111 protein-coding genes, 1 tRNA gene and 1 riboswitch (2 of these 113 cut by a window edge) are annotated in these 111,063 nt (G+C 57.5%); of the genes, 53 read left to right on the forward strand and 59 right to left on the reverse strand.

From position 1 onward, the window contains the following. The 3 genes in view from ACR0MP_RS13535 to ACR0MP_RS13545 are tightly spaced (at most 27 nt apart) and all read right to left on the reverse strand, a layout consistent with a single transcriptional unit that may run on beyond the window. A protein-coding gene (locus ACR0MP_RS13535; protein WP_170404929.1) for a GFA family protein crosses the window boundary here: on the reverse strand, positions 1 to 343 show its 5' portion. Its footprint begins 74 nt before the window's first position; the window shows 343 of its 417 coding nt (coding positions 1-343); it begins with the start codon at positions 341 to 343; its stop codon lies off the left edge, out of view. A 27-nt stretch (positions 344 to 370) separates the two neighbouring features. Next, positions 371 to 1,744, reverse strand: a complete 1,374-nt coding sequence (locus ACR0MP_RS13540; RefSeq protein ID WP_480886126.1) for an L-serine ammonia-lyase — start codon at positions 1,742 to 1,744, stop codon at positions 371 to 373. A 1-nt stretch (position 1,745) separates the two neighbouring features. Beyond that, the gene (locus ACR0MP_RS13545; RefSeq protein ID WP_170404933.1) at positions 1,746 to 2,447 is read right to left on the reverse strand and encodes a glutathione S-transferase family protein; all 702 of its coding nucleotides are present in this window, start codon (positions 2,445 to 2,447) and stop codon (positions 1,746 to 1,748) included. 167 nt (positions 2,448 to 2,614) lie between these two features. On the opposite strand from ACR0MP_RS13545, the gene rpiA reads away from it, so the two are divergent. The 6 genes from rpiA (at position 2,615) to ACR0MP_RS13575 (ending at position 8,815) form a co-directional block, all read left to right on the forward strand. Further along, a complete protein-coding gene (rpiA, locus tag ACR0MP_RS13550) occupies positions 2,615 to 3,400 on the forward strand; it encodes a ribose-5-phosphate isomerase RpiA (RefSeq protein ID WP_480886124.1) in 786 nt (261 codons plus the stop codon). Between the two features lie 129 nt (positions 3,401 to 3,529). Then, positions 3,530 to 4,888, forward strand: coding sequence for a glutathione-disulfide reductase (gene gor / locus ACR0MP_RS13555; protein ID WP_170393558.1), 1,359 nt, complete (start codon positions 3,530 to 3,532; stop codon positions 4,886 to 4,888). Between the two features lie 72 nt (positions 4,889 to 4,960). Then, a complete protein-coding gene (gene hflK, locus ACR0MP_RS13560; protein ID WP_170393723.1) occupies positions 4,961 to 6,103 on the forward strand; it encodes an FtsH protease activity modulator HflK in 1,143 nt (380 codons plus the stop codon). Continuing rightward, positions 6,103 to 6,999 (forward strand): protease modulator HflC, encoded by an 897-nt coding sequence (hflC, locus tag ACR0MP_RS13565; RefSeq protein ID WP_170393556.1) that lies wholly within the window; start codon positions 6,103 to 6,105, stop codon positions 6,997 to 6,999. The genes hflK and hflC overlap by 1 nt, the downstream gene beginning before the upstream one ends. Then, entirely contained in the window at positions 6,999 to 7,193 is a 195-nt protein-coding gene (locus tag ACR0MP_RS13570; protein ID WP_170393554.1) for a DUF2065 domain-containing protein, read from the forward strand. Before hflC ends, ACR0MP_RS13570 begins: the two co-directional genes overlap by 1 nt. A gap of 179 nt (positions 7,194 to 7,372) precedes the next feature. Then, entirely contained in the window at positions 7,373 to 8,815 is a 1,443-nt protein-coding gene (locus ACR0MP_RS13575) for a Do family serine endopeptidase (protein WP_480503421.1), read from the forward strand. 229 nt (positions 8,816 to 9,044) lie between these two features. Here the strand turns inward: ACR0MP_RS13575 and ACR0MP_RS13580 are convergent, their stop codons facing one another. The 5 genes from ACR0MP_RS13580 to ACR0MP_RS13600 form a co-directional block, all read right to left on the reverse strand. After that, positions 9,045 to 9,713, reverse strand: coding sequence for a Crp/Fnr family transcriptional regulator (locus ACR0MP_RS13580; RefSeq protein WP_170393550.1), 669 nt, complete (start codon positions 9,711 to 9,713; stop codon positions 9,045 to 9,047). A 109-nt stretch (positions 9,714 to 9,822) separates the two neighbouring features. Then, entirely contained in the window at positions 9,823 to 10,428 is a 606-nt protein-coding gene (locus ACR0MP_RS13585) for an inner membrane-spanning protein YciB (protein WP_480886122.1), read from the reverse strand. Between the two features lie 16 nt (positions 10,429 to 10,444). Continuing rightward, positions 10,445 to 11,347: a DMT family transporter gene (locus ACR0MP_RS13590; protein WP_170404938.1), complete on the reverse strand. Its 903-nt coding sequence runs from the start codon at positions 11,345 to 11,347 to the stop codon at positions 10,445 to 10,447. A gap of 88 nt (positions 11,348 to 11,435) precedes the next feature. Then, positions 11,436 to 12,575, reverse strand: a complete 1,140-nt coding sequence (gene ftsY, locus ACR0MP_RS13595) for a signal recognition particle-docking protein FtsY (protein WP_170735315.1) — start codon at positions 12,573 to 12,575, stop codon at positions 11,436 to 11,438. Between the two features lie 58 nt (positions 12,576 to 12,633). Beyond that, positions 12,634 to 13,272: a lysoplasmalogenase gene (locus ACR0MP_RS13600; protein WP_170404946.1), complete on the reverse strand. Its 639-nt coding sequence runs from the start codon at positions 13,270 to 13,272 to the stop codon at positions 12,634 to 12,636. 156 nt (positions 13,273 to 13,428) lie between these two features. On the opposite strand from ACR0MP_RS13600, the gene ACR0MP_RS13605 reads away from it, so the two are divergent. Continuing rightward, a complete protein-coding gene (locus ACR0MP_RS13605; protein WP_480886119.1) occupies positions 13,429 to 13,809 on the forward strand; it encodes a hypothetical protein in 381 nt (126 codons plus the stop codon). Here the strand turns inward: ACR0MP_RS13605 and ACR0MP_RS13610 are convergent. Then, positions 13,785 to 14,447, reverse strand: coding sequence for a glutathione S-transferase family protein (locus tag ACR0MP_RS13610; protein WP_170404953.1), 663 nt, complete (start codon positions 14,445 to 14,447; stop codon positions 13,785 to 13,787). The two genes, ACR0MP_RS13605 and ACR0MP_RS13610, sit on opposite strands and share 25 nt — an antisense overlap. A gap of 3 nt (positions 14,448 to 14,450) precedes the next feature. After that, complete coding sequence (xseA, locus tag ACR0MP_RS13615) at positions 14,451 to 15,935, reverse strand: exodeoxyribonuclease VII large subunit (protein ID WP_170404956.1); 1,485 nt, start codon at positions 15,933 to 15,935, stop codon at positions 14,451 to 14,453. Positions 15,936 to 16,009: 74 nt separating this feature from the next. Here xseA and purD point away from each other — a divergent pair, with 74 nt between their 5' ends. Continuing rightward, positions 16,010 to 17,272: a phosphoribosylamine--glycine ligase gene (gene purD / locus ACR0MP_RS13620; protein WP_480886116.1), complete on the forward strand. Its 1,263-nt coding sequence runs from the start codon at positions 16,010 to 16,012 to the stop codon at positions 17,270 to 17,272. Between the two features lie 94 nt (positions 17,273 to 17,366). On the opposite strand, the gene ACR0MP_RS13625 is transcribed toward purD, so the two are convergent. Together ACR0MP_RS13625 and ACR0MP_RS13630 are read right to left on the reverse strand one after the other, a co-directional pair. After that, positions 17,367 to 18,158 (reverse strand): FG-GAP repeat domain-containing protein, encoded by a 792-nt coding sequence (locus ACR0MP_RS13625; RefSeq protein WP_170735303.1) that lies wholly within the window; start codon positions 18,156 to 18,158, stop codon positions 17,367 to 17,369. After that, positions 18,158 to 18,481, reverse strand: coding sequence for a 2Fe-2S iron-sulfur cluster-binding protein (locus ACR0MP_RS13630; protein ID WP_170404961.1), 324 nt, complete (start codon positions 18,479 to 18,481; stop codon positions 18,158 to 18,160). Before ACR0MP_RS13630 ends, ACR0MP_RS13625 begins: the two co-directional genes overlap by 1 nt. A gap of 310 nt (positions 18,482 to 18,791) precedes the next feature. Here ACR0MP_RS13630 and ACR0MP_RS13635 point away from each other — a divergent pair, with 310 nt between their 5' ends. Continuing rightward, positions 18,792 to 18,929 carry an error-prone DNA polymerase family protein gene (locus ACR0MP_RS13635; RefSeq protein ID WP_170404964.1) on the forward strand — a complete coding sequence of 46 codons (138 nt, stop codon included), beginning with the start codon at positions 18,792 to 18,794 and terminating at the stop codon, positions 18,927 to 18,929. A 40-nt stretch (positions 18,930 to 18,969) separates the two neighbouring features. On the opposite strand, the gene ACR0MP_RS13640 is transcribed toward ACR0MP_RS13635, so the two are convergent. Both ACR0MP_RS13640 and ACR0MP_RS13645 read right to left on the reverse strand, forming a co-directional pair. Further along, entirely contained in the window at positions 18,970 to 19,614 is a 645-nt protein-coding gene (locus ACR0MP_RS13640) for an extensin-like domain-containing protein (RefSeq protein WP_480886114.1), read from the reverse strand. 257 nt (positions 19,615 to 19,871) lie between these two features. Beyond that, entirely contained in the window at positions 19,872 to 20,561 is a 690-nt protein-coding gene (locus tag ACR0MP_RS13645) for a glutathione S-transferase N-terminal domain-containing protein (RefSeq protein WP_170404970.1), read from the reverse strand. Between the two features lie 130 nt (positions 20,562 to 20,691). Further along, a riboswitch (SAM riboswitch) is annotated at positions 20,692 to 20,769 on the forward strand. A 62-nt stretch (positions 20,770 to 20,831) separates the two neighbouring features. Between ACR0MP_RS13645 and metZ the strand changes: the two genes are divergently transcribed. The 5 genes from metZ to ACR0MP_RS13670 all read left to right on the forward strand — a co-directional run bounded on the left by metZ (position 20,832) and on the right by ACR0MP_RS13670 (position 27,430). Beyond that, entirely contained in the window at positions 20,832 to 22,022 is a 1,191-nt protein-coding gene (metZ, locus tag ACR0MP_RS13650; RefSeq protein ID WP_170393523.1) for an O-succinylhomoserine sulfhydrylase, read from the forward strand. Between the two features lie 181 nt (positions 22,023 to 22,203). Next, positions 22,204 to 23,307, forward strand: a complete 1,104-nt coding sequence (folE2, locus tag ACR0MP_RS13655; protein WP_170404973.1) for a GTP cyclohydrolase FolE2 — start codon at positions 22,204 to 22,206, stop codon at positions 23,305 to 23,307. Between the two features lie 281 nt (positions 23,308 to 23,588). Beyond that, positions 23,589 to 24,356, forward strand: a complete 768-nt coding sequence (locus ACR0MP_RS13660; protein ID WP_170404976.1) for a transcriptional regulator — start codon at positions 23,589 to 23,591, stop codon at positions 24,354 to 24,356. Positions 24,357 to 24,407: 51 nt separating this feature from the next. Then, on the forward strand, positions 24,408 to 25,856 hold the full coding sequence (locus ACR0MP_RS13665; protein WP_170393516.1) for a TrkH family potassium uptake protein: 1,449 nt from the start codon (positions 24,408 to 24,410) through the stop codon (positions 25,854 to 25,856). Further along, positions 25,856 to 27,430 carry a thiamine pyrophosphate-binding protein gene (locus ACR0MP_RS13670; RefSeq protein WP_170404979.1) on the forward strand — a complete coding sequence of 525 codons (1,575 nt, stop codon included), beginning with the start codon at positions 25,856 to 25,858 and terminating at the stop codon, positions 27,428 to 27,430. Before ACR0MP_RS13665 ends, ACR0MP_RS13670 begins: the two co-directional genes overlap by 1 nt. A 56-nt stretch (positions 27,431 to 27,486) precedes the next feature. Here ACR0MP_RS13670 and ACR0MP_RS13675 read toward each other — a convergent pair whose 3' ends face one another. Further along, entirely contained in the window at positions 27,487 to 29,226 is a 1,740-nt protein-coding gene (locus tag ACR0MP_RS13675; RefSeq protein WP_480886157.1) for a serine protease, read from the reverse strand. 205 nt (positions 29,227 to 29,431) lie between these two features. Between ACR0MP_RS13675 and ACR0MP_RS13680 the strand changes: the two genes are divergently transcribed. Then, on the forward strand, positions 29,432 to 30,361 hold the full coding sequence (locus ACR0MP_RS13680; protein WP_170404985.1) for a glycine--tRNA ligase subunit alpha: 930 nt from the start codon (positions 29,432 to 29,434) through the stop codon (positions 30,359 to 30,361). Between the two features lie 8 nt (positions 30,362 to 30,369). Here the strand turns inward: ACR0MP_RS13680 and ACR0MP_RS13685 are convergent, their stop codons facing one another. After that, entirely contained in the window at positions 30,370 to 31,002 is a 633-nt protein-coding gene (locus tag ACR0MP_RS13685) for a MarC family protein (RefSeq protein ID WP_170404988.1), read from the reverse strand. Between the two features lie 78 nt (positions 31,003 to 31,080). Here ACR0MP_RS13685 and ACR0MP_RS13690 point away from each other — a divergent pair, with 78 nt between their 5' ends. The 9 genes from ACR0MP_RS13690 (at position 31,081) to glmM (ending at position 43,313) form a co-directional block, all read left to right on the forward strand. Beyond that, on the forward strand, positions 31,081 to 31,602 hold the full coding sequence (locus ACR0MP_RS13690; protein ID WP_170393507.1) for a DUF6446 family protein: 522 nt from the start codon (positions 31,081 to 31,083) through the stop codon (positions 31,600 to 31,602). Positions 31,603 to 31,607: 5 nt separating this feature from the next. After that, positions 31,608 to 32,816, forward strand: coding sequence for a sodium/glutamate symporter (gltS, locus tag ACR0MP_RS13695; RefSeq protein ID WP_170406398.1), 1,209 nt, complete (start codon positions 31,608 to 31,610; stop codon positions 32,814 to 32,816). A 9-nt stretch (positions 32,817 to 32,825) separates the two neighbouring features. After that, positions 32,826 to 35,045 carry a glycine--tRNA ligase subunit beta gene (glyS, locus tag ACR0MP_RS13700; RefSeq protein WP_170404991.1) on the forward strand — a complete coding sequence of 740 codons (2,220 nt, stop codon included), beginning with the start codon at positions 32,826 to 32,828 and terminating at the stop codon, positions 35,043 to 35,045. Positions 35,046 to 35,081: 36 nt separating this feature from the next. Then, on the forward strand, positions 35,082 to 37,643 hold the full coding sequence (locus ACR0MP_RS13705; RefSeq protein WP_170563328.1) for a pyruvate, phosphate dikinase: 2,562 nt from the start codon (positions 35,082 to 35,084) through the stop codon (positions 37,641 to 37,643). A gap of 186 nt (positions 37,644 to 37,829) precedes the next feature. Beyond that, positions 37,830 to 38,468 (forward strand): cell wall hydrolase, encoded by a 639-nt coding sequence (locus tag ACR0MP_RS13710; protein ID WP_170393504.1) that lies wholly within the window; start codon positions 37,830 to 37,832, stop codon positions 38,466 to 38,468. A gap of 73 nt (positions 38,469 to 38,541) precedes the next feature. Beyond that, positions 38,542 to 39,915 (forward strand): multicopper oxidase family protein, encoded by a 1,374-nt coding sequence (locus tag ACR0MP_RS13715; protein ID WP_480886110.1) that lies wholly within the window; start codon positions 38,542 to 38,544, stop codon positions 39,913 to 39,915. A gap of 105 nt (positions 39,916 to 40,020) precedes the next feature. Then, entirely contained in the window at positions 40,021 to 40,941 is a 921-nt protein-coding gene (locus tag ACR0MP_RS13720; protein ID WP_480886108.1) for a dihydroneopterin aldolase, read from the forward strand. Next, entirely contained in the window at positions 40,938 to 41,936 is a 999-nt protein-coding gene (folP, locus tag ACR0MP_RS13725; protein WP_480886106.1) for a dihydropteroate synthase, read from the forward strand. Before ACR0MP_RS13720 ends, folP begins: the two co-directional genes overlap by 4 nt. A gap of 33 nt (positions 41,937 to 41,969) precedes the next feature. Then, positions 41,970 to 43,313, forward strand: coding sequence for a phosphoglucosamine mutase (glmM, locus tag ACR0MP_RS13730; protein WP_170393497.1), 1,344 nt, complete (start codon positions 41,970 to 41,972; stop codon positions 43,311 to 43,313). Here glmM and ACR0MP_RS13735 read toward each other — a convergent pair. Next, positions 43,310 to 44,212, reverse strand: coding sequence for a DMT family transporter (locus ACR0MP_RS13735; protein ID WP_170405007.1), 903 nt, complete (start codon positions 44,210 to 44,212; stop codon positions 43,310 to 43,312). The two genes, glmM and ACR0MP_RS13735, sit on opposite strands and share 4 nt — an antisense overlap. 78 nt (positions 44,213 to 44,290) lie before the next feature. Between ACR0MP_RS13735 and ACR0MP_RS13740 the strand changes: the two genes are divergently transcribed. Next, entirely contained in the window at positions 44,291 to 44,599 is a 309-nt protein-coding gene (locus ACR0MP_RS13740; protein ID WP_170405010.1) for a metalloregulator ArsR/SmtB family transcription factor, read from the forward strand. Further along, on the forward strand, positions 44,596 to 45,051 hold the full coding sequence (locus ACR0MP_RS13745) for an SRPBCC domain-containing protein (RefSeq protein WP_480886104.1): 456 nt from the start codon (positions 44,596 to 44,598) through the stop codon (positions 45,049 to 45,051). The genes ACR0MP_RS13740 and ACR0MP_RS13745 overlap by 4 nt, the downstream gene beginning before the upstream one ends. Positions 45,052 to 45,096: 45 nt before the next feature. On the opposite strand, the gene ilvC is transcribed toward ACR0MP_RS13745, so the two are convergent. Next, positions 45,097 to 46,119, reverse strand: a complete 1,023-nt coding sequence (gene ilvC / locus ACR0MP_RS13750; protein ID WP_170393489.1) for a ketol-acid reductoisomerase — start codon at positions 46,117 to 46,119, stop codon at positions 45,097 to 45,099. Between the two features lie 131 nt (positions 46,120 to 46,250). On the opposite strand from ilvC, the gene ACR0MP_RS13755 reads away from it, so the two are divergent. Both ACR0MP_RS13755 and ACR0MP_RS13760 read left to right on the forward strand, forming a co-directional pair. Further along, positions 46,251 to 46,706: an Lrp/AsnC family transcriptional regulator gene (locus ACR0MP_RS13755; RefSeq protein WP_170393487.1), complete on the forward strand. Its 456-nt coding sequence runs from the start codon at positions 46,251 to 46,253 to the stop codon at positions 46,704 to 46,706. Beyond that, positions 46,703 to 47,161, forward strand: a complete 459-nt coding sequence (locus tag ACR0MP_RS13760; RefSeq protein ID WP_170393485.1) for an Lrp/AsnC family transcriptional regulator — start codon at positions 46,703 to 46,705, stop codon at positions 47,159 to 47,161. The genes ACR0MP_RS13755 and ACR0MP_RS13760 overlap by 4 nt, the downstream gene beginning before the upstream one ends. Here ACR0MP_RS13760 and ACR0MP_RS13765 read toward each other — a convergent pair. Next, positions 47,158 to 47,859 carry a GntR family transcriptional regulator gene (locus ACR0MP_RS13765; protein WP_170393483.1) on the reverse strand — a complete coding sequence of 234 codons (702 nt, stop codon included), beginning with the start codon at positions 47,857 to 47,859 and terminating at the stop codon, positions 47,158 to 47,160. The two genes, ACR0MP_RS13760 and ACR0MP_RS13765, sit on opposite strands and share 4 nt — an antisense overlap. A gap of 232 nt (positions 47,860 to 48,091) precedes the next feature. Between ACR0MP_RS13765 and ACR0MP_RS13770 the strand changes: the two genes are divergently transcribed. Continuing rightward, a complete protein-coding gene (locus tag ACR0MP_RS13770; RefSeq protein WP_170405016.1) occupies positions 48,092 to 49,219 on the forward strand; it encodes an aminotransferase class V-fold PLP-dependent enzyme in 1,128 nt (375 codons plus the stop codon). 31 nt (positions 49,220 to 49,250) lie between these two features. Here the strand turns inward: ACR0MP_RS13770 and ACR0MP_RS13775 are convergent, their stop codons facing one another. The 3 genes from ACR0MP_RS13775 to ACR0MP_RS13785 all read right to left on the reverse strand — a co-directional run bounded on the left by ACR0MP_RS13775 (position 49,251) and on the right by ACR0MP_RS13785 (position 51,500). After that, positions 49,251 to 50,447 carry a UbiH/UbiF family hydroxylase gene (locus tag ACR0MP_RS13775; RefSeq protein ID WP_170405019.1) on the reverse strand — a complete coding sequence of 399 codons (1,197 nt, stop codon included), beginning with the start codon at positions 50,445 to 50,447 and terminating at the stop codon, positions 49,251 to 49,253. A gap of 72 nt (positions 50,448 to 50,519) precedes the next feature. Then, positions 50,520 to 50,768 carry a hypothetical protein gene (locus ACR0MP_RS13780; RefSeq protein WP_170405023.1) on the reverse strand — a complete coding sequence of 83 codons (249 nt, stop codon included), beginning with the start codon at positions 50,766 to 50,768 and terminating at the stop codon, positions 50,520 to 50,522. A gap of 87 nt (positions 50,769 to 50,855) precedes the next feature. Next, complete coding sequence (locus tag ACR0MP_RS13785) at positions 50,856 to 51,500, reverse strand: pyrimidine 5'-nucleotidase (RefSeq protein ID WP_480886101.1); 645 nt, start codon at positions 51,498 to 51,500, stop codon at positions 50,856 to 50,858. A gap of 100 nt (positions 51,501 to 51,600) precedes the next feature. On the opposite strand from ACR0MP_RS13785, the gene ACR0MP_RS13790 reads away from it, so the two are divergent. Beyond that, complete coding sequence (locus tag ACR0MP_RS13790; RefSeq protein WP_480886099.1) at positions 51,601 to 52,248, forward strand: GntR family transcriptional regulator; 648 nt, start codon at positions 51,601 to 51,603, stop codon at positions 52,246 to 52,248. Here ACR0MP_RS13790 and ACR0MP_RS13795 read toward each other — a convergent pair. After that, positions 52,205 to 54,133: a glycosyltransferase family 2 protein gene (locus ACR0MP_RS13795; RefSeq protein WP_480886097.1), complete on the reverse strand. Its 1,929-nt coding sequence runs from the start codon at positions 54,131 to 54,133 to the stop codon at positions 52,205 to 52,207. The genes ACR0MP_RS13790 and ACR0MP_RS13795 overlap by 44 nt on opposite strands. A 62-nt stretch (positions 54,134 to 54,195) precedes the next feature. Further along, on the reverse strand, positions 54,196 to 55,362 hold the full coding sequence (gene carA / locus ACR0MP_RS13800; protein WP_480886095.1) for a glutamine-hydrolyzing carbamoyl-phosphate synthase small subunit: 1,167 nt from the start codon (positions 55,360 to 55,362) through the stop codon (positions 54,196 to 54,198). A gap of 182 nt (positions 55,363 to 55,544) precedes the next feature. Here carA and ACR0MP_RS13805 point away from each other — a divergent pair, with 182 nt between their 5' ends. Beyond that, complete coding sequence (locus ACR0MP_RS13805) at positions 55,545 to 56,027, forward strand: GatB/YqeY domain-containing protein (RefSeq protein WP_170393469.1); 483 nt, start codon at positions 55,545 to 55,547, stop codon at positions 56,025 to 56,027. Here ACR0MP_RS13805 and ACR0MP_RS13810 read toward each other — a convergent pair whose 3' ends face one another. From ACR0MP_RS13810 to ctaD, 4 genes are all read right to left on the reverse strand, one after another. Continuing rightward, the gene (locus ACR0MP_RS13810) at positions 56,028 to 56,513 is read right to left on the reverse strand and encodes a DUF2244 domain-containing protein (RefSeq protein ID WP_170405034.1); all 486 of its coding nucleotides are present in this window, start codon (positions 56,511 to 56,513) and stop codon (positions 56,028 to 56,030) included. A 46-nt stretch (positions 56,514 to 56,559) separates the two neighbouring features. Further along, positions 56,560 to 57,159 (reverse strand): 2-hydroxychromene-2-carboxylate isomerase, encoded by a 600-nt coding sequence (locus ACR0MP_RS13815; RefSeq protein WP_170393465.1) that lies wholly within the window; start codon positions 57,157 to 57,159, stop codon positions 56,560 to 56,562. A gap of 83 nt (positions 57,160 to 57,242) precedes the next feature. Beyond that, positions 57,243 to 58,271, reverse strand: coding sequence for a bestrophin family protein (locus ACR0MP_RS13820; RefSeq protein WP_170735279.1), 1,029 nt, complete (start codon positions 58,269 to 58,271; stop codon positions 57,243 to 57,245). A 162-nt stretch (positions 58,272 to 58,433) separates the two neighbouring features. Beyond that, positions 58,434 to 60,092 (reverse strand): cytochrome c oxidase subunit I, encoded by a 1,659-nt coding sequence (gene ctaD, locus ACR0MP_RS13825; RefSeq protein ID WP_170393460.1) that lies wholly within the window; start codon positions 60,090 to 60,092, stop codon positions 58,434 to 58,436. A gap of 278 nt (positions 60,093 to 60,370) precedes the next feature. Here ctaD and ACR0MP_RS13830 point away from each other — a divergent pair, with 278 nt between their 5' ends. After that, positions 60,371 to 60,790 carry an HIT family protein gene (locus tag ACR0MP_RS13830; RefSeq protein ID WP_480569217.1) on the forward strand — a complete coding sequence of 140 codons (420 nt, stop codon included), beginning with the start codon at positions 60,371 to 60,373 and terminating at the stop codon, positions 60,788 to 60,790. 485 nt (positions 60,791 to 61,275) lie between these two features. Beyond that, positions 61,276 to 62,211, forward strand: a complete 936-nt coding sequence (locus ACR0MP_RS13835; RefSeq protein WP_170393456.1) for a cation diffusion facilitator family transporter — start codon at positions 61,276 to 61,278, stop codon at positions 62,209 to 62,211. A 314-nt stretch (positions 62,212 to 62,525) separates the two neighbouring features. Here ACR0MP_RS13835 and lipB read toward each other — a convergent pair whose 3' ends face one another. Together lipB and ACR0MP_RS13845 are read right to left on the reverse strand one after the other, a co-directional pair. After that, positions 62,526 to 63,182, reverse strand: a complete 657-nt coding sequence (gene lipB / locus ACR0MP_RS13840; RefSeq protein WP_170645863.1) for a lipoyl(octanoyl) transferase LipB — start codon at positions 63,180 to 63,182, stop codon at positions 62,526 to 62,528. A gap of 39 nt (positions 63,183 to 63,221) precedes the next feature. After that, entirely contained in the window at positions 63,222 to 63,881 is a 660-nt protein-coding gene (locus tag ACR0MP_RS13845) for a DsbA family oxidoreductase (RefSeq protein ID WP_480601791.1), read from the reverse strand. Positions 63,882 to 64,010: 129 nt separating this feature from the next. Here ACR0MP_RS13845 and ACR0MP_RS13850 point away from each other — a divergent pair. Next, positions 64,011 to 64,097, forward strand: a tRNA-Leu gene (locus ACR0MP_RS13850). 528 nt (positions 64,098 to 64,625) lie between these two features. Here the strand turns inward: ACR0MP_RS13850 and ACR0MP_RS13855 are convergent. The 17 genes from ACR0MP_RS13855 to ACR0MP_RS13935 all read right to left on the reverse strand — a co-directional run bounded on the left by ACR0MP_RS13855 (position 64,626) and on the right by ACR0MP_RS13935 (position 79,289). Next, positions 64,626 to 66,482, reverse strand: a complete 1,857-nt coding sequence (locus tag ACR0MP_RS13855; protein ID WP_480886092.1) for a tyrosine-protein kinase family protein — start codon at positions 66,480 to 66,482, stop codon at positions 64,626 to 64,628. Further along, positions 66,482 to 67,006 carry a type II TA system antitoxin MqsA family protein gene (locus ACR0MP_RS13860; RefSeq protein WP_480886090.1) on the reverse strand — a complete coding sequence of 175 codons (525 nt, stop codon included), beginning with the start codon at positions 67,004 to 67,006 and terminating at the stop codon, positions 66,482 to 66,484. The genes ACR0MP_RS13855 and ACR0MP_RS13860 overlap by 1 nt, the downstream gene beginning before the upstream one ends. 1 nt (position 67,007) lies before the next feature. Beyond that, positions 67,008 to 67,358, reverse strand: a complete 351-nt coding sequence (locus tag ACR0MP_RS13865) for a hypothetical protein (RefSeq protein ID WP_480886088.1) — start codon at positions 67,356 to 67,358, stop codon at positions 67,008 to 67,010. 138 nt (positions 67,359 to 67,496) lie between these two features. After that, on the reverse strand, positions 67,497 to 68,201 hold the full coding sequence (locus ACR0MP_RS13870) for a helix-turn-helix domain-containing protein (RefSeq protein WP_480886086.1): 705 nt from the start codon (positions 68,199 to 68,201) through the stop codon (positions 67,497 to 67,499). 74 nt (positions 68,202 to 68,275) lie between these two features. Next, positions 68,276 to 68,530: a hypothetical protein gene (locus tag ACR0MP_RS13875; RefSeq protein WP_480886084.1), complete on the reverse strand. Its 255-nt coding sequence runs from the start codon at positions 68,528 to 68,530 to the stop codon at positions 68,276 to 68,278. Then, positions 68,527 to 69,942 (reverse strand): RNA-dependent RNA polymerase family protein, encoded by a 1,416-nt coding sequence (locus ACR0MP_RS13880; protein WP_480886082.1) that lies wholly within the window; start codon positions 69,940 to 69,942, stop codon positions 68,527 to 68,529. The genes ACR0MP_RS13875 and ACR0MP_RS13880 overlap by 4 nt, the downstream gene beginning before the upstream one ends. A 53-nt stretch (positions 69,943 to 69,995) precedes the next feature. After that, the gene (locus tag ACR0MP_RS13885) at positions 69,996 to 70,253 is read right to left on the reverse strand and encodes a hypothetical protein (RefSeq protein WP_480886080.1); all 258 of its coding nucleotides are present in this window, start codon (positions 70,251 to 70,253) and stop codon (positions 69,996 to 69,998) included. Between the two features lie 310 nt (positions 70,254 to 70,563). Continuing rightward, positions 70,564 to 70,881 (reverse strand): hypothetical protein, encoded by a 318-nt coding sequence (locus ACR0MP_RS13890; RefSeq protein WP_480886078.1) that lies wholly within the window; start codon positions 70,879 to 70,881, stop codon positions 70,564 to 70,566. Between the two features lie 32 nt (positions 70,882 to 70,913). Next, on the reverse strand, positions 70,914 to 71,102 hold the full coding sequence (locus tag ACR0MP_RS13895; protein WP_480886076.1) for a helix-turn-helix transcriptional regulator: 189 nt from the start codon (positions 71,100 to 71,102) through the stop codon (positions 70,914 to 70,916). Between the two features lie 98 nt (positions 71,103 to 71,200). Further along, positions 71,201 to 71,896 (reverse strand): hypothetical protein, encoded by a 696-nt coding sequence (locus ACR0MP_RS13900; RefSeq protein ID WP_480886074.1) that lies wholly within the window; start codon positions 71,894 to 71,896, stop codon positions 71,201 to 71,203. Further along, complete coding sequence (locus ACR0MP_RS13905; protein WP_480886072.1) at positions 71,893 to 73,071, reverse strand: tyrosine-type recombinase/integrase; 1,179 nt, start codon at positions 73,069 to 73,071, stop codon at positions 71,893 to 71,895. The genes ACR0MP_RS13900 and ACR0MP_RS13905 overlap by 4 nt, the downstream gene beginning before the upstream one ends. Positions 73,072 to 73,264: 193 nt before the next feature. Beyond that, complete coding sequence (locus ACR0MP_RS13910) at positions 73,265 to 74,260, reverse strand: ABC transporter ATP-binding protein (RefSeq protein WP_170405045.1); 996 nt, start codon at positions 74,258 to 74,260, stop codon at positions 73,265 to 73,267. Beyond that, positions 74,257 to 75,291 (reverse strand): Gfo/Idh/MocA family protein, encoded by a 1,035-nt coding sequence (locus ACR0MP_RS13915; protein WP_170393447.1) that lies wholly within the window; start codon positions 75,289 to 75,291, stop codon positions 74,257 to 74,259. Before ACR0MP_RS13915 ends, ACR0MP_RS13910 begins: the two co-directional genes overlap by 4 nt. Then, entirely contained in the window at positions 75,288 to 76,127 is an 840-nt protein-coding gene (locus tag ACR0MP_RS13920) for a carbohydrate ABC transporter permease (RefSeq protein WP_170393445.1), read from the reverse strand. The genes ACR0MP_RS13915 and ACR0MP_RS13920 overlap by 4 nt, the downstream gene beginning before the upstream one ends. 10 nt (positions 76,128 to 76,137) lie before the next feature. Next, the gene (locus ACR0MP_RS13925; RefSeq protein ID WP_170393443.1) at positions 76,138 to 77,052 is read right to left on the reverse strand and encodes a carbohydrate ABC transporter permease; all 915 of its coding nucleotides are present in this window, start codon (positions 77,050 to 77,052) and stop codon (positions 76,138 to 76,140) included. Positions 77,053 to 77,118: 66 nt separating this feature from the next. Continuing rightward, on the reverse strand, positions 77,119 to 78,369 hold the full coding sequence (locus ACR0MP_RS13930; RefSeq protein ID WP_170405048.1) for an ABC transporter substrate-binding protein: 1,251 nt from the start codon (positions 78,367 to 78,369) through the stop codon (positions 77,119 to 77,121). Then, positions 78,366 to 79,289: an N-acetylmuramic acid 6-phosphate etherase gene (locus ACR0MP_RS13935; protein ID WP_170421117.1), complete on the reverse strand. Its 924-nt coding sequence runs from the start codon at positions 79,287 to 79,289 to the stop codon at positions 78,366 to 78,368. Before ACR0MP_RS13935 ends, ACR0MP_RS13930 begins: the two co-directional genes overlap by 4 nt. A 159-nt stretch (positions 79,290 to 79,448) precedes the next feature. On the opposite strand from ACR0MP_RS13935, the gene ACR0MP_RS13940 reads away from it, so the two are divergent. The 5 genes from ACR0MP_RS13940 (at position 79,449) to ACR0MP_RS13960 (ending at position 85,405) form a co-directional block, all read left to right on the forward strand. After that, positions 79,449 to 80,336, forward strand: a complete 888-nt coding sequence (locus tag ACR0MP_RS13940) for a BadF/BadG/BcrA/BcrD ATPase family protein (protein WP_170735267.1) — start codon at positions 79,449 to 79,451, stop codon at positions 80,334 to 80,336. Continuing rightward, a complete protein-coding gene (locus ACR0MP_RS13945) occupies positions 80,323 to 81,078 on the forward strand; it encodes a GntR family transcriptional regulator (RefSeq protein WP_170393434.1) in 756 nt (251 codons plus the stop codon). The genes ACR0MP_RS13940 and ACR0MP_RS13945 overlap by 14 nt, the downstream gene beginning before the upstream one ends. A 12-nt stretch (positions 81,079 to 81,090) precedes the next feature. Continuing rightward, entirely contained in the window at positions 81,091 to 82,119 is a 1,029-nt protein-coding gene (locus tag ACR0MP_RS13950) for an SIS domain-containing protein (protein WP_170735266.1), read from the forward strand. Next, entirely contained in the window at positions 82,116 to 83,249 is a 1,134-nt protein-coding gene (gene nagA, locus ACR0MP_RS13955) for an N-acetylglucosamine-6-phosphate deacetylase (RefSeq protein WP_170405061.1), read from the forward strand. Before ACR0MP_RS13950 ends, nagA begins: the two co-directional genes overlap by 4 nt. A gap of 155 nt (positions 83,250 to 83,404) precedes the next feature. Then, positions 83,405 to 85,405: a hypothetical protein gene (locus ACR0MP_RS13960; protein WP_480886068.1), complete on the forward strand. Its 2,001-nt coding sequence runs from the start codon at positions 83,405 to 83,407 to the stop codon at positions 85,403 to 85,405. A 1-nt stretch (position 85,406) separates the two neighbouring features. Here the strand turns inward: ACR0MP_RS13960 and ACR0MP_RS13965 are convergent, their stop codons facing one another. Beyond that, positions 85,407 to 85,709, reverse strand: coding sequence for a DUF6476 family protein (locus ACR0MP_RS13965; RefSeq protein ID WP_170405068.1), 303 nt, complete (start codon positions 85,707 to 85,709; stop codon positions 85,407 to 85,409). Between ACR0MP_RS13965 and ACR0MP_RS13970 the strand changes: the two genes are divergently transcribed. Both ACR0MP_RS13970 and rpoH read left to right on the forward strand, forming a co-directional pair. Then, on the forward strand, positions 85,708 to 86,742 hold the full coding sequence (locus tag ACR0MP_RS13970; RefSeq protein ID WP_170405071.1) for an RluA family pseudouridine synthase: 1,035 nt from the start codon (positions 85,708 to 85,710) through the stop codon (positions 86,740 to 86,742). The two genes, ACR0MP_RS13965 and ACR0MP_RS13970, sit on opposite strands and share 2 nt — an antisense overlap. 147 nt (positions 86,743 to 86,889) lie before the next feature. Beyond that, entirely contained in the window at positions 86,890 to 87,786 is an 897-nt protein-coding gene (rpoH, locus tag ACR0MP_RS13975; protein WP_170393423.1) for an RNA polymerase sigma factor RpoH, read from the forward strand. A 46-nt stretch (positions 87,787 to 87,832) separates the two neighbouring features. Here rpoH and ACR0MP_RS13980 read toward each other — a convergent pair whose 3' ends face one another. Next, positions 87,833 to 88,900, reverse strand: a complete 1,068-nt coding sequence (locus tag ACR0MP_RS13980) for a fasciclin domain-containing protein (protein WP_170735260.1) — start codon at positions 88,898 to 88,900, stop codon at positions 87,833 to 87,835. Between the two features lie 339 nt (positions 88,901 to 89,239). On the opposite strand from ACR0MP_RS13980, the gene ACR0MP_RS13985 reads away from it, so the two are divergent. Genes ACR0MP_RS13985 through ACR0MP_RS13995 form a run of 3 tightly spaced genes read left to right on the forward strand, consistent with a single transcriptional unit; the run spans position 89,240 to position 91,449 of the window. Beyond that, entirely contained in the window at positions 89,240 to 90,214 is a 975-nt protein-coding gene (locus tag ACR0MP_RS13985; RefSeq protein WP_480886065.1) for a Gfo/Idh/MocA family protein, read from the forward strand. Positions 90,215 to 90,270: 56 nt separating this feature from the next. Continuing rightward, positions 90,271 to 90,540, forward strand: coding sequence for a DksA/TraR family C4-type zinc finger protein (locus ACR0MP_RS13990; protein ID WP_170393417.1), 270 nt, complete (start codon positions 90,271 to 90,273; stop codon positions 90,538 to 90,540). 15 nt (positions 90,541 to 90,555) lie between these two features. After that, complete coding sequence (locus tag ACR0MP_RS13995) at positions 90,556 to 91,449, forward strand: DMT family transporter (protein WP_170393415.1); 894 nt, start codon at positions 90,556 to 90,558, stop codon at positions 91,447 to 91,449. Between the two features lie 27 nt (positions 91,450 to 91,476). Here the strand turns inward: ACR0MP_RS13995 and ACR0MP_RS14000 are convergent, their stop codons facing one another. The 3 genes from ACR0MP_RS14000 to ACR0MP_RS14010 form a co-directional block, all read right to left on the reverse strand. After that, positions 91,477 to 93,297, reverse strand: a complete 1,821-nt coding sequence (locus ACR0MP_RS14000; protein ID WP_480886063.1) for a M3 family oligoendopeptidase — start codon at positions 93,295 to 93,297, stop codon at positions 91,477 to 91,479. Positions 93,298 to 93,376: 79 nt separating this feature from the next. Further along, entirely contained in the window at positions 93,377 to 94,348 is a 972-nt protein-coding gene (locus ACR0MP_RS14005) for an alpha/beta hydrolase (protein ID WP_170405086.1), read from the reverse strand. Further along, positions 94,348 to 94,638 (reverse strand): SCP2 sterol-binding domain-containing protein, encoded by a 291-nt coding sequence (locus ACR0MP_RS14010; protein WP_170393409.1) that lies wholly within the window; start codon positions 94,636 to 94,638, stop codon positions 94,348 to 94,350. Before ACR0MP_RS14010 ends, ACR0MP_RS14005 begins: the two co-directional genes overlap by 1 nt. A 30-nt stretch (positions 94,639 to 94,668) precedes the next feature. On the opposite strand from ACR0MP_RS14010, the gene ACR0MP_RS14015 reads away from it, so the two are divergent. From ACR0MP_RS14015 to ACR0MP_RS14040, 6 genes are all read left to right on the forward strand, one after another. Then, positions 94,669 to 95,277, forward strand: a complete 609-nt coding sequence (locus ACR0MP_RS14015; RefSeq protein WP_170405089.1) for a tetratricopeptide repeat protein — start codon at positions 94,669 to 94,671, stop codon at positions 95,275 to 95,277. Between the two features lie 23 nt (positions 95,278 to 95,300). Continuing rightward, positions 95,301 to 98,117, forward strand: coding sequence for a helicase-related protein (locus tag ACR0MP_RS14020; protein WP_480886061.1), 2,817 nt, complete (start codon positions 95,301 to 95,303; stop codon positions 98,115 to 98,117). Between the two features lie 6 nt (positions 98,118 to 98,123). Continuing rightward, positions 98,124 to 98,489 (forward strand): RNA-binding S4 domain-containing protein, encoded by a 366-nt coding sequence (locus tag ACR0MP_RS14025; protein WP_170393403.1) that lies wholly within the window; start codon positions 98,124 to 98,126, stop codon positions 98,487 to 98,489. A 65-nt stretch (positions 98,490 to 98,554) separates the two neighbouring features. Further along, positions 98,555 to 98,893 (forward strand): ferredoxin FdxA, encoded by a 339-nt coding sequence (gene fdxA, locus ACR0MP_RS14030; protein ID WP_010439399.1) that lies wholly within the window; start codon positions 98,555 to 98,557, stop codon positions 98,891 to 98,893. A 284-nt stretch (positions 98,894 to 99,177) separates the two neighbouring features. Further along, positions 99,178 to 99,687 (forward strand): CarD family transcriptional regulator, encoded by a 510-nt coding sequence (locus tag ACR0MP_RS14035; RefSeq protein WP_010439402.1) that lies wholly within the window; start codon positions 99,178 to 99,180, stop codon positions 99,685 to 99,687. A 124-nt stretch (positions 99,688 to 99,811) separates the two neighbouring features. Continuing rightward, entirely contained in the window at positions 99,812 to 100,573 is a 762-nt protein-coding gene (locus ACR0MP_RS14040) for an ion channel (protein ID WP_480886155.1), read from the forward strand. Here the strand turns inward: ACR0MP_RS14040 and cobS are convergent. Next, positions 100,570 to 101,334 carry an adenosylcobinamide-GDP ribazoletransferase gene (gene cobS / locus ACR0MP_RS14045; protein ID WP_170626038.1) on the reverse strand — a complete coding sequence of 255 codons (765 nt, stop codon included), beginning with the start codon at positions 101,332 to 101,334 and terminating at the stop codon, positions 100,570 to 100,572. The two genes, ACR0MP_RS14040 and cobS, sit on opposite strands and share 4 nt — an antisense overlap. 79 nt (positions 101,335 to 101,413) lie before the next feature. On the opposite strand from cobS, the gene cobT reads away from it, so the two are divergent. Beyond that, on the forward strand, positions 101,414 to 102,424 hold the full coding sequence (gene cobT, locus ACR0MP_RS14050) for a nicotinate-nucleotide--dimethylbenzimidazole phosphoribosyltransferase (RefSeq protein ID WP_480886058.1): 1,011 nt from the start codon (positions 101,414 to 101,416) through the stop codon (positions 102,422 to 102,424). Here cobT and ACR0MP_RS14055 read toward each other — a convergent pair. Next, positions 102,421 to 104,304: a monovalent cation:proton antiporter-2 (CPA2) family protein gene (locus tag ACR0MP_RS14055; RefSeq protein WP_170393396.1), complete on the reverse strand. Its 1,884-nt coding sequence runs from the start codon at positions 104,302 to 104,304 to the stop codon at positions 102,421 to 102,423. The genes cobT and ACR0MP_RS14055 overlap by 4 nt on opposite strands. Positions 104,305 to 104,324: 20 nt before the next feature. Then, positions 104,325 to 104,780 carry an Lrp/AsnC family transcriptional regulator gene (locus ACR0MP_RS14060; RefSeq protein WP_170405101.1) on the reverse strand — a complete coding sequence of 152 codons (456 nt, stop codon included), beginning with the start codon at positions 104,778 to 104,780 and terminating at the stop codon, positions 104,325 to 104,327. Between the two features lie 147 nt (positions 104,781 to 104,927). Between ACR0MP_RS14060 and hppD the strand changes: the two genes are divergently transcribed. Continuing rightward, positions 104,928 to 106,025 (forward strand): 4-hydroxyphenylpyruvate dioxygenase, encoded by a 1,098-nt coding sequence (gene hppD / locus ACR0MP_RS14065; protein WP_170563182.1) that lies wholly within the window; start codon positions 104,928 to 104,930, stop codon positions 106,023 to 106,025. A 56-nt stretch (positions 106,026 to 106,081) separates the two neighbouring features. On the opposite strand, the gene ACR0MP_RS14070 is transcribed toward hppD, so the two are convergent. Further along, complete coding sequence (locus ACR0MP_RS14070) at positions 106,082 to 107,968, reverse strand: hypothetical protein (protein WP_480886056.1); 1,887 nt, start codon at positions 107,966 to 107,968, stop codon at positions 106,082 to 106,084. Between the two features lie 164 nt (positions 107,969 to 108,132). Here ACR0MP_RS14070 and ACR0MP_RS14075 point away from each other — a divergent pair, with 164 nt between their 5' ends. Then, positions 108,133 to 108,828: an SIMPL domain-containing protein gene (locus ACR0MP_RS14075; RefSeq protein WP_480886054.1), complete on the forward strand. Its 696-nt coding sequence runs from the start codon at positions 108,133 to 108,135 to the stop codon at positions 108,826 to 108,828. Position 108,829: 1 nt separating this feature from the next. On the opposite strand, the gene ACR0MP_RS14080 is transcribed toward ACR0MP_RS14075, so the two are convergent. From ACR0MP_RS14080 to ACR0MP_RS14090, 3 genes are all read right to left on the reverse strand, one after another. Next, positions 108,830 to 109,540, reverse strand: a complete 711-nt coding sequence (locus ACR0MP_RS14080; RefSeq protein WP_480886052.1) for a GNAT family N-acetyltransferase — start codon at positions 109,538 to 109,540, stop codon at positions 108,830 to 108,832. A gap of 4 nt (positions 109,541 to 109,544) precedes the next feature. Then, positions 109,545 to 110,837 (reverse strand): O-acetylhomoserine aminocarboxypropyltransferase/cysteine synthase family protein, encoded by a 1,293-nt coding sequence (locus ACR0MP_RS14085; RefSeq protein ID WP_170405113.1) that lies wholly within the window; start codon positions 110,835 to 110,837, stop codon positions 109,545 to 109,547. Positions 110,838 to 110,909: 72 nt separating this feature from the next. Then, positions 110,910 to 111,063, reverse strand: the 3' end of a protein-coding gene (locus ACR0MP_RS14090) for a hypothetical protein (RefSeq protein WP_170405116.1). 842 nt of this gene lie beyond the right edge of the window; 154 of the gene's 996 nt are visible here — the last part of the coding sequence; its start codon lies beyond the right edge, outside the window — the gene reads right to left on this strand; the stop codon is at positions 110,910 to 110,912.

Genomic DNA, 111,063 nt, shown 5'->3' on the forward strand with positions numbered 1-111,063 from the left:
GCCAGCTAAGCTTTTCCTCGTGCGCGACATGCAAGGTTGGGCTGAGTGCTTCGGGTTTTTCCAGCGTCGCCACATAGAGGTGCATAACATCCGACATCACAGTCGAGCGGAAGGAGATTGGCGTGCCGCAATGGGGGCAGAAACTGCGCTCGACTCCGGGGGAGGAGTTGAACCGTTTTGGCTGTTCCCCGGTCCAGCGCCAATTGCCGTCGCGCACCCCGAAATAGGTGGTCATCGGGGCCGCGCATTGGCGACGGCAGCTGTCGCAATGGCAGGTGACACAGGACAGAACCGGAGGGTCAACCTCGTATCCAATCTTGCCGCACAGGCAATGTCCGCGCATGTCACCCCACTTGTTCTTGCTGTCAGATCAGCAGTTCGGCACGTTGACGGCCAACCCGCCCAAAGATGTTTCCTTGTATTTCTCGTGCATATCCTCGCCGGTCTGGCGCATAGTTTCAATGGCCGCGTCCAAAGGCATAAAGTGCTTGCCGTCGCCACGCAGGGCCAGCGAGGCCGCCGAGACGGCCTTGATCGCGCCCAATCCGTTACGCTCGATACACGGCACCTGCACAAGGCCCGCGACTGGGTCGCAGGTCATGCCAAGGTGATGTTCCAACGCGATCTCGGCGGCGTTTTCAACCTGCTCAGGCGTACCGCCCATCACGGCGCACATGCCTGCCGCAGCCATGGCTGACGCGCTGCCAACCTCGGCCTGACAGCCCGCTTCAGCGCCCGAGATCGAAGCGTTGAACTTGACCAGACCACCGATGGCGGCGGCGGTCAGCAGGAAATCCTCGATATGGCTTTCGGACGCGCCGGGCACGTGATCGAGGTAATAGCGCAGAACTGATGGCAGCACGCCTGCCGCGCCATTTGTAGGGGCGGTGACAACCTGCCCACCGGCTGCGTTTTCCTCGTTCACGGCCATGGCGTAAACGCTCATCCAGTCGTTGATCGTATGCGGGGCATTCAGGTTCATGCCGCGTTCTGCCAGAAGGGCATCGTGAATGCCTTTGGCGCGGCGGCGCACGCTGAGACCACCGGGCAGGATGCCATCCGTTTTTAGCCCACGCTCGATGCAGTCATTCATGACCTGCCAAAGACGCGCGGTGCCTTTGGCAAAGCTATCCGCGCAACCGCGCGCGATCTCATTTTCGCGCTTCATTTGAGCGATGCTTTTACCGTTGTCTTTGGCCATTTGCAGCATTTCGGCGGCGGATTTGAACGGGAAGGGCACAGGCGCACCATCGTCAGTTGCCTTGCCTTCGGCCAATTCCTCTTCCGTAAGAACAAATCCTCCACCGATGGAGTAGTAGACCTGACGCAGGATGACATCGCCTTGTGCGTCAGTGGCCATCAGGATCATACCATTGGCATGACCGGGCAGATTGTTGTCGTAGTCGAAGATCAGATCGGCTTTGGGATCAAAGCTCAGCGTCGGCAGGCCTTCGGGTGTCACCGTATGGGATTCTGCGATAGCTGCCAGTGTGGCTTCGGCCTTGTCGTTGTCATAGGTGTCGGGCACAAACCCGGCGAGGCCCAGAATGGTAGCGCGGTCGGTGGCGTGGCCGACGCCGGTAAAGGCCAGCGAGCCGTGCAACGAGCCGCGCAGGCCCGAAAACTCGAACGGTGAGGCGCGCATCAGGTCAAGGAACCGTGCAGCGGCCACCATCGGACCCATGGTGTGGGAAGAAGATGGGCCGATGCCCACTTTGAACATATCGAAGACAGAGAGAAACATATCAGGTAGCTGAGCCTTCTGGAGGGTTGGCGTAGGTCGGCGAGGTGAAGGGAGTGACCCCCAGCCCCTCGGCGGCAATAGCTGCGCGGGTCGACGGGTTTGATTCTAGCTGCATCAGGATTTTTTGCAGATAAGGCGTGTCGGCGAGTTGATACCAGCTGCGGTCCGCCTTAGCGGGATAGAGCGCCATCCAGCGCATCATGCAGGACACATATATCGTCAGGACTGAAGGGTGATCAGCACTGAACCAGTCGGGCGCTTTTTGGGCTTGAGCATCCAGCAGATTCAGGTGCTGCCGCAGCCGCGGGCGGATGCCGGAGCGTAGTGTATCGGACTGATCAGCAGCGATGTATTTCTCGGCATAGAACAGCATTCGCAGATCGGCATGCAGGGTATTAGAGGCGAAGAATAGCCACTTCAGGAATGCCGCCCGATCAGGGCTGACCTGTGTCGGGGCCAATTGCCCATGCGTATCAGCCAGCCACAGCAGGATTGCGGCGGTCTCGAAGATCGGACCCTGGGGCGTCTCCAGCACCGGGATCAGCCCGTTCGGATTCAACGCCCGATACGCCGCACTATTCTGTGCATCGCGGGCGCGATCGACCAGTATGGTCTCATAGGGCAGGCCCATCTCTTCCAGCGCCAGTCGGATCACCAGCGAGGCGTTGTCGGGGGCGTAGTGCAGGCGGTATGGCGATTCCATGGCGACTATCTAGGGGGTCTGGCGATCACAATAGAGGCTGATTGCGACGTTTCCTATCGGAAACGCGTATTTCAGCGACATGTTAGCACAGGTATGAAGTGTTTTGCCTCTCGCAGTTGCGCGGGGCATTCCGTATAAGTCTGGCAGTATTCTTGGGGGAAGCTGCCATGACCAGAGACTTGTCGCCCATCGACAAAGCGAAATACGTTGCTGCCTGTCGCGCCGCCGATCTTGTTCAGGACGGGATGCGTGTGGGATTGGGGACAGGCTCGACCGCCGCGTGGTTTGTGCGCCGCCTGGGTGAACGGGTGCGCGATGGAGGGTTGAAAATCAAGGGCGTTCCGACGTCGACCGCGACGGCGCAATTGGCGCGGGAAGAAGGGATCGAGGTCGTCTCGCTGGATCAGGCCGGCTGGTTGGACCTGACAATCGACGGCGCGGATGAGTTTGATGGCGAGTTCAACCTGATCAAGGGCGGTGGTGCTGCGCTGTTGCAGGAAAAGATTGTGGCCACAGCCAGCGATCAGATGGTGGTGATCGCGGATGCAGGCAAAGAGGTTGAGACGCTGGGCGCATTCCCTCTGCCGGTCGAGGTGATCCCGTTCGGCTGGCAGACCACCCGCACCCTGATTGAAGAGGCGCTGGACACGATGGATGTGCTGGGCACCTCGGTCACTTTGCGCATGAACGGTGAGGCACCCAAGGTTACGGATGAGGGCAATCACATTCTGGACCTGCATCTCAAGCGGATCGGCAATGCCCGCCAACTGGCACTGGTGATGAATCAGATCCCGGGTGTGGTCGAAAATGGGCTGTTCATTGATATTTGCGACAAGGTTGTCATTGGTTATGGCGATGGCCGGGTCGAATTGCGTGATATCAATGAGGGTACAGTCCTGACCGATATGCTGGGCGACGGCGGGGACAACCTGTTTTCTGATCTGGCGGACTAAAGATCAGGCAGGTGGCGCGATAAACTGCAGAAGAAAAATCACTATTTCCCGCGTCAGGGGTTGGCAGTTCAGGATTTGCGCCCAGATATCCAGTGAATTTTGGACACGCGGAATAAAAGGAACTCGTACATGAGCTTTGACTATGATCTGTTCGTCATCGGAGGCGGCTCGGGCGGAGTTCGCGCGGCACGGGTGGCGGCGGGTGAAAACGGCGCCAAGGTGGCTCTGGCGGAAGAGGATCGTTACGGCGGAACCTGCGTGATCCGTGGCTGTGTACCCAAGAAGCTGATGGTTTTCGCTAGCGAGTTCGCGGATACGGTCGGGGACGCGCAGGCTTATGGCTGGGACATGCAGCCGGGTGCGTTCAACTGGAACACTTTCAAAGTTAAGCTGCACGCAGAGCTCGATCGGTTGGAAGGTATCTACCGCAATATCCTGAAGAACAATGGTGTCGAGAGTTTCGACCAGCGCGCCCATGTCGTTGATCCGCATACGGTGGAACTGGCTGATGGTACCCGCAAGACAGCCAAGCATATTCTTGTCGCAACGGGCGGTCGTCCGGTTGTACCCGAGTTCCCCGGATCTGATCTTGCGATCACCTCGAATGAGATTTTCCACCTGGAGGAACTGCCCGAATCCATGCTGATCGTTGGCGGTGGATATATCGCCTGTGAATTTGCCGGGATCATGAATGGGATGGGGGTCAAAACGACTCAGTTCTATCGCGGGGCGCAGATTCTGCGGGGCTTTGATGATGAGGCGCGCGGGCTGATCAGTGAAGAGATGTGCCAGAACGGGATCGACCTGCATCTGGGTACCAACGTGCTTGAGATGAAAAAGCAAGGCGACAAAATCTGGGTGAAGGCCACAAATGGCTCCGAGCAGCTATTCGACGTTGTGATGTATGCCACGGGCCGCGCGCCGAATGCGGATGATCTGGGGCTTGAGGCTTTGGGCGTCGCGCGCGGTCGCAAGGGTGAGATCATCGTGGATGAGTACAGCCAGACCGGCGTGCCCTCGATCTTTGCCATTGGCGATGTAACGGATCGGGTGAACCTGACCCCTGTGGCGATCCGCGAAGGCATGGCCTTTGTCGAGACCGTCTTTAAAGGCAATCCAACGCCCGTTGATCACGAACTGATCCCGACCGCGATCTTTACCCAGCCGGAAATGGGTACTGTGGGCCTCAGCGAGGAAGCGGCTGCGGAACAGGAACCGATTGAGGTTTATGCGACCTCATTCAAGCCCATGCAGAAGGCGTTTGCCGGAGGCACACAGCGCGTGCTGATGAAGCTGATCGTGTCGCAAGAGACGCGGAAAATCCTCGGCTGTCACATCGTTGCGCCGGGCGCGGGTGAGATGATCCAACTTGCCGGAATTGCCGTAAAGATGGGTGCCACCAAAGAAGATTTCGACCGTACGGTTGCAGTTCATCCGGTGATGGCCGAAGAACTGGTGACAATGCGGCAACCTGTGCGCACGGCTTGATTTGCAAGCGCGCGCACACACGTTACAAGGGAACCCGTGATCACACGGTCCAACACAAGGGAAAAGATACATATGGCGGGCAACAGCGGCGGCCCCTGGGGGGGCGGAGGCTCATCCGGAGGCGGAGGAAATCGGGGTAACAACGGGGATGGGCGCAAGCCCCCCGAAGGTGACGGCCCGCAGATCCCCGAGATCGATGAGCTGATGAAAAAGGGCCAGGAACAGCTGCGCGTCCTGATGGGCGGTCGTGGCGGCGGTGGCCGTGGTACAAATGGTTCGGGCGGCGGCGGTGGCCCCGCGTTTACCAAAGGGACCGTTGCGATCGGTCTGTTGGTTGCGGCAGGTCTGTGGGGGCTAGCAAGCTTTTATACAGTCAAACCCGAAGAACAATCTGTCGAACTGTTTCTGGGTGAGTTCTCGGCTGTCGGAAATCCGGGTCTGAACTTTGCGCCTTGGCCTTTTGTGACCGCCGAGGTCATTCCGGTCACCCGCGAACAGAACGAAGACATGGGCGGTGCCCGTGGCAGCGACGATGGTCTGATGCTGACCGGCGACGAGAATGTGGTCGATATCGACTATCAGGTTGTCTGGAACATCAATGACCCGGCGAAATTCCTGTTCAACCTGCGTGATCCGCGCCAGACAATCCGCGCCGTGTCTGAATCGGCGATGCGCGAGATTATTGCGCAGAGCGAACTTGCGCCGATCCTGAACCGGGATCGCGGTATCATTGCTGATCGCCTGCAGGAACTGATCCAAGAGACAATGGACAGCTACGATTCGGGTGTAAACATCGTTCGTGTGAACTTTGACAAGGCTGATCCACCGCAGGACGTGATTGCCGCGTTCCGCGACGTTCAGGCCGCCGCGCAGGAGCGTGACAGGTTGCAGAACGTCGCTGACGCCTATGCCAACCGCGTTCTCGCTGAGGCGCGTGGTGAAGCCGCGCAGGTACTGGAAGAGGCTGAAGCTTATCGTGCCCAGCAGATCAACGGTGCACAGGGTGAAGCCAGCCGCTTTAGCGCGGTTTTGGAGGAATATTCCAAAGCACCTGATGTGACCCGCAAACGTCTGTATCTGGAACGCATGGAGCAGGTGCTGGGTGATGTGGACAAGATCATTCTGGATGAAAACTCGACAGGATCGGGGCAGGGCGTTGTGCCTTATCTGCCGCTCAACGAGTTGCGCCGTAACCCTGCAGGGGAGAGCAACTGATGCGTAAGACAACGTTTATTCTGCCGATCATCTTTCTTGCGATAGTCGGTGTTCTGTCCTCGATCTTCATCGTGGACGAGCGTGAACGCGCTCTGGTTCTGCAATTTGGTCGCGTTGTTGCGGTTAAGGAAGATCCGGGGCTGGCATTCAAAATCCCGCTGATTCAGGAAGTGGTGCGGTATGACGACCGTATCCTGTCGATTGACGTTCAGCCGCTGGAAGTGACGCCTCTGGACGATCGTCGTCTGGTGGTCGATGCCTTCGCACGCTACCGGATTTCTGATCTGGAACAGTTCCGTCAGGCCGTTGGTGTCGGCGGTATCCCGGTTGCCGAGGATCGTCTGGACCGCATTCTGCGCGCCGAAACCCGCGAAGTGCTGGGTTCGGTTTCGTCCCGAGACATCCTGAGTTCGGATCGTGCCGCGCTGATGCTGCGTATCCGCAACAGCGCGATTGCACAGGCACGTGCGCTGGGCGTGAACGTAATCGACGTGCGTCTGAAGGCGACCGATCTGCCGCAGGCCAACCTTGAGGCGACTTTTGACCGGATGAAGGCGGAACGTGAACGTGAAGCGACCGACGAACGCGCCCGCGGTAACGAAGCCGCGCAGCGAGTGCGCGCGCAGGCCGACCGGACCGTGGTTGAACTGGTTTCCGACGCCAACCGTGAGGCCGAGATCATTCGCGGTGAGGCCGATGCCGAACGCAACGCGATCTTCGCCGAAGCCTATGGTGCCGATCCGGAATTCTTTGAATTCTACCGGTCGCTCACTGCTTACGAGAACGCTCTGCAAGGCAGCAACAGCTCGTTGATCCTGAGCCCGGACTCGGAGTTCTTCAACTACCTTGCTTCTCCGACCGGGCGTCGGGCACCGGCAGCTGCGGCCGCTGAGTGATGGGCATGATCCTTCTGGCCTTCGGGCTGGTACTGATTGTCGAGGGGCTGGCCTATGCGCTGGCCCCTTCGCTTATTGAACGCATGCTTGAGGCGCTGCGCGCGTTGCCGGAACAGGCGCGGCGGCTGGTCGGGCTGCTTTGTGTGGTCAGTGGGCTGGTGCTGCTGTGGGGCGCATATCAGGTCGGTTTTTGATGCGATGGTTTCACGCACCGGTGATTTCCCCGCGATCCCGAGTTGCGGGCCGGGACAAACTGACTACATTGGTTGCAAAGAAGGGCATCCGGGTGATGCCAACAGAGAATTAGTCAACAAGGAGACCCCAAGTGCAGGCTAAGGCGCGCAGTGTGTCCGTCCGACGGGACGATTTTGTTATGAAGATGCGGCTGATGTGGCTGACCTTAGTGGGGGTGCTGCTGGTTTTGGCTCAATCTGTGTCCGCGCAGGCGCGGGGTGATAGCCTGGCGCCGCTGGCTGAACAGATTAGCCCTGCGGTGGTCAATATCACCACGTCGACGCTGATCGAAGGCCAGACTGGCCCGCAAGGGATCGTGCCTGAGGGCTCACCATTCGAAGACTTTTTCCGAGAGTTTCAGGATCGCAATGGCGGGGACAATGAAAATCGTCCACGTCGCAGCAATGCGCTGGGCTCGGGCTTCGTGATCTCGGAAGACGGCTATATCGTCACCAACAATCACGTGATTGCCGAAGCCGATGAGATATTGGTCGAGTTTTTTCCCGGTGATGGCCAGCCCGCGAAAGATTTGGTTGCCAAGGTAATCGGCCGGGACGAAAAGACCGACATCGCGCTGCTGAAAGTCGAGGCGGAAGGGCCGCTGAAATACGTGCAGTTCGGTGACAGCGACATTGCCCGCGTGGGCGATTGGGTGATCGCGATGGGGAACCCGCTGGGGCAAGGCTTTTCGGTGTCAGCAGGGATTATCTCGGCCCGGAATCGGGCACTGAGCGGGTCATATGATGACTACATCCAGACCGATGCTGCGATCAACCGGGGCAACTCGGGTGGGCCGCTGTTCAACATGAATGGCGAGGTGATCGGCGTAAATACTGCGATCCTGTCGCCCAATGGCGGCTCGATCGGGATTGGTTTCTCGATGGCTTCGAACGTGGTGATCAAGGTCGTTGATCAACTGCGTGAGTTCGGGGAGACCCGCCGCGGTTGGCTGGGTGTGCGCATTCAGGACGTGACCGAGGATATGGCCGAGGCGATGGGGCTGGACAAACCCGGAGGTGCGTTGATCAGCGATGTACCGGACGGCCCGGCAAAAGAAGCGGGCCTGCTGGCCGGAGACGTGATCATCAGCTTTGATGGCGTCGAGGTCGAGGATACACGCGGCCTTGTGCGGCAGGTGGGAGAGACCACCGTTGGCAAATCTGTGCGTGTGGTCGTGCACCGTGATGGAGGCACCCAGACCGTGCTGGTGACGCTGGGCCGCCGCGAAGACGCCGAACGTGCCGAGAACGGCGAAGAGCCGGAAGCCGAAACGCCGACGGAGGAAGACAAGGATATTCTTGGCCTGACCATCGCTCCGCTGGGGGATAGCCAGCGCGAGGAATTGGGTCTGGATGCCGACGCCGAAGGATTGTTGGTGACCAATGTTGATGAATCCTCGGAAGCCTTTGAAAAGGGTCTGCGCGCCGGTGATCTTATCACTGAGGCGGGGCAGCAGAAGGTGACTTCGATCACTGATCTGGAGACGCGGATGGATGAGGCGCGTGAAGCAGGACGCAAATCTCTGTTGCTGCTGGTGCGGCGGGGCGGGGAACCCCGGTTCGTAGCGCTGAGCCTAGAATAATAAACTCAGCGAACAGATCTGAAATTAGAAGGTCGGGATATTTTCCCGGCCTTTTTCATACTTTGTAAAGAAAAAAGCCATATGCCGGGGAAGGCATATGGCTCTGTACAGGGAGAGGTCGGTGGACAGATATCGGGGATGATAAAACCGACCTCCTACGGTAACGGGATTGACCTTAGGGCAATCTTAAAGCTGCGTATGTGAAGCGGATCACATCTGTGCCGAAAATTTAGATTAAATCGGATTCGGCCAGTTGCCGCAGCGCGTCAAAGTCGTGGATCTGCAGCCCGCCGCGCGAAGCTTCGACGACATTGTCGCGTTTCCATGTCGAAATGGTCTTTGACACTGCCTCACGCGTCGCACCGACAAATTCGGCCAATTCGCTCTGCGAAAGCGTGATACGTGCCGTTGGGCTGTCCTGTTGTCCTGCCAGGTGCAAAAGCTTGCGCGCCAGTCGGATCGGCATCGGCAGGAATACCTGCTCGTTCAATTGAGCGCCCATATAACGCATGCGAAGACCGGCCAAGCGGATCAGATCCACCGCAAGGTCAGGATGTTCCCGGATCTGCGCCATCATGTCTTTCTGGCGAACGCGCAGGACTTTGGAGGGCTCAGCTGCTGTTACGGTTGCGGTGCGGGGACCGCTGTCGAACAACGCGATTTCCCCGAACACCTCACCTGGGCGCATCATGCTGAGAGACAGCTTGCGCCCGCTCGACGCAAGAAATGACACTTCGAGCGCACCGGAAAGAATGGCATAGAGCGCATCGCCTTCATCGTCCTGCTCGAACAGGACATCGCCCCGATCCAATGTGACTTCGGTGGCCTGGGCTGCCAGCATGGTGCGCAGCTCTTCAGAGGCTTCGGACAGGAATCCACTGTTGGGAAATGCCATCATTCGGGCGCTGATCTCCGGGGTTGAGTGGTGCGGGTGGTGACCCAACTTTTCACAGCTTCAAGCTTAAGCCAAGAAATTTTGTTAGCTTGTTACGCTTGGGCAAGAACAGTTATTGCTTGTCGGGATCATCCATATAGCTTTGCAGCAGGTTGAACTGCATCATCAGAAACGCCATCAAGGCAATGGGAAAGCCGAAGGTTTCGATCTTGACCCATAGGTCCGTTGACATCGTGCGCCAGACCAATTCATTGGCTGCGGCCAGTACTGCGAAACAGGCACACAGACGCCGGGTGAGGATCATCCAGCCCTCGTGCTGCATGGGTAGCATCTCGTCCAGAACATATGCCAGGTAGGATTTCCCCTGCAAAAGCCCGATCCCGAGGATGGCGGAAAAGAAGCCATAGACCAGCGTTGTTTTCATCTTGAAAAACCGCTCATCATTGAACCACGCGGTGAGGCCGCCGAAGAAAATCACCATGAATGCGGTGAAAATCTGCATACGGCTGAGTTTGCCCGTCAGGTACCAGAGGATGCCCATGGCAGCCAGCATCAGCGGCACGAACAGGATGGTGGCGACGATGAACCCAGAATACTCGGTGCCGCCGATCACGAAATTGTCATCACGCAGGCGCAGGTAGATGAAGAAGAAGGCCAGTGGGGGGCCAAGTTCCAGTACCTGTTTGAGGAATGGGTTGATGTCTTTTTTCTGTGCCATGATTCCAACCTGCTGCTTACCCGCCCATTTCAACTATTACTGCGCCGAGTGCAATCAATGCCATCAACGCAATGCGTCTGGGGCCGACAGTTTCTTTCAGCACCAGCCAGCCGATGAGTGCTGCGAAAACGGTGGAGGTTTCGCGCAGGACCGCCGCCTCTCCGACCTTGTCCAGTCGCGTGGCCAGCATGATGGCACCGAAGGACATCGGCGCGATGATGCCGCCCGCGAACCCGCGAAGCATCAGAGGTCCAAGCGCGGGGCGGTGGATCATTGCGCGGTATCTGAGCGCAGCATAGATCGGCATCGCGGCCCCGTCGATCATGAAGAACCACGCAAGGAAGGTGAACGGATCGGCCGTAGCGCGGATACCGTAGGCATCATATGTCGTATAGAGCGCCACGAAGAGGCCCGTGACGACCGCCAGCACCAGCGCGATTTGCAGCGTATCACGATTGGCCTCAAGGTAGCGCAGGTTATAGGCGGCAAGGCCAAAGATGCCCGCGAGAAGCGTCGCCACTCCAAGCCATTGGATGGCAGAGAAGGTTTCACCGAACAAAAGATAGGCTCCGATCACGGTGAAGAGCGGGCCAGTACCGCGCACGACCGGATAGACAACGGTATAGGAGCCTTTGGTGTAGGCCATCGCCTGCAGCACCTTATAACCGATATGGATCAGCCAAACGACGCCAAAGATCGGCCACATGTAAGGTTCGGGCCATGGCACGATAAAGAAGGCGAATGGCATCGCCATAAGGCAGTAGCAGGCATCGATCGCCCCGCGCGACATCCACGGGTCGTGGCGACCTTTTTGCAGTGCACCGAAAACCGCATGCAGGAAGGCCGCCATCAGCGCGAGCGCGAGGGCGAGTTGGTGGCCTGCTTCGGTGCCTTCGAGGGAGATCAGCCAGTCGCTCAAATCGGGGCTTTCGCTTGGGCGGAGAGAGTGGGGGGCTGTCTGCCCCCCACGCCCCCCGAAGGTATTTTCGGCCAGATGAAGGGGCGGATCAGGATTGTAGGCCCGTCAGGGCGGCGGCGAATTCTTCGGGATCAAACGGGGCGAGGTCGTCGATTTGCTCACCGACACCAATGGCGTGGATCGGAAGGCCGAACCTGTCGGCGAGGGCGACCAGCACGCCGCCTTTGGCGGTTCCGTCCAGTTTGGTCATCACGAGGCCCGAGACATCGGCCAGTTTGCGGAAGGTTTCGACCTGACTGAGGGCGTTTTGCCCGGTGGTGGCGTCCAGCACCAGCAGAGTGTTGTGCGGTGCGGTGTCGTCAACCTTGCGGATGACGCGGACGATTTTGGCCAGCTCTTCCATCAGGTCGGCGCGGTTTTGCAGGCGGCCTGCTGTGTCGATCATCAGCAGGTCGGCACCTTCGTTCTGCGCTTTGGTCAGCGCATCAAAGGCCAGCGAAGCAGGGTCGGAGCCTTCGGGGGCGGTGAGCACTGGAACGCCTGCGCGGTCACCCCAGACCTGCAGCTGCTCGACGGCGGCGGCGCGGAATGTGTCTCCGGCGGCGATGACGACTTTCTTGCCGGCGGCTTTGAACTGGCTGGCAAGCTTACCGATTGTCGTAGTTTTGCCCGAACCGTTGACGCCAACAACCAGCACCACTTGCGGGCGTTTGGGGTAGATCGGCATTGGTTTGGCCACGGGTTCCATCACGCGGGCAACCTCCTGCGCCAGCAGCTGTTTGATTTCCTGGGTCGAGAGTTTGCGACCAAAGCGGCCCTCGGCCATGTTGGACGTAACGCGCAAGGCGGTGTCGACGCCCATATCCGAGGCGATCAGAAGCTCTTCGAGTTGCTCCAGCATGTCGTCATCCAGCGTGCGGCGGACAACGGTCTTGGATTCATTTCGGCCGAACAGGCGACCCATCAAACCCTTGGATTCTGGAACCTCTGGGGGTGGAGGCGCCGGTGTGGGATCAGCCGGGATCGGAGCGGGAGGCTCGACCGGTTGGGGCGCGGGCGTGGGTTCCGGCACTTCGGGAACCGGTTGCGGTTCGGGCTCAGGTTCGGGGATCACCGGATCAGGATTTGGGGTTTCCTCGCCGCCATCCTCGACAATTGCATCCAGCCCCTCTTCGAGGCGCGATGAGGATTTGAACAGCTTGTCCTTGAGCTTTGAGAAAAACGCCATTTTTGATCTCCGCAGGTGTTCCCCTCACCTAATGTGGATTGAAGGCAGTTGCAAAGGGTCAGGTGAAGGCGATCAGAAACCCGGCTTGGGCAGCCCAGTAAAGCGGCCAGACCAGATAGGGCGTAAGCTTCAGGGGCGGGTGATTGGCAGGTAGCAGGAACTTTTCAGTCGCAAGCGCCAGGTCCGAGGCGATGAAGGCCATCGCGGCGGGAAGGGCCCAGCGTAAGGCTCCAGTTTCGGGAAGGGCAAGAACGGTGATGCCCATGCCCAGGATGATTGGAATATAAGCGAGGACGGGGATTTTGAGGTCTCCGGCGCGGGGGGTGAGCAGCGTGGCCATAACGATGCCCAGGATGATAAGGGACCAGAAGATCGCGGGGTGGTCGAAGATCAGTTCAGGGTTGCTGCTGGGGCTCATCAAAAACAAGGCGATATAGGCCATATGCCCCGCAGCAAATGCACCGATGCCTGCCATGAATGTGCTGTCGGTTTCGCGTGACAGAAGGGCATCGCCTATCGCGCAGAAGGTGAGGGCGAGGATCAGGAGCCATGGCGCGCTTGCCAGTATGGCGACACCTGCCAGCAGCACGACCGATGCTGTTTTCAGCGTGCTACGCAGGGTGCCGGCCGGGCGCGTAGTAAGTGGCAGGTAGGTCAGCGCGCAGGCCGCCGCAATCCAGAAAAGAAGTGTCGTCATGGTGCGTCCCCGATGTTTTTGAGGCAATCATCGCCATGATCTCGGCGGTGCATCAAGGCGTGACGTGGAGTTATCTTGCCGATCGCCACGATGTGGAAAGGTTGAATGGCACTTGTGGGTTGCTTCTGACACAGTGTGACCATGATCCGAACTTGCATGATTCTGCTGACCCTTTTCGCTCAGCCCGTTGCGGCACAGTCGCCTCTGACAGGGCCTGATTTCGATGCGTATACGCGTGGGAAGACCTTGTATTACGGGTTCGATGGGCAGGCCTACGGGGTTGAACGGTATCTGCCAGACCGCCGAGTCATCTGGTCATTTCTGGATGGCAATTGCATGAACGGAGTTTGGTACGAGCAGGAAGATCAGATCTGTTTCATCTATGAGGATCAACTGGCGCCGCAATGCTGGGTTTTCTGGCAATCCGGGGGCGGTTTGATCGCACAATTCGAGGGCGATCCGACAGCGACCGAGTTGTACGAGGCCGAGGATATTGGCGAAGAGATGTTGTGCTACGGACCGGATGTCGGGGTCTGAAATGGTCGCAGGTCTTCATAGTCCAGCATGACGTGATGTTGAAACGCGGGCCTTTCGGTTAGCCGTTCATAGTATCGACGCAGATGCGGTAACGGTGCGCGGATGATGTCGATATCGTAGTAGCGGTAAAGGACGTGGCCGAACTGTATATCCGCCAGTGTAAATTGCTCACCCGCAAGGAACGTGTTTTGGTCCAGCTCCTTGTCTGCGATTGCCAGTTTGATTTCCAAATCGCTGACGGCCCGATGGATCGCTGTTTGGTCCTGCTGTTCAACGGGTGTTCGCACAATTTGCCAGAACACCGGAACGGTAAACGCCATCGCCACGTTGAGTTTCGCCCATTCGGCCCATTTGTCGATCGTGGCGCGCCGGGCAGGATCTGAAGGCCAGAATGCCTGTTCGCCATATTGGGTGGCCAGATATCGCAGGATGGCGCCGGTTTCCCAAAGCGGTGGGTTGTCGCCATCTTGCAGGACGGGGATGGTTTTGTTTGGGTTCAGTGCCCGAAACGCTGCAGTGTCCAGCCCGCCGAAGCGATGGCCAAGATCGTGACGCTGGTATTCTAGGCCAAGCTCACCCACGCACCACATTAGGGCCTGAACGTTCGAGGATGTATTACGGCCCCAGATCGTCAACATCGGTCAGAACAACGATCCCTGATCAGGAGGTGCCTGTTTGGATTTCTTGGGTGGCGCCTTGCCCGCAGCCCCGGTCCTGAGGCGACCGTCAGCGAATTCGATCTCAAGAACAGCGTGACCGGAGGCTTGAGCTTTGGTTGTGATGACCTCTCCTTCGGCGCGCACGACGGCGTAGCCACGCCCGAGCGTCGCCTTGTAGCTCAGCGTTTCACGTAGGCGGTCGGTGGCGTCCATCTGCTGGCGCAGGCGGTCCAATCGCGTGGATTGCCCGGTGTTCAGGCGTTCGGATAGGCGATTCAGAGCGTCGCGCCGTGTTTCCAGCTCGCGCTGGATCGGGCGCAGTGACAGGCGTGAGGACAGGTTGCGCCAGCGATCGCGGCGGGTTTCGACAAAGCTGCGCAGGGTCGAGGGGCGCAGACGCGCCGCACTGTCCAGCAGTTTGACGCGGCGGTTCTGAACACCCCGGATCAGCGCGTTGGGCAGGCGTTCCGAGATTTGGTCGAGCCTTTGGCGCGGGCTTTCCAGCAGTGTATCGGGGCGGGGCAGGGCTCGGGACAGGTCGCGCAGACGCTGGCTGCGGCGTTGCACGGCATCCGTTGAGGCGCGCGACAGGCGGGCCCCTTGTTCGTTGGTCCAAGCCAGCAGTTCCATGCGGACCGGTACGGCAAGTTCGGCAGCGGCGGTTGGCGTAGGCGCGCGGCGGTCCGAGACATAGTCGATCAGGGTGGTGTCCGTCTCGTGCCCGACGGCCGAGATCAGCGGGATTTCTGAGGCTGCAGTCGCGCGCGCGACGCTTTCTTCGTTGAAGCCCCAGAGGTCTTCTATGGACCCACCGCCGCGCGCGACGATAATCAGGTCGGGTCGCGGGAGGGCCCCGCCCGGTGTGAGTTGATTGAAGCCTTCGATGGCGCGGGTCACTTCGGGGGCACAGTTTGCCCCCTGAACCGCGACGGGCCAGATCAGTACTTTGCGCGGGAACCGATCACGCAGCCGATGCAAGATGTCTCGGATCACCGCACCGGAGGGCGAAGTGACAACGCCGATGATCTGCGGCAAGTAGGGCAGGGGTTTCTTGCGTTCAGCCGCAAACAAGCCTTCGGATTCGAGCTGCTTTTTGCGCTTTTCCAGCAATGCCATCAGCGCGCCTTGCCCGGCGACGGCGACTTCATCGACATTCAGGTTGTATTTCGACTGGGCTCCAAAAGCTGTCAGGCGCCCGGTGACGACAACCTCGAGGCCTTCTTCGGGAACAACTGAAAGACCAGAAATCTGCCCTTTCCAAGTTGTGCAGGCCAGCACGTTCCGGTCGTCCTTTATGTCGTAATACAGATGACCCGAGCGGGCCTTGAACACGCGGCCCACTTCTCCACGCACACGGATTCGGCCAAAGGTGCCCTCGAGCGTGCGCTTCACCTCGCCCGAGATGTCCGAGACAGTGTATTCGGGGGTGTTCTGACCCGGAATCGGGTCATCTAGCAGGTCGGTCATTTCAGCGCCTTGTGTCAAATCTCTGCGCAGCTTAGAACGCCGCGCAGGCAAGGCCAAGCAGATCGGAGCGTTTCATGAATATCCTCATTCTCGGCAGCGGTGGACGCGAGCACAGTCTGGCTTGGGCGGTGATGCAAAACCCCAAATGTGATCGCCTGATTGTGGCGCCGGGGAATGCCGGGATCGCCCAGATCGCAGAGTGCGCGGCGTTGGATATCGAGGATGGCGGTGCTGTGGTCAACTTTGCCGAGGAAAACGCGATTGATTTCGTGATCGTTGGCCCCGAAGCGCCTTTGGCTGCAGGGGTTGCTGACCGGCTGCGCGAAGCGGGTGTGCTGGTTTTCGGGCCCTCGGCAGAAGCGGCGCGGCTGGAGGCCTCAAAAAGTTTCACCAAGGAAATCTGTGACGCATCCGGCGCGCCGACGGCGGGTTATGCCCGGTTCACCGAGGCTGAGCCCGCCAAGGAATACATCCGTGCGCAGGGGGCCCCGATCGTGGTCAAGGCCGATGGGCTGGCTGCCGGGAAGGGCGTGATCGTTGCGATGGACGAGCAAACCGCCCTGGACGCGATTGACGACATGTTCGGCGGAGCCTTTGGTGGCGCGGGGGCCGAAGTGGTGATCGAGGAGTTCATGGAGGGCGAGGAGGCGTCTCTGTTCGTGCTCTGTGACGGAGAGGATATCCTGTCGATCGGCACAGCGCAGGATCACAAGCGCGTCGGCGAGGGCGATACCGGGCTGAACACTGGGGGGATGGGCGCCTATTCTCCGGCCCCGGTGCTGAGCGCCGAGATCGAGGCCCTTGCGATGGATCAGATCGTGCGTCCGACGGTGGCCGAGATGAAGCGGCGCGGGACACCGTTTCAGGGTGTGCTCTACGCAGGTTTGATGATCAAGGATGGTCAGCCCAGATTAGTGGAGTACAACGTGCGGTTCGGAGATCCCGAATGTCAGGTGCTGATGATGCGCCTTGGCGCTCAGGCCATGGACCTGATGCACGCGGCGGCCGAGGGTCGCTTGGCTGAGACGCGGGTGAACTGGGCCGACGATCACGCCATCACGATCGTGATGGCGGCGAAGGGGTATCCTGGTTCTTATGAAAAAGGCACTGTGATCAACGGCCTGGCCGATCTGGCCGAGGATAGTAGCAACATGGTATTCCACGCGGGGACAAAGGCGGCTGATGGAAAGGTTCAGGCCGCGGGTGGACGCGTTCTGAATGTGACTGCGCGTGGGGAAACGCTGAAAGACGCACGCGACCGGGCGTATGACATGGTTGAAGGTGTTGATTGGCCCGAAGGGTTCTTCCGTCGCGACATCGGCTGGCGCGCGCTTTAACTCAGCTGTCGGGCTGCGCCCGGCTTGATGATTTCGGGGCGAGGGGCCAGCCCCTCGCGCTCCCCGAGGTATTTATGGCCAGATGAAGATCGGATCAGCACTTTAGTGCGTTGGTAAGATCTGTGAGACTGTTGAGTGGTCCGAGGTCTTTTTGTCGCCAGCCCTTGCTGTACGAGACGCCTATGATCCGCGACCAGTCGGCGCTGGCGAGGATCAGCTCTGGGTGCGTTTCGCATTGGTGCAGGCCGCCTGAAATGAAATCTTCTCCGATCCTGTGATTGGTAAGGCCAGGGATTGTGGCGATTTCAATGAGTTCACCGTCTTTGTAACGCCAGATGCGCAGAGTTTTGGCAAGGTGTGGGCGGTCGACATAGGCGATCTCGACATGACCATCACCGTCCAGATCGGCGGCACCGATGGGGGCGAGCCAGCGGTTGCGCGTGCCGATATGGGGGGTGGCGGCGATTTTTTGACCATTGACGTCATAGATCGCCAGTTGAGCACCCGTATGCTGCTGGGTCTCTACAACGATGACTTCGGGCAACCCGTCCTGATCGATATCGGCCAGGCGTGGGGCAAGATCTTCGAATACGCGGTCTTCGGGCAGACGTATTGTAACGGTCGAGCGTTTGGAGCTATCGGCTTTTCGCTTTGCCGCCGAGGAAATACTTGTTCCGACGTCGATTTCCAAAGCACCGTATTCGACGGCGTCGCCAAGCACCCCATGGGCGTAGCGCGTTGTTGGTTCCGTGAAGCGAGCAGATACTTTGGTTTCGCCGCTGGCTGCGGGCATATTCCCCGTTAGCCAAATGCAAACCATCAGAACAGCGCCGCGCGCCCGACGGTGCCAAAGGCGGTTGGGCTGGCGCGGCGCATCAGAGTGCATCAGATCTGCTTTTCGGGCATCTGCACAACCAGACCATCCAGCGCGTCGGTGACCTTGATCTGGCAGGTCAGGCGCGAGCGGGTCGGGTCGGGTTCATAGGCGAAGTCCAGCATGTCTTCTTCCATGTCGTCCTTGGCGGGGATTCTCTCGACCCAGTCAGGATGAATATAGACGTGGCAGGTCGAGCAGGCGCAGGCGCCGCCGCAATCGGCCTCGATGCCGGGGATGTTGTTGTCGCGGGCCCCTTCCATGACCGTCAGCCCGTTGGCGACGTCGACTGTATGTTCGGTACCGCTGTGCTCGACATAGGTGATCTTTGCCATTGCTTGCGTCTTCCTTTTGCATGTGTCGGAGTCTTCATTAGTGAAGGGCGCTTGGTCTTTCCAGCATCATCTGCATCTCATGATGCCACGTCTGGACATTCCTGTAGGTTGTTCCCTATATGTTCTCACGCTTGTTGCCTCTATTTTCCCTGCGGATTCAAACTGGGACTGTCCATGCCCACCTGCTTGCCTGCCCATTATCCGGCTGAACAATCCGTCATAGAGGGCGCTGATGGCAGTGGCCGGGTTGTGATCCCGTGGCAAAGGCCTGGGACGACCAAGTTGTGAATTTGTCAAGCTGGAGGATGAGATGGACATCGTAAATGTGTTGGTCTGGAGCGAGATCTGCGAACGCTTCCGCCGTACCTTGAACTCGGGACGCCTACTAAGGATCACGAGCCGGATGCAGCTGGTGAGTTTGGTGACCCATATGATCGCGCATATCTAGGGCAAGCAATATGCTTTGATGCAGGGGCAGGAGGAACAGGCTAGCGGCAAACAGGGCCCTTGCCGCGGCGAGCAGTATCTAAATGAAAATGCCCTTTATGATTGTGGTCCGCGTCGGGGCCAAGCACCGTTCCGAACAATCCGCATGCACCTGCGTGAAGTTCGCGCATAACGTCGCTTGACCCTTCGTCGCCCCAGCCGTCAAGCACGGTAATCACGGTGCCATCCATCAATATGAAGGACGAAATATCAATCGCGCGCCCTCGTGCATGTTCTGAAATCCGTGCGCGCGGTTGATTGTTCTGTGTCTTGCACGCATAATGACCAGCCAAGCGTATTCCTTTCAGGCCGCCTCCTTGGTCCGCAAAGGCCGGTTTGGCCGTATTCTCCAACCATGTCTTCAGCGTAATGGCCGTCTTGCAATCCATCAGTGCCAACTGGCTGAGAAAGATGTTAGACACCATGCGGATAAGCACTGGATCGGCTATGCCGCACTCCCGAAACTTACCTGTAAAAGGCTTTCGGTTCTCGCCGAGTATGGTCCAGTCGCCACATACCGCGCCGCGTTGACGCATACGATCTCGCCCGATTTCAATCTGACGAAATTTGCAGGGGCGCAGTCGTGGTCTGGCGGAAACCGTCAACTCTCGTTTAGGAGGCCCATCGACGGCTTCTTCTATGATCACGTCTAGTTCAACGGGCGGTTCAAGGGCGACAAGTTCGTGAGGTTGCGCCTGCGCGGGTTCCTCGCAATCCGGTGCGGCACTTGCAATACCCGCGCATACGATAAACGAAAGGGCTAAAACTCGCATGAAGTTACTCGTTCCCTTGCAGGTCCGATCAATTGCATCCTTATCTTTCTCGGTGCCCCTGCGTTGGGCGCATCGGATGGGGCTGAATAATATCCTATTTCTGTTCAAGATGACAGTATAGCAGCGAAGTCCTACTGCTTGAACAAATTGCTTTGCGCCTGCTTGTCCCGGTTATCGCCACGCAACTCCGCATGTAGTGCGCGACCTGCCTCAACGCCGGGACGAGCGCTCATCATGTCCAGCCAGCGGGTAAAATGCGGTTTATCCTCCAGCACTTGTTGCTGGCCTTCCCATAGGCTCGCCCAGCCCCAGATCGACATATCGGCAATGGAGTAAAAATCGCCCGCGACGTATTCGTTTTCGACCAGCCTCCGGTCGAGAACGCCGTAGAGACGCCCGACCTCACTGCGATAGCGATCTTTCGGATAGGGATGGTCTTGTGGCGGGTCCAGATGTGGGGCGTATTTAAGGAAGTGATGCGCTTGGCCGGCCATCGGACCAACGCCGCCCATTTGCCACATCAACCATTCCTCGACTGCGATCCTGTCACGTTCGGAATTGCCGTAGAATCGCCCGGTCTTGCGGGCGAGGTACATCAGGATCGCGCCGCTTTCGAAGACCGAAACAGGCGCGCCGCCAGGGCCGTCCGGGTCGACGATGGCGGGCATGCGGTTATTGGGCGAGATCTTTAGAAACTCGGGATCGAACTGGTCGCCCTTGCCGATGTTGATTAAGTGGGTTTTGTAGGGCAGCTCCATCTCTTCCAGAGCGATGGACACTTTCCAGCCGTTGGGCGTGGGCCAGAAATAGAGATCAATCATGGGGCCTCCTTGAGTTTGGGCGATCATGAAGCTTTCTGCACAAACGGCAAGAGCGCGCCCGGCCGTGTTACGAAAGCGTGACCGGTGATCAGTCGGGCTTGACGTGTTCCGGGGCGGGGCGTAAACGCATCTTCATTCATGTGGCGATTTGTTACCGGATTGCGGGCCACGTTAAACAACACCGCTAAAAGGTCAGGATGAAAGACCCCTTTCGCTTGGCCGCGTCTGGGGTTTTTTGTTTGCCTCCAATGCGGGGCTGAAAGGAATGAGATGAGCGAGAGCTGGAACAAACGCACCCAAGCCGTCCATGGCGGCGTCCGTCGCAGTCAGTACAATGAAGTTTCTGAGTCGATCTTTCTGACGCAAGGGTTTGTCTACGAAAACGCCGAGCAGGCCGAGGCCCGGTTTATCGAAAGCGGCCCGGATGAGTTCATCTATGCCCGCTACGGCAACCCCACCGTGTCGATGTTCGAGCAGCGTATCGCAGCTTTGGAAGGCGGCGAGGATGCGTTTGCCACCGCTTCAGGTATGGCCGCTGTGAACGGTGCGCTGACTTCGATGCTGCAGGCGGGCGACCATGTGGTTTCAGCCAAGGCGCTTTTTGGGTCCTGTCTGTATATCCTCGAAAACATCCTGACGCGTTATGGCGTTGAGGTGACCTTTGTAGACGGCACCGATCTGGACGCGTGGGAGGCCGCGATCCGGCCTGACACCAAGGCAGTGTTTTTTGAATCCATGTCGAACCCGACGCTTGAAGTGATCGACATCACGTCCGTGTCTAAGCTGGCCCATGCGGTGGGTGCGGTTGTAATCGTGGACAACGTGTTCTCGACACCCGTGTTCTCGCGCGCGATCGAACAGGGAGCCGACGTGGTGGTCTATTCGGCGACCAAGCATATCGACGGGCAGGGCCGGGCGCTGGGCGGCGTGATCATCGGCACCAAGGAATTCATCCGTGGCACGGTCGAGCCTTACATGAAGCACACCGGCGGTGCGCTTAGCCCGTTCAGCGCTTGGATCATGGTCAAAGGTCTTGAAACCATGGCCCTGCGTGTGAATGCGCAAGCTGACAGCGCACAGAAGATTGCAGAAGCTTTGGAAGGGCATTCGGCGCTGGAGCGGACGCTGTATCCCGGGCTGAGAACCCATGCGCAAAACGCGTTGGTGCAAGAGCAGCTGGGCGGCAAGGGCGGTACGGTTCTATCGCTGGACATCAAGGGCGGCAAAGCGGCGGCGTTTGCTTTCCTGAATGCGCTGACGATCCCTGTGATCTCGAACAATCTGGGCGATGCCAAGTCGATCGCAACGCACCCGGCCACCACAACGCACCAGCGTCTGAGCGACGAACAACGCGATGAGTTGGGTATCACGCCGGGCCTGATCCGCCTTTCGGTGGGGCTGGAAGATGCCGATGATCTGCTCGCGGATATCGAACGCGCTTTGGCCGCCTCGCAGAGCTAGGACAGCGCCTATGACCCATGATCAGGCGGGTGTGATCCGCCTGATCGGGCGCTTTTGGTTGAAAAGTGACGGTTTTTCCCATCTAATTTCGATCCGGGATGATATTTGGCGCGTATCGTTCCGGAATGGTAATTAAACCTCGGTGGTATATAACCGTCGGCCTAGCAAGGGATCCGTGCCAATGAACATTCATCCGCGCGACATCAACGAGACACCCGATCACGATCAGGCCGCAGCAGCGCTCAAGGTGCTGCGCGAATGGGCGAAATCAGCCTCGGCGGCCGAGATCAGTCAACTGGACCCGGCCATTGCGCAGCTTGTCCCGGGGCTGTTGCCGTCAAACTATCCAGCCCTGTCGCGCGAATATCCCCACGAGTTCGAGGCGGATGCAGCCTACAAGGCCACATTGCCGGATCTGCAAAACGGTCCATCCAGCCTGATCCGGGGTTCGAAGCAGCAAATCCAGCATGTCGGCATCTCGAATTTCCGCCTGCCGATCCGGTTCCATCGCAAAAGCGGTGCCGAGCTGACACTTGAGACCTCGGTCACCGGGTCTGTCAGCCTTGAGGCCGAGAAGAAGGGCATCAACATGTCTCGTATCATGCGGTCCTTCTACAAGCACGCCGAGCGCACCTTTAGTTTTGAGGTGATGGAGGCAGCGCTGAACGACTATCTGACTGATCTGGATAGTTTGGATGCGCGCATACAGATGCGGTTTTCCTATCCCGATCGGATTGAGAGCCTGCGTTCGGGCTTGTCCGGATACCAGTATTACGACATCGCGCTGGAACTGGTTGATCAAGGCGGAGAACGTCTGAAGATTATGCATCTGGACTATGTCTATTCGTCCACATGCCCCTGTTCATTGGAACTGAGCGAACACGCGCGCGCAACCCGCGGGCAGTTGGCGACGCCGCATTCCCAGCGCTCGGTGGCGCGGATTTCGGTGGTTATCGATTGCAACGCCGATTGTCTGTGGTTCGAAGATCTGATCGCGCTGTGCCGCCGCGCGGTGCCAACCGAAACTCAGGTGATGGTCAAGCGCGAAGATGAACAGGCCTTTGCCGAACTGAACGCTGCCAATCCCATATTCGTGGAAGATGCCGCGCGTCTTTTCTGCGCCGAGCTGCAGGCCGATCATCATGTCGGCGATTTCCGTGTGATCGCCAGCCATCAGGAAAGCCTGCACAGCCATGATGCGGTCTCGATTCTAACCGAAGGTCCAACCTTCGAAACCGCGAGCCTGGACCCGCGTTTGTTCACGACGCTGTTTCATGTGGGCTGATTGACCCTGCGGAAGCTGCTGGAAAAACAGTCAAAAATCCTGCATGGGCGCTTTTTTGCCGCATTGCAGCAAGAAATGCTGCGTCTGCACCCTGAATTGCGCTAGATTGTCCCCGAGTGCAGCTGCTGCGCATCCGTAAAAACCGGGTCGCGCAGCCCGAAAGGAAACCGGGACGTGCAACGCCTTGGACCGCCAACCTGCAGATCCGCCCGGACGATTGGGGCGGGCGGGGTCCTTTACTCATCTACCCGCTGCCTCGGTTTTATCAGGAGAGACATGCAATGAATCCGATTACTCAACCGCTTGAGTTTCAGGCAGCGGCCATCCGGATGGCCGGTTACGCAATGGCCAGTCAGATTGAGATCATGCAGATCATGACCCGCGCGGCGTTTGATCTGCCGATGACACCTCTGCACGGATTGAAGACAGCCGAGGCACCCGCACCGGTTGCCCGCAAAGCGGCGACCCCAGCAACGCGAAAGCCAGCAAGACCGGCTGCAAAAGCCAAGGTTGCAGCAAAGCCTAAAGCCGCGCCGAAACCCAAAGCAGCACCAAAGCCGAAGGCGGCGGCTAAGCCTGTGGCGGCACCAGCGCCGAAAACGGCGGCTCCCAAGGTTGCGGCCGCTGCACCCAAGGCGGCCCCGGCCGCCAAAACGGCTGTGAAAGCAGCACCGGCGAAGGCCAACGTATCTGCGAAACCCACCTCGAAAGCGGCCAAGCCAGTATCAACGGCGGCCAAGCCGGTTGCGGAGTTCAAATCTTCAGCACAAGCCAAGGCGCAACCGGCAGCCGCAGCGCCGAAAGCATCAGCAAACACGGCAAAAGCGGCGCCCAAGGCACCTGCGGTAGCTAAGCCCGCCCCGGCCAAGCCCGCCCCGGCAAAAGCTGCGCCTCAGGCCAAAGCGGCTCCGAAACCTGCCGCTGCAAAACCTGCGACGAAGAAACCCGCAGCTGCGTCGGCTGAGCAGGCCAAACCGGCACCGCGTCGTGCACGCGCCCCGTCGAAGCCACCCGCGATGCCGGGCGTTGAGATAAAATCCGACAGTTAACACGGATCATCTGCTTGACACCGTCGAGCTGGCGCGCCAACGCTGCCCGTCATGATGGATCTTCGCCCGGTCGGATATGTGATTGGCCTGCTGGTCGCCATTCTAGGGGCGACCATGCTGCTGCCCATGCTTGTCGACATGATCGAGGGGCGGGGCGAGTGGCATGTTTTCTTTGAAAGCGCGGTCATCACACTGCTGACCGGCAGTGTTCTTGCGATGAGTTGTTCCAACGGGGTGGGCGAAGGTCTGACCATCCGTCAGACCTTTTTGCTGACCTCGGGTGTCTGGGTGGCGTTGCCGGTTTTTGGCGCAATTCCGTTTCTGTTCGGCGAAACTGAACTGCGTTTCGTCGATGCCTATTTCGAGGCGATGTCGGGGCTGACCACCACAGGTTCAACCGTGATCTCGGGGCTCGACGAATTGCCACAGGGCTTGTTGCTCTGGCGGGGCGTTTTGCAATGGTTGGGGGGCATCGGAATCATCGTCGTGGCGATGGTGTTCCTACCCGAGCTGCGCGTTGGTGGGATGCAGATCTTCCGCTCGGAAGGGTTTGAAACCATGGGGAAAATTCTGCCCCGCGCGCAAGAGATCGCAGGGCAGATTTCCTTGATCTACGTATTTCTGACGGTGGTCTGCGCATTGGTCTATGCCGGTTTCGGCATGAGCTTTTTTGACGCCGTCGTACATGCCATGACCACAATCGCGACGGGCGGGTTTTCAAACTATGACAGTTCTTTCGCCCGGTTTTCGGGACCTCTGGAATATGCCGCTGCCATCTTCATGATCCTCGCGGCGCTGCCATTTGTGCGGTATGTGCAATTGGCCAATGGTCACACAAGCTCGTTGTGGAAAGACAGCCAGATTCGGGCGTTTCTGGCAACCATCGTGGTTCTGGTTGTGATTATGTCGATCTTCCTGACTTCGGTCTTTCCGCACCATTGGGAGCAGGCGTTCCGCGAGTCGCTGTTCAACATCACATCGATCATTTCGGGCACCGGGTACGCGAGTGTCGACTATATGGGCTGGGGCAGTTTTCCGGTCATGTTGTTCTTCCTGATCGGATTGATTGGCGGTTGCGCGGGGTCCACCGCGTGTTCGATCAAGGTGTTCCGCTATCAATTGCTGTTTGCGTCGATTAAAACCCAGCTCAGCCGAATTCGTTCGCCGCATGGTGTGTTCGTGCCGCGCTATGATGGACGACCGATCAGTCGCGACGTGCTGACCTCGGTCATGAGTTTCTTCATGTTCTTTGCACTATCGATGGGGGTTCTGTCGTGGGCGCTGGCCCTGACTGGGTTGGACTTTATCACCTCGGTATCGGGGGCCGCGACGGCACTGGCTAATGTGGGGCCGGGATTGGGGGAACAGATCGGGCCAGCAGGCAACTTTGCGGGGCTGAATGACGGTGCCAAGTGGCTGCTGACGATTGGGATGCTGGTCGGACGCCTTGAACTGCTGGCTGTCTACGCAATCTTTACCGTTCAATTCTGGAGAGGCTAATGAAACGACCCCTTGGGGCGCAGATCTCGCACATGCTTAAGGATCGTGGCGTTGACGTGATCTTTGGCATACCGGGCGTGCATAATCAGGAGATGTATCGCGGTATCGAAGAGGCCGGGATCACGCATGTTCTGGCCCGGCACGAGCAGGGGGCCGGTTTCATGGCCGATGGATATGCCCGCGCGTCTGGCAAGCCGGGGGTGGCCTATGTGATCACCGGACCGGGCCTGTGCAACATCATGACGCCGATGGGGCAGGCTTATTCGGATTCGGTGCCGATGCTGGTGTTGTCTTCTTGCCTCGAAGAGACACAAGCACTGCGTGGCCAATTGCATCAGATGAAGGATCAACGCGCTGCGGCCGAGACAGTTACAGACTGGTCCTGTCAGGCGAACGATGCCAAGGCTGCCTATGGTCTGATCGAGCGCGCCTTCGAAGAGTTTGAGCTGTCGCGCCCGCGACCGAAACACATTCAGGTACCCATCGCGCAATTGGAGGCCGAGGCAGCGCCTGCACCTTTTCCAAACCAGCCTGCCTTGCGCAACCAGACTGTTCCACCGGATGTGGCACCGGTTCTGTCGCTGCTGAATATCGCGCAGCGGCCTTTGTTCATATTAGGCGGCGGGTGCCGGTCTAACCTTTGGCGACAGATCCTGACCCAGTTGGGGGCGGCGTGCTTCACGACCTATGCCGGTCGCGGGCTGGCCGGGTCCGATTATCCGCTGGATTTCGGATCGATGCTGCCACGACCGGGCAGCGCCAAAGTAATTGCCTCGGCTGATCTTGTCGTTGTTGTCGGTGCTGAACTGGGCGAGGTTGATCTGTGGCGCCATGATCTGGGCCACAACGCAACTATGGTGCGTGTTGATCTGGACCCGCAAGTGCTGTCAGACCACCATCGTGCGGCTGTCAAACTGCAGGCAGATGGTGAGAGTTTTGCGCATGCGCTGTGGGCAGTGTCCGATCAGGTAAAACCAGCCGCTGGTTGGTCTGCGGACGAGGTGCGCGAGGCGCGCGCGCGCTGGCGGGCCGAGGTGGACGCCGAGCGCCCGGGCATTGTCCCCGTGGTCGATGCACTCAGGGCGGCCATGCCCTTGGATACGATGATTTATTCGGACATGACTCAATTCGCGTATGTCGCGAAAGAAGTCTGGGACATGGGCTTTCCTTATCATTGGCACCACCCGACTGGATTTGGCACGCTGGGGTACGCCCTGCCAGCCGGGATCGGTGGTGCAGTAGCACGGCGGGGCAAACCCACAGCGGTCATCGCGGGTGACTATGGTTTTCACTACACAATGCAAGAGCTTGGGGTTGCTGTCGAACTCGGCCTGCCGCTACCCATCATTCTGTGGGATAATGGTAAACTCAAAGAGATTGAAGAGAGCATGGTGCGCGGACAGATCGCGCCCAATGCGGTGATCGCGCGAAACCCGGATTTCTGCAAACTGGCCGAGGCGTTCGGGGCGCTGTCAGCTGCACCGAAAACGCTGGATGAGATGCAGGCCGCAGTGCGCGCCGCCTTTCAGGCCGAGGTTCCCACATTGATACGGGTCACACCGGATATCCTGTAAACCAATGAAAAAAGGCGTGCACCTTCGTGCAGCGCCTTTTCCCTGAACCTGATTGTTCAGTCCCAGCAGTGCACCAGAACGGTCATTCCGTTGGCTCTGCGGCTCAGTTCGTTGGGTGAAATCTGGGCTGAGCCTTGCGCGGGCTGACCTGAGATGCCCGCCTTGGTCAGAACTTCGGTCAGACGTGCCACATTCGCCGCAAGGCTGACCGAGTCGGGCAGGGTACGCCCATCGGAAGGGGCAGGTAGCAACATGCCAACAACGCTGCCGCTATCGTCAAAGACAGGTCCTCCCGCGTCGCCGGGCTGGGCGGACAGTGCAAGGCGTTTGACGCCATCTTCTCCATTCAGGCCGCGGATATCAGCGATTTCGCCAAAGGTCAGAGTAGGGGCACCCAATGCGCCTTCGTAAGAAAAGCCCGAAACAGCGACCTGAGACTGAATACGCGGAACGCCCGCGCGGAACTCGGCAACACTGATCGGGGCTAGGGTCTTGCTAGGACGCAGCACAGCGACACCAAGGTCGGCATCCTGCCAAGCCAGCTGAACCTCTTGGTCACCGTCCAGCGTGATGCGGGTGCAGCTTTCAGCGGCCTCGGTGACCGTCAGAACCGTACCATCAGCGTCGGCGAAGAAGCCCGATCGCGATAGCCGCGGTTTGCGGATTTGCAGTCCTGACATCAAATCGATGCGCTGGTCAGCATCCGCTCCAGCACCGGCATCCAGTACGGCATCGGTCGTGGCAAAGCTTGCGCGCATCGCGGCCAGAACTCGGGCGCGGCGAGCCTCATCCCCGGCAGGCCAGACCAGCGTGAAACCTTTGATCTTGCCGTCTTTCAGAGCTGCTTGCGTGAACGAGGTCATGCCATTTCCGCGCCCTTCAATCGTGAAGCTGTTGCCGCGCCGGCTGCGCTCACCGTCCAGAGGAACGATTTCAAGCGACTGCATCACTTGATAGAGCGCCCGCAGGGTTGCGGCAGAGCCTTCCTGCGAGATCAGCAGCGCCTTGGCGTCCAGATCAGAAGTGGGGTTGAAATGGGCAAAGGGTGCCTCGTAACGTTCGAAGCCCAAGACGCCCATTGGCATATCCAGTTCGATCCCGGCTTGCGGGTCGGAATAGCGTGCCATCCCGACGCTGATCAGTGGAGCGTTGAAGTCATCCATCAGGGTTTTGCGCTGCAGCGTGGTCAGAACGCCAGTCGCGTCGAACCCGTTGGAACGTTGCCAATCGCCCATCGAGCGGCGGGTGCCCTGACCAAAGGCTCCGTCAATTGTTGAATTGTAGAACCCGGCTGCCTGCAACGCGGTTTGCAAGTCTCTGCGCTCTTGCGCGGTCAAAAGGCGTTCGCCCTGCAGAGCCTGCGAACGGGTTTCATCTGCGTCCTGCAGGGTAAGACCGGCCAAGGGCTGCTCTGGTTGCGGCTCGGGCTGGATCGGGGCGGTGACGACGCCGCGGTTCAGGATGTTGGCACCGATGGGCCAGAACTGTTGCCCCAGCGCGCTGGAGAATGCGATGAAACTGTCCGATGGGATCTGACGCTCGGCCCGGTAAACGCGCAGCACCTGTTCGGCGTCGTCGCGTAAATAGGGCCCGATAACAATGGCATACCAGCCGGAATTTAGCCGAAACCCGTTCACATCGGGCAGTGCGTTCGCATAGACCTGCGCCCGTTCCTGCGCCTCGCGCAGCGACGGCTGCGCCTCGATCTGAACAAAGACGCCCGCATCTTGCTGGGCAAAAGCGGCGCGCAGGCCGAAGAGGATAAAGAATGTAATAACCGTAAATACGCGTGTCATTGTCTGCCCGTGTTCTGCAGTGTTTTCACTTTGGCGCAGATTACGCGGAATCGTGGTCCGATTGCCATGCCCGGAATACGGGGAATTCTGTGTGTGGCCGCTCAGCGACAGAGTGGCCGATTGGCCCGTTGACGCCCTTGGATGCCTTGCATAGGAAGGGCCGAACCCACCGGAACCGGGCGCTTGGGCGTCCAAGGGAATTGTCATGACCGAACCCAATAGCGCACCACGTTCATTTCAAGAGATTATCCTAAGGCTTCAGTCCTATTGGGCGTCGAAAGGATGTGCGATCCTCCAGCCCTATGACATGGAGGTCGGCGCAGGTACGTTCCATCCAGCAACCACGTTGCGCGCTTTGGGGTCCAAGGCTTGGGCAGCGGCCTACGTTCAGCCCTCGCGTCGCCCGACAGACGGACGTTATGGCGAAAACCCGAACCGGTTGCAGCATTACTATCAATACCAGGTGCTGATCAAACCCAGTCCGCCTGATTTGCAGGAACTGTATCTGGGCAGCCTCGAGGCCATCGGCATCGACATGGATCTGCACGACATCCGCTTTGTCGAGGACGACTGGGAAAGCCCCACTCTGGGTGCGTGGGGTCTGGGATGGGAGGTCTGGTGTGACGGCATGGAAGTCAGCCAGTTCACCTATTTCCAACAGGTCGGCGGCCATGACTGTGCGCCGGTTTCGGGTGAGCTGACCTATGGTTTGGAACGTCTGGCCATGTATGTGCTGGGCATCGACCATGTGATGGACATGCCCTTCAACGATCCTCAGTCGCCCAGCCCGCTGACCTATGGCGACATCTTCAAGCAGACCGAAGAGGAATACGCCCGCTGGAACTTCGATATTGCCAATACCGAGGTCCTGCTGCGTCATTTCGAAGAGGCTGAAACCGAATGCGCGACCATTCTGGCGCAGGAACATGACGACCCGAAGACGGGCAAGCGCATCATCATGGCGCATCCCGCATATGATCAGTGCATCAAGGCCAGCCACATCTTCAACTTGCTGGACGCCCGCGGGGTGATTTCGGTTACCGAAAGACAGGCCTATATCGGCCGCGTTCGCGCATTGGCCAAGCAATGCGCCGATGCGTTCGTGCAGACCGAGGCTGCCGGGTTCGAAGTTTGATGCAGCGCCTAGGCCAGTCCGGGCAACAACGCCTTCAGGCCGTCTGCGATCATGCTGATTGCGATAGCCGCAAGAATCATGCCCATGAAGCGGCTCATTATCACGCGAGCATTGTCCGACAGCCGCTTAGCCAACGCCGATGCGTTCCAGAACGTGATCAAAAGCAAGGCCACCACGAACAGAAATACACCTGCATAGACAACGGCTTCGACCGGGGTTTTGATGTGGTGCGCATAAAGGATCAGTGTTGTGATTGTTCCGGGGCCGACCAGAATGGGAAAAGCCAAGGGATAGAACGCAACGGTCTCGGGCGCGGGATAGGATTTCTTTTCTCCGTCGGTTCCGTGATGCGAGCTGCTCTCGTTCCCGTTCAGCATGTTCAGGCCGATCATCAGTACAACGAGGCCACCGGCGACGCGCAGGTCATCGACGCTGATGCCAAAGAGCCCAAGCGCTTGACTGCCGATCGCAGCGAAGGCGCCACCGAGGATCGTGCAATAAAGCGCAGTCTTCACAGCCACTTTGCGTTGATCCGAAATGGGCAGGTCTTGCGTAACACTCAGGAACACAGGCAAGTTGGTAATCGGATTCATGATTGCAAAAAGCGCGCCAAAGAATCCGACGGCAAGAGTGGTTTCCATGCGAGTAGCCTCGTTTCTGACCGTACTGCTTGGGAACCTGTCTTATTTTCTATGAACTTGAAAGAGGTGGCGTAAACGATGACTGGAAAATTGGTTGCGCTAATCCTTTTGACGTCTGGCGTTCTGGCCGGTGCTGGCATGTATTACCTGCAGGTTTATGGGTTCTATTATGAGGTAGAACCGCGCCCGGGCCAGGATGTGGTCCTGCTGGCGCAAGGGGCGGAAGCGCCCGAAGCCATCGCCTATACTGGGTTTAAGGCCATTGACGCCGACAGTTCTCCGATCCGGTATCGGGCCTGTTTCGAAACCGAGTTGAGGCCGGATCAAATGGTGGATTTTACCCCTGTCGAGAACCCCGAGCCATTGACCGCGCCAGGGTGGTTTGACTGCTACGACGCAGTTGCGCTGGCCGACGTATTGAAATCGGGTCAAGCACAGGCTTTCTTGGGCACCAAGAACATCCATTACGGTGTCGACCGGATCGTTGCCATTACACAGGATGGCAAAGGCTACGTCTGGCATGCGCTGAACAATTGCGGTGAAAAAGCCTATGACGGCACGGTTGTGGGCGAGGAGTGCCCACCCAGGCCCGAGGGCTGATGCAGATGGGGATGGTCGTTGAGATACCGGAGTTCCTGACAGCAACGCTGGGCTTTGCGGTCTATCTGCTGGGGGCAGAGATCAACGCCCGTGTCGCACAATTGCGCAGCTTCAACATCCCCGAGCCGGTAACTGGGGGCCTTCTGGCCTCGCTCGTGGTATTGGCGCTGTATCTTGGTTTCGGCATTGAGCTATCCTTTGGCTTGACCGCGCGAGATTTCCTATTGGTTCTGTTCTTTGCCGGAATTGGTCTAAATGCCCGTCTGTCCGATTTGATCGCGGGCGGCAAGCCTTTGCTTTTGCTTCTGATTTTGACGCTTCTGACCATCGTTGCGCAAAACGTGATCGGCGCAGTGGGGGCCGCGATGTTCGGTTATCCGGCGCAAGCCGGGGTGCTGTTCGGGTCTGCTGCGCTGATCGGGGGGCACGGAACTGCGATCGCCTGGGCCCCCGAAGTTGCGGGCGCCACCGGTTTGAGTGGCGCAACCGAGTTGGGGGTGGCCGTGGCCACATTGGGTCTCGTGCTGGCCGCTTTGGTCGGGGGGCCGATTGCGCGGCTGCTGATCGAAGGACGCAAGCTCAGCCCCGAACGACCCGGGGAAGAGCATACGGTGGGTTTGCCCAATGAGGTCGACCAGAAATCCGAGATTGATCATCTGACAATCATGCGGGTGCTGCTGTACCTCAACCTCGCGATCATTTCAGGCGCGATCCTGAGCGAAGCAATCAGCGCCGCAGGGCTGAAACTGCCGTTGTTTGTGCCCTGCCTTATCATGGGGATCGTGATTGCCAATCTCCGCGCCATGTTCGCGCCGAATGCCAAGCCGGTCTCACGCACGCCCTCGCTGGCGCTGATCTCGGAATTCGCGCTTGGTGCATTTCTGGCGATGTCGCTGATGAGCCTGCAACTGTGGACCATTGCCGAACTTGGCCTTGCGATAGCAGTAATCATGACCGCCCAGACCCTCTTTGCCGTGGTGTTCGTGATCTGGGTTCTGTTTCCGTTGATGGGATCGAATTACCGCGCCGCCGTTCTGGCCGCCGGGTTCGGGGGGTTCGCTCTGGGTGCTACCCCCACAGCTATCGCAAATATGACCGCTGTAACCAAGCGATATGGCCCGTCGCCTATTGCCTTTATCGTACTGCCCCTTGTATCCGCATTCTTTGTGGACATCGCCAATGCCATCGTCATCCAGACGATTGTCAATTTCTAAGGACCGAAAATGCCCGACCTGCTGATCGAACTGTTTTCCGAGGAAATCCCCGCGCGCATGCAGACCCGCGCCGGTGAAGACCTGAAAAAGCGGATCACCGATGGTCTGGTCGAAGGCGGTCTGACCTATGCCTCTGCCGCTGCACTGACGACGCCGCGTCGCCTGACGCTGGCGGTTGAAGGCCTGCTGGCGGAAAGCCCGACAATCCGCGAAGAACGCAAAGGCCCAAAGGTCGGCGCGCCTGACAAAGCCATCGAAGGCTTTCTACGCGGCGCGGGACTGACCCGAGACCAGCTGGAAGAGCGCGACACGCCCAAAGGCGCAGTGTATTTCGCCACCATTGAAAAGGCGGGTCGTCCAGCAGCTGAAATCATCGCCGAGGTCTTAGAAGCTACCATTCGAAACTTCCCCTGGCCCAAATCCATGCGCTGGGGGGCTGGATCGATGCGGTGGGTACGGCCCTTGCACTCGATCCTGTGCATCCTGACCGATGAAGCAGGCGCGCAGGTCGTGCCGCTTGCGATCGAAGGGATCACGTCCGGTGATACGACTGAGGGCCATCGTTTCATGGCCCCGAACCGGTTTACGGTGACCTCGTTCGAGGATTATGCCGCCAAGCTGAAACGCGCATTCGTGGTGCTGTCGCCCGAAGAACGTGCCGAACATATCTGGAACGATGCCCAGAACATGGCCTTCGCCGCAGGTCTGGAAGTCGTCGACGACAAGGGGCTGCTGGCCGAGGTTGCCGGTCTGGTTGAATGGCCCGTTGTGCTGATGGGGCAGATCGACGAGGAGTTTCTTGAGCTGCCGCCCGAGGTACTGCAGACCTCGATGAAAGAGCATCAGAAGTTCTTTTCTGTGAAGAACCCCAAGACGGGGCGGATCGAGCGCTTCATTACCGTCGCCAATCGCGAGACCGCCGATAACGGCGCAACCATTCTGGCGGGGAACCAGAAGGTTTTGTCTGCCCGTCTGGCCGATGCGAAATTCTTCTGGGAGAACGACCTGCGCGTTGCCAAGTCGGACATCGCCCAATGGACCCGCGCGTTGGAGAATGTGACTTTCCACAACAAGCTGGGCACTCAGGCGGAACGCATCGACCGCATTGCCGCGCTGGCCCGAGAACTTGCCCCGGTGGTCGGGGCGGATGCGGATCAGGCCGAGAAAGCCGCGCGTTTGGCCAAGGCTGATCTGAACTCCGAAATGGTCTATGAATTCCCTGAACTTCAAGGGCTTATGGGGCGGTATTACATCGAAGCGGCAGGCGAGGATGCCGCAGTGGCCGCCGTTGCGCAGGAACATTACTCGCCGTTGGGGCCGTCGGATGATGTTCCGACCGCACCGTTGTCTGTGACAGTGGCGCTAGCCGACAAGCTGGACACGCTGACCGGGTTCTGGGCGATAGATGAGAAACCCACGGGTTCGAAGGACCCGTTTGCTCTGCGTCGTGCGGCGTTAGGGGTAATTCGACTAATCGTGAATAATGATCTGCGTCTTCGGTTGGACCGTTTTTTCGATAGTCAACTGGTTCGATCAGAACGCGCTATCAATGAGGCTTTACCCGAAGCGAATATCCGCGATCTCCTGGAAGAAATCGCAAAACATGGTGTCTTTGGTGCTTCATTCCAGACTGTCAAAGAAAAGCTTGAAGGATCGCCCGCAGCAGCATTTCTTGAGCTTGAGAAAAAGGTTCCTGACGCGTCTGACGATCTTCTTTCTTTCTTCCACGACCGCCTCAAAGTCTTCCTCCGAGACGAAGGCATCCGCCATGATGTCATCGACGCTTGTATCGCGATGGAGGGGAATGACGACCTCAACCTGCTGGTCAAACGCGCCCGCGCTCTGAATGCGGTGATTGCGACCGAGGATGGAGAGAACCTCGTGCAGGGGTTCAAGCGTGCGAACAACATCCTGTCTCAGGCGGAAGAGAAGGATGGAGTCGAATACTCTTACGGCGCGGATGTGAAGTTTGCTGAAACTGACAGCGAAAAGGCACTGTTTGCAGCGCTTGACGCGGCAGAGGCCAAGATCGATCCTGCGCTGAAGGCCGAGGATTTCCCGACAGCGATGGCGGCAATGGCCGCACTGCGCGGGCCGGTGGATGCGTTCTTTGAGGACGTGCAGGTCAATACCGATAATGACATTCTGCGCCGCAACCGTCTGAACCTGCTGAGCCAGATCCGCAAGGTCTGCTCTAGCGTTGCTGATCTGACCCGTATCGAGGGATAACGCCCTTGCGCCAAGGGCGCAGGGGCTTATGCTGCGGTGAAACCAAAAGGTGCCGCAGTGCAGAATAATCCGCATACCACGCTTATCACTCCAAAAGCGCCCGTTGCCGCCAATACCCATGGTGGCCGGGCAAAGTGCCTGCAACGACTGGTCCGGCTGGACATGCCGGTGCCGCGGACCGTGGCCCTTTCTTTTGACGCGGTGCAGCGAATTGCCAAGGGCGACATTCCCGACATCGCGGCCATTCTGGAACAGTTCGACGCCGAGTCATTGCTGTGTGTACGGCCCAGTTCGGAAGATCCTGACTGGGGTGGACCGGGGGCGGTGCTGAATATCGGCATGAACGATGCCCGGTATCTGGACCGGTCTGCGGAAATGGGGGCGGATGCGGCGGCGGCGCTATATCTGCGGTTTGTGCAGAGCTATGCGCTCCATATTGCGCGTCTGGACCCAGATGTATTCGATACCATCGATGCGGATGGGCGCGAAGGGCTGAGCTTGTCCCTGCGAGCGTATGAAGATGAAACCGACGAGGCCTTCCCGCAAGATCGAGGAGAGCAACTGATTGGTGTTCTGCGCTCGATGGCGCGTGCCTGGGATGGCACGTCGGCCCGGCTGCTGCGGCAGGCCAAGGGCGCACCTGCGGATGCCGGTTTGGGGCTGGTGATTCAAGAGATGATCCCGGGCGTCGGGCAGGGCGAATGTGGCTCGGGCGTATTGCAACTGATTGACCCTGCGACAGGCATGCCCCAGATCACGGGCCGGTATCTGAGCCAAAGCCAGGGGCGCGATGCGCTGGGAGAAGGTGTCGCTGCGTTATATCTGGAAAAGGATGAGCGCGGCCAATCGCTGGAGGATGTGGCGCCCGAGGCGTTCGCCGATCTCAAGGCCCACGCCGCGCTTATGCGTGAGAAGTTGCGCGAAGAGATGCAGGTCGAATTCGTGGTGCAGAACGGCAAGGTGCATATTCTGGACGGCGTGCGGGTTCCGCGCGGGTCGCGGGCCGGGATGCGGATCGCGGTGCGCTTGGCCGAAGACGGGATCATTCCGCCGCAAGAGGCCGTGATGCGGATCGACCCGCATTCGCTGAATGAACTTCTGCACCGGCAGGTCCATCCTGAGGCCGAGCGTGATGTGCTGACCACAGCCATCGCGGCCAGCCCCGGTGCAGCGACCGGTCGAATTGTCTTTACGGCTGCCGAAGCGCAGGCCAGCGCCGCGCGGGGGGAGCCCTGTATTCTTGTGCGCCGTGAAACCTCGCCCGAAGATGTGCGCGGAATGCATGCCGCAGTAGCTGTTTTGACCGAAAAGGGCGGGATCACCAGCCATGCGGCGGTGATTGGCCGAGGTCTGGGTCTGCCGTGTATCGTCGGCGCGTCCGAGATGCGATTCCAGACCAAGAAAAAGCTGCTAAGCGCACCGGATGGGCGTGTGTTCAAGACAGGCGATATTCTGACCATCGATGGGACTTCTGGTCAGGTTCTGGCCGGACAACCCGAGATGCTTGAAGCGGCGTTGGATGATTGCTTTCAGACACTGATGAGCTGGGCCGATGCCGAGCGGGACATCGCCATCCGCGCCAACGCCGATACACCCGCTGACGCGCAAACTGCGCGAAACTTCAAAGCAGAAGGGATCGGGTTGTGCCGAACGGAACACATGTTCTTCGATCCTGGCCGCCTGACCGTTATGCGCGAAATGATCTTTGCGCAGACCCCGTCTGGACGTGCCGCTGTGCTGGAACGGTTGCTGCCGATGCAACGGCAGGATTTTGTGCAGTTGTTCCGGATTATGGAGGGGCAGCCGGTCTGCATCCGCCTGTTCGATCCGCCCTTGCACGAGTTTCTGCCCACTACGCGCACTGGTCAGCGCGAGCTGGCTGAGGCGCTGGATTTGCCAATCTCGGATGTCGAACGTCGGGTCGAGGCGATGAGCGAGTACAACCCGATGCTGGGATTGCGCGGGGTTCGTCTGGGTGTCACCGTGCCGGAAATCTACGACATGCAGGCACGCGCGATCTTCGAGGCGACGGTTGAGGCCAGCAAAGAAGGTGCCCCTGTCGTGCCTGAGGTCATGATCCCGCTGGTCTCGGCCAAGCGCGAGGTTGAACTGGTCAAAACACGCATTGATACTGTAGCGGCCGAGGTTGCCTCGGAGCAGGGGCAGGAGTTCGACTATCGATTGGGAGTGATGGTGGAAACGCCTCGGGCCTGTCTGCGCGCGAATGAGATTGCGCCGCATTCCGCTTTCCTAAGCTTTGGAACAAACGACCTGACCCAGATGACCTACGGATTGTCGCGCGATGACGCGGGGCGGTTCATGTCGGCATATGTCCGCCAAGGCGTGTTTGGCGAAGATCCATTTCACGTTCTGGATGCAGATGGGGTAGGTGAATTGCTGAAGCTGGGGGCCGAGCGCGGGCGCCAAGCCCAACCAGACGTTACGCTTTCTGTCTGTGGCGAACATGGTGGTAACCCCGAATCAATCGCTATCTGCCGGTCACTTGGATTCGACTATGTGTCCTGTTCTCCTTTCCGGGTTCCTGTCGCTCGGCTGTCTGCCGCTCAACTGGCGATTTCGTCCAAACTTGGGGGTTGACTAACTGTCTCCTACCTAGAAATAGTGGCGTAAGAAACGTTCCGCTGTCGATAATAATTGGCGGCGTGAGCGGTTTTTCTCTTGCATTTTTTTCAGAACTGGACGTCTCGCTTCGTCTGGGGTATTAGCCTCGTCGCGCCCGCCGGGGGAGGGTATGGCGCGTTTGTGCCTGTGCGAGGTTATCTGATGAGACGCTACATAGTGGCTGTTGCCGTGGGGGCCGCAGCCTTGCTACCGAGTTTGTCCTTTGCCGATAGGCAAGGCGATACAAAATCTGTTGAGTTGGTCACACGTAACGAGTTGCCAGCACAAAGCTTCCGCGATTACCTGAAACTGTTTAAGCCGCGTAAGGCGCCGGAAAAAGTCGAAATCTCCTACACCAAAGCCTGGCTGGACCAGCAGCCAAAGGCGACCGGAGATGAAAATTTCCGTTGTCTTGCCGAAGCGCTGTATTTCGAGGCTCGCGGTGAAAGCGTACGCGGTCAGTTTGCAGTGGCCGAGGTTATCCTGAACCGGGTTGAAAGCGGTCGCTTTCCGGATTCACTGTGCGGTGTGATCAAGCAAGGAACGGGCAAGAAATATCAGTGCCAGTTCACCTACACCTGTGACGGGCAGAAAGAGATTATCAACGAAAAACGCGCTTATGATCGCGTTTCGAAAGTCGCCCGTGCCGCAATCGATGGTGTAGCTGAAGAGATGACCGCAGGTGCCACGCACTATCACACCAAGGCAGTGCGCCCGTCCTGGTCCCGCGTCTATAAAGAAACGGCGCGTATTGGCGTGCATATCTTCTACAAGCACAATTATCGCACGGCCAGCAACTGATTGACGCACCAGCGCTGGAAGGGTGCTGGCAACAGGCGTTTTACCAACTATGTTGCGAGCCAGGAGGCTCGCAATGACCATAACACGCCGACAGTTTCTGCAATCGACCCTGGCCTTGTCGATGATACCACGCGTGGCGATGGCATCTGCCACCGAACTGGTGGCACAGACTTCCCTCCAGCAGATCGCGCCCCAGGGATATCCGGAAACTCCGGTCTGGAGTTATGGCGGCGGTGTTCCGGGCGCGGAAATCCGTGTTCCGCAGGGGGCTCGGGTACGCCGCAAGCTTGTAAACATGCTGCCGCAACCAACGACCGTTCACTGGCATGGCATCCGGATCGACAATGCGATGGATGGAGTGCCCGGCCTGACGCAGGAAGTTGTGCAGCCAGATTCCAACTTTGAATATGATTTCGTGGTGCCGGATGCGGGAACTTATTGGTATCATGCGCACAACCAATCGATGGAGCAGGTCGCGCGTGGGCTTTATGGCCCTTTGATCGTCGAAGAAGCCAGCGGACCCGATGTTGATCAGGACCTGACCTTAATGCTGGACGATTGGCGCCTTGACACCGAGAGCGCAAAGATATCCAGCGATTTCGACAATGCTCATGATCTGAGCCATGCGGGTCGGCTGGGCAACATTGTAACGGTGAACGGAGAGTTTGACCCTTCTTATCCAGTGCAGGCGTCTGAACGATTGCGATTGCGGGTGATCAATGCCGCGAATGCCCGGGTATTCGACGTAGCGCTCGACGGGCTTGCTGGCTGGATTGTTGCGCTTGACGGTATGCCGCTTGAGGTTCCATTGCGAATTGAGAGCAGTTTTCCTTTGGCGCCTGCGCAGCGGGTTGACTTGATCGTTGATGTTTCAGCGGAATCCGGCCAGACGGCAAGTATTGTGAGTGTAGAACGGGATGGCGCTTACGGACTCGTCAAATTTGATGTGTTCGGAGTAGCATCGCGTATTGCTGATGCAAAAGTTAGACCGTTGCCAGCAAACCGAATGCCCGAAATTGAACTGCAGAATACACCTCTGCATCGTATGACGATGCAGGGGGGTGCAATGCGCTGGCTGGAGAGCGCCAAATTGGGCGATTCCGAGCTGTCGGGGCGCGAGTTGGCTCAGCTTGGACGATTCTGGGCTTTGAACGGATATGCAGAGCGGCAAGATGATCCGTTTCTGGATGCGCGATTGGGATCAGTTCATCGGATTGAATTCGCAAATGAAACGGCGTTTCCACATGCGATGCATCTGCATGGACACCATTTTCGCATTATCCTGCAGGACGGTACACTGGGGCCGTGGCGCGACACTGTTCTAGTCGAACGAGGGCAGGTGCGGCAAGTAGCGTTGGTAGCTGACAATCCGGGCAACTGGCTGTTACATTGTCACATGCTAGGCCATGCGGCATCGGGTATGATGAGCTGGTTCCGGGTCACGTAACGCCGCATTCCGTAGCTGGAAAGGCGTTTGCTGCGATGCTATACGCCCGCGAAACGCCTAAAGTGGGCTGATCATCAGTCCACCGAGCCCGAAAAGGTCCGCCGCATGAGCTCTGAAATCCGTCTTGCCTTTGCGCACCCGTCCGAACGGTCCGAGGCTACCGCCGCGCGCGGTGCGCTGGACCGCATTTCGCTGCGCGATCACATCGTTGAGGTCGAGATCGGGGCGTTTCAGGCCGAACGCGGTACCACGCAACGGATCTGCTTTAACATCGTGGTCGAGGTGCGTCCGCTGACAGACCCCATCGATGATGACGTGGATCGTATTCTGTCTTACGACCGTGTAACCGAAGCGATTGCGTTCGAGCTGGCTGCTGAGCGACTAAATTTGCTCGAGACACTGGCAGATCGCGTGGCGGAGCGCATTCTGCTTGAACCTCAGGCTGTAAGAGCCTTTGTTCGCATTGAAAAACTGGATCGTGGGCCCGGCGCGCTTGGCGTCGAGATCGTGCGCGGCAAGGATGCGGTACATCATGATGTGACCGAAGAAGAGCGGCCACATCCACGGTTGGTCTTTCTGTCGAATGCAGCGATTTCATCAGGTAATCTCACCGGCTGGATCGACCAACTTGAAAATCGCCAGCGCCCGCTGATCCTGTGTGTTGGGGCGTCTGATCTGGATGTGCCGCAGACGGGTCACGCAATGACCCAACGCCGGATAGATTTGTTGGCAATTGAACAGAACGCCTGGGTTCTGGCTGCGCGCGATCACCGTTGCGTGGTCGTTTCAACGCGGACCGAGTTGGATTGGGCGATGAAAAACGGCCAGATTTGTGTTTGGGCACCCTCCAAAATTGTTCTGGATGCGGTCGATGGCCCCTCAGCCGCGCCGTCTGACGCGGTGGCGCTGGCTGCTTGGTTCGCAGCAACCTTTGAAGCCAGCGAGATGCTGGTTATTGGCGGAGACCTGCCCGAAGCCCCCAAAACGCCATTGCGCGCAGTTCCGGTGCAGCAGGCGCAACTGTGACCGTCTATTACCGCCCATTGGTCCAGCATGGGAGCACGCGCGTCGACGGGGCGGTACCACTAGCAGGGCAGGTGCTGTGGTTCTCACAGGCCGAACGGATTGAGCGCGGGCAAAGCACCCAGATCGTCGATGCCGTTGAAATCCCAAAAGAACAGCTGGATCGTCTGACCTGCGCGCGTCCAGCGATTGCCGGACTTGATATGGCACGAACGCAGATCATGGGCATTCTGAATGCCACGCCGGATAGCTTCTCGGATGGGGGGCTGTATAACTCGGTCGAGGCCGCTCGGACCGCTGCCGCCGGCATGGTAGCGTATGGTGCAAGTATTCTGGACATTGGCGGCGAATCCACGCGCCCGGGCGCTGATTTTGTGCCTGAAGACGAAGAGATTGCCCGCACACGCCCTTTGATTGAGGCAATTCGGGGCGAGACGGATGTGTTGATCTCGATCGATACTCGCAAGGCCGGTGTTGCCAAGGCGGCTCATCTGGCAGGTGCGGGACTGATCAACGATGTGTCGGGATTTACCTTCGATCCCAAACTTGCACCATTTTGCGCGCAGATTGAGGCTCCGGTTTGTGTGATGCATATGCAGGGTGATCCGACCACGATGCAGGATGACCCGCACTATGACAATGTTCTGCTGGATGTTTACGATTTCCTTGAGGGGCAAATCGCCCATCTTGAAGAACTGGGGCTTAGCCGCGATTTGATTGTCATCGATCCGGGCATCGGGTTTGGCAAGAATCTGGACCACAACCTGACCCTTCTGCGCAATCTCAGCCTGTTTCACGGGCTGGGCTGTCCAATCCTTCTGGGCGTTTCGCGCAAGGGATTTATTGGTCAGATCGGCAAAGAGCCGCGCAAGGATGCCCGCGCGCCGGGGTCAATCGCGGTTGCTCTGGCGGGAATATCACAGGGCGTGCAGATTGTACGGGTACATGACGTGGCCGAGACGGCTCAGGCCTTGCGTCTATGGGCCGCCGTCCGGTAATCCGGGCAAAAGGAATTTTCAGGAGACCGACTTATGCGCAAGCTGTTTGGAACCGACGGGGTGCGGGGCACCGCCAACACGCACCCTATGACGGCGGAAATGGCTTTGCGGATTGGCGCGGCTGTGGGGCGTTATTTCCGCCGCGATGCCTCAGGCGTACACCGCGTTGTCATTGGCAAGGATACGCGGCTGTCGGGCTATATGCTGGAAAATGCGCTGACGGCAGGTTTGACCTCGACCGGTATGAACGTGCTTCTGCTGGGGCCGGTGCCGACTCCTGCGGTAGGGTTGATGACGCGCTCGATGCGCGCGGATCTGGGCGTGATGATCTCGGCTAGCCACAATCCGGCGATCGACAATGGAATTAAATTCTTTGGGCCGGACGGGTTCAAGCTGTCCGATCAGGCCGAGATTGAGATCGAGCGGCTGATCGAAGAAGGCGTAAGCCCCGCACAGGCGCAGAATATTGGTCGTGCGCGTCGGGTCGACGATGCGCGGTTCCGTTATGGCGAGCGTGTGAAATCATCGCTGCCGCGCAATCTGCGCTTGGATGGGCTGAAGGTTGTGATCGACTGCGCCAACGGTGCCGCGCACCGTACTGCGCCGGAAGTTCTTTGGGAGTTGGGAGCAGATGTGATCCCGGTCGGCATCGCGCCGAACGGCAAGAACATCAACCTCGGATGTGGCTCAACCCAGCCTCGTGTTGCGGCCGAAACCGTGGTTTCACACGGCGCCGATGTAGGTATCTGTCTGGATGGGGATGCCGACCGCGTCGTTGTGATCGACGAAACTGGCGCTGTCGCCGATGGGGATCAGTTGATGGCTCTGTTGGCGACCGCGTGGTCCCGCGCGGATCAGTTGAAAGGCGGCGCCTTGGTGGCCACTGTGATGTCGAACCTCGGATTGGAGCGGCACCTGGCCGGGCAGGGGCTGCGTCTGGAGCGGACCGCCGTTGGCGACCGCTATGTGGTTGAACGGATGCGCGAGGGTGGTTTCAATCTTGGTGGCGAACAGTCAGGTCACATCGTGATGAGCGATTATGCCACAACCGGCGACGGTCTGATGGCGGGGCTGCATTTTCTGGCAGAGATGGTGCAATCCGGCAAGAAAGCCTCGGACTTATCGCGCCAGTTTGAGACGGTGCCGCAATTGCTGAAGAATGTGCGCTTTAGCGCGGGGCAGGCCCCGCTGGAAGCGGCCAGCGTCAAAAGCGCGATTTCCGAGGCCGAGGCGCGTCTGAATGGGCAGGGGCGTTTGCTGATCCGCAAATCGGGCACGGAACCTCTGATCCGGGTGATGGCGGAATGCGAGGATGCCGCACTGCTGACCCAAGTGGTCGATGGGATCGTATCCGAGGTTGAGGCGGCGACAGGTTAACGCCCCAGTAGCATTTTCTGCAGAGTGAACCACTGGCTGATTGCCAGCCCGGTTAGGATCATGGCAAGCGCGATATAGAACCGCAGCGGCAGGGCTTCGGATAGAATCCAGGCCCCGAACACCATCGACCAAACGGGCACCTGATAGTTCACCAGCGTCAGAAAGACGGACCCGGCGCTGCGGGTGATGGATACTCGCAGCAGGGTGGCGAAGGCCGTGGGGACAAGGCCTAGAACGATCAGGGCCAGACTGGGGCGCGTTCCCTGCCACGAGGGAAGCCCCTCGGTTAGCAGCATGATAGGTATCAATAGTACTGCGCCAACCAGCAGCGTCAGGGCTGCCAGAGCCATCGGTTCAATCGGCGGGCAGCGGCGGGTCAGGATCGACGAGCTGGCGTAGCACAAGGCTGCCGTGACGCAGGCCATTTGCGCCAGTGGCTGCGTACCCTGACCCAATTGCGCCAGACCGGGCCCGATCAACACAAGCGCGCCAGAGAAGCCAAGGCAAACGCCGACCAGACGCCGTAGGTTCATAGGCTCATCCGAAAAGAAATGTGCCAGCGGCAGAACCATCAGCGGAATCGCCGCCATGGACAGACCCGCAAAGGCCGAAGGGACAAATTGTTGCCCCCAGCTTAACAGCATGAAGGGAACCGCCGTCGACAGAATGCCGATGAAGAAAATCGAACTCAGAAGGGCTGGTGTCAAACTCGGAATACGCCGTCCGGTAAGGCGCATCAGCACCAGCAGCATAACGGCACCCAATGTGGTGCGCGACGTCGCCACGGTGACCGGTCCATAGCCTTCCAGCGCCATGGCAACCACCATGAACGTCCCGCCCCAGATGAGGCCCAGCGTGAAAACACCGCTCCAATCCTGTTTTGTCGGTTGTTGAACCATTCCATCCACTTATCCCGCGAATCTGACGGTGTCACGCGCTGATATTGACATTAGGTAAGTCATTACTTACCGTAAGATATGACTTACAAAGAAGTGCTTTCGGCCTTAGGGGATTCGACCCGTCGTCAGGTTTTTGAGGCGGTGGCCAAGCACCCCAGGGCGGTTGGTGATCTGGCAGCGGATTTGCCCGTAAGCCGCCCGGCGGTCTCGCAACATTTGAAGGTCTTGTCCGAAGCCGGGCTTGTCGTTTGCCGGGCCGAGGGAACGCGCCGCATCTATGCCGCCCGACCCGAGGGGCTGGCAGACCTGCGCGCCTGGCTCGAGCAATACTGGTCGGACGTGTTGGAGAATTTCGCCGCCGAGGTAAACGAAGGACGAGATGCATGATCGAACCAATCATCAAGACCATTGTTGTGAACGCAACGCCCGAGTGCGCCTTTGACATTTTTGTAAATCGCATCGCCAATTGGTGGCCATTGGATGGGCACGCTGTCTCAGCGGTGCAAGGCAAGCCTGCGCTGGCAGTTGTGATCGAACCTCATGTCGGCGGTGCGGTTTATGAAACCATGTTCGATGGCGCCCGCGCTGATTGGGGCAAGGTGTTGATCTTCGAACAGGGGGCTCGCCTGGCCTTCAGCTGGCACCCCGGCACCAACACCGACCGCCCCACGCGGGTTGAGGTCCGGTTCGCAGCCCACGGAGCCGGGCAGACCATGGTCACTCTGACCCATTCGGGCTGGGAAGTCTGGACATCTGAGGCGTCGGACAAACGCACCGGTTACGACAGTGGCTGGGATTATGTTCTGGGCGAATGCTACGCAAATGCTGTCACCAAATGAAAAGGGCGGCCACCGGGGCCGCCCTTTCGCTGACAATTGTCAGACTTAGTTCTTTTCTTTGTCGACCATTTTGCCAGCCGAGATCCAGGGCATCATGGCGCGCAGTTTTGCACCGGTTTCCTCGATCATGTGCTCATCGTTCGCACGGCGCGACGCTTTGATGGTCGGTTGGCCTACAGCGTTCTCCAGCATGAAGTCACGGACGAATTTACCCTGCTGGATGTCGTTCAGAACCTCTTTCATACGCGCTTTGGTCTCGTCGTATTTCAAAATACGCGGGCCGGTGACGTACTGGCCATATTCAGCCGTGTTCGAGATCGAATAATCCATGTTGGCGATGCCGCCTTCATAGATCAGGTCAACGATCAGCTTCACTTCGTGCAGACACTCGAAATATGCCATCTCGGGCGCGTAGCCGGCCTCAACCAGCGTTTCAAAGCCGCAGCGGATCAGTTCAACCAGACCGCCGCACAGAACAGCCTGTTCACCGAACAGGTCGGTTTCGCATTCCTCGCGGAAGTTGGTTTCGATGATGCCCGAACGGCCGCCACCGATGGCCGAGCAGTAAGACAGGCCGATTTCCAGCGCTTTGCCGGTCGCGTCGTTGTCGACCGCGACGAGGCAAGGAACGCCGCCGCCTTTGGTGTATTCGCCGCGCACGGTGTGACCGGGGCCTTTGGGGGCCATCATGATCACGTCAACGCCTTCTTTCGGCTCGATCAGGCCAAAATGGACGTTCAGGCCGTGGGCGAACGCGATGGCCGCACCTGGCTTGATGTTGTCGTGGACGTATTTCTTGTACGTCTCAGCCTGCAGTTCGTCAGGCATGGTGAACATAATAACGTCGCACCAGGCTGCGGCTTCGGCGATGCCCATCACCTGCAGGCCTTCCGCTTCGGCTTTCTTGGCCGAGGGGGAGCCTTCGCGCAGGGCGATGACCAGGTTCTTGGCGCCCGAGTCGCGCAGGTTCAGAGCGTGGGCGTGGCCTTGCGAGCCGTAGCCCAGAATCGCCACTTTTTTGTCTTTGATCAGGTTGATGTCGCAATCGCGATCGTAATAGACGCGCATTTCGCCGGTCCTTTCAGTTTCGATTGATGTGCTTCTATCTTGCGTGATTGCTATTGGCGATAGGGTTTGGTTTGGGTATTTGACAAATAGATGAAGAATAATTCTTCTATTGAACAAAATGTGAAAAAATCATGCTTGATGATGTTGATCGACGTATACTGCGCCACTTCCAGGCCGAGCCAAGCCTGACAACGGCAGAATTGGCTGAGCGATGCCGCATCACTTCGGGCGTCTGCTGGCGCCGGATCGAAAAGATGCAGGCGGCAGGAGTGATCGAGGGGCAGGAAGCCGTTATCGACTGGGCCGCCTTGGGCTATGCGGTCGAGGTCTCTTTGCGGATCACGCTGGACAAGACGCAGGCACGGGCGTTCGACGAATTCACGGCGGCGGCGCGGAACGTGGCCGAGGTGATCGAGATCCAGACCTTCCTTGGCCGGGTGGATGTGCGCCTATCGGTGTTGGCGCGAGATATGGCGCATTATCAACAGGTCTATCGCGATCGCATTCTGACCCTACCGCACATCGCCGATATCGAAGCCCTTATGCATATCGCCCGAGTCAAACGGGATGAGGTGCTGCCGGTATGATCGAACTGGATGAGATCGACCGCAGAATTCTGCGCGCGCTGGTGCAGGACGCGACCCAAAGCGCGGGGGCTCTGGGGCGCCGCTTTGGCTTATCGCAGCCTGCGACCTGGCGGCGTATTCGTCGACTGGAAGAAGCAGGCGTGATCAAGGGGCGGCGGCTGCGTCTGAATGCCGAGGCCCTGGGTTTTGGAGTGACCGTCTTTCTCGGCGTGAAACTTGCGCGAAAAGGGCAGGTCAGCCTTGAAGATTTCGAGCGCGCCGTCAGCGCCATTCCCGAGGTACAGACGGTTGAGCATGTGCTGGGTCTTTATGATTATCGCTTGCGCGTCGTGGCGCGGGATCTGGCAGACTTCGAACGGGTTCTGCGCCGAAGGGTGATGACCTTACCAGGGGCCGGAGAGGTCGAAGCCAATGTACTGCTGAGCGAAGAACGCCTGCCCGGGCCGATCGGTTAGTATTTAGTGCGGATGCGGAACCCCGGATGATGGGTCATGCGGGCGAAAGTCATCGGTTGCCCGTCCTTCCACGTGGTCCGTTCCAGCTGAATCATCGAAGTGCCAGTGGTCGTGCCCATGAAATCAGCTAGACGATTGTCCGCCGAGATCGCGCAAAAGGCGATTTCAGCTTCGGTGAACGGGGCAGCATTCAACAACCATTCGTGTGGGCCACTTTTGTTGAGGTCGGCTTGCTCGACCTCGGGCACGGCTTCGATATTGATCCAGCGTTCTTCAAGCTGGAAGGGGCGGTTGTCTGCATAGTGCATGCAGATCACGTGCAGAACGCGCGCGTCCGGTTCGACATTCAGTTGCGAGGTCAGCCAGCCGGGGCTGTAGACCACGTTCCGTTCCACCAGAGCATAGCGATAGGCTGAGTTTTGGTTCTCAACCGCTTGTCTCGCAAGTGAAATTTCAAGCTTGGCTTGTTTGCGTGGTTCTTTCTTGACCCGCGTTCCGCTTTTGCGCTTGCGCTCGACAAAGCCCTGTTCAGCGAGCTCCCTCAGCGCCCGGTTCACCGTGGCGCGGGCACAATTGAACTCTTCCGCTAATTGGGTTTCGGTGGGTAAAAGCGAGCCCTGAGGCCATATGCGGGATTCAATCCGCCGCTTTACCTCGTCTCGAACGACTTGAAAACTAATCCGCTTTTGCGCAGTCACGAGTAAAATTATCCGTTCTTGTTCAAAGTGTGTGTATCTGTTCAGAAACACGCTAGGGTGTAAAGGGGACCTGACTCTGGTTGGCGTCATTTCTGCTAATTGTGGCATGTAAAAACTCAAAATGAAATTTTTGGCTGTGGGTTACTTAGGGTCAACTTCAGGCCGCGTTTGACGCTTTACCGAGCGCGCAAGACAAGGCAGAACAAAAAGGACCCAATAGAAAGGATGCGTCATGCCGGCACTACTGAATACTGTTGACCCGGGCGGGCTGGAGGAGTTCTCGGTGGTTTTTACCGACCGTTCTCTGAACCATATGTCTGCAAGTTTTCAGCAAGTCATGCGCGATATTTCGGCAATGCTGCGTGAAGTTTACAATGCTGAAGGCGTTGCGGTCATTCCCGGCGGAGGCACCTACGGGATGGAAGCTGTCGCGCGACAGTTTGCGCGGGGTGCTGATGTGCTTGTCGTACGCAATGGGTGGTTTTCATATCGGTGGAGCCAGATCATCGAGTCAGGTGATCTGACATCGTCGACCACCGTTCTCAAAGCGCGCGAAACCGGCAATTCCAGCCCGTCACCTTTTGCTCCGGCCCCGATTGATGAAGTTGTGGCAACAATCCATGAGAAACGACCGGGTATTGTCTTCGCGCCGCATGTTGAGACCTCGGCCGGAGTGATTCTGCCTGATAATTATGTGACAGCGATGGCCGCTGCTGCGCATGAGGTGGGGGCGTTGATGGTGCTGGACTGCATCGCCTCGGGCTGTGCCTGGGTCGATATGAAGGCCACCGGAGTGGATGTGCTGATCTCGGCTCCGCAGAAGGGGTGGAGCGCAACGCCATGCGCCGGTCTTGTCATGCTATCCGAACGCGCCGAGGCACGACTGGCCGAGACCTCATCCGATAGCTTCGCGATAGATTTGAAGAAGTGGCGCCAGATCATGCAGGCCTACGAGAATGGCGGTCATGCCTATCACGCCACCATGCCGACGGATTCTCTGCTTTCCTTCCGCGACACAATGGCCGAGACGCGCGCGTACGGCTTCGAAAAGCTGCGCGCAGCGCAATGGGCGCTAGGTGATGGCGTCCGGGCCTATCTTAGGGACAAGGGCGTCATGTCGGTTGCTGCCGAAGGGTTCGGCGCGCCCGGTGTGGTGGTCAGCTATACAGCAGACCCCGAAGTGCAGAACGGCAAGAAGTTCGCGGCCCTGGGCATGCAGATCGCAGCCGGCGTACCGCTGCAATGTGACGAACCCGAAGGGTTCAGCACCTTCCGTCTCGGCCTGTTTGGCTTGGACAAGCTGTATGATGTTGACGACACGATTGCGCGCCTGAAACGGGTTCTGGATCAGGTGCTGTAATAGCGTGGCGGGCAGAAGTCCGCCCTGCGGTTCAGCGGACGCCGAGGCCCATTTGCATTAGCGTCTTGCGCACGGGTGGTAGGGAATAGAGCGCATTCAGCCCCATCGCTCGTGCGTCGCGCAGCGGACGCGCTTCGATCATCGAGGCGCGGTTCAGCAGGTCGATGCCTTTGACGCGCAGTTCGATCTCGGTATGGCGGGCCTTGTGATAGGAATCCAGCATCTGCGCATCGCCTAAGCCCTCGGGCCGGGCTTGCGTCAATTCCAGCAAGCAGCGCAGATCGCCCAACGACATGTTCAGCCCCTGCGCACCAATAGGTGGCACCACATGCGCGGCCTCGGCCATCAGCGCGATGCGTTCACCCGACAACCGTTCCGCCGACTGGCTGATGATCGGCCAGATCGTCCGGCGTGAGGCCAATTTCAGCGGTCCAAACAGCCCGCAAGAGCGTTCGGTCATGGCGGCTTCGAACGCGTCGGATTCAAGGTTTAGCAGTTCAACGGCACGTGGCCCACGCTCCATCCAGACAATCGCCGAGGACGGTTGGCCTTGCCAATCGGGCAGGGGGACCAATGTGAACGGCCCGCCCGAGCGGTGAATCTCGGTCGAGACATTGTCGTGCGGGATAGGATGTGTGACGGCGAAGGCGAGGGCCTTTTGGCCGTAGCGCGTGGTTTGAACATTGATCCCGGCAGCTTCGCGCATTGGTGAACTGCGCCCGTCAGCGGCGATTACCAGTTTGCAGCGGATGCGGGTGCCGTCGCTCAGGCCGACTCGTGCCTCATTGGTGCGGGTGAACAGGCTGACCGTACCGGTGCCGGGGCGGAAATCGACATTCGGCAGTTCGGCTAGTCGCGCCACCATCTCGCGGCGCAGCAGCCAGTTGGGCAGGTTCCATCCGAATGGCTGGTCCGAGATATCGGCGGCGTTGAAATCACGCACGACGCGCGGTTCGGGCACATCGCCACCCGCATCCACGATGCGCATGATCTGCAGGGGCGCGGCGTGGGCATCCAGCTTGGCCCAAAGCCCGCATTGTTCCAACAGACCGTGGGCAGGCTGCAAAAAAGCGGTGGTACGCAGATCCGATCCGTCCACGTCCCGCTCGGTGATCGGAGGGGTGGGATCGACGCAGACTACGTCGAACCCGGCAGCGCCAAAGGCGGCGGCGGCGGTCAATCCGGCGATTCCGCCGCCGGAAATCAGGATGTCACAGCTGTCAGTCATGAGTATGTCTCCGTTGCCGCAGACACTAGTGCTGTTGCGCGGTGGGCGCCAAGTGACATCCTGTCTCGTGCTTTATCCCCGAGAGATCAAAATCAGGACAAGGAACATCGTCGGCACCAGCATCAGGGCAGGAATATAAAGACCCGGCAGGCCGAACAGAAGGATGGAGCAGCCCCACATGCTGACCAGCGCCGCGGCTGTATAATAAAGGTCTTCAGCTTCGGCATTGGCCGCGTCCCGGGCCATCCAGCCAAACACGGGAATTGCAAACAAAAGGCGCTGCCAAAGAGGCAGGCGCTGAGGCATCTCAAGCGCGGTCATTGGGGTCTCCGATTCTGTTCGTCGCTGAGCTGCATATGGGGTCAATTCTGCACCTGCGAAACGAACAGATCGTCGCAGTGTGACAGCCTATCGCAGGCGACCCAGAAACCCGGTCAGATCATCGGTGTGATGGTGAATATGGTCAGCCTCGTGCGGGTCAGGCGCGACGTGTACGGTGCGCATTCCCATCTCGTGCGGGGCGGCCAGATTGCGTGGATCATCTTCGAACATGGCGGCTTTCGCGGTATCGATTCCATCCTGCGCAAAGATCGCCTCGAACGCGGCTTTTTGCGGCTTGGGGCGATAGCCTGCGTGTTCTACGCCATAGATCGCGTCGAACAGCCCAATCAGACCGCGTGCCGCCAGAACGCGCTCGGCATAAGGTGCAGATCCATTGGTATAGACGATGCGTCGCCCGGGCAAAGCGCGGATATGTTCCGCCAGCGCAACATCGGGTTCCATATGGCTCATGTCCACCTGATGCACGGCGTGCAGATAGGGATCGGGGTCCAGATCGTGCTCTGCCATCAGGCCCGCGAGTGTCGTGCCGTATTCGCGCCAGTAATGCGAACGCAGCCGGTCGGCCTCGGGGCGGTCGACGCCGATAGCTTGCACGACGTAATCCGTCATCAGCACTTCGATCTGATCGAACAGGCGCATATGCGGCGGGTAAAGCGTGTTGTCTAGATCGAACACCCATTGGGTGACATAGGAAAAGGCAGGTTTGACCATGCTTTGGGTTTAGGGCGATGGGCTGCGGTTTTCAATGCCGCACTTGATCGGGGGGGCGTGTGGCGGCTAGACAGGTCCGAACGAGGAGACAATTCAGCCGATGCCCCAATCCAAACAGTCCAATACGGACGCCTATAGCCTTATTCTCGAAGCGATAGACGTCGGTGTCTACAAGCCTGGTGATCGGCTGGTGGAAAGCGAACTGGCCGAGCGGTTTGGCGTTTCGCGCACTCCGATCCGCGAGGCGCTGCAGCGGCTGGAAACGCAGTCGTTGCTGGAACGGGACGGGCGGTCGTTGATCGTGGCCTCATTGGACCACAACCAGATGGCCGAGCTTTATGTTGTCCGGCGTGAATTGGAAGGGCTGGCCGCACGTCTGGCCGCAAAACAAGCAACCGAAGAGGAAATTCGGGTCCTTCGGGACATGGTGGTGGCTGACAATGAGTTGATCGGAGATCCTGTTGCGCTGTCGCGGGCCAACCGGAGATTTCACGAACAGATTCACCTGGCTTCGCATAACCGCTATCTGGTGCAGCAGCTTGATCTTGTGCATCGGACCATGGCCTTGATGGCGACCACATCGCTGGCCGCAGAAGGGCGTGGCGAGATTGCGCAGAGCGAGCACAAAGGCATCGTGGACGCGATTGCGGCGCGAGACGAGGACGCGGCGGCCAAGGCGTTGCAGGATCACATTTCGGTCGCTTTCATGACGCGGCTGAAACAGGATGCGATCCGGCGCGAGAAATAGCGGGCTCACGTTCCTCGACCGCATGCCCGTGCTGGGTCTTGTCCCAGAAGAACGGATTGACCGCCAGTTCCCACAGGCCTTTGTAGGCCGCCAACACGCCCAGCGGATAGTAAAGCACCATGCTCGGCACCCAGGGTAGCAGGAACCTGCGTTTGCCTGCGCTGACACCGCAGATACCCACCAATAGGTTGGCGGCTTCGGCGACGAGAAACAGAACCACGCAGGCAGTCAATAAACCGGGTGCCAGGATTGGTTGATACAGGTGGGGCAGCCCGAAAAAGATGGGCCAGAACGCCCACAGAAGCGGGGCCAGAAGGAATTGACCCAGTGTTCCCAGAAAAAAGGCCTGTAAGCCCAAAAAGCGCAGCAACCCCAGATCGCGCAGCAATTGGCGTGGTGCGCGCATATGCACCAGATAGGTTACCATGAACCCCTTCAGCCAACGCGAACGCTGCTTGACCCATGGCCAGGCGCGAAAGTTCGCCTCTTCATAGGTCGTGGTGCTGACGATCTCGGTCCGATATCCGGCACGGCTTAGGCGGACACCCAGATCGGCATCTTCGGTGACATTATGGGCATCCCAACCGCCCAGTTCGACCAGCTTGTCACGGCGAAAAAAGAAGGTTGTGCCGCCCAGCGGAACGACCAGACCAATTCGCGCGATGCCTTTCAGGACGACGCGAAACCAGCCGCTGTATTCGATGCTAAAACAGCGCGACCGCCAATTGGTGCGCGGATTGTAGTAGTCTAGAATACCTTGCAGGCACACCACTTCCTTTGGGGCGTTCGCGAAATGGCGGACAACGGTTTCAATCTGATCGGGTTGCGGCGCGTCTTCGGCATCCCAAACGCCCAAAATCTCTCCACGGCAGAAATCCAGCGCATAGTTCATCGCACGGGGCTTGGTGGTCAGGTCACCCCGAGCCGGCACAACAATGGCGCGCATCCAGGTTGGCAGTTCTATTTGCCTGAGCGCCTCATTGGTTACGTCATCCCGCTCTTCCAGCACCAGAATGACATCCAGCAACGCTTTGGGATAGGTCAGGCGGCGCAGCCGGGCGATCAGGTCATCGGCAATCTCGCGTTCCTTATATAGCGGCACCAGGATCGAGACGCGGGGTAGGCGAAGTGACTCAGAGGTCTTTGTTGTTGGCTCAGATTTTTCTCGCCATAGATAAGCAATGAGCCCCGAGAGCCTGAGAGACAAGAACAGCCCCAGCGTCAGCAGTGCAAAGCCCAAAAGAAGGCCGAGGCCAACTATCGGGAAACAAACACAGAGTGCCGCGAGCAGGATAAATCCAATGATCGGCCCACGGCGCGTCTGGGCCGACCAATTCCTGCAGCTTTGCCGCGCCTCAACGCGAGTTTCTGCAGCTTGTGCTAGCGGTTGAGCATATTGACGAGCGATGGCAGCATCGATCTGCTCGGGTCCTGCCAGAACCGGGATGATCGTGTAACCGTGGCCTTTCAATGCGTCTGCCACTGCGTCAAATGTATCTGGCCTGGCTGTAGCGATCAGCAGGATTGGCCCCACACGCATCCAGGGCAGTACATTGTGGTCCAACCAAAACTCGACCGGTTCGAGCAAGCAGAGGTCTGCGGCAGGTGGTACCTGCGCAAGATCGGCGATCTGAAGGCCGGTTTGGTCAGACAGCGCAGAGAGAACCTGCGCACGGCTGGCCCATCCTTCACTGACCAGTATTTCCCCCAATGGCGCGTTCTGGAATACTTGCATCCGCAGGGCGCGCGCCAACTGGTCGGATGTGATGATGCCTTGTTCGACGAGACATGTGCCGAGCGGTTTGCGCGAATGCGGCCCGGGCACAGGCTGCGCCAGTGTCTGACGCTGGAGATTCAATTCGACCATAACGAAACCCTGCCGCATGTAACATCCGGCAGGGTTGCTTAGTCAGGGTTAACACACGGTTAACGCTGTTGAATTCGCCTTTAAGCTTGTGTTTTTTGATCCGCCATCGCCGCGGCAAAGCGTTCGAACAGGTAGAAACTGTCCTGCGGGCCGGGTGACGCTTCTGGATGATGCTGCACCGAATAAACCGGGCGACCCGTCATGCGGATACCGCAGTTCGAGCCGTCAAACAGAGAGCGATGCGTTTCGACTACGCCATCGGGCAGTGTTTCCGCGTCCACGGCGAAGCCGTGGTTCATCGAGGTGATCTCGACCTTACCGGTTTCCATATCCTTGACCGGATGATTGGCACCATGGTGGCCGTGGTTCATCTTGATCGTCTGTCCGCCAAGCGCCAGTGCCAGCATCTGATGGCCTAGGCAGATACCAAAGACAGGCAGATCTGTCGTGTCCAGCACTTCCTTGATCATTGGAACTGCATATTCGCCGGTAGCCGCGGGATCGCCGGGTCCGTTTGACAGGAACACTCCGTCCGGCTTGTGTGCCAGCACCTCCGCAGCCGTTGCGGTGGCGGGCAATACGGTTACGTCGCAACCCGCCGAGGCGAGGCAGCGCAAGATGTTGCGCTTGGCACCATAGTCGATCGCGACCACCTTGTGCATCGGAGCTTCCTGACGCTGGTAGCCATCGGGCCAAGCCCAACGCATCTCATCCCAGCGATAGCTTTGGGCGCAGGTGACTTCTTTGGCCAGATCCATCCCTTCGAGACCCGCAAAACTACGCGCTGCAGCAATCAGGACTTCGATTTCGAAGTTTCCCTCGGGATCATGAGCCAGCGCCACGTGCGGTGCGCCTTGCTGACGGATCGCCCGGGTCAGGCGGCGGGTATCGACGCCGCCGATTGCGATGCGACCACGGCGGGCCAGCCAGCTTTTTAGCTCTTCTGTCGCGCGCCAATTCGACGGCTCGGTCGGGTCCCATTTGACCACCATCCCGGCTGCCACCGGGTCGCCGGTTTCGTCATCTTCGGGATTCACTCCGACATTGCCGATATGCGGGAAAGTGAAGGTCACGATCTGGCCCGCATAAGAAGGATCGGTCATGATCTCTTGATAGCCTGTCATGGCGGTGTTGAAACACAACTCGGCCTCGGTTTGACCGGTTGCGCCGAAGCCCACACCGTAAAACAGGGTACCATCGGCCAACGCCAGACATGCGGTGGGCTTGGACGGGGCGTTCTGGGCCATGGCGCGACTCTCCTGCAAGGTAAACGGGCGCATAACTAAGTGGGATATACGCTAGGGTCAAGTCTGTTCAAATTTTGGGCTATTGTTAAAAATCAATGAGTTACAATTAATGTCCACTGTTGTACCAACCTTTTTGTTTCGATATGGTCAGGGTTCCTTTGCCATGGGGATGGACAGACCATATGGATATGCGATCACGGGTGAACTCTGCCCTGAAGCAAGCTATGAAAGACAAAGCCGCCGAGCGTCTTTCGACACTGCGCCTGATCAATGCGGCGATCAAGGATCGTGATATTGCTTCGCGCGCCTCTGACAATGAAGAGACCAAAGGCTGCGGCGATGCCGAAGTGCTTGAAATTCTGGGTAAAATGACCAAGCAGCGCAAGGAAAGCGCACGCGCCTACGAAGAGGGTGGACGCCTTGATTTGGCCGAGCGGGAACTGCGCGAGGTTGAGGTGATTGAGGAATTCCTGCCCAAACAGCTGGACGACGACGAAGTTAGCAAGGCCATTCAGACCGCCATCACGTCTACTGGGGCGGGCTCAATCCGCGATATGGGCAAGGTGATGGGCGAGTTGAAGTCGCGCTATACCGGTCAGATGGATTTCGGCAAAGTAGGACCGATGGTCAAAGATCATCTTTGCGCTAACTCCAACGGCGCTTAATCACGTCGATTTACGCAGTTTCTGACGCAGATCATCAAACAGCGCGATCCTCTCGTCTTCGGACAGGAACGCGCCGATCTCAACTTCGCGCCCATCGCCGATCAGCGTTACGTAGTGGGGTACCGGACCACCGCTGGTGTGCATTTCGGGACGGGCCCAATAGCGGTTGCAGGTCCATTCCTGATCGCCCTTGTCTGGGTGGTGGTGCACAAGGTGGGCTTGCGTCTGGCCTAAGGTCAGAACCTCGAACACGCTGCGCGCGCGATAGTTTGTCTGGATTGCCAACCAGAGGCCCAGAACCGTCAGCAGCAGGAACGGCAGCAGACCCCACAGGACGATCGAACCCAACATCGCCAGCAGCGGGATCAGTCCGAACAGGAACACCGACAAGATGACGGTAATTGCACCACGTGGTGGCAAGGAGTTGTGCGGCCAAAGCCGCAGTTCCTGTTCAGCGTCCGAGTTTTTTGTCCATTGATAAGGCATGGCGAGAACCTAGCTCAGACCGGCGCAATGTCGAAGCAAAAATCAGTCAGACAACGTGGCCGACGCGGACCCACGACAGGGCATCGTCAAGCCGGTCATCACCCCAGAACACTTCGTCGCGGACAACAAAGCTGGGTGCGCCGAAAACCCCCAGTTTGATGGCCTTGTTTGTCTCGTCCTCCAAGGCTGCAACAGCGTCCGGGCTGCGGGCACGGGCAAGCATCAGGCGTGGATCTTGTTGGCACCGAAGCAGGGCTTCGGAAATGGCGCTTTCGCTACCGGCCTCAATACCATCCTCGAACCAGATCCGATAAAGATTTTGCGTGAACCCCGCGCCCCAGCCGTCCTGCATGCCCAGCAAAGCCACCTGATTTGCCAGCGCCAGGTCAGAAATTGGATAGGGGGCGGGAAGTTTGGCGTGGATGTGATATTTCGCGGCGCGCCGCTCAATATCGCGCCACATATAGGCCGACTTCACCGGTTTGCCCGCGAAGGGTATATTTTGCTGTTCCGACATCACCGTGCGCACGTTGAAGGGGCGCCAGGTTACCGTCGCATCGTTTTCTTCGCACCAGCCATCCAGGCGCGTGATGGTCAGAAAACTGTAAGTGCTGCCGATTGAATACCAAAAGTCGATCTCGGGCATAGCAAGGCTCCTGTCAAAAGGGGCTTTGCCAACCAGAATACCGCAAAACGGAGGTTTTTTCGATCTTTGCCCAATTTAAGTGGTCAAAGTAGCGCTTTATCGATGGGTTCTGTCGGCTGAGGGGCAGTGCCGCAGGAAGTCATCTGGCGCAGGTCGATTTCGATCATACGGCAGATGGACGAGATCGGAACATCGGTTACGTCGCCTTCGAACGGGTCCTCCATCGAGGCGCTGACCCGTTCAGTCACGAAGAAAATCCAGCAAACCAACGCCCCGATCGGAGCAAAGACTGCCCAGTCAAGCAGAACGGATTTTGTTACCGAGTAGCCCATGCCAGCGGTGATCGAGCGTTGGTCATTCAACGCCAGCGGTAACATGAAGATAAAAATATAGCTGAAGATGCGTCCGACCTCGGCGACCTGCCGTGGGAAGGGGGTATTCTTGATACGTTCGCTTTGGCCTTGCGCGTCTGCAAACCGTGCTAGCCGGTTCATCAGCGCCACATGCCAATAGGGGTCGATCTTGCCGGATTGCGCCAGTGAAGAAAGCCGCTCACCCTGAAGAAACAACAGGTACGCGGCACGGTTGGATTTCCCTTCGAGCAGAGGCATATCAGCCGCCAGTTGGGTATCGCGCCAGCATTCGGGTTCCTGATGCAGCGCGATTTTGTCCACGACCGGCTTGTGTCCGAACATCCACGGGCGGCGGGCGCGCCCATGCGTTGCGGGCTGGCGCAGCTGAAATGCCAGCATGTTGAGCCATGCGATATGACGCTCCAGCAACTCGCGGCGCATCTCGGGCGCAAGCGGCGTGCCGTCAGCCTGAACCAGATTGCTGATCGTATTGCCCCAATCGCGACTGGCGTTGACGATGTCCCCCCAAATCTTGCGGGCCTCGACCCAGCGGCCATAGGCCGAGGTGTTCTTGAAACCCAGAAAAAATGCCACTGCCAAACCCAGCATCGTGACCGGTGGGCTGGAGTTCGAGATCAACTCAAGCGGAGTAACTTCATCTACTAGTTCAAGCAGGAGTATCCAGGCCATGACGATGCAAATGAACCCGGCAGAGCCTTTGACCAGTTGCCGAAGTGTGATGCCGTGATGGAGAATCATGTGGCGCGCACCCGTCTTAGATTATGCTGTTTTCGCAAATACTAGCGGCCTGATCTTTGGTGCGTCTACGTGTTGGGTGCAGCAAGTTGCGGACTGGGGGCATAAAAAACACAAAGCCCCGCACGGGGCGGGGCTTTGCTGAGTTTGGTTTGTATGGCGGGACTAGTGCGCGTGGCCCTTGTCCCAGTCTTCCTGCTTGGGCAGCTGCTCGAACGTGTGTTCAGGCGGCGGCGTGGGCAGGGTCCATTCCAACGTATCCGCGTATTCGTTCCACGGGTTCGGGCGTGTCTCTTTCGCACCACGCAGCAGGGCGTAGATCACGATGCCGAAGAACAGCAGGAACGAGGCGAACGAGATGAACGCACCAATCGACGAAACGAAGTTCCACTGAGCAAACGCTTCAGGGTAGTCGATATAGCGGCGTGGCATGCCCTGACGGCCCAGGAAGTGCTGCGGGAAGAAGGTTAGGTTGGCGCCGATGAAGAACAGCCAGAAGTGAACCTTGCCCCAGAACTCGGAATACTGACGGCCCGTCATCTTCGAGAAGTAGAAGTACACGCCAGCGAAGATCGCAAAGACGGCACCCAAGCTCATCACGTAGTGGAAGTGCGCAACGACGTAGTAGGTGTCGTGATAGGCACGGTCCACGCCGGCCTGCGACAGCACAACACCGGTCACACCACCAACGGTGAACAGGAACAGGAAGCCGAAGGCGAACAGCATCGGGGTTTTGAACTCGATCGAGCCGCCCCACATGGTCGCGATCCACGAGAAGACCTTAACGCCGGTCGGAACCGCGATGACCATCGTGGCCAGCATGAAGTAGGCCTGCTGGCGCAGCGACATGCCAACGGTGTACATGTGGTGCGCCCATACGACGAAGCCTAGCACACCGATCGCGATGATCGCCCAGACCATCGGCAGGTAGCCGAAGATTGGTTTGCGCGCGAAGGTCGCGATCACGTGGCTGATGATGCCAAAGCCGGGCAGGATCACAATGTACACTTCCGGGTGGCCAAAGAACCAAAGGATGTGCTGATACAGGATCGGATCGCCGCCACCGGCCGGATCAAAGAAGGTGAAGCCAAAGTTGCGGTCCATCAGCAGCATGGTGATCGCGCCTGCCAGAACCGGCAGCGACAGCAGAATCAGCCAAGAAGTGACGAAGATCGACCAGCTGAACAGAGGCACCTTGAACAGTGTCATGCCCGGGGCACGCATATTCAGGAAGGTGGTGATCATGTTGATCGCGCCGAGGATCGAGGAGGCGCCCGATACGTGCACGGCGAAGATCGCAAGGTCCATGGACATGCCGCCTTCGGTCGTCGACAGCGGTGGATACAGAACCCAGCCAACACCTGAACCAAGCTGGTCATTACCACCGGGGCTGAGCAGCGAGGCGACGCCCAGCGAGGTGCCAGCGACATACAGCCAGAAGGACAGGTTGTTCATCCGCGGGAACGCCATGTCCGGCGCGCCGATCTGCAACGGCATGAAATAGTTGCCAAATCCGCCGAACAGGGCAGGGATGACCACGAAGAACATCATCAGAACACCGTGATAGGTGATCATCACGTTCCAGAGGTGACCGTTGGGGGTACATGGATCGGCCATGAAACCTTCGAGGCACATATACTGAACACCGGGGTGCATCAGTTCGAGCCGCATATAGACAGTCATCAGAACCGAGATCAGACCGGCAAGGGCCGAAAAGACCAGGTAGAGAATCCCGATGTCTTTGTGGTTGGTCGACATGAACCAGCGGGTGAAAAAGCCGCGCTGATCTTCATGCTCGTGACCATGAATGGCTGCGTCTGCCATTAGGTGCCTCCTGTTGCAACTGTACCGCGCAGTCGGACCTCTCCAACGCGCGGGATTCCTGCTGGTTTTAGATTGCGAAGGGGCGACCTTCAATGGTCGAGTTTGATCTGGATCAAGATTAATTGTCGCGGGCAGACTGTGCTGCGCGATAATCTGACCTCGGATGCGAGGGATTTGGGGATTCAGTCCGCGATTACAAGTGGTGACGGGGAAACCCGCTTGACCCGCATCAAGCGGCGGCTCAGAACAACGGGTAAGTCCAACACCGGAGGCCTGTAATGACCGCTTATGATCCCGAAAATGTCTTTGCCAAGATCCTGCGCGGAGAAATCCCGTCAAACCGTGTGTATGAAGACGACGGCACCGTCGCGCTGATGGATATCATGCCCCGGGCGGACGGGCATTTGTTGGTGATCCCCAAAACCCCCTGTCGCAACATGCTGGATGCAACGCCCGAGCAACTGGCAGCGGTGATGGCGACGGTACAGAAGATGGCTCACGCTGTGAAAGAAGCGTTTGACGCTGATGGCGTCACCGTTCAGCAATTCAATGAGGCCGCAGGCGGGCAAGAGGTATTTCACCTTCATGTGCATGTATTGCCGCGCCACGAGGGCGTCTCGATACGCCCGCCCGGTAAAATGGGCGATTTTGACCTGATTGCTCAACACGCCGACAAGATCCGCGCGGCACTGACCTGATCCACCTTCAAAGCGAGCTGTCGCAGGCGTCGTGATCACCAAACGCATGGAGCACGACACTTGCGTAACAGCGCTGCTCGTCGCAGACCTGAGGAATACGGATCAGTCTTGTTCCATTCATTTCAGGCGTGCGATCCGGATTCGTAGATATTCAGGCAACTGTTCGGCGATTTCATTAGCCCGGTTCAAGTTTTTCCATTTGCAGCTTCGAGCGTGAGCAAGGCCTCTAATTGGGTCAGCGGCTGGCCAGATCTTGGCCATGCCTACGCATTGCAACCGCCGCAGCGCGGTTTCGTCATAGCGGCGCCGACTACCCGCGGTAGGTTCGAACGGCGGTAGAAGTCCAGAACCGGATCGTAGGTGCTTTGAATCCAGTGCGAAATGAGGGAGCCCCGATTGCATTCATTTTCGAAAACACCCCCTTGAACCTCTAGTCACTAGAGGAATTATTTAGCATGGTGATTCAGAAAATAGGACTCACTAAAATGGCTCATCAGCATTCCCACAAAGGGCACAGCCACGCGCATGTTGATCCGCAGGCCGGAGATGCGCGCGTTGCCTGGGCCATCGCGGTCAATATGTTCTTGACGCTGGCACAGATTGTGGGCGGGGTTATTTCAGGTTCGCTCGCCTTGATTGCGGACGCCTTGCACAACCTGTCAGATGCGATTGCGCTGGTCATCGCATTCTTTGCCCGTAAGATCGCTCGTCGACCCGCAAACGCGCGTATGAGTTTCGGGTATGGCCGGGCCGAGGTTGTAGCGGCGCTGGTTAACTACACAACACTGATCGTTCTGTCGGTCTATCTGCTGTACGAAGGCGTAATGCGGTTTGTCGAGCCCGAGCCGGTTAATGGCTGGATCGTTGTCTGGATCGCTGGGATCGCATTGGTCGTCGACCTTGTCACCGCTATGCTGACCTATTCCATGTCCAAGGACAGCATGAATATTCGTGCGGCATTCCTGCACAATGTGGCCGATGCATTGGGGTCTGTCGCCGTGATTGTCGCAGGTACCGCTGTAATTGTCTTCAACTGGACTTGGGTCGACCCAGCGGTCACCATCATGATCTCACTTTACATCCTTTGGCACGTCAAATCCGAGATCGGTGAAACCATACGCGTTCTGATGTTGGGCGCGCCAACAGAATTGGATCCGGAAGAGGTCGCCACAGCCATTGAAGGCGTATCGGGCGTGGCAGGAGTTCACCACATCCATCTGTGGAGCATGCAGGAGCGTGAGCCCGCGCTGTCGGCGCATCTGGTCATCAAACCCGACGCACAAGATAGTGCCGAGGATATCCGGGTGATGGTCAAGCAGGTTCTGCAGAACAAGTTTGGGCTTGGTCATGTTACGCTTGAAATCGAAGCCAGCGGGCACGCTTGCGTCGGATCAACCCGATTTGGGCATCAACAGATTTAGGGGCCTAAAACGAGAATTGCCGTTCCGATATGGGGTCGGAACGGCAGACTCGTAACCAAACACTTTCACGGATTTCGCAGGGCAGCCCTGAGATCACCGGTTAACACACCACTCACTCATGAACGGTCATTACATACTATGTGGTCAAATGGCGTTTGTAAGGAGAGGATGTGAAGAATCCCTGAATTTGAGGCGAATTGAGGCCATTCAAAGGAATTTTCTGAATGATTTTCGAAACAGAGTGCCCCAAATACTAGCATTGTCTTTTGCGTATTCTGGCCAGATCTGTCCGAATACGTGGAATCACCTATAAACTAGGCGCCTTCGGTGGCGAAGACCTCATCAAAGGTCTTTTTTAGCGCAACATCGACGTCATCCATGGTCACCGGCAACCCAAGATCGACCAGTGAGGTCACCCCGTGTTCCTGAATTCCGCAGGGCACGATACCGGTGAAATGGGACAGGTTCGGCTCGACATTGATTGAGATACCGTGAAAGCTGATCCATTTCCGCAGGCGAATGCCGATGGCCGCGATCTTGTCCTCGGCTGGCTGGCCGGTGATCGTCAGCGGCTTGTCTTGCCGTTGCACCCAGACGCCCACGCGGCCGTCGCGGATCTCACCGGTGACATTGAACTCGGCCAGAGCCGTAATCACCCATGCCTCAAGCTGCTGCACAAAGCGGCGCACATCATGACCGCGTTTGCCCACATCAAGCATGACGTAAACAACGCGCTGACCGGGGCCGTGATAGGTGTACTGTCCACCGCGCTTGCTTTCATAGACCGGAAAGCGATCCGGATCGGTCAGATCTTCACGCTTGGCAGAAGTCCCAGCGGTATAAAGCGGAGGGTGTTCCAACAGCCAAATGCATTCGTCCGCCTCACCCGCTGCAATCGCAGCAACGCGCGCCTCCATGAAGGCAGTGGCCTCGTCGTAGTCGATCAGCCCGTCGGTAGTCTTCCATTCCATGCTCGTTCCTTAGACCGTCTGCGGGGCAGGGGGAAGGGGTCAGGCGGCCTCGGCCAGGCAGCGTTGCAGGACCTGCGCATAAGTGTCCGTGCCCTGTGCGCCGGTCAGCAGATATTTCCCTCCAAACACCATCGAAGGCACGCCCGAGATGCCTCGGCTGGTCCAGAAATCTTGTTTTTCACGCACCGGTTGGGCATGCGCACCTGATTCAAGTGCGGTTCGCGCCGCCTCCGGGTCGAGCCCGGCCGCCTCGACCGCGCCCATCAACACCTCGACGTCAGAGACATCCTGTTGCTTGGTGAAATAGGTTTCGAACAGGGTCAGTTTCAGCGGATGCTGACGCCCCTGTTTTTCCGCCCAGTCAAGCAGTTGATGCGCGGCAAAGGTGTTCACGATTCTGCTGTCATCAGTGAAATTGAAGGTGAACCCAAGTTCAGTGCCCAACGCAGTCAACCGCTCGCGCGCCTGCTGGCTTTGTTCGGGCGTCGAGCCATATTTCTCGGCAATATGCTCACTCAGATTCTGTCCCTCTGGCCCCATGTTGGGGTTCAGTTCGAACGGATGCCAGCGCAATCGGGCCAGCACATTCTCTTGCTTCAGTGCGGCATCGAGTTGACGAAAGCCGACAATACACCACGGACAGACCACATCCGAGACGACATCAATCTGCACTGTAGGGCGGGGATCGGGCGAGGGCATGGCTGCTCCAGATTGCATTGTATCGCGGTTAGATATGGCTAAAGCACGTGATTTCAATCGGCTGTGTTTTTGCCTCTTCACATCGCGCGGCTCAGCGTCTATACGCCCCTCTACCAAGTCATTGGCAGTGCGGTCGTGGCGGAATTGGTAGACGCGCAGCGTTGAGGTCGCTGTGGGGTAACACCCGTGGAAGTTCGAGTCTTCTCGACCGCACCAATATTTTACAAAAAATCATACAATTTCAATAATTTAATGAAGAATTAGATAGCTTGGTCCACCTTTTGGGCCACCTCATGCGTGCTGCTTGGGTGGGGGCTCAAATCCATCGTTATGACTGCCATCGGTTAAATCGGGCAAAGGTGTAGCTCTACCGTGTGACTCTGCCTGTGCTTTGGGATAGAAGTTTCTAAGGGATATAGGTGATATGCCTCGGTTGAAGGTCCTTCACAAGATTTTCACCTTGGTGCAAGCTTCCGCTATCTTAGCGTTCCGCATCCACCAAGTAACGCAGGGCGTGCGCTGTGAGAGCTCCAGCTTTCTCTATTCAATAAACAAAGAGGCGCTACAATTTGCAGCGCCTCTTACTTAAGCATCAAAAAAGTTCGACAATGTTACTCGTCTGAACCAGGATGAAAGATCATCTCAGTACTCCAAGAAGTGTTTCGTCGTTCTAACGGAACCTAGTTACGATTGGGTTAATTGTCTAGTAACAATCACCGGAAGTGGCCGAGCTAGAAGGTTGATTTAGTCTAAGTGGTTTTCATTGACCTGCATGAAGGGGGGTGTGACCTTGCTTCCTTCGTTCGCAAGCGTCCTCATTTCTTGTAGCTGCTGGGTGAGCTCCTCACTTGGCGTATTTAAGTAAGTCCAGCAGCTAAAAACCGTTTCTCCGGGTTTAAGCAGTTGTTCTGCAATCGAAATTTGCTCTATGGCTTCGCCATGTTCGCCCAGCGCCATTTGAGCCAAGCCTAGACATTGTCTTGCATTAACAGACAGGCTTGAGTTGTGAGCTTCTGCTCGCTCGATAATGTTGTGCAAGAGCTCAATGGGCGGTTCTCCGTCAATAGCCCACGTTGCCATAGCGCGATTAAACAGGTTCTCAACCACGTATTCGGATGGGTCAGAGGTGGAGAACTTATCAATATACTCAAGTGCTTGGTGGAATTGCCCAGAGGCGACTAAGCACAAAATAGCGTAGTTGCGAACTTGTGTCCTCTGATCGGTAGGCATTCCGTTGAAGTTGGACAGCGCCAAAAGTCGTTGGGCACAAAGTGGTGTCGCTTCACGCCACAACATTAGATTCGAAACGACTGATAGCAATATGGCGAATTGCTCGTCTGGACGATCTAGGGCGACCGATACAGCGGCCAACCATTCCTCAGAAAGCTCTTTCAAAACTTGAATTGCAGGAATGAGTTCGAAGACAGTTGCCGTCTTTGACCGCAAAACCGCTACCAAGTCAGCGAAAGAATCCCTAGTACTATCGGAGGATGATAGGGATTTTACTCCTCGGATCAGCAGTGCCCTATCAATCTCGTGGCCACAATCAATAGCAATGCTGAGCGCTTCGATCTCTTCGGACTGATCGCCAAGAGCGTCGAATGCTTGAGCTGCCAAAAATCCTACTTCCCCGTCATTAGGGTGAAGGAATAAGATATTGCGTGTTTGTTCGTGCAGTCGTTCGCGTTTCTCTACATTTCCTTGTTGCCTTGCTATATCTAGTTCGGAAGGAACTAAGCTAAGAGTGTATAGAGCTCCTTCTCGATCTGCTAAATTTCTGCCGACGATCTTAAGCCGCAGTTCATCCAGCTCTCGCGATAGTTTGGACTTTGGTCGAGCAATCGAAAAAGGGCTCTTTGAGAGAATATCAAGACTTTGATAGTGGTGAATTGTGGTTGAGAATTCTTGGCTTTTGTTCAGTTTTTCCGAGGCATCATGAAGTAGTTCCGCCAGTATTCCTTTCTCGTCGTCCAAGTCTGGAACGTTCGTGGGAGTAATGTGCAGGTCAATTTTTGAGTGCCTATTATGGTTTTCATCGCGAATGCTTTTCACAATCGGAGTGAGGCCTGTGATATTAGAATCATTTGGCAAAAACATAATACTCACGGCATCAGGTAGATGACGCGTGCAAATTCCTCCAACATCAGTGTGTCCAGTCCTGCTATCAATGAGGACGTAGTCAAATCCATGTCCTTTGTATTGTGCCCACTGCTGCTTCATGTCTTCAAAGAAGAGATAACCATCTTGCTGTTCGTACAGGGTGCTCCAGTCGATGGAATTCAAGTCTTCTGTATAGCTGTCATCAGAATGGCGTCCTGCTGGCATCACCCAAATCGGGTTATTTTTGACATCACATTCAACGATGAACTCCTCACAGTTCGGAGCGATACCAGTGTTGCGATACGACGAAACGTAGTCCACCAACCCTTGCGAGCTCTGGGCATTCTGAAAGATATCAAAACTAGGCAGGCTGGGGGCTTCTAGATCAAAGTCAACCGCGAGCACTTTTCTACCAGATTCAGCAAGCATCGCGGCAATGTTGACCAGAGCCAAGGTTCTACCGACTCCCCCTTTGTAGGAGTAGAATGTTACGACGTACATTATGCGGCCTCGAGTTGTCTACTGTGGCTTGGTCTCAGAGAAAAGCTGCGTGCTCTCTGGCGTGTTGCTTCAGAAATCTCTGTGCGGAAGACCGAGGTCCAAGACTGAGCATTTTTGACAACCAAGTCTTCCATTAGGGCCCGAAGTTGGTTGTCTAAGGCTTGCCCCTGAATCACTATGCCAGTTTCCCAGCGCTTGATTGACGCGACGCCAATTCCTGTGTGCCTCGCAAATTGAGCTTGCGACATACCCAGTTGTTCGCGCAGCCCTAATATCTCCTTGGGTGTGAGTCTTCCCAGAAAATTACAGACTGCCTCATGCTTTATTGTTTCGGCACCTTCTGCAAAGTATCCGTCATCACAAGAATCGCATTCGACCACTGGTACGCGTACATTCAAGGTTACCAGTCTATCCCCGACTCTATAGTCAAATTCATGATCTACCATGGAAATCGCAGCGCCCTCTGCGCCGCAAATCTCACAAACCTGAGTGTGTATTGCAGGTCCATTAAGTGCGTTACCCATATCAGTAGTTCCTTTTCTCACTTACGTGAAAGCTGCGCCCTATCACCTTGTTTTCTGCGATCTCCAGCTTGATGTAGATGCTTTCATTATGGTTTCCCGGAACAAGCATCACATACCCCGTTTTTCCAGGTGGCTTGTCCAGCGTCATAACTTCGACATTGACGCCGTCATCTAGGCATTGAGCAATGAACTCCCAAGCTCCCGCGTTGGTAAACGCGTCAATTGTGCCCGGTACGCAAATGGTTTCCGGTGACCATCGGTTTGGCCTCTTTCTCGTCCAAGTTTCGGTCCGTGTCCGGGTCGAGCGGCATAGTCTGGCGAGTTGCTTGCGTATTTCGTCAGGCACTGCCATTCCAAAATTCTCGTTCGCTGAGATGTTCTTTGGCATCATATGATACCGACCTTATTGGATGTCAACTGCATTCTTTGCTCTGAGTTTTAACTATTCAGAAAACACCTCTAACAAGAAAAGAGAGCACGATCACTTTATTTATGGGAGAATTGGCCTTCTTTTTCGCTTGGGAAAACATTGAGTTATCGATCGTTGCTCATTTACCTGTACTGTATTCAGCCCAATACCGGAAAGAAGGTCGTCATATGATTCCGTCACTTCCTCTTCTGAAATCTCAGGCCCATCTCCGGATAGAGAAAGCAACTCAACCAGTCTGATTTGTAGCTCCCGGACCAGCATCATGTCGTTTTGGTCGCCGTCGCGTGCTTCGCCATAGGCGTTGGCATCTAGTGGGTTTTGGCCAGGACGCCCATAGAGGCCAATGCGCTCTCCTATTCTGGCGAACTGCGCTTCAGCTTGGGTCACTGTGTTCAGAAATGCTCGTTTTTCCTTTCGATCTGTGGCGGAATGGTAGCCAGCCCACGCTTCAGCACGTACCTGCCGAAGTGAGGACACACTCTCCATCACGAAATCGCGCGGCTGCATGGATACGGCTTCTTTGCGCAAGTCTTCCAGCAGTCTCTGCTTCCACCTGTAGGCAGTGTCGACCGAAATGCCGAATGCGTCCGCAATAGCTTTGCCGGAATAGTTCTGCATCAACATCGGGTGAAGCAACTGCCTGACGATCTCCCATTGTTGCTCAGAGCGTAGGCGACCAGATTGCCGGACCATTGCGGCGGGTGATTGTGCACATTCAGTATCGGGTTGGACTTGGTCAGGCGCTGGGTTGGGCTGCACAGTCATGTTGACACCTTTCGGACTAATGGGGGGGTATTTGCGGCGTTAACGGGCATTGCAGTTCAGAATTGCACCCGGGTTCAAATGTCGATGTCCAAACGGGCGATGATCCAGCCCAATGCGAAGAACGCCGGATAGAACAACAACCAGCCCCCATAAGTCAGGTAGTGGACTAGCGACTTTTCTTGTTCGTGAATGACACAGACCATCGCGTCCACGTCACCGCCTAGCGCATCGCGGTTTCGGCTGGGTACAATGAGTTTCTGGTAAGTCACTCTTCCGATCATCAAATAGAGGATCGTGACAAGGGCAATAACGACTGAAGCAATACTCATTGGTCTGTTTTCCTATTGCGGTTGGTGTTTGGTTCGGCCTGTTTGGGATGTCTTTTGATGATGGCCAGGATGGCGTCACTCTCCCACGTACCGGGGTCTGCAAAGAGGTGTTCGTGAAGGTGACCAAACACAGGGTGGTCTATGTTCGCGTCGGCTGAGGTTCGCAGGTAATGCGAGAGTTCTGGCCCGTCTGAGCGTGCAGCAGGAAAACCCGCGCGCCAGTCACGCAGGACACGCCATATGCTCGCCGGAGGCGCGTCTAAGAGCGGGCTGGCGGGTGTTATTTGGGTCGGGTCAGCAGCAGCGTGTTCATAGGCCTCTAGAAGCGCGTGTAGCCGCTCCATATCCATCTGCTCTGCGATGCCAAGGCGTTCTTCCAGCCGGGAAAGTGCGTCTTCAGCAATGCCAATGTCTTCCCGGTTAGGGTCGAACCGATAGCCGAGGAAATCCAAAGGAGTGGCGTCGGCATATTCGGGTTCACACATCGCAAGCGGACCAGCAGGGCACCGTTCAAGATGAGCGGCCAAGGTATCTGCCATCGCCCGAGTTCCGGCAGGTGTACGCGCCGCAATGACGATGTTGTCAAAGCAGATCATAACCTTTGCGTCTGCGCTATCCGACAATCCGACAAGCAGATGCGCGAGAACAACACCGGAGGCCGGGGAGCCTTGCATAAGGCCCTTTGGCCCGCTTACATTGTGATCAGTCTCATATATACTCCCAGAAGAACCAAAATCCTGTTTAGCCTGCGAAGCATTGTCGGGATGGTGGGTCACTGAAAAGCATAGGCTTCTAGTATCAAGTGCTCGGCGGGTCACCTCCTGTGGCAATGGTAGGGAATACAGGGCATCCGGGTTGATGCTCTGATAGCAGTCAATCACGTCAGTCTTGGCTAGGTGGACGTACCCGGATTTCTGAAGCTGTTTGAGTTGTATGGCGAGGTCATCGCGGCTTGCGCCGGGGATGCCGAACAGCGTGCCGTTGGGCGCGGTCTGTTGGCTGATTACTTCCCGGATCATATAATGAGCGGCCTTCAATGCTGGCGGCAATATGCAGATAGGACGCGAAGACCCGTCGGGTTTGGTCTTCGGATACCATCTGATGGACGGATAGTCGGTCGCCCAAGCGTCCACCTGCCTGCTTAGCTTTCGGACGTCATCCGGGTAAGTATCCCCGCCCAACGCCTTGTATGCAGAGACAAGCTTAACATGAGGTGACCGGAGGAAATTACGGATAACCGGTGTAAGGCGTTTCCCGGACGCAGTGGCGGAACGGATTGCATTGGCCCGTTCGTGGTAGACGTCATAGGCTCGCCCAATTTCTCGGGACCATGCCCGGTCGATGTCCGAATTTGAACCCGGGTGCATGTTTGCCACGCGCTGGGCGATGCGTATTTCACAGGTTTCAGACATGGTAGTTTGCACCCGGGTTCAATTTTGCTTCTATGGGAAAATGAATGTCGCTATCAGCGGGCGTTTTCACGCATCTCTGAAAGCTTGTTCAGATTGCGCAAAAATTCTTTGCCGAAGAAGCGGGCGTTTATGAGGATGTCCCCCAATTCAATCAGTGATGGGTTGGGAGCCGGTGTGTTTGGGTCATCAGCGTCTGCCTGTAATTGCAGCAGGAGATTGCTGATAATGCCGATGAACTTGGCGACATCCTCCTGCAGTTGGTCATTTTTCTGATCAATCAGGTTGGCAACTGGGGGCGAAGTGGCAGTCATGTGGTCTATTCCGTGTTTTAGTTGGATTGGCCTGACAGGTAGGGATTGGTTTGAACCCGGGTTCAATCTGCGGGTTCAAACGTGAATTGGCAGACCTGTTTCAACTCTGTTTCGCCGGTGCTGAAAGTCGTCTGAACGGGAAAAACTGCGTGTTTTTCGAGTTGGATTTTGAGGCCTTCTGAGACCCGGACGGCGGTTCCGTGATTGAACACGATAAACTTCTCCTGCGCTCCGCTTGGAACGCGGAGGCGATATTGCCGTCCCCGCACCAAGGTTGCCAAGTATTCATTTGGTTGCATCGTCTTACTCCTTAACGGCTATTTGCGCTTCCAAATGCGCGGGTGACATTGCTGGCGCTGTTTTGCGGCGCGGACTTGTCGCCCAGTGAGATACCAAGACGATTTTCGATGTCCTTCCGACGTTCACTGCGCTGATCTTTTTGGGCATTTTTCTTTTCCCGCCCAGCGCGATCATGGCTGACACCGAACGCTGCTGCTGCGTTTCGTTGGGCAGTAATCTCGGTTGTTTCAGGTTTGGGCTTTTCCGGGTTGTCACTTGCGCGAGTTGCCAATCCCCAATTGTATTTTAGGGAATTGAACCCGGGTGCATCGGTTTTTTTCGATGACATGACTATCTCCAATACTGTTGGTTGAACTTGGGTTAGCCGCGAGCGTCCGCGAACGCTTGCATTGCGGCTTCCACCTCATCGACGATCCAGTAGGACCGGCGACCAATCTTTACGGGCGGCGGAAAAACCCCCTTCTTTATCATCCGGTAAATGTTGGGGCCGCTAAGGGGGTACGTTTCGGTCAATTGCCGAAGGGTGTTGTATTTGTGTTTTGGGGACATGCTGAACGCTTCCGTTTTGGTCTGTCTGCGTTCAGTGGTATCTGGTTGATAAATGTTTTAAAACAATTAGTTACAATTCACTTGTACTAGTGAATTTGCTATTTCCTCTCTCTTTCATATTCGTTGAGCCAATTTGAAATGGTTCCGTCTTTGGGATCAAATCCATGTTTATTCAAAGTATCTCGGATGATCCCTGCTTGTGCCTTGCGGAGTTTTTTCTCGAAAAAGTCAGTGCGTCCGATTTCTTCAATTTTTGCCACCGCGATTTGACGCCACTTGTCGGCATTTTCTTTCTTTTTCTGGTTGTGCTCCGCTCTTGCTTTACTCAATTCACTTTTGGGGTGATTGTTCCGTTGCACGGTTTGCCTAATCGCATTGAAATGCTGTTTCCGAAACTCGATTTCTTGGTAGTCTCGGCCAGCGGAAAACGCACAGTCTAGTGCATGTTCCACTGCGCTTCGGTGTTCTGTCGGGATGCTCTCGATAGCCTTATAGGCGTCAGTAAGTTGGTCTGAAATTGAGGCCAAAATTAGAGGTCTGGAGTAGGCTCCGCCCTCGGGATCACCATCAAGATTTGCTTCATCATAAACTTCTTCTATCAGAACTGTCTTACGAGGTAGCTCTTCAACTAAAGCTGCAATACGGTGGCCAACTTCTTTTGGGTCGAAATCGCTAAAGTTCTGTGTCAGGTCAAAGGCTAGTCTTGGTTCTTCGTGCAATGGATCGACATCGTTCTCCTCGGTCCACTTCTCGTCCTTGATAAAAATAGTCCGTTCAATGCGTTTATCGTTCATTTTGCCACCAACTTTAGAACGTCTGCACTCTGTCCGGTCAAAAGCTGTGCCCAGCGCTCCATGAGAACACGACGTTGTTCAAGGAAGTCTGTTCTGCGGTAGGTGCGTTCCACCTTGCTGCCGGTCTCGTGGGCAAGCGCCATTTCAGCGACTTCGCGGGGCGTGTCTGTAGCCTCTGCGCACCATGTCCGGAAGCTGGACCGGAACCCGTGGGGCCGTGCCTCTAGTTCCTTGCGCTCCATCAGGCGGGACATGGTGGCGTCTGAGATTACGCCCTTTTTGACATTTGGAAACAGGTAGCCGTCCCTTTCGAACGCTGCGGCTTGTTCAATGATGCGCTGGGCCTCACTGGACAGGGGTACATGAAATTCTTTGCCGGTCTTCATCTTATCTGCCGGTATTATCCAAGTGCCGTCGTGCAGTTCGTCCAGATGAATGAACCGTAGCGGCTTGGACCGTACCGCAGTGAGGATTAGCAACCGAAATGCGAGATGTGTGACCGATCCGTCATCAAGGCTTTCATAGAATGCAGGAACTTCTCCCCATGGCATCGACGGTATGTGCTTGCGCACTTGTCGGGATTTGCCAAGCAGGGCTTTCGCCTTCATCGTAGCTTGCAGGTCCACATCAAGCCCCATGGCTGCACCGTGCCGGAAAACGATGCCCAAACGGTCCATCGCCTTCTTCGCGGTCTCACCTTTGGAATGCCAGATAGGGGCGAGGGTGTTTTTTATGTCCTGTTGATCAATCTCTTCAATCGGCACATTGCCAAGTTTGGGGAGGACGTGAAGCTGAAGCGGTGAGAACCAGCGTCCAGCCTTGCCGTCGCCCTTTAACTCAGCCTGACGCGCCGCAAAGGCCTCCTTCGCGACTACTGTTAGTGTGTGATCAGCTTTAGCAGCTTCCCGGCGTATCCGTTCCCGTTCTTTGATCGGGTCTTTTCCCTGACGGGCGACGGCCCGCCATTTCTCAGCCTCTTCGCGGGCTTCTTTCAGGGAGACGGCAGACAAGGCACCCAAGCCCATCTCTCTGCGACGCCCATGAACATGAACCCGAAGGAACCACTTGCCGCCATCTCCATCTTTTTTGTGCAGCCACAGGCCTCCGCCGTCCGAGTATTTGCCGGGTTGCGCATTCTTTACCTGCAATGATGATAGCTTGTTGAGTGCTGGCATTGGTCCACCCTATGGTCCACCTTTTTCTTTGAGGCACAGTGAACCACTCTGACGCGGATGGAAACCATATTTTTATGTTTTGCAGCGCTTTAGCTGCATTCTTGAGACAGCCTGAAACGGTCGGAAATGTACGTGTTCAAGTCTTCAATGCATCTCGACCGCACCAACATCCTGAGATCTTTACCCGAAATTGTCAGGTGAGACGGGCGCCCTGTTGGTTGAAGCGATAGGTTCGATCATGGGCGTAGCCGAAATGGACGGATTCACCAGCGTTGACCTGATGCTGGCCGAACAGGCGCGCGGTTATCTGGTGGTCTTGCATCATCGCGATCACGTTTGTGTCTCCACCCAGATGCTCAACATGGGTCACGTTTGCGGTCAGGGGGCCTTCGTCGGATAAGTACAAGTCCTCTGGGCGGATGCCCAATGTTGTGTCCGCGCTGTCGCCGATTACGCTGGCGGGGAAGAAATTCATCGACGGAGCGCCAAGGAAACCCGCGACGAACTGGTTGGCGGGGTTATTATATAGCTCCATCGGGCTGCCAACCTGTTCAACGCGCCCGTCGCGCAGGACGACGATCTTGTCGGCGAGTGTCATCGCCTCGGTCTGGTCGTGGGTGACGTAGATCATCGATGCATCGAGCTGCTGATGCAGGTTGGCGATTTCCAGTCGCGTATTCATACGCAGGGCGGCGTCCAGATTGGATAAAGGTTCGTCAAACAGAAACAGTTTGGGTTCACGCACGATGGCACGCCCGATGGCGACACGTTGGCGCTGGCCGCCTGACAGTTCTGAGGGGTAACGGTCGATATAGGGCTCAAGGTTCAGCATCTTGCTGGCCTTGGCGACGCGTTCTTCGATGACCTGCTTGCTCTGGCCTTCCTGTTTCAGTGCCAGCGACATGTTCTTGCGCACATTCAGGTGGGGATAGAGTGCATAGCTTTGGAACACCATCGCGATGCCGCGTTTCGAGGGGGGCGTAAGGTTCATCACCTCTCCGCCAATGCGCACTTCGCCCGAGGTCACGTCCTCCAGCCCCGCGATCACGCGTAGCAGGGTGGACTTGCCGCAACCCGAGGGGCCGACGAAAACGACGAACTCGCCATCTTCCACTTCGATGTTGATATCCTTAAGGACTTCGACTGTTCCGAAGGACTTGTTCACGTTTGTCAGCGTCAGGGCGGTCATGTGCGTGCCTCTTTCAGCGAAATGGGTTGGCCAGTGCGGATGCTTTCATCGGCAGCTAGACAGATGGCCAGCGATTGCACGGCGTCGTTCATATGGCGGGTCAGGTCGATGTCTTCAGTGATCGCACGCAACATATAGGCTTGCTCGGCGTCACAGAGTTCCTGATGGCCGGGTTCATCGGGCATGTCGATTGTCTGATCGCCTTCAGGGCGGTGAACCAGAAGGCCGCCGACCTTGGTGTGTCCGTCGATATCGGCGGATGCGCCCTTGTTTCCATCGGTGATCGAGACCGAGCCGTTGGGCGACACGATGTCTTTCACGAAGAACGCAGTTTCGGACATCATCGGGCCCCAACCAGCCTCATACCAGCCGACCGAGCCGTCCTCGAAGACCACCTGAAACTGGCCGTAGTTGTACATGTCTTCGGCGATCTCATCGCTTAGGCGCAGGCCCATGCCGTGGACTCGCACGGGGTCGGAGTCAGTGATCTGACACATCACGTCGACATAATGCACACCGCAATCGACGATGGGCGAGGTGGTCTGCATCAGAGCTTTGTGTGTTTCCCACTCGGCCCCGCTGCTTTGTTGGTTGAGATTCAGTCGGAAGACGTAAGGCCCGCCAAGGTCGCGCGCCTCGGCGATCAGGCGCATCCACGAAGGATGGTGGCGCAGGATGTAACCGATCACCAGTTTGCGGTCGGTTTCAATGGCCTTTTCGACAACGCGCTTGGCATCTGCCACAGTGGTCGCTAGCGGCTTTTCGACAAATACATGCGCCCCGGCCTCCATCGCCGCGCAGGCGAAATCGGCGTGGCTGTCGGAGTAGGTCGCCACGACCACCAGATCGGGCTTGGTCTCTGCCAGAGCGGTGTGAAAATCCGAATAGGCCGGATAGATCGACAGATCTGGATGATCCACGCGACCGGATCGGTTCACCAACCCAACAATCTGCGCGTCCGGGTGATGATGGTGGGCCAAAGCGTGGCTCAGCCCCATATTGCCGAGGCCAGCGATCAGAACTTTGGTCATTTGACTGCTCCTGAAGTAATGCCGCGGATCAGCTGGCGCGAGAAGATGACGTAGAGCACTAGTACCGGCAGGATTGCCATGCTGAGTGCCGACAGAACCGCGTTCCAGTCAGTGACGAACTGTCCGATGAAGACCTGGCTGCCCAGTGTCAGGGTTTTAGTCTCCTCAGCGGGCGCGAGGATCAGCGGGAACCAGAGGTCGTTCCAGATGGGGATCATGTTGAAAACGGCGACCGTTGCCATGGCGGGGCGGACCAGCGGCAGAACCAACCGGAAGAAGATGGTGTATTCGGACAGCCCATCGACGCGGCCTGCGTTCTTCAGGTCGTCTGAGACCTGTCGCATGAATTCGGACAGTATGAACACGGCTAGCGGCAGCCCTTGTGCAGTATAGACAAGGATCAGCGCCCAGAGGGTGTTCACCAACCCGGTGGCAACCATCATCTCAAGTATCGCAACAGTGCCGATGCGGATCGGGATCATGATCCCAAGGGCCAGATAGAGGCCCATCAGGGTGTTGCCTTTGAACTTGTACTCGCTCAGGGCAAAGGCAGCCATGGCGCCAAATAGCAGAACGAAGGCCAGCGACACCACGGTCACGATCAGCGAGTTCTGGAAATAAAGGAAGAAATCCCCTTGTTTCATCACCGTCTGGTAACCGATCAGCGAGAAGCTTTCGGCATCGGGCAGGGCGAGTGGCTCGCGGAAAATCGAGCGTCGGGTTTTGAAGCTGTTGATGATGATCACGAAGACCGGGAAGAGGGCAATCAACGTGTAGAGGATCAGCGCCCCGTGCATGGCGGCCGTGTTCAGCGGGTTATGGCGTGCTTTGTTCATGCGTTCACCCTCACAGCTGATACCGGCGCATCCGGGTCTGGATGCCGAAGAGGTAGATGCAGACACCCACAAGGATGATCGCGAACATGGCGCCAGCGATGGCGGAGCCCATATGCGGGTCGCCCAGTTGCAGTTGGAAGCCAAAGAAGGTGCGGTACATGAAGGTGCCTAGGATATCGGTTGAGAAATCCGGCCCTGCCAGCGCACCTTGCGAGACGTAGATCAGGTCGAACGCGTTGAAATTGCCGACGAATGTCAGGATCGAGATGATGCCAATCGAGGGAATGATCAACGGCAGCTTGATCTTCCAGAACGCCGAAGCGCCAGTGATGCCGTCTATTTCTCCAGCTTCAAGGATCTCTTCGGGGATCGACAGCAGGGCGGCGTAGATCAACATCATCGGGATGCCGACGAATTGCCAGACCGAGACAAGTGCCAGTGTCGTCAGCGCGTATTCTTCCTTGCCCAGCCATGGTGCAAACAGCGACTTCAGACCAATGGCGTCCAGCATTGAAGGTGCGATGCCCCAAAGCGGGGACAATATCAGCTTCCACGCGAAACCGACGATCACAAAGCTCAGAATGGTCGGAATGAAGATCGCGGACCGATAGAGCGCGGCAAACCGCAAGCGTGGATGCGACAGAAGCGCGGCCAAAGCGATGCCGATGGGGTTCTGAACCAGCATGTGGATCAGGAAGAACCAGAAGTTGTTGCCCAAAGCGTTCCAGAACTGCTCGGACCAGATCGGATCGAAGAACAGGGTGCGGAAATTCTGCAAGCCCACGTAGATACGTGTCTGATCAACCTCGGAGAACAGTGCGAGGCGCAGTGTGTTGAACAAGGGGAAGATCATCACTGCCGTGTAGACCAGCACCGCAGGGGCGAGGAAAACGGCAATGTGCCAGCGTATGCGGCGGGTCTGCATGGGAATCTCCGGGGGAAAGGTCCGGACGCGACGCGGTAGCCGCGTCCGGTGTGAGTGGCCTAGTTGTTACTGATGCGGTGCGTACCAGCTGGCCAGACCGTCTTGCAGTTGCTGACCCAGCGCTTCGGGTGTCTCGGCACCCTTGATGGCTGCAACGGATGCACCCCAAGTCTCGTTTTCTAGGTTCGGTGTGCCGCGCGACAGGATTTGGTAGGTCGAGCGGATTGTGCTTTCGCACTCATCCCGCCAACCGACGATTTCCTTAGCCAGTGGGTCTTCCAACTCGACCGGAGTGCTGGACAGCGGGAAGAAGCCGGGTAGGGCGTTACCGAAGATGCTGGCGAACTCCGGGCTTGCGACCCAAGCCAGGAAGGTGCGCGCAGCTTCCTGGTTCTCGCTCGCCGCGTTCATGCCGATGCCGATATCGGTGTGGTCCGAAATATAGCAGGTGTCGCCCGCGTTCTGGACCGGTGGCTTAAAGGCGCCCATTTCGAAATCGGCCTGCGTGTTGAAGCCCGAGATTTCCCAGCTGCCTGCTGGATAGACCGCTGCACGACCCAGCGTGAACAGGTTCTGGCTGTCGGGATAGGTTTGCGCTTCATACCCGTCGCCGAGATAGTCGGCCCACTTGGCCAGTGTCGCATACGGGGCGACCCACTGGGGGTCGGTCAGCTTCTGCTCGCCTTTGATCAGCGCCTGACGACCTTCTTCACCCTTCCAGTAGTTCGGGCCGATGTTGTTATAGCCCATCGTTGCGGCTTCCCACTGGTCATTGGTGCCCATCGCCATCGGGATATAGGTACCGTCTTCCTTGATCTTATCGAGGGCGGCAAAGAACTCAGCTTCGGTAGTTGGAACTTCGATGCCCAACTCATTGAACGCATCTTTGTTGTAGATGAAGCCGTGAATCACTGACGCCATCGGGACGCAGAAACTGGCTGAACCGTCATCGGTTTGCCACGCAGATTTGGCCACGTCCGAGAAGTTTCCCATGGCCTCAAGATCAGACAGATCGGTCAGGTGCCCCGACTCGTATAGCGCAAGCGAGGCATCAAACGGACGGCAGGTAATCAGATCGCCAGCCGATCCGGCCTCGAGCTTTGAGTTTAAGACAGCGTTGTATTCTGCCGGTGCAGAGGGCGAGAATATTACTTTGATGCCGGGATTCTCGGCCTCGAACGCCGGAATGATCTTTTCCTGCCACAACGCCAGATCGTCGTTTCGCCAACTTTCGATGGTCAAAGTGGCCTCTTGCGCATAGGCGCTTGTGACCAGCGCCGTGCTCATCATGGCAAGGCTCAGAACTTTGCGTGTCATTTGATATCTCCCAGGTTGATGGTTTCTTGGTTTTGTTTCATCCGCTCCAGCGCAGGGCGGAGGTGATCGTCGGTGTTGCTTAGCATTGCTTGCGCCGCGTCCAGGGACCCTGCGCCTACAGCCAAAAGGGCCGCGCATTTGAGGTTGCCCTCTGCCGCAGTCAACGCCTTTGTAGCCTGCGCGGAGGAAACACCGGTCAACTGACAGACGATCCCGTTGGCTCGGGCACGTAGCTTGTCATTGTCAGCGCGCAAATTGATCATCATGCCGTCCTGAATATGCCCCAGCTCCATCGCCATCAGCGTCGAAAGCATGTTCAGTGCGATTTTCTGCGCTGTACCAGCGCCCATGCGGGTAGAGCCCGAGATCAGTTCAGGTGGTGTCGAAAGCAGGATCGGATGGTCAGAAAGCTGCAACAGTTCGGTGCCCCCGTTATTGGCAATGCCGATAACTGTGGCACCTCTGTCCCGCGCGATCCGCGCTGCTGCGGTTGTGTACGGTGTGGTTCCGCTGGCCGAGACGGTGATCAAGGTGTCTTTGGCAGAAAGATCGGCCAGGTCTCGGGCAAGGCTGTCGGTGGCATCTTCGACATCTCCCGGCATCTCTACCCCTGAGGGCAATCCACCTGCCATGTGGATGCGAATCTGGCGGGCTGGTATCGAAAAAGTTCCCCCCAGTTCCAGCGCATCCGAGGCGGCCATCAATCCGGAAGAGCCTGCCGCCAAATAGCGCAAAACCCCGCCCGATCGGATGGATTGCGCCATAGCTTTTGCGCCTGCGCAGAGGGTGGGCAGCGAGGAAAGCGGGGCAGCGGCAGCGTCGGCTTGCGAGCGGGCCAGCAGCTCGGCCACTTCAGTCAGCGGTCGGGCGTCAAGTCCGATCGCGTCTTGATGTAGCTGTTCGGTAACTGGCTTGGTCACGTGATTCTCCCCCGAGATTTTGAATATCATACCTTTTAGATACCATTAGTCTACCATTTTATTTTTACGCCCACTATTTTCAAGATTTAGGCGACTATTACTGCATTATTGCGTAATTTGGTCTTCAAAATTAGAAATAGGTATTATAAAGGTATCTCCATGAGTCGCCCTTCTGATACCATTGTGCTGGCCGCTGATGGCGGTGGAACACGCTGCCGTCTTGCTGTTTCAGACGGCTCTGCGGTTCAGTGTGTCGAGGTTGGTGCGGCAAATGTATCAACCGATTTTGACGCAGCCTGCGCTGAGTTGATGCACGGAATTGCTGCTTTGGCCCGACGTGCCGGACTAGAGGCAACTCAAATCGCTCGTGCGCCAGCCTACTTGGGGCTGGCCGGTATCACGGGGCGCGCGCTGGCTGATCGGCTGGCAGAAAAGCTGCCATTTGACCATGTTCTGATTGAAGATGACAGGCCCGCCGCATTACGTGGTGCGTTGGGCTCGAAAGACGGTTTCGTAGCGCATTGCGGAACGGGTTCTTTTCTGGCGGTCCAGAATGGGGATCGCAGGTCATTTGCCGGGGGCTGGGGACCTGTTCTCGGGGATCAGGCCTCGGCGCAATGGGTTGGGCGGCGGGCTTTGGCCTGTACGCTTGACTTTGTGGACGCTCTGAAGCCTGCGTCTGAATTGGCGGACAGCCTGTTGTCGCGTTTTGATGGCGCTGCTGGGATTGTCAGGACCGCCTCCAAGATGTCGCCTACCGAGTTCGGAGCGCTGGCGCCTGTTGTCACGCAACACGCAAAGCAAGGAGATGCGCTTGCGCTGTCGATCATGGAGGATAGTGCACAATATCTGACAGATCAGATGTTGGCGATGGGCTGGATGCCCGGCCTTTCGATCTGCCTGACCGGCGGCATCGGCCCGCAATACGCGGAATTTCTTCCCGCACAGATGCAACAGGAATTGGCCGACCCGCTGGGCGATCCGTTGACCGGTGCCATCGCGTTGGCCCACGCCTTTCAAAAGGAGACCCGACATGAGCGTTGCTGACTTCTTGCGGCCCGAGGGTTGGCTGGGTCAGACTGCCGGTCCGCGTTACGTGCAGTTGCGGCAGCGGCTGGAGCAGGGGATCGAAGAGGGTATTCTGGCCCCGAACAGTTCACTCCCGCCCGAGCGCGAGATTGCCGAACTGACGGACCTGTCGCGGGTGACGGTCCGCAAGGCGATTCAGGAACTTGTGCGCAAAGGCGCGATTGAACAGCGGCAAGGCTCGGGATCATTCGTGCGTCAAGCGGTTGCACGGGTTGAGCAGTCGCTGTCGCACCTGACCTCGTTCACCGAAGACATGGAGAGGCGCGGTTTTGAAACGACTTCAACCTGGTTGGAGCGCGGAATATTCCTGCCGTCACCTGATGAGATGCTGGCGCTGGGCCTATCGGCGAGTGATCAGGTCGCCCGCATTCATCGTCTGCGCGCGGCTGGCGGGCGACCGATGGCGCTGGAACGCGCGGCGTTGCCGCTGGATATATTGCCCAACCCGACTGAGGTTACCGGATCTCTCTATGCCTTTCTCGAACACTCAGGCAATCGTCCGGTGCGCGCGATCCAGAAAATCTCAGCCATCAATCTCGAAGCGACCGAGGCCGGTTTGCTGGACGTTGCCGAAGGTACGGCAGGGCTGCGCATTCAGCGGACCTCATACCTAGAAAGCGGGCGCGTTGCTGAACTTACCCGATCCATCTATCACGGCGATGCCTACGATTTCGTGGCAGAGCTGCGTCTGTCAACCTGAAAGGCAGGGCACATGTCCAGCGAAACAACTCAAATGCGGCGGGAAATCAATGAGATACCTTTTGCCGTTGATCGGCTTCTCACTGATGGTGCCACGGCGATTACAAAGACCGCAAGCGCGATCCGCGCGCACGATCCCGGCTTCCTGATTTCGGTTGCGCGAGGTTCGTCGGACCATGCCTGCAGCTATCTGAAATACGCTTCAGAACTGCTGCTGGGCCTGCCCATGGCCTCGGTTGGGCCGAGCGTGAAATCGATCTACGGGGTCGATATGCGATGCCCCGGGGCGCTGTGTATTTCGGTATCCCAATCGGGTCAAAGCCCCGACATCGTACAGCTGACGAAGTCCCTGACAGAAGGCGGCGCGTATTCGGTGGCGATCACGAACGATACCACGTCTGCACTGGCCCAGAACGCCACCTCGGCTCTGCCCATCCTTGCAGGCCCCGAGCTTAGCGTGGCTGCCACCAAGACTTTCGTCACCTCTCTGGTCGCCGGGCTTTGGTTGCTGGCCGAGGTAAAGGGTGATGACACTTTGCTGGCTGCAATTCACAAATTGCCGGAAGATTTATCGCGGGCGATCACCTGCGATTGGAGTGCGGTGGTCGAGGCAGTCGATGGCCAATCCCTGTTCACTTTGGGACGTGGGATGTCCTGGGCAATTTCGAATGAGGCGGCGCTGAAATTCAAGGAAACCTGCCAGATTCATGCGGAAAGCTATTCCTCGGCCGAAGTTCTGCATGGCCCGGTTTCGATCGTGGATCAGGGCTTTCCGGTGATTGCGTTCTCGTCCGGAGACGCGGCTGAGGCCAACATCGCCGAAGTCGCCGATGCGCTCGCAGCTAAGGGCGCAAAAGTCTTCGCAACGACCAATCAGGTGTCTGATGCCGTGAGGCTACCACATGTCCGCACCACGCACTGGATGACAGATCCGGTAGCCTCGATCGCTTCGTTCTACGGTATGGTCGAAACTGTGGCCACGCGCCGGGGCATCAATCCCGATGCACCGCGTCACCTCCGGAAAGTGACGGAGACGGTATGACCGATGCGACGATCACCTTCACGGGCGGGCCTATCTTTGATGGTAAAACCCTGAAGGACGGCCACGCCGCCCGTTTCGTCGGCGGGCTGCTCGACAGTATTTTGCCCGAAGCCGAGTTGCCTTCGGATGAGATGGTTCAGGATCTGTCGGGCGATATTTTAAGCCCCGGCTTTGTAGATTTGCAGGTGAATGGCGGCGGAGGCGTCATGTTCAACGACGATCCATCGGTCGAGACATTACAGCGTATTGCGGCGGCTCATCGCAAGCTTGGCGCGACGTCGATCCTTCCGACGCTGATCACGGACACGCCCGAAAAGACAACGGCTGCCATTTCTGCTGCTTCTCAGGCAATTCAGCGCGGAGTTCAGGGGATTGTCGGCTTGCATCTTGAGGGGCCGCATCTCTCGGTGCGACGCAAGGGCGCGCATGACGGCGGGCTGATCCGCCGGATGCAGGACGCTGATCTTGCACAGCTGATAGAAGCGGCAGGGGCGTTGCCTGCATTGATGGTCACGCTTGCGCCTGAAAGTGTCACGATTGCTCAGGTCGAAACGCTCAGCAAGGCGGGGGTCATCGTGTCGTTGGGGCACAGTGATGCCGAGTTTCAAACCTGCGTGGCTTACGCACAGGCGGGCGCGCACTGCGCCACCCATTTGTTTAACGCGATGAGTCAGTTGGGCAACCGCGAACCGGGGCTGGTTGGCGCAGTCTTGTCCAGCGGTGCGATGTCTGCCGGGTTGATAGCGGATGCAGTCCATGTTCACCCGCAGACGATGCGCGCCGCCTTTGCAGCTAAACAGGGGCCGGGGCATCTGTTTCTGGTGAGCGACGCGATGGCCGTTGCCGGAACGGATCTGCAGGAATTCAAGCTGGAAGGGCGTGTCATCCAACGTGAAAACAGCAGGCTGACCTTACCGGATGGAACCCTGGCCGGGGCCGATCTGAACCTGACCACCGCGCTGCGCGTGTTGACAACGGATGTCGGCGTTTCACTGACGGACGCCTTGGCAGCGGCCACACGCATTCCGGCGGATATCATTTCCCAGCGCTCAATCGCGCGCCTGAACTTGATCTCGCAGGCCATTCGCATTTCTCCGGACTTGTCGCAGGCCCGTCCGGCGGTTGCTTAACCTCGCGTTGCAACAAATTGCGAAACACCGCGTTTTTCGCATCTCGCCTCAACTGTAGCGGTTGTGTAAGACCTTAGGCGAACGTGGTTTGGGAATGTCTGTATGTATCAGATAATTGGAATAATTGGCAGGGCATTGACCACCCGGATCGCGCAATGATCCAAACGCGTGGCGTTTTCATTGGTCAGCGTACGGATTGTTTGGGCGCGCGCCTGCTGATGATCCTGACCTGTTTCCGTCTGGCCGAAGACTTTGGGACAGACTACCGGGTGAACTGGTTCCCGCAAGGCGCCGATGCGCCGGAGTTGGATCATCCCGAGGAGTTATTCACCAAAGACTGGATGGATGCGCATTTCCTTGATCAGGCAGAGTTCGACACGATAAGCGCGACCGCTCTGCCAATTTGGGCCTTCCAACACGATCCATCGCCCGAGCGGCTGATCGACCATTTGGCGTCTGGCCGTTCGGTTCTGGTCGAAGAAGCGAGCGAGATATTGGTCTTCCCGTGGGAAGATATCGAAACCATCCGTCCCCGCTATCGCGATTTCATACATAGCGTTGGATTTGTGGATGAGGTTCGTCAGATCATGGATCGCGCGGATCGGAAGCTCTCGGGGCAGGGGGTTTCGGCTTACCACATTCGGCGCGGAGAAATCCTGAACGGATTACCATGGAAGCATTCGATCTGGCCCGCCAAGATCGAACCTGACGAGTTTTACGAGGCCCATCTGGAGAAATCCAAAGGCCAGACGGTGATCATGTTTTCGGATCAGCCAGAGGTGATAGACCGTTTCAAGCAACGGTTTCCGGAGCTCATGCAGATGTCGGATATCGCTGATCTGTCGGCTCTGACCCGGGCGCAGCGGGACTTTCTTGAGCTTTTTGCGATGTCACGGGCGGATCAGGTGATCGCGCCACACATATCTGGCTTTTCGATGGCTGCAGCCCGGATTTCGGGGCAGCAGCGTAAAGTGTTCCGCGATGTATTGTCCAAGGATGAGATGCAGGCGGCCAATGCGCGGTTCATCGAACGGGTTGCGAAGGGGCCATCGGCCTTTCTGAATCCCTCAGAGGCGGCGCATATCTATTCAAAGGCGGTGCAATATCTGTCAGCGCAGGATCGCTGCGAAGAGGCGTATGATAATGCGAAACCTATTCTGGACGCCGGGGCCGACAACGCCTTTATGCCACTTCTGCAATCCCTGAACTGTTTTTACCTGTCGAAGTGGCAGGAAAGCGAGGCACTTGCCAAAGAGGGATTGCAGAACCCGCGTCTCTGGCCCGAAGACTATTCTGTTTTGTGCGCCTTGCGTGGCGCTGTTCTCGGCATGCAAGGCAAGCGTGATGCGGCGACACACCATTTTGCAAAAGCGTTCTGGTCCAAGTCGTTACGACCGGATATTGTGGTTCTGGGGTCCAGAATGCTCTACCGTGCTCAACTCGCGCTTAGGCTGATGCCGCCTGTGGACTGGTCATTGCAAAAGGTCGTTCGGCAACGCCGGTTTGCACCGTTCAATAACCTGTATCTGGTTCAGCGTATGGTTGTCGTCAGGCGTCCTTGCAACTTCGATTTCATACTCTTGGATTGGGCCGAGTTGGCGCTGGATCAACGCGCAAGTCGTATCTTTGATCACCAACAAAGATTGGAAGCGCTTTCTACCTCACTCGATGAGATTCACGACGTACCAGCAGACGACCCGCGATTGTTGGGCGCGAGGGTGATACTACAGAGGCATCTGGGGGAATTGTCGGGGGCCCACGCCATTGATAAAACCCGCCAGATCGTAGCTGAAGTGCCGGAAAGTGCCTTGTACCAAAAGCGGCTGTCCGAACTTTTCGAAGCAGAAGGCGATACCGTAGCTGCCCATCGAGCGATGTCAGAGGCGCTGGCTTGTGACCCGGAAAGCCCGTTTCTCATGTTCGCCATGGGTCGCTTGCTTGAGCGGACGGGCAAGATCGGGCAGGGCGAGAAGCTTATTCTGAAAGCTGCCGATCTTGATGACGTGACCGTCGTTATTCAGGGCATGGCGGGCCAGATACACATGCGGCGCGGGAACAAGAACAAGGCAAGCCCCTATCTTGAGAAAGCGCGCGACCTGTATCCGCCCCACAAGCGGTTTACCAATCAACTGAATCGACTTTCGGGTCAGGCGTAAACTAGTTCAGCGTAACCTCTTGGCGCAGTTTTCCGGTCGTCCTGTCGAAGATCAGAATGCGATTATCGTCGGTCACGATCGCATACCAGTTGTTGCCTATAGTCACGGCCTGGGCCTTTGCACCATCCGGCAGGTCTATCTGATCCGGCAGAGTCGGAGTTCGGTCCGATAGGCGGATGACAATCAAGGCGAATGTCACTAGAACCCCGCCAATCATTACCGCGGTCAACAGCATGACCATGCGCCGCAGCAGTCGAAGCTGCGGTGTTTCCTGCGGTTCCTGAGGTTCGGAAGGGACAGTCATGGGCACCCGCCTGATAGAGTTTCATATCGCGGCCGCTCCGCCGCCCCGCCTTGATAAGGCGCTTGCGCGGGATGTGCCAGCGGAAGAGAACCTGTCGCGCACCCGGCTGGCCCGACTGATCAATGAGGGTGCCGTCACCGTTGATGGCGTCGCCGTAGAAGACCCCAAAGCTAAGATAACCGAAGGCGCGCAGATTGGGATCACCGTGGCCGAAGCCGAAGGTAGTCATATCGGCGCTGAGGATATCCCACTTGAAGTCGTCTATGAGGACGACGATCTGATCGTGATCAACAAACCAGCAGGGATGGTCGTGCATCCGGCGCCGGGCTCGCCGAACGGTACGCTAGTCAATGCGCTGCTGCATCATTGCGGGGATGATCTCTCGGGTGTTGGGGGCGTCAAGCGCCCGGGCATCGTGCACCGGATCGACAAGGAAACCAGCGGGTTGCTGGTTGTGGCGAAATCGGATGCGGCGCATCACGGGCTGGCTGCCCAGTTCGAGGCGCATAGCGTCGAGCGCTACTATCGCGCGATCTGCTATGGTGTGCCGGATGCCAATGACCCTCGGTTGCGTGGGATCAAGGGTGTTAGCTTTGAGCCGGGCAACATCATGCGTCTGACGACACAGCTGGCACGGCACAAGACCGATCGACAAAAGCAGGCTGTGTTGTTTCACGGTGGGCGCCATGCGGTAACGCGCGCACGGATTGTCGAGGTTTTTGGAACGCCGGGCAGCCTCTCTCTGATCGAATGCTGGCTTGAGACGGGCCGAACGCATCAAATCCGTGTCCATATGGCCCATGCCGGCCACGGGCTTGTCGGAGACCCGGTTTACGGCGGAAAGCGCAAACTGGCCGCGCGGGCATTCACGCCCGAAACCGCCGAGGCGGTGCAGGCTTTCCCCCGCCAAGCTCTGCACGCAGCAGTGTTAGGCTTCGAACACCCGGTTTCGGGCCAGGCATTACGTTTTGAAGCCCCGCTGCCGCAGGATATGGCGGACCTGCTGGAAAATCTCAGAAAACCACTGAAATAAACTGCAAAGGCTTGTGAAAAAGGCCTTTTCAGCTTTCCTTTACATAGGGTTAATCTCAGACTGTTAACAGATCCTCTTGAATGTATCGGGTCTGGTACCCATATCCCATGTTAAGGGCTTAAACATTTGTCCAAGGGGCAGAAATAAATGGCAAATTACTCAAATCTTCCAGCGCCGACACCCGAGGGTGGGCTGAACCGCTATATGCAGGAGATTCGCAAGTTTCCTCTGCTGGAGCCGGAGGAAGAATATATGCTGGCCAAGCGCTGGGTCGAGGAACAGGATACCGAGGCCGCGCATAAAATGGTCACGTCTCATCTGCGCTTGGCGGCCAAGATCGCCATGGGATATCGCGGCTATGGCTTGCCGCAGGCCGAGGTGATTTCCGAAGCCAATGTGGGCCTGATGCAGGCGGTCAAGAAATTTGACCCCGAAAAAGGCTTCCGGCTGGCGACCTATGCCATGTGGTGGATCCGCGCCTCGATCCAGGAATACGTCCTTCGGTCGTGGTCGATGGTGAAACTGGGTACAACATCGGCGCAGAAAAAGCTGTTCTTCAACCTGCGTAAAGCAAAGGCACGCATTGGCGCGCTGGAAGAGGGTGATCTGCGTCCTGAAAATGTGGCCAAGATTGCAGAAGACCTCGGAGTGACCGAGGAAGAAGTGATCAGCATGAACCGTCGGATGTCCGGTGGCGATGCTTCGCTGAACGCGACCGTGGGGTCCGAAGGCGAAGGCACCATGCAGTGGCAGGATTGGCTGGAAGATGAAGATGCCGATCAGGCTGGCGACTACGAAGCGCGCGATGAATTGGAAGCCCGGCGCGAATTGCTCGCTGCTGCGCTGGATGTTCTGAATGATCGCGAGAAAGACATCCTGACTCAGCGCCGTCTGATGGACCAGGCTGTTACGCTGGAAGAGCTGAGCACGCAGTACAATGTCAGCCGTGAACGTATTCGTCAGATCGAAGTGCGCGCGTTCGAGAAGCTGCAAAAGAAGATGCGAGAGCTTGCGCGCGAAAAAGGTATGCTGGGTTCAAACTGACCCCAGACTGATATCAGCCCGCCATATGAGCGGGCTGATTTTTTTGTTATGCGAAAATGAAATCGGACTCGGACAGGTGGCTTGCCCAGACGCCTGACAGATAGATGCTGTCTCCGTCGTCCAACTCGATCTTGGTCCCGAAGAACTTACCGTCGATATCGTCTTCGATGTCCTCAAAGCTGTTGATGCCATCGTATTCGGACAGGTCGATCTTGTCCTTGCCGACGCGGAAATCGACAATCCAGTCGTGACCGTCGCCTTCATCGAATACAAACGTATCCTTACCGCGCCCACCAAAGAGTTTGTCATTGCCTTCGCCGCCGTCGATGATGTCTTTCCCACGACCTCCGAAGATTTTGTCATGGCCTTCATCGCCACGCAGAATATCCTTTCCGCGCCCCCCGAAGATTATGTCGTTCCCGGCACCGCCAAGCGCCACATCATTGCCCGAGCCGGTGTTGATCACGTCATTGCCACCATCACCGTGAACAAAGTCTTTGCCGCGTCCGGTAAAGATGAATTCATCGCTGCTGTCACCCAGGATAAAGTCCGTGTTCTTTTTGCCCAGAATGCCCGACACCGAGACGGGTAGAAGTACGCCGTCAAGTACGTGAATGATACCGTTTGACGCATCCACGTCGAACGCGATCAAGCCGGGATCGTCGATGCCCGGATCGGCATCGCCCAGGCTGGGAGGATCGCTTTCAAGGTTCAGTTCGACTGACGACCCAAGCAGAGTTTGGATTTCAGCCCCGTCGCCTAGACCGACCACTGTGGTGCTGTCGAACTCACCATCGACCACGTGATACTTCAAAATGTTGGTTAGCAAAGGGATAGGGTCTCCGCCGCCAAGCAGGGTGAGCGCCTTGATGATGTGGCCCAATGCTCCAGCCTCGTCATCCCCTTGATACCCAAGTGTTTGTGCCAGAGCAATAAAGGCGGCGTCATTTGGGGCAAAGACGGTCAGTTCTGCCTCAGGATTGTCCAGCGTTTCCGCCAGCCCGGCTGCAATCACCGCTTCGCGGAGAATGTCGAAATCCTGATTGTCGCTGTCAAACGTTCCGGGATCACCGCTTTTTAGCACTGTTCCTGTAATCGTATGTGTTGCTGGCATTTCAGTAAGCCTCCCACCCTGTTTGCCGTTGCTCCGGATGTTGCCAGAGCACCATCCGAGCATGATTCAGTCGATGTTTGAGCTACGGCGGCAGTATCAGACTGGATCAACAAAACTGATTTGCGAGGGCAGGTTTGACGCTGATCGATTTTAGATTATCGATATAAAGTATAAGGTTATCGGGGTCTTTTAATCTCATCAAAAAATTTATTGAGGCGTATGATTTTCAAATAGATAGAGATAGGACTGACTTATTGGCAGGTGGTTGATAGACAGATCAGGAACTGAATTACATTGAGCTCGCCGTGGGCGGGTTACATCAATTTTTAGGGGGCGCGCATGCATAAACCGGTCAATTGGGGTGTTCTGGGTGCAGCCAGATTCGCACGACAACACATGGCGCCCGCCATCCATGCGGCAGAGGGCGCGCGGCTGGCGGGGTTGGCGACCTCGGATACGGCCAAGGCCGAGCCCTTTGCTAGATATTGCCCTGATTTGAATGTCTACAACAGCTATGAGGCATTGCTAGCCGATCCTGAGATTGAGGCGGTGTACATCCCGCTGCCCAACCATCTTCACGTCGAATGGAGCCTGAAGGCGCTGGATTCGGGCAAGCATGTGCTGTGCGAAAAGCCGATGACCATGCGGGCCGATGAGTTTGACGCGCTGATCGCAAAGAGGGACCAGACGGGTTTACTGGCTGCCGAAGCATATATGATCGTGCATCACCCTCAGTGGCTTCTGACCCATAAACTGATCGCGGACGGAGCGATCGGCCGGCTGGTCCATGTCACCGGGGCGTTCAGCTATGACAACCGGGCGGACACGGGCAACATCCGCAACCGTGCGGAAACCGGTGGGGGCGGGCTGCGTGACATCGGGGTGTATGTTATCGGCAGCGCTCGGTTTGCGACTGGGCAAGAGCCGGTCTCGGTCAGCGGTGCGATCCGGTGGGAAAATGACGTGGATGTCTTCACCGAAATACTCGCGCAGTTTCCCGAATTTACCTATTCCGCCTACGTCTCGACACGCATGCATCCACATCAGGAAATGGTGTTTCACGGAGAAGGTGGCATGATCCGTCTAACCGCTCCGTTCAATGCCCGTGTGTTCGGCGAGGCGCGGGTTGAACTGCACCGACCGGGCCTTGAAGTTCTGGTGCCCCGGTTTCCTGCGGACAACCACTATCAATTGCAGGTCGAAGCGTTCTGCCGATCGGTTCGCGAAGGGGTTGAATATCCCTGTTCGTTGGAATTCGTGAGGGGCACACAAGAGGTTATCGATCAGGTCTTTGACGCCGCCGTTTCGCTCTAGCTTGCCACCCCTGTGGTGTCTCGCGTATCCTGTCCCGACCGGATCAGGAGGGCTAAATGGCGGGCGGCTGGGCGCGCGATGGCGCGGTGAGTGAACAGATCGAAGCTTCGATTTCAGATGAACTGGCGCGGATGCAGGCACAAAAGCGACCTGTGGGCGAAAGCCTTACCCATTGTGCTGAATGCGAAGAACCGATCCCCGAAAAACGCCGCCTTGCTCTGCCCGGCGTAAAGCTGTGCCTGGATTGCCAGCAAGAGCGTGACAGCAGCTTCAAATCTCGCGGCGGGATCAATCGGCGGGGTTCGAAAGACAGTCAGTTGAAATAACGCGAGGAGCACCCGGTGAAGGATCAGCCGCAGAGATCAGTACTGCAAAACGGGTTGGTTCTTGGGTTCCTAGCCGCGTTTCTATGGGGCACGCACAGCGTTATCGTGCGATATTTGACTAGTGATCTCGGCGGGTTACAGATTGCCGTGTCTCGCCTGTTCATTGCTGCTTTTGCGATTTACTGCATGTTGCGGGTGATGGGCGCACGGGTTTCAATCCAGTACAGGGATTGGAACTTCCGGCTGGCGGTGTTGTCGACGGTGGTGAACTATATCCTGTTCCACATAGGTTTGGAACATACAGGTGCTGCTAATGCGATGGTGCTTGAGAATACCGCGCCGTTCTTCGTGTTGATATTTCTGTATTTCTTCGCGGATACCACCGTTGGCCGGACTGATGTATTGGCAACCCTGCTGGCGATCCTCGGTGTGTTTCTAACCGTCTATCGGGATTTTCAAGGCGGGGGAGAACCCCTGCTGGGCGATCTGATGGAAATCGGGGCGGGACTTAGCTGGGCGGTGTTCCTGATTTCCAGCAGCCGCGCGATGCAGTCATCGGAGACCACTGCCGAAAGGTTGAACTTCCTGTTTGGCATCTTTTTGTGTTCGGGCGTTTTGCTGGTGCCACTGGCGGCTTTTTCTATTCAGATGCCGACCGCAAACGACGTGATCTTCTTGATCCTTCTGGGCGTTTTGCCGACCGCGCTTGCCTATTATCTTTGGTACGAGGCCGCCGCCCGCGTGTCGACTTTGACGGCGACGTTGCTATTCGCCGCCTCGGTTGTGTTTACCTTTGTCAACTCGGCACTGTTTCTGGGCGCAACGATCACACCGCTTTCGATTGTTGGCGCGGTATTGATTGTCACGGCCATTTTCGTGACGACGATGAAATCAGCCAAAGAGAAATGAGGCAGCCATACAGGCTGCCTTTCAACTTTAGCTTTCCATTGCTTCCAGTTCGTCAATAAATCCCGAGATCATCGACAGGCCTTTGTCCCAGAACTCGGGATCACTGGCGTCCAGTCCGAACGGGGCCAGAAGCTCTTTATGGTGCTTGGAGCCACCGGCACGCAGCATTTCGAAATACTTGTCCTCGAACCCGTCCGCACCGCTTTCGTAAACCGAATAGAGCGCGTTCACCAAGCCGTCGCCAAACGCATAGGCATAGACGTAGAACGGTGAGTGGACGAAGTGCGGGATATAGGCCCAGAAGGTCTTGTACCCGTCCATGAATTCGAATGCGGGGCCAAGGCTTTCAGCCTGAACGCTCATCCAAAGGGCGTTGATGTCGTCTGGTGTCAGCTCGCCCTCACGACGGGCGGCGTGCAGTTTGCATTCGAAGTCGTAGAAGGCGATCTGGCGAACGACTGTGTTGATCATGTCCTCGACCTTACCGGCCAGAAGCACCTTGCGCTGTTCCGCTGTCTCGGCCTGATCCAGCATTTTGCGGAAGGTCAGCATTTCACCAAAGACCGAAGCAGTTTCGGCCAAGGTCAGCGGGGTCGATGAAAGCATCTCGCCCTGATCGGCGGCCAATACCTGATGCACGCCGTGGCCCAATTCATGCGCCAAGGTCATCACATCGCGCGGTTTGCCCAGATAGTTGAGCATCACGTAGGGATGAACTTCGGTCACGGTGGGATGCGCAAAGGCGCCAGGCGCTTTGCCGGGCTTCACGGCCGCATCGATCCAACCCTTCGAGAAGAAGGGAGCTGCGATCTCACCCATCCGAGGATCAAACGCGTTATAGGCGTCCATCACCGTCTTCTCGGCCTCGGACCAATCGACGATGCGGGTGTCCTCCATCGGCAACGGAGCATTACGGTCCCACACTTGCATCACGTCCAGACCAAGCCATTTGCGTTTCAGTTCGTAGTAACGATGGCTCAGCTTGGGGTAGGCGGCCACAACGGCTTCGCGCAGGGCTTCGACCACTTCGGGCTCGACATCGTTCGACAGGTGACGACCGGTCTGGGCAGATGGCATTTTGCGCCAGCGGTCAACGATTTCTTTTTCCTTGGCCTGTGTATTTTGCACGCGTGCGAAGGTTTTGATATTGCTTTGGAAAACGCTGGCCAGTTCGCGCGCGGCAGCTTCACGTTTGGCGCGATCCTGCTCGGTCAGCAGATTCAGCGTGCCTTCGATATTCAACTCTTCGCCATCAACGGTAAAGGTCAGGCCCGCAATTGTCTCGTCGAACAGGCGCTCCCATGCATCGCCGACCACGCCGAGATCGTGCAGAAATTTCTCAAGCTCGTCGGAAAGTTGATAAGGCTTCATCGCGCGGATACGGCGGAACACGGGTTCATACCGGGCCAGATCAGCATTGGCGGCGAAATGCGCGGCCAGCGCGTCGTCATCAATACGGTTCAGTTCCAGCGTGAAGAACACCAGCGGCGTAGTGAAGACGGTGATCTTCTCCTGCATGTCCGACAGGAACTTGGCGCGATCCGCGTTAGTGGTCAGTTGGTAATAGCGCAATCCGGCAAAGGACATGATCCGCCCGGCGATGGCGTTGATCTTTTCGTTGCGCAGCACGCAGGTCAGCAGGCCAGCTGCGTCCAATTCGGCCAGCTTACCCTCATAATCTGTGGCAAAGGACGCACATTCGCCTTCCAGCCAGTCCAGATCGCGGGCCAGTTCGGGTGCATCTTCCGAGGCATAGAGGTCCGTCAGATCCCATTCCGGCAAATTGCCCAGATCATCGGCACCGCCGCCTGCATTTGCATCACGGACGGGAAAGGGAAGGTCGCGCATGGAACACCTCGAATAAACTGCGTTGGCAAACATTTAGGCGCGGCGCGTCCGGATCACAAGCAAGCTGTCTGGTCAAACCTTAATGACAGGGCTCGGGTTTTGGTTTCGCCGCGGCTGCCGCGAAATGTGCAGCAAGTTGATCAAAGACCGGCCCGCGCACCTCGGGTGCCTCCATCAGAACTTCGTGTTCGCCGTTGGGAATCTCGACCAGAGTACCGCTAGGCCAGTTGGCCATACGTGCCCGAATGGCCTTGCGGTCCACGATCTGTTCATGGCTACCCAAGAAGGTCAGGGCAGGGATCTCGGGCGCGGCCTGTTCCACCAGCCAGGTGCATTCATCCAGCGCCTCGCGCAGCCAGATGGTAGACGGTGCGCCCAAAGCAAGTTCAGGGTGTGCGGCCAACTGATCCTGCATCATTCGGTACATCGCCGGATCGCGTGTCAGCACGTTTCCTTCGAAGGGCTGTGAGGCCACATAGCTCTCTAGCGTGGTGGTGGGCGGGGTTTTCTCGCCCAAGCCCAAGCGTGGCCCCCAATAGGCAGTTAGCTGGCTGAGTGGCTTCATGATTGGTGTAAAGAAAATCCCCCACATCGGGCCCGTAAAGGCGCAAGCCGCAAAATCAGCCCCCTCCAAAACGGCGCGAAGCCCGATAGCTCCGCCCATGGAATGGCCTATGACGTACCAGGGCTTGGGCAACTCCAGTTGTTCGGCCAGTTTCAGTATTGAGCGAACGTCGTGCTGGTAATCGGTGAATTGTTCGACATGACCGATCCGCGGATCATCCAGCAGGCGATCTGCAAGCCCTTGCCCGCGCCAATCGACCGCGAGACTTGCAAAGCCCCGGTTCACAAATTCCTTGGCGGTATCACCATATTTTTCGATGTATTCCGTGCGACCGGGGAAAAGCATCACCGTGCCGTGCGCATCGCCGTCGGGCAGCCAATGTGCCACGCGGATACGTTTGCCATCTTCGGTGATCAGCCAATGCGCCGCACCATCGGCAGGGCCGCCGGCCACGTCTTCGAATAAGGGGGCCGGCGAAAACTCCATCAGGCCAGCACCGAGGCGAGTTTCATGGCAATACCCATGTCTCCGTCAACGCTCAGCTTGCCGGACATGAACGCACCGGTTGGGTTCAGGTCACCGCTGAGGATCTGTTCAAAGGTGTCCGCATCGGCGCTGAGGGTCACATCAGCATCTTCGTCGCTTACCCGCGCACCGCTTGCATCCAGAATGATAGAACCCAGATCGGCAATGGCAAATTTGGCTGACGCATCGAAATCGCCGCCCGACAGTTTCTCATTCAATGCCGCCGCGGCTTTTTCCAGAATATCGCTCATGGTCTTCCTCATATTGTTCATGCGCCGTGAATGGACATCCCCGGTCGCTACGCTACACTGACCATTGTTATGGGTATTGCAATCACCAATCTCAAACGTACCGTCGCGGCACTTGCCGTCATAGTCACGTTTTCCACCAGTTGCATCGCGCAGCAGGCGGATTCGCGGGACGAGGCATCACTGTTGCAGCAACTGGCGCAATCGACGCCCGAACAGGCCATCGGATTGGATCGGCAATTGCAGGCGCTGTGGTCACAATCAGGTTCGGCTTCGGCGGATTTGCTATTGGAACGCGGACGCGAAGCGCTGGATGACGGGGATGTCGAGGCCGCGCTTGATCATTTGACGGCGCTTACCGATCACGCACCCGAATTTGCCGAGGGTTGGCATGTGCGCGCTTCGGTTTTCTTCGGCATTGACAGGTTTGGCATGGCTGCGGCGGATCTTGAACAGGCATTGACGCTGAATCCGAACAACTACGACGCTATCTACGGCCTTGGCCTCATCTTTGAGATCGTGGGCAAGCCAGAACAAGCACTTGAGGCCTATTCACGTGCGCTGGCTATACATCCCCATCATGAAGAAGTAACCAATGCCGTGAATCGGCTGAAGCCTCAGGTTGAAGGCAAGGCGCTGTAAGTCTCAGGGCGCAGGGGGCAAAGGTGAGCGGGTCATCCCGAATCGTGGCCGTACTTGGCCCGACGAACACAGGTAAAACTCACTACGCGATTGAACGTATGCTGGGGTACCGGACCGGTGTCATCGGTCTGCCGCTGCGGCTGCTCGCGCGCGAGGTCTATGACAAGATTGTCGCTATTCGCGGTCCGTCTGTTGTGGCGCTGGTGACAGGCGAGGAACGGATCGTACCGCCGCGCACGCAATACTGGGTCTGTACAGTTGAGGCGATGCCAGAAGGCATGGGCACTGATTTTGTGGCGATTGACGAAATTCAGCTTTGCGTGGATCCCGAACGCGGCCATGTCTTTACTGATCGCCTGTTGCGGTCGCGCGGCACCAATGAAACGCTGTTTCTCGGCTCTGACACAATGCGCGGCCCCATCGCGGCCCTTGTGCCCGAAGCGCAGTTCATCCGGCGTGAACGGATGTCTCAGCTGGTCTATTCCGGTTCGAAAAAGATCAGCCGAATGCCTGCGCGCAGTGCGATCGTCGGATTCTCGGTCGACAATGTCTATGCCATCGCCGAGCTGCTTCGTCGCCAAAAGGGCGGGGCGGTGGTCGTCATGGGGGCGCTCAGCCCTCGCACGCGGAATGCGCAGGTTGACCTCTATCAAAACGGTGAGGTTGATTATCTGGTGGCTACGGATGCCATCGGTATGGGGTTGAACCTGGATGTGAACCATGTGGCGTTCTCATCTCTGACCAAGTTTGATGGCCGCCGAATGCGGCCTCTGGCCCCCAACGAGTTGGCCCAGATCGCAGGACGGGCCGGGCGCGGAATGTCGGATGGCACGTTTGGTGTGACGGGCGAGGCTCCGCCGCTGGATGAGGGCGTAGCCCAAGCCATTATGGACAGCCGGTTCACGCCTATGAAAAAGTTGAATTGGCGGAATGCCGCTTTGCGGTTCGGCTCAATCGACGCACTAATCGACTCGCTTGAGGTCAGCCCAGACAATGAGCACCTGATCAAAGCGCGGCCAGCTGACGATCTGAACGTCCTGAAATCTCTGTCCCAAGTCACCGAAGTCGTTGCCCGTGCCAGCGATGGACCGTCGATCCGTTTGCTATGGGATGTGTGCAGAATCCCCGATTTTCGCGGCATCAGCCATGCCGAACATGCCAGCCTGCTTGAGGTGATCTATGGCCATCTGCATGAGCGCGGAAGTATCCCCGATGATTTCATGGCGCGGCAAATCCGCCGTATCGACCAAACCCATGGCGACATTGATGCATTGTCCAAAAGGTTGGCATATATTCGCACTTGGACATATGTTGCGCAACGAAACGGTTGGGTGCGTGACGAATCCCATTGGCGCGAGGAAACGCGCACTGTAGAAGACAGGCTGTCGGACGCTCTTCACGACCGTTTGACTCAGCGATTTGTGGACCGGCGCACGTCAGTGTTGCTGCGCCGGCTCAAACAGAAGGAGGCCCTTTTGGCCGAAGTAAATGACAAGGGTGAAGTGACCGTCGAAGGTGAATTCGTCGGTCGTCTGGAAGGGTTCCGGTTTACCCCGGACAAAAGCGCGCAGGGGACTGAAGCGAAAGCCTTGAAGTCAGCCTCTCTGCAAGCACTCGCGCCGCAATTCCATCTGCGTGCCGATCGCTTCTACAATGCGCCCGATACCGAAATTGATTTCACCGATCAGGGTGGCCTGATGTGGGGCGAGTATGCCGTGGGCAAACTTGTTGCCGGTGCCGAGCCTCTCAAGCCTGTGGTCGAGGTTTTTGTCGATGAGGCCGCCGGGCCGGACGTGGAACAGAAGGTTCAGCGCCGCCTGCAGCATTTCATCGACCGCAAAGTGGCAGCCCTGTTCGAGCCGCTGCTGAAACTGTCGCGGGATGAAGAATTGACGGGCCTGGCGAAGGGCTTTGCCTTCCGTATGGTCGAGTCGTTGGGCGTGCTGCCCCGTGTGCAGGTTGCGCAAGAGGTCAAGGATCTGGATCAGGACGCCCGTGGTGCGCTGCGCAAACATGGCATCCGGTTCGGTCAATTCACCATCTTCATGCCGCTGCTGCTGAAACCCGCGCCAACGCGCCTGCGTCTGGTACTATGGGCATTGTCCGGCGGCTTGCAGGAGTTCCCCGAAGCACCACCTCCGGGTCTGGTTACCGTTCCGGTCGCCAAGGATGCGCCGCAGGGCTATGACACCATGTGCGGCTACCGCGATGCGGGCGAACGCTCAATCCGGATCGATATGCTGGAACGGCTGGCCGACATGCTGCGGTCCGAGGATAGCCGCGGTGGGTTCGAAGCCAAACCCGACATGTTGTCGATTACCGGCATGACCTTGGAACAGTTTGCAGACCTGATGCAGGGACTGGGTTACAAGGCCGAACGCGGCGAACGTGAGAAGGCCAAGCCGGTCCCCACGGAGCAGCCTGTGGCGGAAGCCGAGGAACAACCTGTCGTCGATGAGACACCGACCGCTAATGCCGAAGCGGATGACGTCGGTATAACCGCCGAGGCGTCAGCCGAAGCCTCCGAAAGCACCGAGGCGGCAGCAGAGGTTACGGCCACTGAGAAATCAGCAGAGTCCAAATTGGATGAGCCCGAAATTGAGGTGTTCTACACCTTCACTTGGGGGCGCCAACGTCAGCAAAACCGTGGTCCGCGTCGCGAGCAGGGGCAGGGCAAGGGCAAGCCGCGTGGTAAACCTCAGGGCAAGCCGCATGGCAAGAAGGGGGGCAAGCCTCAGGGCGCCAAGACCTTCTCGTCACGGCCACCCAAAAAGGAAAAGGCAATCGATCCCGATAACCCGTTTGCGGCAGCGTTGATGGGTCTGAAGGACGGCAACTGATCCGCGATGGCCGAGGCCAAGCTGCGGATCGACAAATGGTTGTGGCAGGCGCGGTTCTTCAAGACCCGTAGCCTGGCCGCCAAACAGGTCAGCGGCGGCCATGTGCGTCTGAACGGAAATCGGGTGCTGAAACCGGCGCAAGCCGTGGCACCCGGAGATGTCCTGACCTTTCCGCAGGGGCGTATTGTTCGGGTTGTACGTATTGAAGCGCTTGGCGTGCGTCGCGGCCCGGCCCCCGAGGCGCAAGCTTTGTACTTCGATATGACCGAAAAGCAGGACGTATCGCCCAAGAATCCTGCGTTTGAGGGAAAAGGTCGTCCAACCAAGAAAGAAAGACGCGCGCTTGATCTTTCTCGCATCCCAAAGGGGTGATCTGACCTTGAAGCGGCGGTCAGACTGGATTAGCTAGTCGCCAAAGCGCAAACGGGAAATCCAACATGACCTACGTTGTCACCGAAAACTGCATTGGCTGCAAATACACCGACTGTGTCGAGGTTTGTCCGGTGGATTGTTTCTACGAAGGTGAAAACACATTGGTCATTCACCCCGACGAATGCATTGACTGCGGTGTCTGCGAACCCGAATGCCCCGCCGACGCCATCCGCCCCGATACCGAGCCGGGGATGGAGCAGTGGGTCGAGTTCAACCGGAAATACTCGGAAATGTGGCCGGTGATCGTGACCAAAAAAGACCCCTTACCCGAGGCCGAGGAACGCGACGGCGAAGAAGGCAAGATGGAGAAATATTTCTCGGAAGCCCCAGGCGAGGGCGGTTGACCGATTCGGCAGCCGGTTACCGTTCATTTGGCATCAATCTGTGCATTAATTAGTTGAGGTAGAAAGGGAATTTCCCATTTACCTCGGCGCGGTCTTTTGAGTGTCGCAAATTTGTGATATACTTAGGACCGAATGATGACTGTGATTGGGATGTGCTCCGTAAGTATGCTCGCTTTGGAGTTCTGAATTTATGACAAATAAGCCGCCTGACGGGGCCATGCAGGGCCTCGGCTGTGGTGCTTTTGTCGTTTCATATCCCGATCAGTAATGAAGGATGAATATGAATGTCGAAATCGAAAAAGCTTGAGTTCCGCCCGAACGATTATGTCGTCTACCCGGCTCATGGCGTAGGTCAGATCGTGTCAATCGAAGAGCAGGAAGTTGCGGGCTTCTCGCTTGAGCTGTTCGTGATTTCTTTTGAAAAAGACAAAATGACCCTGCGCGTGCCGACTAACAAGGTCACTGAATCGGGGCTTCGGTCGCTCAGCTCACCGGATGTGATCAGCCAGGCAATGAAGACGCTGAAGGGCAAAGCCAAGGTCAAGCGTGCCATGTGGTCGCGCCGGGCGCAGGAATACGAGCAAAAGATCAACTCGGGTGACCTGATCTCGATCGCCGAAGTGGTCCGCGACCTGCACCGCACCGACGACCAGCGCGAGCAGAGTTATTCCGAACGTCAGCTGTACGAAGCCGCGCTGGAACGTCTGACACGCGAAGTGGCCGCAGTTTCTGGCGCCGATGAGATTTCGGCTGCCAAACAGGTCGATGAGGTTCTGACCTCACGCGCAGCCTGATCGCGTTCAAGCCAATTTAAGGGTCGTCCCGATATCCGGGGCGGCCCTTTTTCGTGACTAGGCGCTTGGTCTTGTGGTGTGTGTCGGGTATTTTTCTGTAACTGCAGGAAGATACGGGGACATGATGAAGCAAACTGTCAAGTTTCTCTACATCAGCCACGAGCCGGTCTCGGTCTGGTTTCGCTATGGGCTGATCCTGTTCGATGTCGCCTCGATCATCTTTTTTGTCTCCACGGCGAATATCCCGCATGGGCCTGGGCTGACGGCGGCAAGTTTGGGTGTCGGGCTGATCATCCTAATGGATTTCTGCGCGCGGATGTGGATTTCCAAAGACCGCTGGAAACTGCTGCGCCAGATTTACACGATGGCAGACATCGTTGTGATCGTGTCGCTGCTGCTTGACCCGTTCCTGACCGGCAATCTCGCGTTTCTTCGGATATTGCGCGCGTTGCGGCTGATCCATTCCTATCATCTGCTGCGGGATTTGCGCCGAGATAGTCCTTTCTTCCGAACCCACGAGGACGCGGTGATTGCGGCGATCAATCTGATGGTCTTTGTTTTTGCAACCTCGACTGCAGTACTGGTCTTTTTCGTCCCCGAAGATGCGCAGACCCCCTATATCGACGCACTTTATTTCACTATGGCGACCCTGACGACAACGGGGTTCGGAGATATCACGCTGGGCACACCAGCGGGAAAGCTGTTTTCCGTTTTCATCATGGTTGTTGGCGTGGCGTTGTTTGTCCGTCTGGCGCAGGCGATCTTCATGCCGCAGAAAGTGCGCTACAAATGCCCAAGCTGCGGCCTGTTCCGGCACGATCCGGATGCTGTGCATTGCAAACACTGTGGCGCGACGCTGCGCATTGAAACCGGTGGGGCGTCTTAGATTGAGGCTGTCAGCGCCAGGAGGAAGGTGATTTCCGAGGTCTGCTGCGTGGCCCCCAGAATATCACCGGTTTGGCCACCGATCTTGGTCTTGGCGATGCGAGCGACAAAAGCCGCTGCAAGCAGGGCGCAGAGCACCGGCGGAATAGCTGATCCGCCCAGCAGCACTAACGACAGTACGACGGCCAACCCGATGCCAGCCAGAACCGCTGACACAGGGGGCGCACCAACAGAATGGCTCAGCCCCGATTTGCGGGCATTGGGCAGCAGGCGCATCAGCGCGGGCAGCATGGCGCGTGAGAACAGGCAGGCGGCCAACACGCCCGTCAACAGACCTGCACCGATCAGCGCCATGACAGCCGCAATTCGGAGCAGTTGGGCCAGCAGCAAGGCCAGCACGCCGTAGGTGCCGATATGGCTGTCTTTCATGATCTCCAACCGACGTTCGGCTGTAAAGCCGCCCCAAAGCCCATCGACTGTATCGGCTAGCCCGTCTTCGTGCATCGCTCCGGTTGCGATGATCAACGCGGCGACCAGCAGGGCGGCGGTGGCAAGGGTTGGCAGCTGCGCCCAGATTGCAATCCAGGCGACTCCGCAAGCCAGCGCCCCCACAACAAGCCCGGCAAGGGGATAGGCCCAAGCCGCACGCGACTGGCGGGTGAACGCTTGATCGGGCAGGCGCGGTAGGGGCAGGCGCGTCAAAAGGACCAGAGCCAGCGGGATATCCCACAGGGAAAACGGGGCGGTGTCGTTTTTGGTCACTCCCAGGCCTTTCCGGGTCTTGTTGCTTTGCCAGCATTGGTTAAACACACACAACCACTCTGATGCAACGAGGCTTTCCATGCTGCCCGAACTCAATGACCTGAACAGTTTCCGCAATGCGCTGACCGGCGCACCCGGTCCGGACACCGCTGCCAAGCAGGGCGCGGAAGAGCGCAACGGTCAACTAACCAAACCGCCCGGCGCGTTGGGGCGGCTTGAGGATCTGGCGATCTGGTATGCAGGTTGGCGCGGGGATGCGCGGCCTCGGATCGATGCGCCGCAGGTCATCGTGTTTGCTGGCAACCATGGCGTAACTGCTCAAGGTGTCTCGGCGTTCCCGCCCGAAGTGACGGTGCAGATGGTCATGAATTTCGAACATGGCGGCGCGGCGATCAACCAGTTGGCAAAGGCTGCGGGCGCGAAGATGGACGTGCACGCGCTGGAGCTGGACCGTCCGACCGCAGATTTTACCCAAGCCCCCGCGATGAGCGAAGAGGAATTGCTAAGCGCACTGCGCACAGGATGGCAGTCGGTTGATCCGCAGGCCGATCTGCTGGTTGTTGGAGAGATGGGGATCGGAAATACCACGCCGGCTGCCGCCATCGCTTGCGCGCTGTTTGGCGGGGATTCTGCCGACTGGACCGGCCGCGGGACCGGTGTGGATGATGCAGGTCTGGCGAACAAAACCCGGGTTGTTGCGGAAGGCGTCGCTCTGCATGGTCAGGGCGATGGACTTCATATTCTAAGGTGTCTCGGCGGACGCGAGATTGCGGCTATGGCTGGTGCGATAGCCGCCGCGCGCGTATTGCGGATACCGGTTATTCTGGATGGATTCATCTGCACCGCAGCTGCAGCCTGTCTGGCGCAGATTTCGGAAACAGCACTGGATCACACCATCGCGGGCCACCAAAGTGCCGAGGGCGCACATGCCGCGATGCTGTACAAGCTGGGCAAAGAGCCGTTGCTGAGCCTCGGCCTGCGCCTGGGCGAAGGCTCCGGCGGAGCGTTGGCGATCAACATTCTGAAAAGCGCGGTTGCTTGTCATTCCGGCATGGCGACATTTGCTGAAGCGGGTGTGTCGGACGGTTAAGCCGACTTCTTGGCGTGTTCCTCGGCCAGTTCCAGCAGCGCGGTTTCCAGATCTTTTTCCAGTTGCCGCGCACGCTCGATGTATTTCTTGTTTTCGGCTGTCGGCATGCCGGGGATCCACAGTTCTGCAAGCTCGCGCACCGATCCCCGGTCGTGGTGATAGAAGGTCTGCTCGGCCTGTGCGGCCTCGTATTCACTGAGGCCGATATTCTCCAAAACATAGCGGCCCGCGCGTAGCGATCCGTCGAACATCTCGCGGACAATGTCGTTGGCCCCGGCCTGATAGAGTTCATAGACGTGGTTGCGGTCGCGGGCGCGGGCGATGATGTGCAGATCGGGCCGCTGGCGGCGGGCATATCCGACGAGACGGGTGACCTGTTTGTAGTCATCCATGGCCGCGACAAGGACCGCTGCCTTTTCGATTCCAGCAGCGCGCAGCAATTCGGGGCGAGTGGGGTCGCCAAGGAAGCCTTTGACACCGAACCGTCGCATCAGCTGGATCGTTTCGATATCGTGGTCCAGAACAACTGTTTTAAACCCACTTGCCTGTACCAGCCGGTTGACGATCTGCCCAAAGCGACCGATCCCGGCGATGATGACAGGGCCTTTTTCGTCAATCTGATCGGGTTCAACCTGCGGATTGCTCTCGCCGAGAAAGCGCGAAAGTACGTCGTAGACGATAAACAGAAGCGGTGTGATCAACATGGTCAGCGCAATGATCATCAACAGTTTTTGCGACAAACCCGGCGGAATCACGTTCTGCTGCGTAGAAAACGCCAACAAGACAAAGCCGAATTCACCGGCCTGGGCCAAACCCAGCGTGAACAGCCAGTGATCGCGCCCGCGCAGCTTGAAGGCGCGCCCGACGATGAACAGGATGATCCCCTTGGCCAGTATGACCAGCAAGGCCAAACCGATCAGGTCAAACGGGTCGGCGAAGAAATACCCGATATCGATCCCAGCGCCCACGGTGATGAAGAACAGGCCCAGCAACAGCCCCTTGAACGGCTCAAGGTCGCTTTCCATTTCGTGTCGGAACTCCGAACTGGCCAGAACCACTCCGGCCAGAAACGCGCCAAGAGCGGGCGACAGGCCCACAAGGGTCATCAGGAACGAGATGCCGACCACGATCATTAGCGCCAGTGCCGTATACATCTCGCGCAGGTGGGTGGCGTGGATGAAACGAAACAGTGGGCGGGTCAGGTAGATGCCAGCCAATACGACAAACGCGACGGCGCCAATGGTGACAAGCGTAACGGCCCAGCCGGGCAGACCTTCGACCAGCGAGAGTTTGGCGTGATAATCCGCGTCTTTGGCTATGCCTACGCCACGGCTGATGGAGCCGTCATCTTCGATGTGGATACTTGCGGGCAGGGCAAGCAGCGGCAGGAAAGCTAGGATCGGGATTACGGCAATGTCCTGCGTCAGCAGGACCGAGAAGGTCGCTCGACCTCCGTTGGTTTGCATCAGGCCCTTTTCGGACAGGGTCTGCAGCACGATTGCCGTGGAAGAAAGCGACAAGGTCAATCCAACCGCCAGCGCCACCGACCATTGATGACCCGCATAGAACGCCACAGCTGCGATTGCTGCGGTCGACAGGCCGACCTGCAGCCCGCCCAAGCCTAACAATTTGTCCCGCATATCCCACAAGGCACGGGGCTCAAGCTCGAGCCCGATCAGGAACAGCATCATCACGACGCCGAATTCGGCCACATGCTGCAGGCTTTCCGTCTCGGCCCCGACAAGGCCCAAAATTGGGCCAATGGCGATGCCCGCAGCTAGGTAACCAAGCACCGATCCCAGACCCAGACGGGCGGAAAGCGGCACCGCGATCACCGCAGCTGCCAGATAGATCGATGCCTGATAAAGGAACTCGTTCATTATTGTCCTCTTAAATCCGCTCAGGTCGGGAGCGGCGCGTCGCGTTTCAATTGGTCCATTACGATCTGGCTTTGCACCCGTGCAACTGCAGGATGCGGCAGGATCACTTCGTGAAGCAAGGTATTGAGTGCGGATAAGTCGTCACAATAGACGTGAAGCAGATAATCTGCCTCACCTGTCATCGTCCAGGCGCTGGTGATCTCGGGGCGGGTGTTGACCATGCGGGCGAAGCCTGCGGATTGTTCGGGACCATGAGTGCCCAGATGCACCTGAATGAACCCCTGAACCTGTAGCCCCAGCCTCAGCGGGTCCAGTCGTGCGGTGTACCCTGTGATGTAACCCTCGGCCTCAAGGCGCTGTCGGCGACGGCCCGCCTGACTGGCGGATAGATTCAGCACATCACCCAATTGCTGCGACGTCAGATGCGCGTCGCGCTGCAAAGCTGCGAGTATTCCGATATCAATCCGATCCAGCACGTGCGGCGTTTCCTCAAGATTTGCAATCAATATGCGGAAAGTACGCATCTAAACTTAGTTTATACGAAAACAATGCGCAGAAACAGCACTCATTAAGGCGTATTTTTGAATCAGCAAAGAAATTCCTGTTTTCCGAGGAGACGCGCCATGGGTCCTTTCCCGCATAACGCCCCGAAATCTGTCATCAGCGAAGAAAACCCAGCCGGTACCGACGGGTTTGAGTTTGTTGAATTCGCACACCCCGAGCCGCAAGAGCTGCGAGACCTGTTTGCGCGAATGGGCTTCGACTATGTCGGCTATCACCGCGACACCCCCAAGGTCGAGCTTTGGCAACAGGGTGATGTAACCTACATTCTGAACGCGGATCCTGATAGTTTTGCAGCCAAATTCGTGGCCGAGCACGGCCCCTGCGCCCCTGCCATGGGCTGGCGCGTTGTTGATGCTCAGAAGGCTTATGAGCACGCGATCGCCAAAGGGGCTGAGCCCTATGATGGCGCAGACAAGACCATGAACGTTCCGGCGATCAAGGGCATTGGTGGTTCGCTGATCTACTTCATCGATCAGTATTATGACACCTCGCCCTACAATGAGGAATTTGAATGGCTGGAGCAGTCAAAACCGCGCGGCGATGGGTTCTACTATCTCGATCACCTGACCCACAACGTATTCAAGGGCAACATGGACAAGTGGTTCAAATTCTACGGCGACCTGTTCAACTTCCGTGAAATCCGCTTTTTCGACATTCAAGGTAAGTTCACCGGGCTTTACAGTCGCGCGTTGACTTCACCTTGTGGTCGCATCCGCATTCCGATCAATGAAGATCGTGGCGAGACCGGACAGATCGTCTCCTACCTGAAGAAGTACAACGGCGAAGGCATCCAGCATATCGCGGTGGGCAGCGACGACATCTACGCCTCGACCGATGCCATTGCCGAGAAGGGTCTGAAGTTCATGCCCGGTCCGAACGAGGCCTATTATGACATGTCTTACGACCGTGTGTCCGGCCATGATGAGCCCAAGCATCGGATGATGAAGCACGGCATTCTGATCGACGGCGAAGGTGTAGTTGATGGCGGTGAGACCAAGATTCTGCTGCAGATCTTTTCGAAAACAGTCATTGGCCCGATCTTCTTTGAGTTCATTCAGCGTAAAGGGGATGACGGGTTTGGTGAGGGCAACTTCAAAGCCCTGTTTGAATCGATCGAACGCGAGCAGATCGAGTCGGGTGAAATCTCGGCAGCCTAAACATGAATCAATGAAATCAACCGAGCGCCGTGTCTGACCGACATGGCGCTTTTTCTTTACCCGCGCGGCATCTTGAGCGTGATGTTCTTGCCGCGCTTCTGATAGCGCAACTCGCTGTCGCCGATGGCGATGACATTACCTCCGTCGATGCGATCGCCCACCTTCAGCTTTTTGTAGCGTCCGCTGGGCAGGCGGACCAAAGCACGGCGGTTTGCCGGGGTGCCGTACACGCCGATTAGGTTCAACTTGCGCAGGTTAATCGCGTTGTCGATGGTTGCTTGTCTCGCAACTGACGCGGAAGACGGAATTTTGGGATTGACCGTTCTGGGCTGGAACGAACCAACTTCATCGGCATTACTGGCCACATTTGCGGTCGAGGCCAGCGCTGCACTCCCAGAACTAGGTTGCCGTGTCGCGCGCGCCGTGATGCTGGCAGGCCTGATTTTTGGACGGGGTACCCGTACAACAGCCAGCGCAGTCGGGGTTTCATCGACCTGCGGAGGGGTTTGCAGAGACTCGGGCCGCAGCTTAGGCCGGACCGAGGCCAGCTCTTGCCGGGATCGACCGCCAAGTTGCTGGCGTTCGAATTGATCCACCAGATTTTCCGGGCGTGGCCGTGGGCGAAACGCCGCGAGTCTCTCATCGACCTCTTCTATGACAACGGGTTCTGTTTCGAACCTGGTTGGGGGTTCGGGGGGCACGGATGCGGGACGACCCAGATAAACCATCACACCGGCCGGGTTCAGCGTGCCTTCGGCACTTGGCGTCACAAATCCGCGTTCATCCAGGTTGAACCGCTGCCCCGCTTGGCCTGGCAAAGAGATCGACTCAAAAGACGCATCTGTGTCGAGGCTGGCAAGTTCGGGTAGTGCGACGGAATCGGTCGACAGGTCCGAGCGATCGACCGATGTGAGATATTGATTATCCACGCCAGCCACAGGCGCTGGCTCCAGGCCTGAAGGTTCAACGGGGGCGGTGCCGGTAAACTCACGAAACTCGGTTCTGCTCTCTGGCAGATCAGCGATGTCTTCGACCGGCTCCGGTTCAATCTTCAGTGCTTCGAGAATGGCCTCGTCCGTGGGGGTGAGCACCGGTTCTTCCTCTGCCACTTCAGGTTCTTGTGGGAGGCTTGCGATCTCGGTTTCCTGAGGTTCGGGTTGTGCCTGCGGTTCTGCAGTTGCAGTTTCTGGCTCTGGTTGCAGCTCGGGCTCTAACGGTTCGGCCACTTCGACAATTTCGGGGTCAGAGCTGTTGTAAGACCAGACACCCAGCAACATTCCAACCACAACCGACGCTGCGATCGCAGGAATTGCAAAGCGTTTCAGATCCGTTCCTGTCTTGGCAGACGAGGGCAGTGCTTTGGTAGCAGGCTCAAATGCAGGGGGGGCTGCATCTTCAGCGATGGCGTGAACCGGTATGTCCGGCGTATCAACGGGTTTGGGGGCCGCAATCACTGCGTCCTCATCCACAATGATCGGCAGTTCCAGAAATGGCGCGTCCAGAGCATCGTTGCCGGTTGCGCTGACCCAGAATGCCTCGGGGATAAAGCCATGATCGGTGGCAAATGCGCTGGCTTCGTCCAGCGTTTGCTGGGCCACAGCGGCAACCGGGGTCTCAGTCCCCACGTCGCCCGCGACATAAGCCAGCTCTGAGAGCTCATAGGGCGTGGCTGCGGCCAACGTATCCTTGACCTTTTTCGCCGCTGCATCGGTGTCCAAACCATCGGTGTCGACAACCAAGAGGCGCACCTGATCGGATGGAATAACAAGCTTGCAACTCAGGTCATTTTCCAGCGCGAATCCCTGATCCCGAAGGGCCTGCATCTGGTCCGCGAAATCTGACGCATCTAATGGAACGGTTCCAATGCAGTACCAGTCTCCATCCGACTGATGATGCAAGGAAATGCCGTTTTCAGAAAATGACAGCGCAAAGGCGGGTTTCATAATCGCGATGAACCATAATTGTCGGCTTTTATGCAAACGCTTAGATGTCTGCCCGCCGAGATTAGAGCAGGAACTCGCCGAGGGAAAGAAAAAGGCACGTTTCCCCCTTGCCGTGTACGGGCCCGACCACCCATCTTGAGAGCAAGCATCAAGGAGGGATCATCTTGAAGACACTTGCTTTTTTGGCCGCCATGGTCGCTGCCACCGCGACTCTGCCCGCCCATGCGGAAGAACGTCGCATCTCGGTCAGCGGGACCGGTACGGCTCTGGTTGCACCCGATATGGCAACGATAACACTGGGCGTGACCAATCAGGATGCGCAGGCATCGGTAGCGATGCAGGCGACCTCGGATGCGGTGACGCAGATCCTCAAACGACTGGACGAAATGGGATTGGAGGCGCGCGATGTTCAGACGCGCGATCTTTCGCTTTCACCGGTCTGGTCGGGGCGCAGCAATTCCAGCAATGAGCCACCCAAGATCACTGGGTTCACCGCGTCCAACCGCGTTTCGGTTCGCGTGCGGGATCTGGATAATCTGGGCCAGATCATGGATGCGGTCATCAAGGATGGTGCGAATGATTTCGGCGGTCTGAGCTTTGGCGTGCAAGAGCCCAAACCGCTTGAGGCTGAAGCACGGGCCAAAGCTGTGGCAGATGCGACCGAGAAGGCGCAGCAACTAGCGCAGGCGTCCGGGGTTACGCTGGGTCCCATCCTATCGATCAACGACCACGGCGGAGGTGTTCGCCCGATGGCTCAGATGCGCGAGATGGCGATGTCGGACGCCGGTGGCGTGCCGGTCGCAGGCGGAGAGATTTCCGTTTCGGTCAATATCGCGATGGAGTTCGAAATCGCGGAGTAAGCTACGATCCAACGCGGGCTTGCAGCGGTTGGCGCTGCTGGCCCGATGCATCGAAATTCCCCGGCGCAAGCCAGTTCTCGAATGCCGCGCGAATGCGCGGCCACTCGCTGTCGATAATCGAAAACCACGCCGTATCCCGGTTGCGCCCTTTGTAATGGGTCGCCTGCCGGAAGACGCCCTCGAACGTGAAACCCAAACGTTCAGCTGCGCGTTTTGATGGCGCGTTCAGGGCGTCGCATTTCCATTCATAGCGGCGATAACCAAGCTCATCGAACACCCGGCGCATCATCAGATACATCACTTCGGTTGATTGCGGTTTAAGCTGCAGCAAGGGTGAGAAATGGATGTGGCCCACTTCTATTGCACCCGCGGCTGGTTCGACTCGAAGGTACGAGGCCATCCCGACGGGTACCTCATCCGCGTCGAACACTGTATGGAACATCGGGTCCGCATCCATGCAATTTGACTGCGCCCATGCGGTGAAATCCGCCTCAGAGTCGAACGGGCCGTAGGGAAGGTAAGTCCAATTGCGGCCGTCCATGTCATTGGCAAACGCCCGGTACAAGCCGGGCGCGTGCCTGTTTACATCCAATGGCACAACGGAACAGAACCGGCCCTGCATCGGTGTGTAAGGGGGCGTGGGGCGAGGGAACTCGCCCGTGACCGAAAAACCGATGGGTTGACCCAGTTCATTTGTGTTGTGCCCGGTCATCGGATCAGGCGCTGGCTTTGGACAGAGCCTGATCGAGATCAGCGATCAGATCGTCTGCATCCTCGATCCCGATGGACACGCGCACCACTCCAGGGCCTGCGCCTGCAGCTTCCTGCTGCTCGGGCGTCAACTGACGGTGTGTGGTCGAGGCCGAGTGGATGATCAGCGACCGTGCGTCGCCAAGGTTGGCCACGTGGCTGAAGATCTCAAGCGCGTTCACCAGCTTGACGCAGGCGTCATAGCCACCCTTCACCGCAAAGGTGAACAGGGCACCCGCGCCGCGCGGGTAGTGCTTTTTTACCCTGTCGCTATAGGGCGAGGATGGCAGGCCAGCATATGTCACGTAATCCACACGGTCGTCTGCCTCGAGCCACGCTGCTATTTTCTGCGCGTTTTCGACATGGCGCTCCATCCGTAGCGATAGCGTTTCTATCCCCATCAGCGTGTAATGCGCCGCCTGAGGGTTCATCGTCATGCCCAGATCGCGTAGACCGATCGCGATGCCGTGGAATGTAAAGGCGAGCGGGCCGAAGGTCTCGTGGAATTTCAGGCCGTGATAGGCGGGTTCGGGTTCGCTGAGCGAAGGAAACTTGTCATTTGCCGACCAGTCGAACTTGCCCGAATCCACGATGCAGCCGCCGGTCACGGTGCCGTTTCCGGTCAGGTACTTGGTGGTCGAATGCACGACCAGCGTCGCGCCCTGTTCAATCGGGCGGCACAGGTAGGGCGTGGCCGAGGTGTTGTCGACGATCAGCGGAATGCCTGCTGCATCGGCTAAATCCGCCAGAGCACGGATATCAGTGACATAGCCGCCGGGATTGGCGATGGATTCGCAGAATACTGCACGGGTGTTTTCGTCGATAGCGGCCTTCACAGCGTCCAGATCATCGGTATCAACGAATTTGGCCGACCAGCCGAAACGTTTGATCGTCTGGCTAAACTGCGTCACCGTCCCACCGTAGAGGCGGGTCGAGGCGACAACATTGCAGCCCGGCCCCATCAGCGGGAAAAGCGCCATGATCTGCGCTGCGTGTCCCGAGGAACAGCAGACCGCACCGACACCGCCTTCAAGCGTCGCCACACGTTCCTGCAGCACCGCAACAGTCGGGTTGGTCAGGCGCGAATAGATAAAACCCACTTCCTGCAGGTTGAACAACGCGGCGGCGTGTTCCGCGTCGCGAAATACATATGCCGTGGTCTGGTAGATCGGTGTCTGGCGCGCGCCTGTGGCAGGGTCGGGGCGAGCCCCGGCGTGAATTTGCAGCGTGTCAAAACCGTAGGTGGGTCCGTCAGACATCGAGGAAATCTCCTGTTGGAATGTGTGTTGCTGAATCTCTAGGACATTGGCTCGCCCGGCACAATGTCCGCTTCACCGTAGCCAAAGCCCCTTGGACTTGATCGTTTTGCGAATGACCTGTTCGCGTGCGGGCAGGTTGTTTCGGTCGAACAATGCCCGGATCTTCGCACCCTTGCGCTGTATCACGAGCTTCTTCAGTGGATCATAGCCTTTGAGCACTTTTTTG

This window comes from Ruegeria sp. K3 (assembly GCF_056531845.1).

What these genes read in the sequence shown, in the direction of transcription:
- ACR0MP_RS14025 (WP_170393403.1), top strand. Translation starts at nt 98,124, where the DNA reads ATGGCCGAGGCCAAGCTGCGGATCGACAAATGGTTGTGGCAGGCGCGG.
- ctaD (WP_170393460.1), bottom strand. Translation starts at nt 60,092, where the DNA reads ATGGCAGACGCAGCCATTCATGGTCACGAGCATGAAGATCAGCGCGGC.
- ACR0MP_RS13810 (WP_170405034.1), bottom strand. Translation starts at nt 56,513, where the DNA reads ATGCCTTATCAATGGACAAAAAACTCGGACGCTGAACAGGAACTGCGG.
- ACR0MP_RS13585 (WP_480886122.1), bottom strand. Translation starts at nt 10,428, where the DNA reads ATGGCACAGAAAAAAGACATCAACCCATTCCTCAAACAGGTACTGGAA.
- ACR0MP_RS13865 (WP_480886088.1), bottom strand. Translation starts at nt 67,358, where the DNA reads ATGGCAGTGCCTGACGAAATACGCAAGCAACTCGCCAGACTATGCCGC.
- ACR0MP_RS13830 (WP_480569217.1), top strand. Translation starts at nt 60,371, where the DNA reads ATGACCGCTTATGATCCCGAAAATGTCTTTGCCAAGATCCTGCGCGGA.
- ACR0MP_RS13545 (WP_170404933.1), bottom strand. Translation starts at nt 2,447, where the DNA reads ATGGAATCGCCATACCGCCTGCACTACGCCCCCGACAACGCCTCGCTG.
- ACR0MP_RS14000 (WP_480886063.1), bottom strand. Translation starts at nt 93,297, where the DNA reads ATGCGCGACCTTCCCTTTCCCGTCCGTGATGCAAATGCAGGCGGCGGT.
- hflC (WP_170393556.1), top strand. Translation starts at nt 6,103, where the DNA reads ATGCGTAAGACAACGTTTATTCTGCCGATCATCTTTCTTGCGATAGTC.
- hppD (WP_170563182.1), top strand. Translation starts at nt 104,928, where the DNA reads ATGGGTCCTTTCCCGCATAACGCCCCGAAATCTGTCATCAGCGAAGAA.
- gltS (WP_170406398.1), top strand. Translation starts at nt 31,608, where the DNA reads ATGGGGATGGTCGTTGAGATACCGGAGTTCCTGACAGCAACGCTGGGC.
- ACR0MP_RS13745 (WP_480886104.1), top strand. Translation starts at nt 44,596, where the DNA reads ATGATCGAACCAATCATCAAGACCATTGTTGTGAACGCAACGCCCGAG.
- hflK (WP_170393723.1), top strand. Translation starts at nt 4,961, where the DNA reads ATGGCGGGCAACAGCGGCGGCCCCTGGGGGGGCGGAGGCTCATCCGGA.
- ACR0MP_RS13815 (WP_170393465.1), bottom strand. Translation starts at nt 57,159, where the DNA reads ATGCCCGAGATCGACTTTTGGTATTCAATCGGCAGCACTTACAGTTTT.
- rpiA (WP_480886124.1), top strand. Translation starts at nt 2,615, where the DNA reads ATGACCAGAGACTTGTCGCCCATCGACAAAGCGAAATACGTTGCTGCC.
- ACR0MP_RS13645 (WP_170404970.1), bottom strand. Translation starts at nt 20,561, where the DNA reads ATGATTGATCTCTATTTCTGGCCCACGCCCAACGGCTGGAAAGTGTCC.
- ACR0MP_RS13680 (WP_170404985.1), top strand. Translation starts at nt 29,432, where the DNA reads ATGACCGAACCCAATAGCGCACCACGTTCATTTCAAGAGATTATCCTA.
- ACR0MP_RS14070 (WP_480886056.1), bottom strand. Translation starts at nt 107,968, where the DNA reads ATGAAACCCGCCTTTGCGCTGTCATTTTCTGAAAACGGCATTTCCTTG.
- fdxA (WP_010439399.1), top strand. Translation starts at nt 98,555, where the DNA reads ATGACCTACGTTGTCACCGAAAACTGCATTGGCTGCAAATACACCGAC.
- ACR0MP_RS13930 (WP_170405048.1), bottom strand. Translation starts at nt 78,369, where the DNA reads ATGACACGCAAAGTTCTGAGCCTTGCCATGATGAGCACGGCGCTGGTC.
- ACR0MP_RS13755 (WP_170393487.1), top strand. Translation starts at nt 46,251, where the DNA reads ATGCTTGATGATGTTGATCGACGTATACTGCGCCACTTCCAGGCCGAG.
- ACR0MP_RS13630 (WP_170404961.1), bottom strand. Translation starts at nt 18,481, where the DNA reads ATGGCAAAGATCACCTATGTCGAGCACAGCGGTACCGAACATACAGTC.
- ACR0MP_RS13860 (WP_480886090.1), bottom strand. Translation starts at nt 67,006, where the DNA reads ATGGGTAACGCACTTAATGGACCTGCAATACACACTCAGGTTTGTGAG.
- ACR0MP_RS13855 (WP_480886092.1), bottom strand. Translation starts at nt 66,482, where the DNA reads ATGTACGTCGTAACATTCTACTCCTACAAAGGGGGAGTCGGTAGAACC.
- ACR0MP_RS13670 (WP_170404979.1), top strand. Translation starts at nt 25,856, where the DNA reads ATGAAACGACCCCTTGGGGCGCAGATCTCGCACATGCTTAAGGATCGT.
- folE2 (WP_170404973.1), top strand. Translation starts at nt 22,204, where the DNA reads ATGAACATTCATCCGCGCGACATCAACGAGACACCCGATCACGATCAG.
- ACR0MP_RS14055 (WP_170393396.1), bottom strand. Translation starts at nt 104,304, where the DNA reads ATGAACGAGTTCCTTTATCAGGCATCGATCTATCTGGCAGCTGCGGTG.
- ACR0MP_RS13625 (WP_170735303.1), bottom strand. Translation starts at nt 18,158, where the DNA reads ATGCACTCTGATGCGCCGCGCCAGCCCAACCGCCTTTGGCACCGTCGG.
- ACR0MP_RS13835 (WP_170393456.1), top strand. Translation starts at nt 61,276, where the DNA reads ATGGCTCATCAGCATTCCCACAAAGGGCACAGCCACGCGCATGTTGAT.
- ACR0MP_RS14005 (WP_170405086.1), bottom strand. Translation starts at nt 94,348, where the DNA reads ATGGAGTTTTCGCCGGCCCCCTTATTCGAAGACGTGGCCGGCGGCCCT.
- ACR0MP_RS13760 (WP_170393485.1), top strand. Translation starts at nt 46,703, where the DNA reads ATGATCGAACTGGATGAGATCGACCGCAGAATTCTGCGCGCGCTGGTG.
- ACR0MP_RS13985 (WP_480886065.1), top strand. Translation starts at nt 89,240, where the DNA reads ATGCATAAACCGGTCAATTGGGGTGTTCTGGGTGCAGCCAGATTCGCA.
- ACR0MP_RS13905 (WP_480886072.1), bottom strand. Translation starts at nt 73,071, where the DNA reads ATGCCAGCACTCAACAAGCTATCATCATTGCAGGTAAAGAATGCGCAA.
- ACR0MP_RS13735 (WP_170405007.1), bottom strand. Translation starts at nt 44,212, where the DNA reads ATGGTTCAACAACCGACAAAACAGGATTGGAGCGGTGTTTTCACGCTG.
- ACR0MP_RS13775 (WP_170405019.1), bottom strand. Translation starts at nt 50,447, where the DNA reads ATGACTGACAGCTGTGACATCCTGATTTCCGGCGGCGGAATCGCCGGA.
- rpoH (WP_170393423.1), top strand. Translation starts at nt 86,890, where the DNA reads ATGGCAAATTACTCAAATCTTCCAGCGCCGACACCCGAGGGTGGGCTG.
- carA (WP_480886095.1), bottom strand. Translation starts at nt 55,362, where the DNA reads ATGGCCCAGAACGCCCCGTCCAAGCCCACCGCATGTCTGGCGTTGGCC.
- ACR0MP_RS13770 (WP_170405016.1), top strand. Translation starts at nt 48,092, where the DNA reads ATGCCGGCACTACTGAATACTGTTGACCCGGGCGGGCTGGAGGAGTTC.
- glyS (WP_170404991.1), top strand. Translation starts at nt 32,826, where the DNA reads ATGCCCGACCTGCTGATCGAACTGTTTTCCGAGGAAATCCCCGCGCGC.
- gor (WP_170393558.1), top strand. Translation starts at nt 3,530, where the DNA reads ATGAGCTTTGACTATGATCTGTTCGTCATCGGAGGCGGCTCGGGCGGA.
- ACR0MP_RS13685 (WP_170404988.1), bottom strand. Translation starts at nt 31,002, where the DNA reads ATGGAAACCACTCTTGCCGTCGGATTCTTTGGCGCGCTTTTTGCAATC.
- lipB (WP_170645863.1), bottom strand. Translation starts at nt 63,182, where the DNA reads ATGGAATGGAAGACTACCGACGGGCTGATCGACTACGACGAGGCCACT.
- ACR0MP_RS14015 (WP_170405089.1), top strand. Translation starts at nt 94,669, where the DNA reads ATGGACATCCCCGGTCGCTACGCTACACTGACCATTGTTATGGGTATT.
- ACR0MP_RS13820 (WP_170735279.1), bottom strand. Translation starts at nt 58,271, where the DNA reads ATGATTCTCCATCACGGCATCACACTTCGGCAACTGGTCAAAGGCTCT.
- ACR0MP_RS13690 (WP_170393507.1), top strand. Translation starts at nt 31,081, where the DNA reads ATGACTGGAAAATTGGTTGCGCTAATCCTTTTGACGTCTGGCGTTCTG.
- ACR0MP_RS13960 (WP_480886068.1), top strand. Translation starts at nt 83,405, where the DNA reads ATGATCCAAACGCGTGGCGTTTTCATTGGTCAGCGTACGGATTGTTTG.
- ACR0MP_RS13920 (WP_170393445.1), bottom strand. Translation starts at nt 76,127, where the DNA reads ATGAACAAAGCACGCCATAACCCGCTGAACACGGCCGCCATGCACGGG.
- ACR0MP_RS13570 (WP_170393554.1), top strand. Translation starts at nt 6,999, where the DNA reads ATGGGCATGATCCTTCTGGCCTTCGGGCTGGTACTGATTGTCGAGGGG.
- xseA (WP_170404956.1), bottom strand. Translation starts at nt 15,935, where the DNA reads ATGACCGACCTGCTAGATGACCCGATTCCGGGTCAGAACACCCCCGAA.
- ACR0MP_RS13895 (WP_480886076.1), bottom strand. Translation starts at nt 71,102, where the DNA reads ATGTCCCCAAAACACAAATACAACACCCTTCGGCAATTGACCGAAACG.
- ACR0MP_RS13885 (WP_480886080.1), bottom strand. Translation starts at nt 70,253, where the DNA reads ATGACTGCCACTTCGCCCCCAGTTGCCAACCTGATTGATCAGAAAAAT.
- ACR0MP_RS13805 (WP_170393469.1), top strand. Translation starts at nt 55,545, where the DNA reads ATGGATATGCGATCACGGGTGAACTCTGCCCTGAAGCAAGCTATGAAA.
- ACR0MP_RS13790 (WP_480886099.1), top strand. Translation starts at nt 51,601, where the DNA reads ATGCCCCAATCCAAACAGTCCAATACGGACGCCTATAGCCTTATTCTC.
- ACR0MP_RS14010 (WP_170393409.1), bottom strand. Translation starts at nt 94,638, where the DNA reads ATGAGCGATATTCTGGAAAAAGCCGCGGCGGCATTGAATGAGAAACTG.
- ACR0MP_RS13910 (WP_170405045.1), bottom strand. Translation starts at nt 74,260, where the DNA reads ATGACCGCCCTGACGCTGACAAACGTGAACAAGTCCTTCGGAACAGTC.
- ACR0MP_RS13950 (WP_170735266.1), top strand. Translation starts at nt 81,091, where the DNA reads ATGTCCAGCGAAACAACTCAAATGCGGCGGGAAATCAATGAGATACCT.
- ACR0MP_RS13610 (WP_170404953.1), bottom strand. Translation starts at nt 14,447, where the DNA reads ATGTTGACGATCTGGGGCCGTAATACATCCTCGAACGTTCAGGCCCTA.
- ACR0MP_RS13740 (WP_170405010.1), top strand. Translation starts at nt 44,291, where the DNA reads ATGACTTACAAAGAAGTGCTTTCGGCCTTAGGGGATTCGACCCGTCGT.
- ACR0MP_RS13890 (WP_480886078.1), bottom strand. Translation starts at nt 70,881, where the DNA reads ATGTCATCGAAAAAAACCGATGCACCCGGGTTCAATTCCCTAAAATAC.
- ACR0MP_RS13925 (WP_170393443.1), bottom strand. Translation starts at nt 77,052, where the DNA reads ATGCAGACCCGCCGCATACGCTGGCACATTGCCGTTTTCCTCGCCCCT.
- ACR0MP_RS13900 (WP_480886074.1), bottom strand. Translation starts at nt 71,896, where the DNA reads ATGAACGATAAACGCATTGAACGGACTATTTTTATCAAGGACGAGAAG.
- ACR0MP_RS13785 (WP_480886101.1), bottom strand. Translation starts at nt 51,500, where the DNA reads ATGGTCAAACCTGCCTTTTCCTATGTCACCCAATGGGTGTTCGATCTA.
- ACR0MP_RS13660 (WP_170404976.1), top strand. Translation starts at nt 23,589, where the DNA reads ATGAATCCGATTACTCAACCGCTTGAGTTTCAGGCAGCGGCCATCCGG.
- ACR0MP_RS13720 (WP_480886108.1), top strand. Translation starts at nt 40,021, where the DNA reads ATGAGCTCTGAAATCCGTCTTGCCTTTGCGCACCCGTCCGAACGGTCC.
- ACR0MP_RS14080 (WP_480886052.1), bottom strand. Translation starts at nt 109,540, where the DNA reads ATGACCGGGCACAACACAAATGAACTGGGTCAACCCATCGGTTTTTCG.
- ACR0MP_RS13845 (WP_480601791.1), bottom strand. Translation starts at nt 63,881, where the DNA reads ATGCCCTCGCCCGATCCCCGCCCTACAGTGCAGATTGATGTCGTCTCG.
- ACR0MP_RS13715 (WP_480886110.1), top strand. Translation starts at nt 38,542, where the DNA reads ATGACCATAACACGCCGACAGTTTCTGCAATCGACCCTGGCCTTGTCG.
- ACR0MP_RS13540 (WP_480886126.1), bottom strand. Translation starts at nt 1,744, where the DNA reads ATGTTTCTCTCTGTCTTCGATATGTTCAAAGTGGGCATCGGCCCATCT.
- ACR0MP_RS13675 (WP_480886157.1), bottom strand. Translation starts at nt 29,226, where the DNA reads ATGACACGCGTATTTACGGTTATTACATTCTTTATCCTCTTCGGCCTG.
- ACR0MP_RS13580 (WP_170393550.1), bottom strand. Translation starts at nt 9,713, where the DNA reads ATGATGGCATTTCCCAACAGTGGATTCCTGTCCGAAGCCTCTGAAGAG.
- ACR0MP_RS13795 (WP_480886097.1), bottom strand. Translation starts at nt 54,133, where the DNA reads ATGCGGCAGGGTTTCGTTATGGTCGAATTGAATCTCCAGCGTCAGACA.
- ACR0MP_RS13870 (WP_480886086.1), bottom strand. Translation starts at nt 68,201, where the DNA reads ATGACTGTGCAGCCCAACCCAGCGCCTGACCAAGTCCAACCCGATACT.
- ACR0MP_RS13605 (WP_480886119.1), top strand. Translation starts at nt 13,429, where the DNA reads ATGATTCTGCTGACCCTTTTCGCTCAGCCCGTTGCGGCACAGTCGCCT.
- glmM (WP_170393497.1), top strand. Translation starts at nt 41,970, where the DNA reads ATGCGCAAGCTGTTTGGAACCGACGGGGTGCGGGGCACCGCCAACACG.
- ACR0MP_RS13600 (WP_170404946.1), bottom strand. Translation starts at nt 13,272, where the DNA reads ATGACGACACTTCTTTTCTGGATTGCGGCGGCCTGCGCGCTGACCTAC.
- ACR0MP_RS13880 (WP_480886082.1), bottom strand. Translation starts at nt 69,942, where the DNA reads ATGTCTGAAACCTGTGAAATACGCATCGCCCAGCGCGTGGCAAACATG.
- ACR0MP_RS13915 (WP_170393447.1), bottom strand. Translation starts at nt 75,291, where the DNA reads ATGACCAAAGTTCTGATCGCTGGCCTCGGCAATATGGGGCTGAGCCAC.
- ACR0MP_RS13980 (WP_170735260.1), bottom strand. Translation starts at nt 88,900, where the DNA reads ATGCCAGCAACACATACGATTACAGGAACAGTGCTAAAAAGCGGTGAT.
- ACR0MP_RS14040 (WP_480886155.1), top strand. Translation starts at nt 99,812, where the DNA reads ATGAAGCAAACTGTCAAGTTTCTCTACATCAGCCACGAGCCGGTCTCG.
- nagA (WP_170405061.1), top strand. Translation starts at nt 82,116, where the DNA reads ATGACCGATGCGACGATCACCTTCACGGGCGGGCCTATCTTTGATGGT.
- purD (WP_480886116.1), top strand. Translation starts at nt 16,010, where the DNA reads ATGAATATCCTCATTCTCGGCAGCGGTGGACGCGAGCACAGTCTGGCT.
- ACR0MP_RS13665 (WP_170393516.1), top strand. Translation starts at nt 24,408, where the DNA reads ATGATGGATCTTCGCCCGGTCGGATATGTGATTGGCCTGCTGGTCGCC.
- ACR0MP_RS13710 (WP_170393504.1), top strand. Translation starts at nt 37,830, where the DNA reads ATGAGACGCTACATAGTGGCTGTTGCCGTGGGGGCCGCAGCCTTGCTA.
- ACR0MP_RS14035 (WP_010439402.1), top strand. Translation starts at nt 99,178, where the DNA reads ATGTCGAAATCGAAAAAGCTTGAGTTCCGCCCGAACGATTATGTCGTC.
- cobT (WP_480886058.1), top strand. Translation starts at nt 101,414, where the DNA reads ATGCTGCCCGAACTCAATGACCTGAACAGTTTCCGCAATGCGCTGACC.
- ACR0MP_RS13875 (WP_480886084.1), bottom strand. Translation starts at nt 68,530, where the DNA reads ATGAGTATTGCTTCAGTCGTTATTGCCCTTGTCACGATCCTCTATTTG.
- ACR0MP_RS13780 (WP_170405023.1), bottom strand. Translation starts at nt 50,768, where the DNA reads ATGACCGCGCTTGAGATGCCTCAGCGCCTGCCTCTTTGGCAGCGCCTT.
- ftsY (WP_170735315.1), bottom strand. Translation starts at nt 12,575, where the DNA reads ATGGCGTTTTTCTCAAAGCTCAAGGACAAGCTGTTCAAATCCTCATCG.
- ACR0MP_RS13635 (WP_170404964.1), top strand. Translation starts at nt 18,792, where the DNA reads ATGGACATCGTAAATGTGTTGGTCTGGAGCGAGATCTGCGAACGCTTC.
- ACR0MP_RS13970 (WP_170405071.1), top strand. Translation starts at nt 85,708, where the DNA reads ATGGGCACCCGCCTGATAGAGTTTCATATCGCGGCCGCTCCGCCGCCC.
- ilvC (WP_170393489.1), bottom strand. Translation starts at nt 46,119, where the DNA reads ATGCGCGTCTATTACGATCGCGATTGCGACATCAACCTGATCAAAGAC.
- ACR0MP_RS13965 (WP_170405068.1), bottom strand. Translation starts at nt 85,709, where the DNA reads ATGACTGTCCCTTCCGAACCTCAGGAACCGCAGGAAACACCGCAGCTT.
- ACR0MP_RS13990 (WP_170393417.1), top strand. Translation starts at nt 90,271, where the DNA reads ATGGCGGGCGGCTGGGCGCGCGATGGCGCGGTGAGTGAACAGATCGAA.
- ACR0MP_RS14085 (WP_170405113.1), bottom strand. Translation starts at nt 110,837, where the DNA reads ATGTCTGACGGACCCACCTACGGTTTTGACACGCTGCAAATTCACGCC.
- ACR0MP_RS13575 (WP_480503421.1), top strand. Translation starts at nt 7,373, where the DNA reads ATGAAGATGCGGCTGATGTGGCTGACCTTAGTGGGGGTGCTGCTGGTT.
- ACR0MP_RS13945 (WP_170393434.1), top strand. Translation starts at nt 80,323, where the DNA reads ATGAGCGTTGCTGACTTCTTGCGGCCCGAGGGTTGGCTGGGTCAGACT.
- ACR0MP_RS13940 (WP_170735267.1), top strand. Translation starts at nt 79,449, where the DNA reads ATGAGTCGCCCTTCTGATACCATTGTGCTGGCCGCTGATGGCGGTGGA.
- metZ (WP_170393523.1), top strand. Translation starts at nt 20,832, where the DNA reads ATGAGCGAGAGCTGGAACAAACGCACCCAAGCCGTCCATGGCGGCGTC.